Annotated in this window: 97 protein-coding genes and 1 pseudogene (2 of these 98 only partly in view); 35 read left to right on the plus strand and 63 right to left on the minus strand. The window is 51.5% G+C overall.

Annotated elements, in window-relative coordinates; genetic code table 11:
* Window positions 1–378, plus strand: the 3' end of a protein-coding gene (locus tag B5D63_RS21545) for a TonB-dependent receptor domain-containing protein (protein WP_078670904.1). The gene continues 2,061 nt to the left of window position 1, outside the view; only the last 378 of its 2,439 coding nucleotides appear in the window; the start codon falls outside the window, past its left edge; it ends in the stop codon at window positions 376–378.
* Here B5D63_RS21545 and B5D63_RS21550 read toward each other — a convergent pair.
* The 22 genes from B5D63_RS21550 to B5D63_RS21655 form a co-directional block, all read right to left on the minus strand.
* Window positions 375–1,814, minus strand: coding sequence for an NADH-quinone oxidoreductase subunit N (locus B5D63_RS21550; RefSeq protein ID WP_078670905.1), 1,440 nt, complete (start codon window positions 1,812–1,814; stop codon window positions 375–377). The two genes, B5D63_RS21545 and B5D63_RS21550, sit on opposite strands and share 4 nt — an antisense overlap.
* Window positions 1,801–3,252, minus strand: coding sequence for an NADH-quinone oxidoreductase subunit M (nuoM, locus tag B5D63_RS21555; RefSeq protein ID WP_078670906.1), 1,452 nt, complete (start codon window positions 3,250–3,252; stop codon window positions 1,801–1,803). Before nuoM ends, B5D63_RS21550 begins: the two co-directional genes overlap by 14 nt.
* A gap of 25 nt (window positions 3,253–3,277) precedes the next feature.
* Complete coding sequence (nuoL, locus tag B5D63_RS21560; RefSeq protein WP_078670907.1) at window positions 3,278–5,173, minus strand: NADH-quinone oxidoreductase subunit L; 1,896 nt, start codon at window positions 5,171–5,173, stop codon at window positions 3,278–3,280.
* A gap of 31 nt (window positions 5,174–5,204) precedes the next feature.
* Complete coding sequence (gene nuoK, locus B5D63_RS21565; protein ID WP_078670908.1) at window positions 5,205–5,513, minus strand: NADH-quinone oxidoreductase subunit NuoK; 309 nt, start codon at window positions 5,511–5,513, stop codon at window positions 5,205–5,207.
* Entirely contained in the window at window positions 5,510–6,040 is a 531-nt protein-coding gene (gene nuoJ, locus B5D63_RS21570) for an NADH-quinone oxidoreductase subunit J (RefSeq protein WP_078670909.1), read from the minus strand. The genes nuoK and nuoJ overlap by 4 nt, the downstream gene beginning before the upstream one ends.
* A gap of 11 nt (window positions 6,041–6,051) precedes the next feature.
* Entirely contained in the window at window positions 6,052–6,567 is a 516-nt protein-coding gene (gene nuoI / locus B5D63_RS34720) for an NADH-quinone oxidoreductase subunit NuoI (protein WP_143313026.1), read from the minus strand.
* A gap of 24 nt (window positions 6,568–6,591) precedes the next feature.
* Window positions 6,592–7,545: an NADH-quinone oxidoreductase subunit NuoH gene (gene nuoH / locus B5D63_RS34725; protein WP_143313027.1), complete on the minus strand. Its 954-nt coding sequence runs from the start codon at window positions 7,543–7,545 to the stop codon at window positions 6,592–6,594.
* A gap of 4 nt (window positions 7,546–7,549) precedes the next feature.
* A complete protein-coding gene (nuoG, locus tag B5D63_RS21580; protein WP_078670910.1) occupies window positions 7,550–10,243 on the minus strand; it encodes an NADH-quinone oxidoreductase subunit NuoG in 2,694 nt (897 codons plus the stop codon).
* Window positions 10,224–11,504 carry an NADH-quinone oxidoreductase subunit NuoF gene (nuoF, locus tag B5D63_RS21585; protein ID WP_078670911.1) on the minus strand — a complete coding sequence of 427 codons (1,281 nt, stop codon included), beginning with the start codon at window positions 11,502–11,504 and terminating at the stop codon, window positions 10,224–10,226. The genes nuoG and nuoF overlap by 20 nt, the downstream gene beginning before the upstream one ends.
* A 17-nt stretch (window positions 11,505–11,521) precedes the next feature.
* Complete coding sequence (nuoE, locus tag B5D63_RS21590; RefSeq protein WP_078670912.1) at window positions 11,522–11,986, minus strand: NADH-quinone oxidoreductase subunit NuoE; 465 nt, start codon at window positions 11,984–11,986, stop codon at window positions 11,522–11,524.
* 180 nt (window positions 11,987–12,166) lie between these two features.
* Window positions 12,167–13,912, minus strand: a complete 1,746-nt coding sequence (nuoC, locus tag B5D63_RS21595) for an NADH-quinone oxidoreductase subunit C/D (RefSeq protein WP_078670913.1) — start codon at window positions 13,910–13,912, stop codon at window positions 12,167–12,169.
* 92 nt (window positions 13,913–14,004) lie between these two features.
* Entirely contained in the window at window positions 14,005–14,643 is a 639-nt protein-coding gene (locus tag B5D63_RS21600) for an NADH-quinone oxidoreductase subunit B (RefSeq protein WP_078670914.1), read from the minus strand.
* 47 nt (window positions 14,644–14,690) lie between these two features.
* Entirely contained in the window at window positions 14,691–15,167 is a 477-nt protein-coding gene (locus B5D63_RS21605) for an NADH-quinone oxidoreductase subunit A (protein ID WP_078670915.1), read from the minus strand.
* A gap of 223 nt (window positions 15,168–15,390) precedes the next feature.
* Window positions 15,391–15,834 (minus strand): CBS domain-containing protein, encoded by a 444-nt coding sequence (locus tag B5D63_RS21610; protein ID WP_078670916.1) that lies wholly within the window; start codon window positions 15,832–15,834, stop codon window positions 15,391–15,393.
* Between the two features lie 225 nt (window positions 15,835–16,059).
* Window positions 16,060–17,868 (minus strand): glycoside hydrolase family 35 protein, encoded by a 1,809-nt coding sequence (locus B5D63_RS21615; protein WP_078670917.1) that lies wholly within the window; start codon window positions 17,866–17,868, stop codon window positions 16,060–16,062.
* Window positions 17,869–17,968: 100 nt separating this feature from the next.
* On the minus strand, window positions 17,969–19,666 hold the full coding sequence (locus B5D63_RS21620; protein ID WP_200817065.1) for a GMC oxidoreductase: 1,698 nt from the start codon (window positions 19,664–19,666) through the stop codon (window positions 17,969–17,971).
* 124 nt (window positions 19,667–19,790) lie between these two features.
* The gene (locus tag B5D63_RS21625; protein ID WP_078670919.1) at window positions 19,791–21,488 is read right to left on the minus strand and encodes a GMC oxidoreductase; all 1,698 of its coding nucleotides are present in this window, start codon (window positions 21,486–21,488) and stop codon (window positions 19,791–19,793) included.
* A gap of 76 nt (window positions 21,489–21,564) precedes the next feature.
* On the minus strand, window positions 21,565–22,140 hold the full coding sequence (locus B5D63_RS21630) for a gluconate 2-dehydrogenase subunit 3 family protein (protein ID WP_078670920.1): 576 nt from the start codon (window positions 22,138–22,140) through the stop codon (window positions 21,565–21,567).
* Window positions 22,141–22,321: 181 nt separating this feature from the next.
* Window positions 22,322–23,071, minus strand: coding sequence for a L,D-transpeptidase family protein (locus B5D63_RS21635; RefSeq protein ID WP_078670921.1), 750 nt, complete (start codon window positions 23,069–23,071; stop codon window positions 22,322–22,324).
* Window positions 23,072–23,346: 275 nt separating this feature from the next.
* Complete coding sequence (locus tag B5D63_RS21645) at window positions 23,347–24,165, minus strand: hypothetical protein (protein WP_143313028.1); 819 nt, start codon at window positions 24,163–24,165, stop codon at window positions 23,347–23,349.
* A 729-nt stretch (window positions 24,166–24,894) separates the two neighbouring features.
* Window positions 24,895–26,022 (minus strand): 4-hydroxyphenylpyruvate dioxygenase, encoded by a 1,128-nt coding sequence (gene hppD / locus B5D63_RS21650; RefSeq protein ID WP_078670924.1) that lies wholly within the window; start codon window positions 26,020–26,022, stop codon window positions 24,895–24,897.
* Between the two features lie 73 nt (window positions 26,023–26,095).
* Window positions 26,096–27,253, minus strand: coding sequence for a homogentisate 1,2-dioxygenase (locus B5D63_RS21655; RefSeq protein WP_078670925.1), 1,158 nt, complete (start codon window positions 27,251–27,253; stop codon window positions 26,096–26,098).
* A gap of 1,241 nt (window positions 27,254–28,494) precedes the next feature.
* On the opposite strand from B5D63_RS21655, the gene thrA reads away from it, so the two are divergent.
* The 5 genes from thrA to rpe all read left to right on the plus strand — a co-directional run bounded on the left by thrA (window position 28,495) and on the right by rpe (window position 35,013).
* Complete coding sequence (gene thrA / locus B5D63_RS21670) at window positions 28,495–30,939, plus strand: bifunctional aspartate kinase/homoserine dehydrogenase I (protein WP_078670928.1); 2,445 nt, start codon at window positions 28,495–28,497, stop codon at window positions 30,937–30,939.
* A gap of 76 nt (window positions 30,940–31,015) precedes the next feature.
* Complete coding sequence (locus B5D63_RS21675; protein WP_078670929.1) at window positions 31,016–31,942, plus strand: homoserine kinase; 927 nt, start codon at window positions 31,016–31,018, stop codon at window positions 31,940–31,942.
* A 17-nt stretch (window positions 31,943–31,959) separates the two neighbouring features.
* Window positions 31,960–33,255, plus strand: a complete 1,296-nt coding sequence (gene thrC, locus B5D63_RS21680; protein ID WP_078670930.1) for a threonine synthase — start codon at window positions 31,960–31,962, stop codon at window positions 33,253–33,255.
* A gap of 23 nt (window positions 33,256–33,278) precedes the next feature.
* Window positions 33,279–34,286 (plus strand): tetratricopeptide repeat protein, encoded by a 1,008-nt coding sequence (locus tag B5D63_RS21685; RefSeq protein ID WP_078670931.1) that lies wholly within the window; start codon window positions 33,279–33,281, stop codon window positions 34,284–34,286.
* Window positions 34,287–34,347: 61 nt separating this feature from the next.
* Complete coding sequence (rpe, locus tag B5D63_RS21690) at window positions 34,348–35,013, plus strand: ribulose-phosphate 3-epimerase (RefSeq protein ID WP_262488165.1); 666 nt, start codon at window positions 34,348–34,350, stop codon at window positions 35,011–35,013.
* Here the strand turns inward: rpe and B5D63_RS21695 are convergent.
* Complete coding sequence (locus B5D63_RS21695) at window positions 34,994–35,383, minus strand: response regulator (protein WP_078670933.1); 390 nt, start codon at window positions 35,381–35,383, stop codon at window positions 34,994–34,996. The two genes, rpe and B5D63_RS21695, sit on opposite strands and share 20 nt — an antisense overlap.
* Before the next feature lie 8 nt (window positions 35,384–35,391).
* Complete coding sequence (locus B5D63_RS21700) at window positions 35,392–38,040, minus strand: PAS domain S-box protein (RefSeq protein ID WP_078670934.1); 2,649 nt, start codon at window positions 38,038–38,040, stop codon at window positions 35,392–35,394.
* A 449-nt stretch (window positions 38,041–38,489) separates the two neighbouring features.
* Between B5D63_RS21700 and B5D63_RS21710 the strand changes: the two genes are divergently transcribed.
* From B5D63_RS21710 to B5D63_RS21720, 3 genes are all read left to right on the plus strand, one after another.
* Window positions 38,490–39,452, plus strand: a complete 963-nt coding sequence (locus B5D63_RS21710) for a PhoH family protein (RefSeq protein ID WP_078670936.1) — start codon at window positions 38,490–38,492, stop codon at window positions 39,450–39,452.
* A 248-nt stretch (window positions 39,453–39,700) separates the two neighbouring features.
* Window positions 39,701–40,180, plus strand: a complete 480-nt coding sequence (locus B5D63_RS21715; RefSeq protein ID WP_078670937.1) for a DUF4878 domain-containing protein — start codon at window positions 39,701–39,703, stop codon at window positions 40,178–40,180.
* Window positions 40,181–40,414: 234 nt separating this feature from the next.
* Window positions 40,415–40,954, plus strand: coding sequence for an inorganic diphosphatase (locus B5D63_RS21720; protein ID WP_200817066.1), 540 nt, complete (start codon window positions 40,415–40,417; stop codon window positions 40,952–40,954).
* Between the two features lie 110 nt (window positions 40,955–41,064).
* On the opposite strand, the gene B5D63_RS21725 is transcribed toward B5D63_RS21720, so the two are convergent.
* Window positions 41,065–41,841, minus strand: coding sequence for a C40 family peptidase (locus B5D63_RS21725; protein WP_078670938.1), 777 nt, complete (start codon window positions 41,839–41,841; stop codon window positions 41,065–41,067).
* Window positions 41,842–41,932: 91 nt separating this feature from the next.
* Between B5D63_RS21725 and B5D63_RS21730 the strand changes: the two genes are divergently transcribed.
* The 4 genes from B5D63_RS21730 to B5D63_RS21745 all read left to right on the plus strand — a co-directional run bounded on the left by B5D63_RS21730 (window position 41,933) and on the right by B5D63_RS21745 (window position 44,685).
* On the plus strand, window positions 41,933–42,502 hold the full coding sequence (locus B5D63_RS21730) for a sigma-70 RNA polymerase sigma factor region 4 domain-containing protein (RefSeq protein WP_078670939.1): 570 nt from the start codon (window positions 41,933–41,935) through the stop codon (window positions 42,500–42,502).
* On the plus strand, window positions 42,495–43,604 hold the full coding sequence (locus B5D63_RS21735) for a tetratricopeptide repeat protein (protein WP_078670940.1): 1,110 nt from the start codon (window positions 42,495–42,497) through the stop codon (window positions 43,602–43,604). The genes B5D63_RS21730 and B5D63_RS21735 overlap by 8 nt, the downstream gene beginning before the upstream one ends.
* Window positions 43,605–43,732: 128 nt before the next feature.
* A complete protein-coding gene (locus B5D63_RS21740) occupies window positions 43,733–44,314 on the plus strand; it encodes an RNA polymerase sigma factor (protein WP_078670941.1) in 582 nt (193 codons plus the stop codon).
* Window positions 44,315–44,331: 17 nt separating this feature from the next.
* Complete coding sequence (locus B5D63_RS21745) at window positions 44,332–44,685, plus strand: anti-sigma factor family protein (protein WP_078670942.1); 354 nt, start codon at window positions 44,332–44,334, stop codon at window positions 44,683–44,685.
* On the opposite strand, the gene B5D63_RS21750 is transcribed toward B5D63_RS21745, so the two are convergent.
* Window positions 44,682–45,161 carry a nucleoside deaminase gene (locus B5D63_RS21750; protein WP_078670943.1) on the minus strand — a complete coding sequence of 160 codons (480 nt, stop codon included), beginning with the start codon at window positions 45,159–45,161 and terminating at the stop codon, window positions 44,682–44,684. The two genes, B5D63_RS21745 and B5D63_RS21750, sit on opposite strands and share 4 nt — an antisense overlap.
* A gap of 114 nt (window positions 45,162–45,275) precedes the next feature.
* Window positions 45,276–47,876, minus strand: coding sequence for an ATP-dependent chaperone ClpB (gene clpB, locus B5D63_RS21755; RefSeq protein ID WP_078670944.1), 2,601 nt, complete (start codon window positions 47,874–47,876; stop codon window positions 45,276–45,278).
* 206 nt (window positions 47,877–48,082) lie between these two features.
* On the opposite strand from clpB, the gene B5D63_RS21760 reads away from it, so the two are divergent.
* A complete protein-coding gene (locus B5D63_RS21760; RefSeq protein WP_200817067.1) occupies window positions 48,083–50,440 on the plus strand; it encodes a right-handed parallel beta-helix repeat-containing protein in 2,358 nt (785 codons plus the stop codon).
* 124 nt (window positions 50,441–50,564) lie between these two features.
* Here B5D63_RS21760 and B5D63_RS21765 read toward each other — a convergent pair whose 3' ends face one another.
* From B5D63_RS21765 to B5D63_RS21780, 4 genes are read right to left on the minus strand one after another with little or no spacing between them, the layout of a single operon-like run.
* A complete protein-coding gene (locus tag B5D63_RS21765; protein WP_078670945.1) occupies window positions 50,565–51,410 on the minus strand; it encodes a glycine betaine ABC transporter substrate-binding protein in 846 nt (281 codons plus the stop codon).
* Between the two features lie 8 nt (window positions 51,411–51,418).
* A complete protein-coding gene (locus B5D63_RS21770; protein ID WP_078670946.1) occupies window positions 51,419–52,252 on the minus strand; it encodes an ABC transporter permease in 834 nt (277 codons plus the stop codon).
* 11 nt (window positions 52,253–52,263) lie between these two features.
* The gene (locus B5D63_RS21775) at window positions 52,264–53,466 is read right to left on the minus strand and encodes a quaternary amine ABC transporter ATP-binding protein (protein WP_078670947.1); all 1,203 of its coding nucleotides are present in this window, start codon (window positions 53,464–53,466) and stop codon (window positions 52,264–52,266) included.
* Between the two features lie 17 nt (window positions 53,467–53,483).
* The gene (locus B5D63_RS21780; protein WP_200817068.1) at window positions 53,484–54,587 is read right to left on the minus strand and encodes a hypothetical protein; all 1,104 of its coding nucleotides are present in this window, start codon (window positions 54,585–54,587) and stop codon (window positions 53,484–53,486) included.
* 398 nt (window positions 54,588–54,985) lie between these two features.
* Here B5D63_RS21780 and B5D63_RS21785 point away from each other — a divergent pair, with 398 nt between their 5' ends.
* Window positions 54,986–56,263, plus strand: a complete 1,278-nt coding sequence (locus tag B5D63_RS21785) for an OmpA family protein (protein WP_078670948.1) — start codon at window positions 54,986–54,988, stop codon at window positions 56,261–56,263.
* Between the two features lie 126 nt (window positions 56,264–56,389).
* Here the strand turns inward: B5D63_RS21785 and B5D63_RS21790 are convergent, their stop codons facing one another.
* Window positions 56,390–58,291 (minus strand): DUF3857 domain-containing protein, encoded by a 1,902-nt coding sequence (locus B5D63_RS21790; protein ID WP_078670949.1) that lies wholly within the window; start codon window positions 58,289–58,291, stop codon window positions 56,390–56,392.
* Between the two features lie 3 nt (window positions 58,292–58,294).
* The gene (locus B5D63_RS21795) at window positions 58,295–60,304 is read right to left on the minus strand and encodes a DUF3857 domain-containing protein (RefSeq protein ID WP_078670950.1); all 2,010 of its coding nucleotides are present in this window, start codon (window positions 60,302–60,304) and stop codon (window positions 58,295–58,297) included.
* A 76-nt stretch (window positions 60,305–60,380) separates the two neighbouring features.
* Here B5D63_RS21795 and queG point away from each other — a divergent pair, with 76 nt between their 5' ends.
* Window positions 60,381–61,301, plus strand: coding sequence for a tRNA epoxyqueuosine(34) reductase QueG (gene queG, locus B5D63_RS21800; protein WP_078670951.1), 921 nt, complete (start codon window positions 60,381–60,383; stop codon window positions 61,299–61,301).
* Here the strand turns inward: queG and B5D63_RS21805 are convergent.
* A complete protein-coding gene (locus B5D63_RS21805) occupies window positions 61,298–62,095 on the minus strand; it encodes a DUF4350 domain-containing protein (RefSeq protein ID WP_143313029.1) in 798 nt (265 codons plus the stop codon). The genes queG and B5D63_RS21805 overlap by 4 nt on opposite strands.
* A 417-nt stretch (window positions 62,096–62,512) precedes the next feature.
* Between B5D63_RS21805 and B5D63_RS21810 the strand changes: the two genes are divergently transcribed.
* Complete coding sequence (locus tag B5D63_RS21810) at window positions 62,513–63,058, plus strand: RBBP9/YdeN family alpha/beta hydrolase (RefSeq protein ID WP_078670953.1); 546 nt, start codon at window positions 62,513–62,515, stop codon at window positions 63,056–63,058.
* Window positions 63,059–63,214: 156 nt separating this feature from the next.
* A complete protein-coding gene (locus tag B5D63_RS21815) occupies window positions 63,215–65,083 on the plus strand; it encodes an alkaline phosphatase (RefSeq protein WP_143313030.1) in 1,869 nt (622 codons plus the stop codon).
* 105 nt (window positions 65,084–65,188) lie between these two features.
* Here B5D63_RS21815 and B5D63_RS21820 read toward each other — a convergent pair whose 3' ends face one another.
* Both B5D63_RS21820 and B5D63_RS21825 read right to left on the minus strand, forming a co-directional pair.
* Window positions 65,189–65,830 carry an NUDIX hydrolase gene (locus tag B5D63_RS21820; RefSeq protein WP_078670955.1) on the minus strand — a complete coding sequence of 214 codons (642 nt, stop codon included), beginning with the start codon at window positions 65,828–65,830 and terminating at the stop codon, window positions 65,189–65,191.
* A 64-nt stretch (window positions 65,831–65,894) separates the two neighbouring features.
* The gene (locus B5D63_RS21825) at window positions 65,895–66,548 is read right to left on the minus strand and encodes an HAD family hydrolase (protein WP_078670956.1); all 654 of its coding nucleotides are present in this window, start codon (window positions 66,546–66,548) and stop codon (window positions 65,895–65,897) included.
* A gap of 54 nt (window positions 66,549–66,602) precedes the next feature.
* Between B5D63_RS21825 and B5D63_RS21830 the strand changes: the two genes are divergently transcribed.
* The gene (locus tag B5D63_RS21830) at window positions 66,603–67,469 is read left to right on the plus strand and encodes an alpha/beta fold hydrolase (RefSeq protein WP_235021610.1); all 867 of its coding nucleotides are present in this window, start codon (window positions 66,603–66,605) and stop codon (window positions 67,467–67,469) included.
* 26 nt (window positions 67,470–67,495) lie between these two features.
* Window positions 67,496–68,335, plus strand: coding sequence for a hypothetical protein (locus B5D63_RS21835; protein WP_078670958.1), 840 nt, complete (start codon window positions 67,496–67,498; stop codon window positions 68,333–68,335).
* 4 nt (window positions 68,336–68,339) lie between these two features.
* On the opposite strand, the gene B5D63_RS21840 is transcribed toward B5D63_RS21835, so the two are convergent.
* From B5D63_RS21840 to B5D63_RS21855, 4 genes are read right to left on the minus strand one after another with little or no spacing between them, the layout of a single operon-like run.
* The gene (locus B5D63_RS21840; RefSeq protein ID WP_078670959.1) at window positions 68,340–69,443 is read right to left on the minus strand and encodes a hybrid sensor histidine kinase/response regulator; all 1,104 of its coding nucleotides are present in this window, start codon (window positions 69,441–69,443) and stop codon (window positions 68,340–68,342) included.
* Window positions 69,433–70,020, minus strand: a complete 588-nt coding sequence (locus B5D63_RS21845; RefSeq protein ID WP_235021611.1) for a chemotaxis protein CheB — start codon at window positions 70,018–70,020, stop codon at window positions 69,433–69,435. Before B5D63_RS21845 ends, B5D63_RS21840 begins: the two co-directional genes overlap by 11 nt.
* Before the next feature lie 3 nt (window positions 70,021–70,023).
* Window positions 70,024–70,845, minus strand: coding sequence for a CheR family methyltransferase (locus B5D63_RS21850; RefSeq protein ID WP_078670960.1), 822 nt, complete (start codon window positions 70,843–70,845; stop codon window positions 70,024–70,026).
* Window positions 70,846–70,869: 24 nt separating this feature from the next.
* The gene (locus B5D63_RS21855) at window positions 70,870–73,428 is read right to left on the minus strand and encodes a response regulator (protein ID WP_078670961.1); all 2,559 of its coding nucleotides are present in this window, start codon (window positions 73,426–73,428) and stop codon (window positions 70,870–70,872) included.
* A gap of 184 nt (window positions 73,429–73,612) precedes the next feature.
* Between B5D63_RS21855 and B5D63_RS21860 the strand changes: the two genes are divergently transcribed.
* The 5 genes from B5D63_RS21860 to B5D63_RS21880 all read left to right on the plus strand — a co-directional run bounded on the left by B5D63_RS21860 (window position 73,613) and on the right by B5D63_RS21880 (window position 80,731).
* The gene (locus tag B5D63_RS21860; RefSeq protein WP_078671355.1) at window positions 73,613–74,227 is read left to right on the plus strand and encodes a TetR/AcrR family transcriptional regulator; all 615 of its coding nucleotides are present in this window, start codon (window positions 73,613–73,615) and stop codon (window positions 74,225–74,227) included.
* Between the two features lie 163 nt (window positions 74,228–74,390).
* Window positions 74,391–75,968, plus strand: coding sequence for a TolC family protein (locus B5D63_RS21865; RefSeq protein ID WP_078670962.1), 1,578 nt, complete (start codon window positions 74,391–74,393; stop codon window positions 75,966–75,968).
* A gap of 10 nt (window positions 75,969–75,978) precedes the next feature.
* Window positions 75,979–77,028 carry an efflux RND transporter periplasmic adaptor subunit gene (locus tag B5D63_RS21870; protein ID WP_078670963.1) on the plus strand — a complete coding sequence of 350 codons (1,050 nt, stop codon included), beginning with the start codon at window positions 75,979–75,981 and terminating at the stop codon, window positions 77,026–77,028.
* Window positions 77,029–77,039: 11 nt separating this feature from the next.
* Window positions 77,040–80,165 (plus strand): efflux RND transporter permease subunit, encoded by a 3,126-nt coding sequence (locus tag B5D63_RS21875; RefSeq protein WP_078670964.1) that lies wholly within the window; start codon window positions 77,040–77,042, stop codon window positions 80,163–80,165.
* 62 nt (window positions 80,166–80,227) lie between these two features.
* Complete coding sequence (locus tag B5D63_RS21880; RefSeq protein WP_078670965.1) at window positions 80,228–80,731, plus strand: hypothetical protein; 504 nt, start codon at window positions 80,228–80,230, stop codon at window positions 80,729–80,731.
* 117 nt (window positions 80,732–80,848) lie between these two features.
* Here the strand turns inward: B5D63_RS21880 and B5D63_RS21885 are convergent, their stop codons facing one another.
* The gene (locus tag B5D63_RS21885; protein WP_078670966.1) at window positions 80,849–81,523 is read right to left on the minus strand and encodes a hypothetical protein; all 675 of its coding nucleotides are present in this window, start codon (window positions 81,521–81,523) and stop codon (window positions 80,849–80,851) included.
* Between the two features lie 8 nt (window positions 81,524–81,531).
* Entirely contained in the window at window positions 81,532–82,401 is an 870-nt protein-coding gene (locus B5D63_RS21890) for an aldose 1-epimerase family protein (RefSeq protein ID WP_078670967.1), read from the minus strand.
* Between the two features lie 105 nt (window positions 82,402–82,506).
* Here B5D63_RS21890 and B5D63_RS21895 point away from each other — a divergent pair, with 105 nt between their 5' ends.
* The gene (locus B5D63_RS21895) at window positions 82,507–83,223 is read left to right on the plus strand and encodes a 3-ketoacyl-ACP reductase (protein ID WP_078670968.1); all 717 of its coding nucleotides are present in this window, start codon (window positions 82,507–82,509) and stop codon (window positions 83,221–83,223) included.
* A gap of 165 nt (window positions 83,224–83,388) precedes the next feature.
* Here B5D63_RS21895 and B5D63_RS21900 read toward each other — a convergent pair whose 3' ends face one another.
* The 3 genes from B5D63_RS21900 to B5D63_RS21910 all read right to left on the minus strand — a co-directional run bounded on the left by B5D63_RS21900 (window position 83,389) and on the right by B5D63_RS21910 (window position 85,648).
* On the minus strand, window positions 83,389–84,375 hold the full coding sequence (locus tag B5D63_RS21900; protein WP_078670969.1) for a hypothetical protein: 987 nt from the start codon (window positions 84,373–84,375) through the stop codon (window positions 83,389–83,391).
* 3 nt (window positions 84,376–84,378) lie between these two features.
* Entirely contained in the window at window positions 84,379–84,735 is a 357-nt protein-coding gene (locus tag B5D63_RS21905) for a hypothetical protein (protein WP_078670970.1), read from the minus strand.
* A 94-nt stretch (window positions 84,736–84,829) separates the two neighbouring features.
* On the minus strand, window positions 84,830–85,648 hold the full coding sequence (locus B5D63_RS21910; RefSeq protein ID WP_143313031.1) for an alpha/beta hydrolase: 819 nt from the start codon (window positions 85,646–85,648) through the stop codon (window positions 84,830–84,832).
* Window positions 85,649–85,749: 101 nt separating this feature from the next.
* On the opposite strand from B5D63_RS21910, the gene B5D63_RS21915 reads away from it, so the two are divergent.
* The gene (locus tag B5D63_RS21915) at window positions 85,750–86,163 is read left to right on the plus strand and encodes a hypothetical protein (protein WP_235021612.1); all 414 of its coding nucleotides are present in this window, start codon (window positions 85,750–85,752) and stop codon (window positions 86,161–86,163) included.
* 78 nt (window positions 86,164–86,241) lie between these two features.
* Here B5D63_RS21915 and B5D63_RS21920 read toward each other — a convergent pair whose 3' ends face one another.
* From B5D63_RS21920 to B5D63_RS21930, 3 genes are all read right to left on the minus strand, one after another.
* A complete protein-coding gene (locus B5D63_RS21920; protein ID WP_078670972.1) occupies window positions 86,242–86,517 on the minus strand; it encodes a DUF1905 domain-containing protein in 276 nt (91 codons plus the stop codon).
* Between the two features lie 10 nt (window positions 86,518–86,527).
* Window positions 86,528–87,304 carry an alpha/beta fold hydrolase gene (locus tag B5D63_RS21925; RefSeq protein ID WP_078670973.1) on the minus strand — a complete coding sequence of 259 codons (777 nt, stop codon included), beginning with the start codon at window positions 87,302–87,304 and terminating at the stop codon, window positions 86,528–86,530.
* A 90-nt stretch (window positions 87,305–87,394) separates the two neighbouring features.
* The gene (locus B5D63_RS21930) at window positions 87,395–88,297 is read right to left on the minus strand and encodes a helix-turn-helix domain-containing protein (protein WP_078670974.1); all 903 of its coding nucleotides are present in this window, start codon (window positions 88,295–88,297) and stop codon (window positions 87,395–87,397) included.
* Between the two features lie 207 nt (window positions 88,298–88,504).
* Here B5D63_RS21930 and B5D63_RS35890 point away from each other — a divergent pair.
* A pseudogene (locus B5D63_RS35890) lies at window positions 88,505–88,598 on the plus strand (IS982 family transposase); the annotation flags it as partial.
* Window positions 88,599–88,641: 43 nt separating this feature from the next.
* On the opposite strand, the gene B5D63_RS21935 reads toward B5D63_RS35890, so the two are convergent.
* The 9 genes from B5D63_RS21935 to B5D63_RS21975 all read right to left on the minus strand — a co-directional run bounded on the left by B5D63_RS21935 (window position 88,642) and on the right by B5D63_RS21975 (window position 101,586).
* Entirely contained in the window at window positions 88,642–89,979 is a 1,338-nt protein-coding gene (locus B5D63_RS21935) for a TldD/PmbA family protein (RefSeq protein ID WP_078670975.1), read from the minus strand.
* A 3-nt stretch (window positions 89,980–89,982) separates the two neighbouring features.
* Complete coding sequence (locus B5D63_RS21940) at window positions 89,983–91,617, minus strand: TldD/PmbA family protein (RefSeq protein WP_078670976.1); 1,635 nt, start codon at window positions 91,615–91,617, stop codon at window positions 89,983–89,985.
* A 41-nt stretch (window positions 91,618–91,658) separates the two neighbouring features.
* A complete protein-coding gene (locus B5D63_RS21945; RefSeq protein ID WP_078670977.1) occupies window positions 91,659–92,993 on the minus strand; it encodes a TldD/PmbA family protein in 1,335 nt (444 codons plus the stop codon).
* Between the two features lie 10 nt (window positions 92,994–93,003).
* Window positions 93,004–94,641 (minus strand): TldD/PmbA family protein, encoded by a 1,638-nt coding sequence (locus B5D63_RS21950; RefSeq protein ID WP_078670978.1) that lies wholly within the window; start codon window positions 94,639–94,641, stop codon window positions 93,004–93,006.
* Window positions 94,642–94,808: 167 nt separating this feature from the next.
* Window positions 94,809–96,248: a hypothetical protein gene (locus B5D63_RS21955; RefSeq protein WP_078670979.1), complete on the minus strand. Its 1,440-nt coding sequence runs from the start codon at window positions 96,246–96,248 to the stop codon at window positions 94,809–94,811.
* On the minus strand, window positions 96,245–98,386 hold the full coding sequence (locus B5D63_RS21960) for a DUF4175 family protein (protein WP_078670980.1): 2,142 nt from the start codon (window positions 98,384–98,386) through the stop codon (window positions 96,245–96,247). The genes B5D63_RS21955 and B5D63_RS21960 overlap by 4 nt, the downstream gene beginning before the upstream one ends.
* The gene (locus tag B5D63_RS21965) at window positions 98,379–99,710 is read right to left on the minus strand and encodes a BatA domain-containing protein (protein WP_078670981.1); all 1,332 of its coding nucleotides are present in this window, start codon (window positions 99,708–99,710) and stop codon (window positions 98,379–98,381) included. The genes B5D63_RS21960 and B5D63_RS21965 overlap by 8 nt, the downstream gene beginning before the upstream one ends.
* Before the next feature lie 2 nt (window positions 99,711–99,712).
* Complete coding sequence (locus B5D63_RS21970; protein WP_078670982.1) at window positions 99,713–100,597, minus strand: DUF58 domain-containing protein; 885 nt, start codon at window positions 100,595–100,597, stop codon at window positions 99,713–99,715.
* Window positions 100,598–100,602: 5 nt separating this feature from the next.
* A complete protein-coding gene (locus tag B5D63_RS21975) occupies window positions 100,603–101,586 on the minus strand; it encodes an AAA family ATPase (protein ID WP_200817069.1) in 984 nt (327 codons plus the stop codon).
* Window positions 101,587–101,761: 175 nt separating this feature from the next.
* Here B5D63_RS21975 and B5D63_RS21980 point away from each other — a divergent pair, with 175 nt between their 5' ends.
* Window positions 101,762–102,358: a DUF4159 domain-containing protein gene (locus tag B5D63_RS21980; RefSeq protein WP_200817070.1), complete on the plus strand. Its 597-nt coding sequence runs from the start codon at window positions 101,762–101,764 to the stop codon at window positions 102,356–102,358.
* A 9-nt stretch (window positions 102,359–102,367) separates the two neighbouring features.
* Here the strand turns inward: B5D63_RS21980 and B5D63_RS21985 are convergent, their stop codons facing one another.
* Window positions 102,368–103,423, minus strand: coding sequence for a hypothetical protein (locus B5D63_RS21985; protein ID WP_078670985.1), 1,056 nt, complete (start codon window positions 103,421–103,423; stop codon window positions 102,368–102,370).
* A 725-nt stretch (window positions 103,424–104,148) separates the two neighbouring features.
* On the opposite strand from B5D63_RS21985, the gene B5D63_RS21990 reads away from it, so the two are divergent.
* Both B5D63_RS21990 and B5D63_RS21995 read left to right on the plus strand, forming a co-directional pair.
* On the plus strand, window positions 104,149–107,232 hold the full coding sequence (locus B5D63_RS21990; RefSeq protein WP_078670986.1) for a SusC/RagA family TonB-linked outer membrane protein: 3,084 nt from the start codon (window positions 104,149–104,151) through the stop codon (window positions 107,230–107,232).
* A gap of 11 nt (window positions 107,233–107,243) precedes the next feature.
* Window positions 107,244–108,719 (plus strand): RagB/SusD family nutrient uptake outer membrane protein, encoded by a 1,476-nt coding sequence (locus tag B5D63_RS21995; protein WP_143313032.1) that lies wholly within the window; start codon window positions 107,244–107,246, stop codon window positions 108,717–108,719.
* A gap of 47 nt (window positions 108,720–108,766) precedes the next feature.
* Here B5D63_RS21995 and B5D63_RS22000 read toward each other — a convergent pair whose 3' ends face one another.
* Complete coding sequence (locus B5D63_RS22000) at window positions 108,767–109,927, minus strand: aldose epimerase family protein (RefSeq protein WP_078670988.1); 1,161 nt, start codon at window positions 109,925–109,927, stop codon at window positions 108,767–108,769.
* Between the two features lie 204 nt (window positions 109,928–110,131).
* On the opposite strand from B5D63_RS22000, the gene B5D63_RS35105 reads away from it, so the two are divergent.
* From B5D63_RS35105 to B5D63_RS22015, 4 genes are all read left to right on the plus strand, one after another.
* Complete coding sequence (locus B5D63_RS35105; protein WP_159456112.1) at window positions 110,132–110,281, plus strand: hypothetical protein; 150 nt, start codon at window positions 110,132–110,134, stop codon at window positions 110,279–110,281.
* A gap of 454 nt (window positions 110,282–110,735) precedes the next feature.
* Window positions 110,736–111,443: a dipeptidase PepE gene (gene pepE / locus B5D63_RS22005; protein ID WP_078670989.1), complete on the plus strand. Its 708-nt coding sequence runs from the start codon at window positions 110,736–110,738 to the stop codon at window positions 111,441–111,443.
* 42 nt (window positions 111,444–111,485) lie between these two features.
* Complete coding sequence (locus B5D63_RS22010) at window positions 111,486–112,073, plus strand: TetR/AcrR family transcriptional regulator (RefSeq protein ID WP_078670990.1); 588 nt, start codon at window positions 111,486–111,488, stop codon at window positions 112,071–112,073.
* Between the two features lie 9 nt (window positions 112,074–112,082).
* On the plus strand, window positions 112,083–112,421 hold the full coding sequence (locus B5D63_RS22015) for a hypothetical protein (RefSeq protein ID WP_078670991.1): 339 nt from the start codon (window positions 112,083–112,085) through the stop codon (window positions 112,419–112,421).
* Window positions 112,422–112,427: 6 nt separating this feature from the next.
* On the opposite strand, the gene B5D63_RS22020 is transcribed toward B5D63_RS22015, so the two are convergent.
* From B5D63_RS22020 to B5D63_RS22035, 4 genes are all read right to left on the minus strand, one after another.
* Complete coding sequence (locus tag B5D63_RS22020) at window positions 112,428–113,318, minus strand: HipA domain-containing protein (RefSeq protein WP_078670992.1); 891 nt, start codon at window positions 113,316–113,318, stop codon at window positions 112,428–112,430.
* Between the two features lie 2 nt (window positions 113,319–113,320).
* Entirely contained in the window at window positions 113,321–113,650 is a 330-nt protein-coding gene (locus tag B5D63_RS22025) for a HipA N-terminal domain-containing protein (protein ID WP_078670993.1), read from the minus strand.
* 61 nt (window positions 113,651–113,711) lie between these two features.
* Window positions 113,712–115,040, minus strand: a complete 1,329-nt coding sequence (locus tag B5D63_RS22030) for a DEAD/DEAH box helicase (protein WP_078671357.1) — start codon at window positions 115,038–115,040, stop codon at window positions 113,712–113,714.
* 113 nt (window positions 115,041–115,153) lie between these two features.
* Window positions 115,154–115,343, minus strand: partial view of a DUF6528 family protein gene (locus B5D63_RS22035; protein ID WP_078670994.1) — the final stretch only. Its footprint extends 722 nt past the window's final position; the window shows 190 of its 912 coding nt (coding positions 723–912); its start codon lies beyond the right edge, outside the window; its stop codon occupies window positions 115,154–115,156.

Consider the following 115,343-nt stretch of genomic DNA (forward strand, 5'->3'; position numbering starts at 1 on the left):
AGCAGCTTCACCTACAGCTTCAACAGCACCAACACCATTACGCTGCCCAAAGATTTTAAGCTGGAAGTATCGGGTTATTATAACTCTCCTTTTGTGTACGCCATCTTTAAAGGTTATAACGAATACAACCTGAACCTCGGCATACAGAAAACGTTCTGGGACAAAAAAGCCACCATTAAATTCAACTACAACAATATCCTGCGGAATGAGTCCTACAGAGGTATTGCACAATACAGCAACCTGGCGCTGCACATTTTCAACACCTGGCAGTTCAGGACCGCCAGCGTCTACTTCAGCTACCGCTTTGGCAACAGCAGCATCAAGGCGGCCCGCGAAAGGAAGACAGGTACCAGCGACGAACAGAAAAGAGCAGGTTAAACGATCATTTTCATCATCTGCTGAATCAGTTGCATCATCGCGGTGGGATATACCCCGAGCCCTATCAGTACCAGCGTCAGCAACATCAGCGTGATATTACCGGCTACGGGCAGCGAGGGTTTGATATACGTCACCTCCCCTGTAGCCGGTGCTTTAAACATCATGGCGATAATGCGGATATAATAATACAACCCGATCACACTGTTGATGACCAGCATAAACAACAGGAACCACATGTGCCCGTTCACGCCAGCCATCACGATATAGAACTTACCGATAAAGCCCGCCGTCAGCGGGATGCCCGCCAGAGATAGCAACATCGCAGTAAATACCGTCGCCACCCAGGGATAGCGCCAGAACATGCCGCGGTAATCGTCCAGCGTTTCCGCGTCCTGTACGCTGCTGCTCATCACGATCAGCACCCCGAAAGCGCCGATGCTGGTAATAAAATAAGCTACCAGGTAGAAAGAAATCGCTTCCAGCCCCGTTTGTACGCCTGAGAGAAAAGCAACCAGAATGTAGCCCATATGGGCGATAGAAGAATAAGCCAGGATACGTTTTATGTTCTGCTGGGTCAGCGCCAGCCAGTTGCCCGCGAACATGGAAGCTACCGCCACAATGGCCAGCATCCACCATATCATCGAGTAGTCGTTGCCGTGAATATCCACGTAAAAACGGATCAGCACTACCAGCATCCCACCCTTGGAGATAGTAGCAATAAAAGCCGATACCGGCAACGGCGCACCTTCGTAAATGTCCGGCGCCCACATATGGAACGGCACCACGCCCAATTTGAAACCGATGCCGATCAGCATCATGCCGAAGCCTGCCAGCACGGTGACCGGTATATATCCAGCCTGCCGCAACGCAGCACCGATACCCGGAAAATCCATATGCCCCGTAAACGCATACACGAGCGCCATACCAAACAACAGAAAGGCAGAAGACAATGCCGCCAGGATAAGGTATTTGATGCCGGCCTCGTCTGAACGCTCCCGCGCCCGCAGATAAGCGATCAGTCCGTACAGACTGATACTGAGTATTTCCAGGCCCAGGAACAGCGACATAAAATGACGGCTCACCACCAACACCAACGCCCCGGTGGTGGCCAGCGGCAACAGGAGATAATATTCCTCCTTGCGTTCTTCCCTTTCTTCAAAATAGTTGTAGGACAACAGCAGAATGATAAAACCCGAAGTGAGCACCAACCCGGTATTGAAGAGCGAAAACTCGTCCACTACCAGCAGCGGCGGCACCGCATGCGGGATATACAATGCCGCGGGGATGATAGCCGTCAGCGCCATCAGGTAGGCCAGCAATGAAAAGGCATACGTGATGCGGTGATTACGTTTAATGGCAATCAGCAGCATAGAGATCACCACCGCTGTGAACAGGGTGATCAATGGCCCGAGGCTTATGAAATCAGCGAACGACATAATCAGTTTTTTGAGAGGTTTTCAAAACCGGTTGCGGATGTAATCCCAGTAAAAGAATGGCCATCACCAGCGCCACGATGATCAGCAGTTCCCTTCTGTTGAGATCAGGTAAAGCATACTGCCGGGTAGCCTGCCCGAAGAATACTTTCTGCATAATGCGCAGGGAATAGGCAGTAGCCACCACGAGGCCTATGGCCGCAAAGACCGTGATCCAGCGGTTGGCCTGCCAGCTGCCCAGCAGGATGAGGAATTCTGCTACAAAGTTGCCCAGTCCAGGCAGCCCCAGCGACGCCATCACGAAGATCATGGCTGCGCTGCCCATCACCGGCATCCTGGACCACAGCCCTCCCATCTCCAGGATGTTGCGGGTATGGATACGCTCATACAGCGCGCCGGCAATGATAAACAAGGCGCCGGTGCTGATACCATGGGCGATCATCTGCATCACCACCCCTTCGTAAGCCAGTGCATTAAAGGAAAAAGCCCCCACCAGTACAAACCCCATGTGACTCACGCTCGTATAGGCGATGAGCCGCTTCAGGTCTGTCTGCGCATAGGCCAGCATACCGCCATAGATGATGCCCAGCACCCCGAGGAACATGATCCACGGCGCAAAATAGGCCGATGCCTCCGGGAACAGCGGCAATACCAGTCGCAGGATACCATACGCCCCCGTCTTCAGCAGCAGCCCGGCCAGAATCACACTACCGGCCGTCGGCGCTTCGGTGTGCGCATCCGGCAGCCAGGTATGAAACGGCACGGCCGGCAGCTTCACCATAAAAGCGACGAGGAAACCCAGCATCAGCCAGCGGGCTGTTTCCTGCTGCATTGGTGTGTTCAGCAGGGAGAAGTAATCATACGTATATACGCCGGTGTTAGCGCCGTGAATGAAATACAGCGCCAGGATAGCCAGCAACATCAACAGGCCGCCGGCCTGCGTAAAAATGAAAAACTTATTGGCCGCATACTCCCTGTTCTCGTGTCCCCAGATACCAATCAAAAAATACATCGGTATCAGCATCATCTCCCAGAAAAAGTAAAAGAGAAAAAGGTCCATGGTCAGGAACACCCCGGTGATGCCCGCCAGAACGAACAGCAGGTTAAAATGAAAGAAACCCGCCCGCTGGTTAATTTCCTTCCAGGAAATCAATACAGCCAGCGTGCCGAGAAAAAAGGTTAGTATCAGCATCAGCAGCGACAAGCCGTCCATGGCCAGGTTCAGGCTGATACCAAAATGCGGCACCCAGTCTGTTTTATACTGGTATAACCACCGGCCGCCGGAAGCAGGATGGGTAGCCCATATCTGCGCCGTTATCGCCAGGTCCACCAACAGGCAGGCCAGCGCTATATATCTCGACCACAGCGTGTTCCGCGCCGCCGCTATCCAGGACAGCAGCCCTCCGGCCAACGGAATGATGATCAGTAACAGGAGAATCATTGTTGTTACATTTTAACCGTTAACGTTAGGAGACTGTATGCAGCCGCCATATCAATACCGACAGGATGGCTACCGCCCCCAATACTACGCCCATAATATACCAGCGGAGTATCCCGCTTTGCGTACGTGCCATCAGGTTATGACACGCCTCCATCAGTTGCGCCGTCCCGGTATATATTTTATCGATCAGGTCTCTCCGGTTGACGTTGGAGAGATAAACAAAAGGTTGCACGATCAGCGCGTCATACAGCGCGTCCATGTCCCAGCCGCGCCGCCAGCAGCCCTGTAGCCATACCTGCCCCGGCATGCTGAGAAAATCCACCATTCCCTGCGGCCTTTTGATGACCCACACATAAGCCAGCCAGATACCACCCAGTGCAAGCACCACCGATGCTAACTGGGAGATCCATTCCAGTGCCATGCTGTCTACCGCGAGCTGCACTGCCGGCAGCACCGGCAGCAACCAGTGGCTGAACAATGTCACGTGTCCCAGCGTATGCGGCAGTTCTATAAATCCGGCAACAGTTGATAAGACAGCGAGAATATATAACGGCACCATCATCACAGCACCGGGTATATGATGCACTTTCGTTTTGGCTTCCCCGTAGAAGACCAGGAAGAACATACGGAAAGTATACATGCCTGTCAGCAAAGCCCCCAGCATGCCCGCCAGCCAATACGCTTTATGTCCGCCGGCAGCTGCAAGCGACAGCCAGATGATCTGGTCTTTGCTGTAGAAGCCCGCCGTTATAAACGGGATCGCCGTCAGTGAGGCACAGCCAATGAGGAATACCCAGAAAACGCCGGGTAGCATTTTCTTCAGTCCCCCCATTTTAAACATGTCCTGCTCATGATGCAAGGCTACTATCACCGCCCCCGCTCCCATAAACAGCAGCGCTTTGAAAAAAGCGTGCGTCACAAAATGGAAGATGGCGGCCGACCAGGCGCCGCACCCCAGTGCAAGAAACATGTATCCTATCTGGCTGATGGTGGAATAAGCCAGTACTCTTTTGATATCTGTCTGTACCAGCGCGCTAACGCCGGCCATCAGCAGGGTGACAGCACCTATCACAGCGGTCGCCGTCTGTGCGGCGGGAGACAGTTCAAAGACCACATGCATACGTGCGATCAGGTATACGCCGGCCGTTACCATGGTGGCGGCATGTATCAGCGCGCTCACCGGTGTAGGACCGGCCATGGCATCGGGCAGCCATGTCTGCAGCGGCAGCTGTGCCGACTTGCCCACGGCCCCTCCCAGCAACAGCAACGCGATCAGCGTGACCATCGGATCTCCTTTGGCCCATAACACCGGCGCCTCCTGCAACAATCGCTGTATGTTGAGCGTGCCCATGTGCTCAAACAACAGGAACAGGGCGATGGCCATCGCCGTATCCCCTACCCTCGTTACAATAAAGGCTTTGCGTGCCGCGTAGTTATTGGCCGGGTCTTTATACCAGAAGCCGATCAGCAGGTAACTGCACAGCCCCACGCCTTCCCAGCCCAGGTATAACAACAACAGGTTATCCGCCATCACCAGTACCAGCATGGAACCCACAAACAGGTTCATACAGGCGAAAAAACGCCCATAGTCTTCGTCGTCATGCATGTAACCGGTAGCATATACATGAATTAAAAAACCGACGATGGTAATCACCAATACAAACACCACCGACAAAACGTCCATGCGAAAATCGATCCCTGCGGCGAAACCCGGCACCTGTATCCACTGCCATACATGCTGCACCACCGGCTCTTTCCCGGCGGCAGCCACCGCCGCTGCCACTATCAACGCTACTATTGCGGACAGTGCCACGCTGCCGCAACCGATAACGGTAACGGCACTACGGCTTACACGTTTCCAGCAAAGCATGAGTATACATGCGCCGAGAAAAGGAATGGCAGGTATGAGTGCAGGCAGCATCTGGTAAAATTTTAATGGTGATAAGGACTATTTAGCCGTTCATCCTGCTGGCTTCGTCGCTATCCAGCGTACGGAGCTGATGATACAACTGTAAAATCAGCGCCAGCCCTACCGATACTTCCGCGGCAGCCATAGCGAGGATGAACATAAACATCACCTGCCCGTCGGCCTGCCCCCAGTGGGAGGCTGCCACCACAAAAGCGAGTCCGGCCGCATTCAGCATAATCTCCACTGACAGCAGCATAAAGATGATATTGCGCCGGATCAATACGCTGATCAGCCCCAGCACAAACAGGATACCGGCCAGTAGCAGGCCCGCCGTTGTAGGATGCAGGTTCATGTGTTCAGATTATTTTCAAGAAATCGATGTAAGGTTTTCTTATGTTGCCGTCCGAGGTGATAAGCCCCCACAATGCCCGCCATCAACAAAATGCCTGTCAGCTCCACGGCGATCAGGTAAGGACCGAACAAGGCCATGCCCACCTGTTTGGGTGGTACCACCTGTATGCCCGCCGCAGGCTGTTTGTTTTGTAAAATCAAATACAATAGTTCACCCAGCAGCACGATACAAAACAATCCCGGCACAATCCATATCCGTGGCCGCAACCAGGCTTTCTCATGTTCTGCGGTCTCCAGTCCGAGGTTCAGCATCATCACAAAAAAGATAATGAGCACCATGATAGCGCCGGCATAAATAATGATCTCCAGCACCGCCATAAATGGCGCACCATAGGTGTACAATACCACCGACACCGCCAGCAGCGATACCACGAGATATAACAGCGCGTGCATGATGTTGTAACAGGTGACGACTCTCACCGTGGCCGCCACGGCTATCAATGCCGCTACGATAAATGCGATGTCCATACTATTTCAGTTTATGGTAACAGGCTTTTGATATCTACCGGTGGTTCTTCTTGTTCGGCTTCCCCTTTGTCTTTGTTCTTAATAGCCAGACCGGCGATCTTGTAATAGTTATATCCCGGGTATTTACCCTGACTGGGTATCAGCAGGTCATGCTTTTCATATACCAGGTTCTGACGGTCGTACTCGGCCATTTCAAAATCGGGCAGGAGCTGTATAGCGTAGGTGGGACAGGCTTCTTCACAGAATCCGCAGAAGATGCAGCGGGAAAAATTGATCCGGAAAAATTCCGGGTAGCGGCGCCCGTGTTCATCTTCTGTTGCCTGTAAAGAGATACAGTCCACCGGACAGGCGGCGGCACAGAGGTAACAGCCCACACAACGTTCATCACCGTCCGGGTCCCGTGTGAGGGCGATACGTCCTCTCCAACGTGCCGGCAATGGCGCTTTCTGTTCGGGATACTGGTAGGTGTCCCGCTTATGGAACATATGCAGAAACACGAGCCACATACTGCGCAATAGACTAAACATACACTTGGATATTTTAATATTCAGTTATTTGGATACTAACCAGAGTTTGATCGCCGCGGTCACCCACAGGTTGAGCAACGACAACGGAAACAATACTTTCCAACCATATTCCATCAGCTGGTCATACCGCGGCCTGGGCATGGACGCCCGCAGCAGGATGAACAGGGAGATAAAAGCAAATGTTTTAACCGCAAACCACACCACCGGCGGCAGGAAGGCAGGTCCCAGCCAGCCTCCGAAGTACAGCGTCACCACCATGGCGGAGATCAGCGTTACACCCAGGTATTCACCGATAAAGAACATCCCGAATTTCATCCCGGAATATTCTGAGTGAAAACCTGCCACCAGTTCACTTTCTGCTTCGGGTATATCAAATGGCAACCGGTGTGTTTCGGCTATACCTGCCACCATAAAAATGAGAAACCCCAGCAGTTGCGGTACGATAAACCATACCGTACGCTGCGCCTCCACGATCTCCCGCAGGTTAAAGCTGCCGCTGAGCACCACTACGCCCATGAGCGCCAGCCCCATGAACACTTCATAGCTGATCATCTGAGAAGCGCCCCGCATAGCGCCCAGCAGGGCGTATTTGTTGTTGGATGCCCAGCCTCCCAGTACGATGCTGTACACACCGAGTGACGACATGGCCAGGAAAAAGAGAATGCCGATGTTGAGGTCCGCCACTACGATGTTCGGTGCAAACGGCACGATCACAAAACTCATCAATACGCTGGCCACTACTACGGCCGGTGCAAATACAAACACTACTTTGTCGGCAAACGGTGGGATCCAGTCTTCCTTAAAAAACAGTTTCAGCGTGTCTGCCAATACGATAAACAGTCCGAAGGGGCCGGCCCTGTTGGGGCCGTATCGGTCCTGCCACAGGGCCAGCATCCTGCGTTCCAGCCATATCAGTCCGGCTGCTGTATTTAACAGTACGAAGAGTACTCCTCCGATGATCCACCAGGCGTTTATCATAGTTTTAAATTTTAACCAGCTGCGGCGCTTCTGCCACCTGCATATGCGGCAGCCCTACCGGGATGCCGGCGGCTCCTTTTTGCAGGGTATCGTTGATGACGACCGGCAGCGCGTACTGATGTCCGTTATCCATGAAATAAAGCAGATGTCCTGCTGCTACCTGAAAACGATGTGCGTCTTCGCTGTGCAGCATGATATAGGGAGCAGGCATCCGCTGGGCGATGCCCGGCGTATGAATGCTCAGTTCTTCCGATCCGAAAATATGGTATAGCGGTACCAGCAGCAGGTGCCCACCTACCGGGATGAACGGGTCGGGGATGTTAGTATAAAATTTCGTTTGACCGTTTACGTTAGGTTCCAGCAGGCGTTTGCCGGGGTTGCCGCCGTGCAGGGAGCCACCGGTTTCCACCTGGTATTTGTTGACGGACTGCACCGAGTTCCAGCCTGGCGCCCAGAAGAAGGGGATCACGGAAGAAGGCGGTTCTCCCCGGTACCCTTCCATCGTGAAAGACAGGGCGGTGTCAGCATCTTCTGCCGGTTTGGGTTCGCTGACGTTTACATTGGCCTGCATGGCGGTACGGCCACTGTAGCGGTGAGGTTCCCTGGGTATTTTCTGGCCGGCGATCCGGAAATCTGCCGGCGGCGTGATGGTATCGATGCTGGTAAATACCGGGTATTGTGCTGCGATGGCTTTGAGCAGATCGTCGTAGTGCAGCAGGGAACGAAGGGAAGTATGCCCGCACAGGTCTGCCAGCTGCAGCAGCCAGCGCCAGCTTTCCTGTATGGCGCCCTGCGGGTGGAACACCTGCAGAAAGCGCTGGGCGCGGCCCTCATTGTTGACCAGCGTGCCGTCAGCTTCTGCGAAAGTACCTGCGGGCAGTACGATGTTGGCTCTTTCAGTAGTGGGGTTATGCAGATGATCTAGCACGATCACTTCCCTGCAGTGGTTAAAGAACTGGTTGGCCGTATGGAGGTCCAGCCGGCGGTACAGGTCATTCTCCAGCACCAGCACTGTCTCCGCGCTGCCATTCAGCACTGCGTCTACTGCTGATTCCAGGCGATGGCCGCCCAGCATTTCCAGGCCCATGCTGTTACATTCCGGTACGGTAAAAGAGAGCATGGCGTCAGCGCCCTGCTGTTTCAGGGCCCAGGCCAGGTTGGCCGCAGCCCTGATCACCTGTTCGCTACCGCCTCCATAGCCGGCTATTACCAGCGGCCTCTTCGCCCCCCTGAGCGCAGCAGCGATGGTAGCAGCCGCCTGTTTCCCTTCCTCCGACATGCCGGTTACTTCCGGTAAGGTACCGTCCAACAGGTGACTAACAGCAAAGGCTATACGCGCAATATTATCTGGCGCGGTATGATAGACGCCGGTAGCCAGTTCATCGAGTTTGGTTTCCACTACATTCAGGATAAAGAGCAGCCCTTTGTCGTCCTGCACCGCCTCCCGCACTGCCGCATCCTGCCAGGCAGGCATGTGGATGCTGCTGATGGCGTGTTCCACCGGCATACGCCGTATGGCCTGGCGTACAGACAGCGCCATCATCGGGGCGGTATTGGTGAGGTCTTCACCTAATATCACCACAGCGTCGGCTGCAGCAGCCTCCTGCATGGAGGCTGACCGCACCGGGCCTTCCTGCAGCAGTTTCAGCATCAGGCGGACCAGCTCATGCTCCGTTTCCCCGATACCGATATAAAAGTTGTCTGCTCCCACCAGCTCCTTCAGCACATAGTTGGATTCTACAGAGGCCCGCGGGGAGCCGATGCCGATCACCTTACCCGGCTTCATCCGGTTCCGCACATGTTGCAGCACCGGCAGCCCGTTGGCCTTGTCGTCCGGTGAATGTACCACCAGTGGCTCACGGATACGGTCTTTACTGTTAACGAACTCATAGCCATACCGGCCACGATCGCAGAGGAAATAACCGTTGACCGCCCCGTTGTAGCGGTTGGTGATCTGCCGCAGGGAACCGTAACGTTCGCCCGCGATGATGTTGCAACCGAGGCCGCAACCCTGACAGATGGACGGCGCTGTCGTCAGGTCCCACTTGCGGGTATAATGCTGTTTGAGTGTTTTATCGGTGAATACGCCGGTAGGGCACACCTCTACCAGGTTGCCGCTGAATTCACTTTCCAGCGTACCATCCTGCTGACGGCCAAAATAAACGTGGTTGTGCGCCGCAAAAACATCGAGGTCTTTTCCGCCGGCAAAGTCTTTATAAAACCGTACGCAACGATAGCACTGGATGCAACGGTTCATTTCATGGTTGATAAAAGGTCCCAGCTGCTGGTTGCGATAAGTCCTTTTCGAGAAATGGTAATCGCGGTAAGCGTGGCCGGTCATGACCGTCATATCCTGCAGGTGGCAGGAGCCGCCTTCGTCGCATACGGCACAGTCATGCGGATGGTTGGTCATCAGCCAGCCGATCACATGGCCCCGGAAAGCCACGGCGTCACTATCGTTGACGGACAAACGCATACCATCCCTCACCGGCTCCATACAAGCCATCATCAGTTTACCGCGGGTATCCTCTTGGTCTTTGAAGATTTTGACGGCACACTGACGGCAGGCTCCTACCGAGCCGAGGGCCGGGTGCCAGCAGAAATAGGGCAGGTTGAGGCCGAGCGACAAACATGCTTCCAGCAGGTTTTTGCCTTCCTTCACCTCATACGGGATATTATCAATGTTGATGATGGGCATACGGGCATTTTTTTTCTTTGATATGTTGTTCAAAATCCTCCCTGAAGTATTTCAGGGCGCTCTGCAGAGGCTCCATGGCTCCCGGCGCCAGCGCGCAGAAGGTGTTGCCGGGCCCCAGCAGTCTGGCATGCCTCTCCAGTAGTTCCAGGTCTGATGGTTCGCCGGTACCATTTTCCAGTGACCATAATATCTTTTCCGTCCAGGGCAGTCCCTCCCGGCAGGGCGTACAGAAGCCGCATGACTCCTGTGCGAAAAAATGTTCGAGGTTATGCACAAAACCGACGGGGCACGTGTGATCGTCCAGCACGACCATCGTGCCGGTACCCAGTCTGCTGCCTGCGGCAGCCACGCCAGCGAAGTCCATCTTCACATCCAGATGGGCATCAGTCAGAAAATCAGTGGATGCGCCACCGGGCAGGGCGCCACGGAAGCGGTAGCCGTTGCGCATGCCGCCTGCATGTTCTTCCAATAGTTCGCGCATAGTAATACCCATTGGCAGTTCCCATGCACCGGGCTTGTTGACCCTGCCACTGACGCCATAAATTTTCGTACCTCCGTCGGCGGTATGACTCAGGGATTTAAACCATGCTTCGCCGTTATTGACGATATGGGAAATCCAGCTGAGGGTTTCTACGTTGTTGACGATGGTAGGTTTTCCAAACAGCCCGCTTACCTGCGGGAATGGCGGCTTGGCGCGGGGAGTAGCGCGTTTGCCCTCCAGCGAGTTGAGCAGGGCCGTCTCCTCGCCGCACATATACCTGCCTACACCGGTATGCAGCTGCATTTCAAGGCTAAAATCGCTGCCAAGGATATTTTTCCCCAGGTAACCCGCCGTATAGGCGTCGGCGATAGCCTGCCGCATTTCGCGGGCCGCATCTTTATAAGCCCAGCGTAGGAAGACAAAAGCGTCGGTAGCCTGAATAGCATAGGACGCCAGTATCATGCCTTCCAGCAGCTGGTGCGGGTTTCCCTCCAGCAGCCAGCGATCTTTAAAGGTGCCTGGCTCCATTTCGTCTGCGTTGGCGATCAGGTATTTCGGGCCGGGTACATTCATGGGCACAAAGCTCCATTTCATCCCGGTGGCAAAACCGGCGCCGCCGCGGCCTTTGAGGTTGGCCTCTTTGACCAGCGTGCTGACCTGCGCCGGCTCCATATCCCGCAATGCTTTACGCAGGGCGGAATAACCACCCACGGCTTCGTACTCCCGGAGATGCAGGGCAGCGCCGTTATCAGGAATATGTTGTGTGAGTGGTCTTTCCATTGTATGTCAGATTGGTTTTAATGATATTTTTCCAGTATTTGTTCGAGATCTGCCGGTTGAAGGTCGCGGTACAAGTCATCGTCTATCATGAGTGCCGGCGCATGGTCGCAGGTGCCGAGGCAGGCGTTGGGCAGCAGGGTAAACCGCTCGTCGGCGGTCGTCTGCCCGTAGCCGATCAGCAATATTTCGTGTAACCGCTGCCGTAATACCGTATATCCCATCACGTAGCAGCTGATACTGTCGCACAGCAGGATAATGTGCCGGCCTACCGGCTGGCGGAAGATGAGGTTGTAAAAAGTCGCCACGCTGTCCACCTCTGCGGTGCTCATTTCCAGCATCGCAGCGATATCCGCCACACTTTCGTCGGATATCCAGCGCCGTTCCTGCTGTACTATCTTAAGCGCTTCGATGCAGGCGGCTTTTTTCACCGGTACGTGCCGGAGCTCGTGTGAAATTTTCTCTATTTCGATAGCGGACAACATGTCATTTACGGATTTTTAAATTTTGTTATTTTGTTATTTTGATATTTTGTTGCGTGTGTATTTGTACTTCTAATCCAATATTTCGATGGCCGAACAGTTATATTCCGGTAACCAAACAACTACATTCCAAGTCCCGATCCCCAAATCCCAAAATCAAAAAATCAAAAAATCAAAAAATCCCTACCGGTCTATATCAGCCAGCACATAGTCCATTCCTCCCAGTATCGACAGCAGGTCTGCCACGGTATATCCTTTACTGATGAGTGGTATCATCTGCATATGGGGGAATGACGGTGTGCGGATACGGGTGCGGTAGGCGCCGGTATTTCCATCGCTGACCAGGTAATAGCTGTTCCACCCTTTGGTCGCTTCGGTGCATACCATGGCTTCGCCAGGCGGGATAACCGGTCCCCAGCTAACGTTGAGGAAGTGGTGTATGAGCGTTTCGATGTCGTGCATGGTATGTTGTTTCACCGGCGGGGTAGCCAACGGGTGGTGCGATTTAAAATCGCCGGCAGGCATATATTCCAGGCATTGCTGTACAATGCGGAGGCTCTGCCTCATTTCTTCCACCCGTACTACCGCGCGGTCGTAACAATCACCATTGTGAGCGACCGGGACCTCGAAAGCGAAGTTTTCGTAGCCGCCATAGGGCCTTTTCTTGCGCAGGTCCCATTCGAGGCCGCAGGCACGCAGCCCCGGGCCTGTAACGCCCCACTCTATGGCTTCTTCGAGCGTATATATACCAATTCCTTTGGTGCGTACTTTAAACAGATAGTTTTTCATCACCATCTTATCGTACTCCCGCAGTTTGCGCGGGAAGTAGTCCACAAAATTCCTGACCAGCGTATCCCAGCCTTTGGGCAGGTCCTGCGCCACGCCTCCTATGCGGAACCAGTTGGGGTGCATGCGGCCGCCGCAGATAGCTTCGATGATTTCGAATACCCTTTCTCTGTCTGTGAACATATAGAATACGGGCGACAGCTGGCCGAGGTCCTGGGCGAAGGTGCCATACCAAACGAGGTGGCTGGCGATGCGGAACAGTTCGCAGAGCATGATGCGGATCACCTGGGCGCGCAGCGGCACATCGATGCCGCCGAGTTTTTCCACGGCCAGCAGGTAAGCCAGGTTGTTGTTGACGCCACCGAGATAGTCGATGCGATCGGTATAGGGGATATAGGTATGCCAGGACTGCCGTTCCCCCATTTTTTCGGCGCCGCGGTGATGGAAGCCGATATCCGGTACGGCGTCGATGATATTTTCACCGTCCAGCTGCAGGATAATGCGTAACACGCCATGTGTGCCGGGGTGCTGGGGACCGATGTTAAGGAACATAAAGTCGGCATCGTCGCTATGTCGCTTCAGGCCCCATTCTTCGGGGCTGAACTGCAGTGCGTGCTGTTCTTTGTCCACTTTTTCATCGAAGAGTTTGAAGGGGCCCATTTCGGTGGCGCGGGCGGGATGTTCCTTGCGGAGGGGGTAGCCCTGCCAGGTGCGGGGCATCAGGATACGTTGCAGATGGGGATGGCCGTTGAACCGGATGCCGAACATGTCGTACACTTCCCTTTCATACCAGTTGGCGGCGGGCCATAGGTGGGTGATGGTGTCCTGGGAAGGGAATTCGCCGTGGAGGCCGACTTTCAGGCGCAGAAACAGATTTCTGTCGAAGGAGAAGAGCGTGTATACCAATGTGAAATCGCAGGGCTTGTGGCCGTTCTGCTCTTTTTTGTACGCACGCTCATCAATGGCCGTAAGGTCATAGAGCATACGAAAAGGCATTTTGATTTCTGACTTAAGGTATTGTAGTATGGCCACAATCTTCTCCTGTGGCGTCCTGAGGGTGGGCGTCTCATCCCGTGTGGTTAATGGCTTGATGGTATCTTCGCCGAAACGGGAGCTTAATTCCGCTACAATGCTCTCTGGCATGGCGTATTAAGTTTGACTGTGAGGGACAGGATGATTATTGATTCGTTACTTTTAAGTATTATTCATATATCCGTTACTGTTAGTAAATAGATTTATATTTCGTCAGGTGTTTTAAACTGTGTCATTTGTTGTCTTTGATCGTGCAGCCGTTCCCGCTGGGATGTTTTTTCCGGGCGTATTACGCCCTGGTCGCCGATGACCCAGCTAAGCGGCCGTTGTTCTTTGCCTACGCTGTCGCGCAGCAGGAGCAGCCCCTGCATGAAAGCGTCCGGCCGTGGCGGGCATCCGGGCACATATACATCTACCGGCAGAAATTTATCCACGCCCTGTACTACGCTGTAGATATCGTACATACCGCCGGAGTTGGCACAGGAGCCCATGGAGATGACCCAGCGGGGTTCCATCATTTGTTCATAAAGGCGTTTGATGACGGGCGCCATTTTGATGAATACGGTGCCTGCAATGATCATCACGTCTGCTTCGCGGGGGGTGCCGCGGATCACCTCCGCGCCGAAGCGGGCGAGGTCGTATTTGGGTGTCATGGCGGTGGCCATCTCCACAAAACAACAGGATAATCCGAAGTGAAAGGGCCACATGGAGTTCTGCCGTCCCCAGCCGAGGAGGCGTTCTACGCTGGTAAATACCAGGCTTTGTTGCACCACGTCTTCCATGGAGGTATTACCAGCTACTTTTCCAGCGGGGTCCCCGGCTTTTGTTAACCACCATTTCATATCATGCAGGTGTTACTGTTGAACAAATGAGCACGGAGCATACGGTGTTAGGTCATGGCCTGTGGCTGTTGGAGCTGCGTAAAAGCATCGTTGTGTGCCTGGCTTTCCTTTTTGCGTTTCTTGTATGCGCGTAAAATTTTCCGGCCATCCGGACCAAAGTCCAGCGCACCATTCCGCCACTCGTATATCAACACGGCCAGTAGGATGAGAATAAATACGGATACGCCTGCGAAGCCTACCCATCCCACTTCCTGGTAGGCGATGGCCCAGGAAATGATCAGCACTGTTTCAATGTCAAAAATGACAAACAGCATCGCAATCAGGTAGAATTGAGAGGGGAAGCGAAGTCGTGCGGAGCCCGTGGAAACGATACCGGATTCATATGCTTCACCGGTAGCACGGTCTTTATGGCGTTGTCCGAGCACATACGACAATGCCAGTATGAGACTTACCAGTATCAATACTATGCCGCCATATGCTACAAATGGCCAAACAGGGATGGTATCATTAACAGCGCTTTGCAAGGTGTTCGCCCTCCCGAGCGATTGACTTTAAAGTTCCGTTTATTACCAATCTTTTGAGTCTGCTTTTAAAGAATTGTGTCTTTATCAAAACCGTTTTGGGGCAGGAAGAAAATATTGTTTCATAGTTAGTTATCATAACGTCAGAAACCTCATAACGGTATAGGCTATATGTTAATCTGAAATTACAAACAATCCGGCAAAAAAACAAAATTGTTTTGTCTGATCAGGTGTGCGTTCCTGTAATATAACATTCAAGACTGGTGATGATATGGCGCTGATCGTCTATGATAAATTTCACCACGTCTCCAATGGAAATAAGGCCGATCAGTCTTCCCTGCGCGTCGGTAACAGGCAGGTGACGGATACGTTTGTCTGTCATCTTCACCATACAGTCTTCGATGGAATCATCTTCTGTGACAGTGATCGGACGCTCTGTCATAATTTCACGGATCAGTGTTTCCTTGGAAGCACGACCTTTTAAAATAACTCTGCGGGCATAATCCCGTTCTGAAAAGATCCCCAGGAATCTGTCATCTTCGTCTACTACGGTGAGTGCGCCAACATTACGGTCAACCAGCATCTGCAGGGCTTCAAAAACGGTGTTGTCTGGTCGGATAGAGTAAACTGCATGACCCTTGCCCTGCAGGATATTGCGTACTTTTCCCATGGCAAGCCTAATTTAGAAAGTTAGAAAATGTGAAAAACCAAGTTTACCTAAGTTAAGTAATTTAACCGGTAAAATCAAGGGGGAATTCTAACGGAGCTGTGGTGCCGGGTTACAGCCGAAGGAATGAAATATGCCCGCGTTCCGGGGCGATTTATTCAGTTTGTTTTCATGAAAAAGCCCGGACCATGGAATCGTCCGGGCTTTGAATAACGAAATAGTATATTGTTAATACAGTGTTTCCAGCCCTTTTACAGCCGCCGGCTTATCCTGGTGCAGGTCCATCACCACAATCTCATTTTCCCCTTTCTTCAGCCAGGAAGCGGGGCAATACAGGCGGTGCTGAGGGCCTATCTCCCAATAACGGCCCAGGTTATGCCCGTTTACCCAAACAATTCCTTTTTTCCAGGCGGATACGTCGATATACGTATCTCCGGTTTGGGTGAGGGAGAACGAGCCTTTGAAGAACTGCCCGGCCTTGCCGGTGTTGCCGGAAGAGGCGGTAAGTCCGGCGATGTCCTTTTCTGTCAGCGGCAGCCCGTAAATTTCCCAGTTCATCAGCGTCATACCGTTGAGCGTCACCCGTTCTGTAATGCCTTTCCGGTCGATGATACCTTCGGCAAAATTGATGCGGCCCATGCCTTCCACCAGCACTTCCAGTATGGGGTTGGCCACGTCCGTTTTCGGCAGCTCGATGGACTTCTCTCCCAGCCTGCGGTCTATTTTCCCAATATACCGGCCGTTGAGGAACACTGTGGCATAGTCATGGAGGTCCCTGATCACGAGTTTTCCGCTTTTATGGCCGATGAGGGTGGTTTTATACAGCATAAAGCCGTAGTCCTGGCCATAAGCCTCAAAAGGACGGGGTTGTACGTCATGTACCGCCTGGGGAAGATGGTCCCACACGCTGGTAAAGGGCGTCAGGGTCACTTCCGGGAAACTGATCACCGGGACAGGAGCCGGCACAGGGGGTAATTTTTTTCCCTTCGGGAGATAGGAAGCCAGCAACCGGCGCAAGGCTTCGTATTTGGGGGTGGCCCTTCCCTGCTCGTTGATCGGCGCATCATAATCGTAACTGGTCACGTCGGGCTCGTATCCTTTGCCACCGGAATTGGCGCCGGCGGTGTACCCGAAATTGGTACCGCCATGGATCACGTACAGGTTAAAGGAACGTTTGGTGTCCATCAGGAATTTCACCTCTTTCACAATACCTTCCGCCCCCGGACGCTGCCAGCCTTCGCCCCAGTGTGTCAGCCAGCCGGGATAAGATTCGCTGCTGAAGGCCGGTACATCGGGATTTTGTTTTTTAGCCGCTGCGAAATCAGCTTCAGATCCACCGGAATCCAATCCGATAGCGGCGCCTTCCACTGTACCTGCTTCCAGCATGTAAGCGGTAGGACCGTCAGCCGTATAAAAAGGGATGTCGATGCCATTCCTTACCCACAGGTTTTTTAACGCCTGCAGGTAGTTTTTGTCATTACCATAACTGCCGTATTCGTTTTCAATCTGCATCATCACGACAGGGCCGCCCTGCGTTACCAGCAACGGCTTTACTTCTGCTGCCAGGCGTGTCACGTACCTTCCCACCGCTTCCATATAACGCGGGTCCATACACCGTACTTTGATATCAGGCGTCTGCAGCAGGTACGGCGGCAGCCCGCCGAACTCCCATTCCGCGCACACGTACGGACCGGGGCGCAGGATCACCCACATTCCTTCCTGCTGTGCGATACGGATAAATTCGGCAATGTTGTGATTACCGCTGCTGAAATCGAACTGTCCTTTTTCCGGCTCGTGGTAGTTCCAGAACACATAAGCGGCGATAGTGTTACAGCCCATCGCTTTGGTCATTTTAATGCGATGACGCCAATATTCCTGCGGGATACGCGCCGGATGCATCTCTCCGCTGATCATCTGGTACGGTTTGCCGTCCAGGAGAAATTCGGACTTGCTGAGCGCAAAAGTATGTTTTTGTTGTGCAGACACAACTTGTCCGATGCAACAGGACAAAGCGAGTGCGAGAATTGTTTTTTTCATGGTTCACTGTTAAGCGGTTGCAATGTATCCAAAAAAATGAAGACCCGGACAGATGTTACTGCCAGGGTCTTCACGGGTATTAATAATAAGATCGTTATTCCTAGATGTTTCCTTTCTTCAGTTCGCTCAACGCATGGTCGCAGGCTCTTGCAGTCAGCGCCATGTAAGTGATAGAGGGGTTTACGCAGGAAGAAGACGCCATACAGGAGCCATCGGTGATGAACACGTTTTTGGCGGCATGTACCTGGTTGAAACCATTGAGCACGGACGTTTTTGGGTCTTTACCCATTCTGGCGGTGCCCATTTCGTGGATACAGTGGCCCGGAGGTGGTGCGGAGTCATAACCGTGAACGTTTTTCAGTCCGGCTGCTTCCAGCATTTCTTTGGCGCTCTCCTGCATGTCTTTACGCATGGCTTTTTCGTTCTCCTTGAATTCGCAGTCGATATCGAGGGTAGCCAGGCCGTATTTATCTTTTTTCTCTTTGTTGAGTGATACTTTGTTTTCGAAGTAAGGCAGATGCTCGCCCCATGAGCCTATGCCCATGCTCCATTTGCCGAGGCCTGTCTGTGCTTCCTTCAGTGCCACGCCGATACCGTCGAAGCTTTCGCCTCTGCCTCTGCCGGCGCCGCCCTGGTAGCCGAAGCCACGGACGTAGTCTTTCTGCTTCGTATGCTCGTTCACGTTACGGAAGCGGGGAATATAGATACCGTTGGGCCTGCGGCCGGCGCCGTGGTATTGATCTTCGAAGCCGTCAAATTCACCGCCGGCGCCTACGCCGAAGTGGTGGTCCATCAGGTTGTGGCCCAGCTGTCCGCTGTCGTTGCCAAAACCGTTCGGGAAGCGGTCGGAAACGGAATTGAGCATGATCCAGGACGTACCCAGTGTAGAGGCATTCAGGAAGATGATATTAGCGTAGTATTCCACGGTTTGCAGGGTATGGGCATCCATGACCCTTACACCGGTCGCTTTGCTTTTATCTTTATCGTACAGGACTTCCAGTACGATGGAATCCGGGCGCAGGGTGAGGTTGCCGGTGGCGGCAGCGGCAGGCAGGGTAACGCCGTTGCTGCTGAAATAGCCGGTGAACGGGCATCCGCGGGCGCACATACTGCGGTATTGGCAGGGTCCGCGGTTATTCAGTCCTTTGGTGAGATGGGCAGCCCGACCGATGGTCATGATGCGGTCGTTGTATTTCTCCTTGATACGGGCGGCGACGTGTTTCTCCAGGCAGTTCATCTCCATGGCGGGCAGGAAAACGCCGTCGGGCAGTTGCGGTAGTCCTTCCGCCTGTCCGCTTACGCCGATGTATTTCTCTACGTAGCTGTACCAGGGAGCGATGTCTTTATAGCGGATCGGCCAGTCGACGCCGTGACCATCTTTGGCGTTGGCTTCAAAATCGAGATCGCTCCAGCGGTATACCTGGCGGCCCCACATGATGGAGCGGCCACCTACATGGTAGCCACGCAGCCAGTTGAACGGTTTCACCTCGTTGTACGGGTTTTCTTTATCGTTCACCCAAAATTGCTGGGTAGCTTCGTCAAATGCGTAACACCGGCTCTGGATGGGATGATTTTCCCGCATCTCGTTGCTGGTTTGCAGGTGGTGTTTGAATTCCCAGGGGTCCATGGTGGCGGTGGTATAGTCCTTGATATGCTCCACGTTACGGCCTCTTTCCAGCACCAGTGTCTTTAAGCCTTTCTCTGTGAGTTCTTTGGCGGCCCAGCCACCGCTGATGCCGGAGCCTACCACGATGGCGTCGTAGGTATTTTCCTTTGTCGCTTTTATATTGAGATTCATGATAATGTTGGGTGTAGTGAGGATTCAAAAATTGAAATGCAGCGAGTGACACCGCTGCATTTCAGTTTTCCCTAAATTTTACTAAATCAAAAATTAAATGATCAATATGTCGATAATCAAATAATCAGATGTTGCCTTTCTTCAGTTCTTTCACGGCGTAGTCAACAGCGCGGGCGGTGAGGGCCATGTAAGTGAGAGACGGGTTTACGCAGGCCGCGGAGGTCATGCAGGAGCCGTCTGTTACAAACACGTTTTTCACTGCGTGCATCTGGTTGAAGCCGTTGAGCACGGAAGTTTTCGGATCGCGGCCCATGCGGGCGGTACCCATTTCATGGATGGCCATCCCCGGATAAGAGCCGTTATCGTATGTTTTCACGTTTTTGAGACCGGCCGCTTCCAGCATTTCGGCAGCGTCGTTCATCATGTCCACGCGCATTTTCTTTTCGTTTTCCTTGAATTCGGCATCAAATTTCAACACCGGCTGTCCCCATGCGTCTTTCACGGAGGTATCGAGGGTCACCACGTTGTCTTCGTAGGGCAGGCATTCGCCGAAGCCGCCGAGGCCCATGCTCCATTTGCCTGGTTCGGTCAGCATCTCTTTGAAATCTTTACCCACGCCCATTTCAGCGATGCCACGGCTCCAGCCTCCACGGCTGGCGCCGCCCTGGTACCCGAAACCGCGGAGGTAGTCGCGTTTATCGCTACCGATGTTGCGGTAACGGGGCACGTAGATACCGTTGGCGCGGCGACCGAAGAAGTATTTATCGTCGTAGCCTTCCGCAGTGCCGGAGGCGCCTGTACGGAAGTGGTGGTCCATCAGGTATTTGCCCAGTACGCCACTGTCGTTGCCGAGTCCGTTCGGGAAACGGGAAGAGGTGGAGTTGAGCATCACGAAGGTGGAACCGAGGGTAGAGCCGTTGATGAAGATGATCTTGGCGTAGTATTCCACCATTTCTTTGGTGTGTTTGTCGATCACTCTTACACCGGTGGCTTTGCCTTGTTTTTCGTCGTAGATAACGGAGTTGACGATCGAATCAGGACGAAGCGTCAGGTTGCCGGTAGCCATGGCGGCCGGCAAGGTAGACGACTGGGTGCTGAAGTAGGCGCCGAACGGACATCCGCGGCTGCACAGGTTACGGAACTGGCAGCTTTCGCGGCCGGGCAGAGGCTTGGTGATGTTGGCCACGCGGCCCATGGTGATGATACGGCCTTTGTATTTGCTTTCAACGGCCGCTTTCACATCTTTTTCCACGCAGTTCATTTCCATGGCGGGCATGAACTGGCCGTCGGGCAGCTGGGGCAGCCCTTCTCTCGTGCCGCTGATACCAGCGAATTTCTCCACGTAATCGTACCAGGGGGCAATATCTTTATAACGGATCGGCCAGTCGACAGCGATACCGTCTTTCAGGTTGGCTTCAAAGTCGATGTCGCTCAGGCGGTAGGACTGACGGCCCCACATGATGGATTTGCCGCCTACGATGTCCGGACGGTACCAGTCGAAGCGTTTTACTTCGTTGTACGGACTTTCGGAATCGTTGATCCAGTATTTTTCGTTGTGTTCGCTATAAGGGTAGTCACGGCTCAGTTTGGGATGGGTTTCCCGCTGGTCTACGGTGATACGGCCCCGGTGGGTAAATTCCCAGGGGTCTTTGGTCGCCGTTTCGTAGTCCTTCACGTGTTCCAGTTTCTTGCCACGGTCCAGCATCAATACCTTCAGTCCTTTTTCGGAGAGCTCTTTGGCAGCCCAGCCACCGCTTACACCGGAGCCGATGACGATGGCATCGTAGGTGTTTTGCTCCTGTGCTTTGATATTTAAGTTCATGGGAAGTCGTTATGGGTTTGAAAAGAAAGATACAGACCGGCGTATGCCAGCCATTCCGTCTGTCTGCCAGGGCAGCCTAAATGGCCCACGCCTTGTCACCTTTTTTGTAGGGGATGCAGCCTTCGTACTTACCGGGTACCGGCACATAGCGTAACGCCTGTGTAGCGCCTTCTTTGGAAGTGAAGTAACCCAGCAGGGTCAGCTCTTTCAGGTACTGGAAATAGTGTGTTGGATCACCTTCTTTCTTGTCTTTTCGTTTGTTGTACTCCACGCGCTCCTTATCGATCCGGGTCAGCAATTCGGTACGTTGCTCAGGGCTGATCTCCATGAAGTTCTTTTTGAACTGTTGCTGGCTGGCAGCGTCGATTTTCTTCAGGCCATCGAGGAATACTTCCTGGTCGCTTTTCTTGTAGCAATCGTTCATCATCACCACAATGAATTCATCGACCTTGGCGGCTTTAGCACCGGGAGTACTGGTAGTGGGTATAATGGTTTCCGCTATTTCAGCCAGTAACGCTTTCGTTTCAGGCTTGTGCAAATCATAATTTTTCGGTGCGGAACCGGTGCAGCTTTCTAATGCTGATAACGTGGAAGCGGAAATGGCAGTCCCCAACAAAATCGCCACATTCCTGATTGCGTCTCTTCTGTGCATAAAATAGTATATTGATTTGACCTTTGGACAAGTTTCAAAAAAAAAATCTAAAAAACAAATAGAATAATGATGAAATACGCGTGATGGACGCAGGATCGTTGAAAAAAACGAAGATCCGGGCAATTTATTATATGCCCGGATCTTCGTTTTATAGTATCAATGGTCAGGATTGCCTCCCGGCCTACATAATATATTTGCCTCTGTCGTCCACCAGAACTACCGGCAGGCGGTGGTGCCGCTCAAAATAGTCGTATGCTGTTTTCAGCTCCGTCCAGAACTGTTTGGAAGTGTTGTCTGTCAGGGAGAAGTTGCCCAGGTACTCCATAGACCGGCTATTGCCGAACTTTACGGGGAATACGTGTACGGGGATAAAGTCCTGCCCTGCATTTTTTGCGTTTACGGCCAGGATGTACACTTCATCGATAAATTCGTTGGTCAGCGGAATACAGCCTACTGTGATACAATCGCCATGGATGTAGATTTCTCCACCCGGCTTTTTCGGATCGCTCAGGATGCGGTCGGAAAAGTTAGGGTAGTTGATACCGAGCGACAGGTGATAGTTGCTGTTCGGGTTGAAATCGTTGATATAATAGAATCCTTCCGGTACCTGACGGTCGCCTTCTTTCCTTTTAGGCCCCATTTTGCCGGACAGGGTACATACCCGGTACGATTTAAACAGGCGGAACGTATCGGCCACACTATTTTTTACCCATATTTCCATTTCACTGTCCAGCTTGAAAGAACGGACAAAAATGTATTTGGCGGGATAAGTGAGTCCTTTTTTCTCAAACTCCTTTTTCAGCAATTCTTCTTTTTCCCGGTAAGCCTCCCCTACTTTAGGGAACATTTTCTGGTTATCCAGGAAAGACTGTTGTGCGGAGAGGGTACCTGCTCCCAACAACAACATAGCCAAAACAACAAGTCTCTTCATATCAGATTTTCACAAAATTTTAAGAATTACACCAGATTTATGTAGGCAAGATAAAACAATAAGAGTGATAAAATGAAATATATCACCAGGCTTACTTTCCTGTTGGCTATCTTCAATATATAGTGCTTGTGCCCCTGATAAATCAATATGGCCGTGAATGCCTGAAAAATCCCGCCTAACAGAAACAGTATGCCAAACAGTGTTTGTATGCTCATAAAAAACGAAACAGTTAATAAGAATATTGTTCCTGTAAAGTTACGCGAATATTGTTATCCTCAGAGCTTAGTCCATTCCAGTTTAACAGTTCCTTCGTCCATTCCGTTGCGAAAGGTGCCCCGTACCGGGTATTTGCTGGCATTGTAGGCGTAGGTATAGGTATGGGTGTAGCTGCGGGAAGCATGTGCGGTACTGATGGTTTCAGATAATACATTGTGGGCCGACAGGTTGGCCGGGGTAATGTCCATCAGGTAAGCCAGGTCCGGGCAGAGCTGTTGCGGGTTCTGCTGGCGATCGTAGGTGTAGGTAACGGTGGAAGTCAGCTGGAAGCTGCTGTACCCCGGTACTTTACCATAGTTCTCCATTTGTGTCACATTTCCCTCGTTGTCCCAGGCATACAGCTGATAACCGCTGGTTTCCAGCTGTCTCTTTGCAGGGTTAACTGTCTGATGGTACCGGGCAGCGATTTTCCCATCCGTGTTATATACGATGGAATCGGTCATGTACACCGCGTTACTGCGGTAATAGCGGATAAGCTGCAGCTGGTTGCCACCGGGGCCATAGGAATAGGTAGCGTCCAGATCGCCCGTCTGTGCAGTTGCATCGTCTGTGGAGAGCGTTTTAACCAGCCGGCCGTTTTCATATACCGGCAGCTGTATGCTCAGCCAGGACTCCCCTCCTGACTGGTGCACCTGTGTAATTTTACGGAGTGTCTTGTCCGGACTGTATTCCAATGTCGTTTTTCCTGCCGGGGAGGATATTTTAGAGAGATAGGTGCCGCCGGGAGTATCTTTATCTGCCCTGAAAGCAGAAGCCAACACTACGGATGCAAACAATAAGGCACAGGTGGTCATTTGTTTTTTTACATATAGTATCATAATCATTCTTTTACATTATAAAATTAAATAATTTGTTTTAAGAAGCTTCAACAATTCGTATTAAAAATAATAATTAATAGTAAAATATTATATGTGTTTATAATTAATAATAAGAGTATTGCGAACGACAATACCGTAAATCTATTTATTTATAAAAGGGAAGGAAGCAACGTTGTAGCAGCAGCCGGCTTTTTTTAAAAGCCGCATAAAGCGTAAGGCAAAGGTGATGGCACATCCATTCATAGATATATAGATCTGCCTGTTGGCAGTATATCCTTTATGTTATCCAAAAAAAATGTCCTGTTGATCTGAACGGTGCTATAGGTATTTAGTTATACTGATCGGTTTGTTTGACTCTTCTGTGTGACGGTTCTTATTCGCCTTCTCACTACTAAAGACAACAGGAAATTGGCATCAGGTGCAGTACATGGCTAAAATATTATAAATAAATATTCAGCTAATATATAAAATTATTACTGTCAAACAAATATTATTAAATTATTAACAAAAATAGCTGCGAGGAGGAACCTGTGCATCATAGAAAAGCCCATAAGCGCAGATATGGCAAAACAGGGCAACTTTACAGCATCCACCAGTGGCAAAAAAAACCGCACCGCGTTTTTCGCGGTGCGGTACAGGTGGCTGAATGTGTTGTAGCTTTCAGCAATTTAACAGCTCTCATAGCGGGTTGTAACCAAAGCCGGGCAAGTGGGCCTTAGCCCTTGAGACTTATAAATTTCCGCGCAGGGCCTGTTCTCTTTCGATAGATTCAAACAAGGCTTTGAAGTTGCCTTTACCGAAAGACTGGGCGCCTTTACGCTGGATAATTTCAAAAAATACGGTAGGCCTGTCCTGGATAGGTTTGGTGAAGATCTGCAGCAGATAGCCTTCGTCGTCGCGGTCCACCAGGATACCGAGCTTACGCAGCGGTTCTATAGACTCATCGATTGTACCGACCCTTTCCAGCAGTGTATCATAGTAAGAACCTGGCACTGTCAGGAACTCTACGCCACGGGCCTGTAAATCAGAAACGGTTTGGATAATATCATTGGTGGCGATAGCGACGTGCTGTACGCCCGGACCACCGTAGAAATCCAGGTATTCTTCGATCTGGGATTTTTTCTTTCCTTCAGCCGGCTCGTTGATCGGAAATTTCACACGACCGTTACCGTTACTCATCACTTTACTCATGAGCGCCGAGTATTCGGTGGAGATATCGCTGTCATCGAACGAGATGAGGTTTTTGAAGCCCATTGTACGTTCGTAGAAAGATACCCAGGTATTCATTTCGTTCCAGCCTACGTTGCCCACGCAGTGGTCTACATACTGCAAACCGGTATCCGCCGGGTTGTAAACAGTTTTCCATTCTTTATAGCCGGGCAGGAACGGACCTTTGTAGTTTTTACGTTCAATGAAAAGGTGCACGGTATCGCCATAAGTCCGGATACCGCTGCGTACCACTTCACCGAATTCGTCTTTTTCCACAACCGGCTCCAGGTAAGGAGTGGCGCCACGTTTAACGGTTTCCTCGAAAGCAGAGCGGGCATCGTCCACCCAGAGCGCCAGTACTTTCACACCATCCCCGTGTTTGGCCACGTGACGCGCGATGTCGGTATCGGGCAGCAGGGAGGTGGTGAGTACGAAACGTAGTTTGTTCTGTACCAGCACGTAGGAAGACCGGTCTTTCACACCGGTTTCAGGACCGGCGTAAGCCACTGACTGAAAACCAAAAGCGGTCTTATAATAGTGGGCTGCCTGTTTTGCGTTGCCTACGTAAAACTCAACATAATCGGTACCATTCAATGGCAGAAAGTCCTGACCGGTCAGGTTGGAAGCGTTTACTACTGCGGTTTCCATAATTCAGTGTTTTAGATTTTTGTTGTTTAAGTCGTTTTGGTGTTTATCTGTTGATTGTTCTCTTGCGCATTGTTTACTCTGCCCAGCTCATCACATATCCTTCGTCTTCGATACCCAGGGCGGCTTCGGTGATTTGCAACGGATGGAAGGTGTCCACCATCACGGCCAGCTCTTTGGTTTCTTTGGCGCCGATGCTTTTTTCCACCGCTCCTGGATGCGGGCCGTGCGGGATACCCGCCGGATGCAGGGTGATCATGCCCCGGGTCACATGTTTGCGGCTCATAAAATCACCATCCACATAATAAAGCACCTCATCACTGTCGATATTGCTATGGTTATAAGGCGCCGGTATCGCCAGCGGGTGATAGTCGAATAAGCGCGGGCAGAAGGAACATACCACGAAATTGTTGCCCTCAAAGGTCTGATGCACCGGCGGTGGCTGGTGTACGCGACCGGTAATAGGCTCAAAGTCATGAATGGAGAAAGCGAAAGGATATTCGCAGCCATCCCACCCGATCACATCAAAGGGATGATGTTTATAGTGAAGCGGGTAAATCACCCCTTTCTTTTTAGCGTTGATCACGAAATCCCCTTCCTGGTCGATGGTCTCCAGGTTTTTCGGTTGACGGATATCCCGTTCGCAATAAGGCGAATGCTCCAGCAACTGCCCGTATTTGCTCAGGTATCTTTTCGGATAACGGAGAGGGCTGAACGACTCTACGATAAAGAGGCGGTTGTTTTCCGTTGCAAAGGATATCTGGTAGATGGTGCCGCGGGGAATCACGAGATAATCACCGTAACCGAATTCCAGTTGCCCGTATTGTGTTCTGAGCACGCCACTGCCTTCATGCACAAAGATCATTTCATCGGCGTCCGCATTTTTGTAGAAATAGGTCTCCATGCTTTTACGCGGCGCGGCCAGCACAATGTGCAGGTCACTATTGACCAGCACGGCTTTGCGGCTTTTCAGAAAATCATCTTCCGGCTGGATATTAAACCCCTGAAAACTGCGGTGCTTCAGCATTTTTTCTTCTGCCACTTTGGGCGCCACGGAATACGGTTCATCCACCTTTACAATTTCGGTCGGCGGGTGACAGTGGTACAGGAGGCTGGAATGGGAAGAAAACCCTTCTGTGGAAAACAATTGTTCCGAATACAGTCCCCCGTCCGGTTTGCGGAACTGGGTATGTCGTTTATGCGGGATTTGTCCTAGTTGATGATAATGTGGCATAACGCGTATTGATTAAAAGATTGTTTTGGTGTATGTAAGCTGAATTGGTGTATGATCCTGCAAAAAATTGCTGTATTGGAAATTATCACGCAGCACAATAAAGGCTGATGCTAAAAGACAAATTGCCGGTAAAACGAGGTGCGCACATGCAGCAATAGCGATAAGAAAAGCTATTACAAAGTTACGCGATATAAACAGGAAAAGCAGCCGGAAGGGGCTGTTTCGGAAGGGTTATGCCAGCGCCGAATCCATGGCGAGGGTAGCCATGAGAAAGTAGTAGTTAAGCTGACTATTGCTTGTATATTTCAGTGAAACGGACAAGTGGCAAATAATTTAGTCAGCTAAAGTTAAGGATATTTTGTTTCCGTCCAAGCAAATTATTGTTTTAGCAGCAAAATACAGGTATCTAAAACCGTATACGGCATTTTAACGGCAGCCTCCCCCTGTTGAAGCTAAAAAGGTTACCTTAGCGACCATTATATACGTACTATGAAATATCTGTTGTTATTGATTTTGTTGCCCTTTGCTGCCCGGGCACAGACAAAAGCCCCTAACCCGCAGGCGTTCAGTATTCCGGCCGGCTATCAAAAGATAGCCGAGGCCGCCGGCAATACAAACATGCCTTTACCACCCTCCCGCTTTTGGACAAGCTGCAACTGGGAGAGAACACACTGAAGATCCCTGGTTGCAAGGAGAACGTCTACTATTAGCGTTCTTCCTCCCCGGGGAGCACTTAACAGTACCCCCGGAGGATTTTCCTCTGTCATCTATTTCATGACAATACACCCCTTTCATTTTGGAGCTTTCAAGCATATTTTTGTCATTCAATTGTCTTAAAAATTGATTTTCACATACTCCAAGATGAAAAAATGATGCTATCACAATCAAACAAAACCGCAGTAAACCCTACATAAATTCAACAAAACAAAAAAATATTAGACAATATCAAAAACAAGCAACAATAATTAAATGATTTAAAAATATCCCCACTGCACTTTTATTTACCGGTGGAAATCCGGACTTTTGTTACACAATCGTCATAAAACAATAGTGCAAGCAGTAGCTACATATCATCTCACCTCCTCCGCCTCCTCCCTCCTGGGGGAACGCCTGAGCACTATTATTACGACCACCACCATTACAACCCCACTGCGGGGTTAGTATACACATATCATCCAACGACCACAACCGTGGTAACCACCGGGAACCCGGAATATCCATTCGTATAAACATTATTCACTATGCAAGTACTTAAGTTTGGCGGCACTTCTGTCGGAAGCGCCAAAGCCATAGAACAGGTTTGTCAAATCCTCAAAAAAAATAAACCGGCCGGCCGTTATGCCATCATTGTATCAGCGCTCGGCGGTACTACGGACAAGCTTATACGTTGCGGTCAACTGGCCGGCGAAGGCCAGGAACAATACAAGTCCGTACTACAGGAAATAGAAAACAGACACCTGGACACTATCCGCGAATTATTCCCTATCACTGCGCAAAGCAGCATGATCAGCCAACTGAAGAAAAAACTTAATGCCCTGGAAAATCTGTGCGACGGCATCTTCCAGGTAGGAGAACTAAGCGCCCGTTCCCTTGATAAAATCATGAGCTATGGCGAACTGATCTCCTGCGTTATCGTTGCGGAAAAACTCAAGCAACTGGGTTTCTCCGCTACCTGCAAAGACAGCCGGGAACTGATTGTGACCGACAACAACTACGGCCATGCGGCCGTTAACTTCCAGGCTACCAACCACCTTATTACAGAATATTTCTCGCAGCATCCCGCAGATTACGTGGTACTGCCCGGCTTTGTGGCCGCCGCCCCCAACGGCGACACCACTACGCTCGGCCGTGGCGGCTCGGACTACACTGCCGCCATCATCGCTGCCGCCGTACATGCAGAACTGCTTGATATATGGACAGACGTGAGCGGCATGATGACCGCCGATCCCCGCCTGGTATCCCAGGCCATTCCTATCGCCCATATCTCCTACGAAGAAGCGATGGAACTGTCCCACTTCGGCGCTAAAGTCATTTATCCGCCCACTATACAACCGGTCATGGATAAACGAATACCCATCTGGATCAAAAACACGTTTGCCCCTGAAGATTACGGCACCCTCATACAGGACAGCGTAGAACGTACTTTCCCGGTGACCGGCATTTCCGGCATCCAGCATATATCCCTGTTAACCCTTGAAGGAAGCGGCATGGTAGGCATCCCGGGGTTCTCCAAACGACTGTTTGAATCGCTCCTGCAGGAACGTATCAACGTTATCTTCATTACCCAGAGTTCTTCGGAGCACTCTATCACAGTTGGCATCCACGAAGCAGACATGCTGAAAGCCAAAACTGCGATCGACAGCGAGTTTGCACAGGAGATACAGGAGAAACGCATCGACCCCCTGCTGGTGGAGAAGGACCTCTGCATCGTGGCCGTTGTGGGCGACAAAATGAAAAACCATCATGGCACCAGCGGCAAACTTTTTGGTACCCTCGGCCGCAACGGCGTCAATGTAAGGGCTATCGCACAAGGCTCTACGGAGAAAAATATCTCCGCTGTCATTAATAAAGCCGACCTGAAAAAAGCGCTCAACCTGATACATGAAACATTTTTTGAAGCGCCGCTCAAACAGGTCAACCTGTTCATCGCCGGCGTAGGCAACGTAGGCGGCAAACTGCTGGAACAACTGCAGCAACAACAGCACTACCTGCAGGAAGAACTGGGACTGCAGATAAGGGTAGCCGGTCTGGCCAACAGTAAAAATGCCTTGTTCAGCCCCTATGGCATTGGGCTCCACGACTGGAAAAACCAGCTGGCACAGGGAGACGCCATGGACCTGCCGGCTTTCGTGGACTGCATCAAATCCCTAAACCTGCGCAACAGCGTATTCGTGGACAATACCGCCAGCAGCGAAGTGGCCGCCATTTACCACGAGTTCCTGCAACATGGTATTTCCGTGGTGACCTGCAATAAAATCGCCTGCTCCTCAGATTATGCCTATTACAAACAACTGAAAGACCTGGCCCGTAAATACAACGCCTCCTTTCTTTTCGAAACCAATGTGGGCGCCGGCCTGCCTGTCATCAATACGCTCAATGACCTCGTCAGGAGCGGCGACAGGGTACAGAGCATCGAAGCGGTACTTTCCGGCAGCCTGAACTTTGTGTTCAACCATTTTGTGAACGGCAACAGTTTCCGCAGCGTGGTCAAAGCCGCGCAGGACGAAGGCTACACTGAGCCGGACCCGCGTATTGACCTCAGCGGCAAAGACGTGATGCGTAAAATCCTGATACTGGCCCGTGAAAGCGGCGCCGCTATCGAAATGAACGACATCACCAACCACTCCTTCCTGCCGGAAGCCTGCCTTCATGCACCATCCGTGGCCGATTTCTACGAAACGCTGGATGAACATGCCGCTCATTTCCAACAGCTGTACCAAGAAGCATCCAGCGCCGGCAAAAGGCTGAAGTTCGTGGCCCGCTATGCAGACGGCCAGGCATCCGTAGGCCTGCAGTGCATTGCACCCGATCATCCTTTCTACCAACTGGAAGGCAAAGACAACATCGTGCTTTACACCACCAACAGGTACCAGGAGCAACCGCTGATCGTAAAAGGCGCAGGAGCCGGCGCAGACGTGACCGCCTCCGGTATTTTCGCCGACATTATCCGGTCCGCCCGTTTATGACCAGCCTGTTAAATCCTTGTCACCTCGTTGCAGATAAAACACCGAATGATTAAATTAATAACACAACCCTTCCTGTATGGAAAGTATAAAAGTATATGCACCCGGCACTGTTGCCAATGTAGCGTGTGGTTTTGACGTGATAGGCCTCGCCATGGACGCCCCCGGCGACGAAATGGTGGTGCGCCGCACCAGCCAGCCCGGCATCCGTATCAAAGCCGTCCACGGCGCCGACCTGCCCACCGACCCAGCTAAAAACGTGGCCAGCGTGGCCGTTCAGGCACTGTTACAGAAATACGACCAGCCCGATGCCGGTATCGAAATAGAGATCTTCAAACATATCCACCCCGGTAGCGGCATCGGCTCCAGCGCCGCCAGCAGCGCCGGCGCCGTTGTGGCGGTCAACCACCTGCTGGGCGAGCCCTTCACCAAAAAACAACTGGTACGTTTCGCTATGGAAGGAGAACGACTGGCCTGCGGGTCTGCACATGCAGACAACGTGGCGCCGGCCATCCTCGGTGGCTTCACGCTGGTACGCAGCTACCGTCCGCTGGACATCACCACGCTGCACACGCCGGCCGAACTGTGGGTAACCGTTATCCATCCGCAGATAGAAGTCAAAACTTCCGACGCCCGCGAGATACTGAAGCAGAAAGTGCTGATGACTGACGCCATCCGCCAGTGGGGCAACGTAGGAGCCATGGTAGCAGCGCTCTACCAGGAGGATTATGACCTGATCAGCCGTTCCCTGGAAGATGTGATCGTGGAACCGATACGTTCCATCCTTATTCCCGCCTTCCAGGAACTGAAGCTCAGATGCAGGGAAGCCGGCGCCCTCGGCGGCGGTATCTCCGGTTCCGGCCCATCGGTATTCATGCTCAGCAAAGGCGAAGCAAACGCCCGTAAAGTGGCCGAAACCATGAACAACGTATATGCGCCACTGGGAGTAGACTATAAAATATACGTGTCCCGCGTCAACACCGCCGGCGTTAAAATCATTGACTAATTCACCAATCCATCCGCATGCAGTACTACAGTTTACAAGATCCACAACATAAAACATCATTTGAAACCGCCGTCATACAAGGTATTGCGCCGGACAGAGGCCTGTACTTCCCCGAGCAGATCCCTTCCCTGGACCCGGATTTTATCACACACCTGCACCACTATTCAGACCAGGAGATCGGCTATGAGGTAATCCGTCCTTTTATCGGTGATGAGATCCCTGAAGCCGCGCTGAAACAGATCGTAAACGATACACTGCATTTTCCTTTTCCGGTACAGAAAGTCACCGGTCACACCTATGCGCTGGAACTCTTCCACGGCCCTACCCTTGCCTTTAAAGACGTGGGCGCCCGCTTCATGGCCGGATGCCTCGGTTACTTCCGGCGTAACAGCGACCGGCCGGTGACCGTGCTGGTAGCCACTTCCGGCGATACCGGCGGCGCCGTGGCCAGCGGCTTTTATAACGTTCCCGGTGTAGACGTAGTGATCCTCTACCCTTCGCAAAAGGTGAGCACCTTACAGGAAAAACAGCTGACCACCCTCGGCGGTAATATCCGCGCACTGGAGATACGGGGTACATTCGACGACTGTCAGCGTATGGTGAAAAGCGCCTTCCTCGACGCCGAGATACAGTCACGCCGACAGCTTACTTCTGCCAACTCCATCAATGTGGCCCGCTGGCTGCCGCAGATGTTTTATTATTTCCTCGCCTATAAACAGATGAAGGCCGCTCATCCCCGGGTGGTGTTTGCCGTGCCCAGCGGTAATTTCGGCAACATCTGCGCCGGCATGATGGCCGCCGCCATAGGCCTGCCCGTAGCACACTTTGTGGCCGCCACGAACATCAACGACACGGTGCCCCGCTTTATGCAAAACGGAAAGTATGAACCAGGCAAAGCAGTGCCTACCCTGTCCAACGCCATGGACGTGGCCGACCCCAGCAACTTCGTACGGGTGTTGCAGTTATTCGGCAACAGCCTGCCGGCACTGCAGGAGAAATTTACCGCGTACGCCTATACGGACAAGGATACGGCACGTACCATGGAACAGGTATGGAAAGAACATCATTATATGCTGGACCCTCATGGGGCGGTAGGTTATCTCGGCCTGCAGCAGTTCCTCGCCGGGGCGCCTGATCTGACCGGCGTCTTCCTGGAAACGGCCCACCCGGTAAAGTTTGAAGACACCGCACCCAAGGCTGTGCGTGATGCCATTTACACACCGCCCCGCGTGATGTCGCTCTATGGTAAAGAAAAAGATGCCACGCTGCTGCCGGCAGATTACGACGCGTTCAAAAACTGGTTAATGCGATAAGGATTGCTTAGTTTTGGCGGTGTATGAAATATTTACCTATCCTGGTGGCCATGGCGGGTGTCGTGGCCTGCAACAATGACCACAAAAAGCCCGGCCAGCAGAACGGCGCAGACTCCGCACTGTACAGTGATATTATCCGGCCGGTGACAGATTCCATTCAGCATTATCCGGACCAGGACGCACTGTACTACCGCAGGGCGCTGTTGCTGTTCAATACCAATCCCCGCCTCGCGCAGCAGGATTTTGAAAAAGCCGCCAGCCTGAAGCCGGCTAACCCCGACTATTGGGCCGGCGCCGGCGAAGCCGCGCTGGTAGACAACCGCTACAACGAAGCAGAACTATATTTCAGCAAAGCGCTGGCTAACGCTCCCACCTATACGTACCTGCAGTACAAACTGGCCACCGCCATGCTGGAGAACAAACACACTGTACAGGCAGACAGCCTGGCCGATGTGCTGGCCGGCACCACCGACGGGCGGGACAAAGCTTTTTACCTGAAAGCACGCATGGCAGAAGACCGCCTGGATACTACCGCAGCCATCGAACATCTGAAAAAGGCCGTCGCCGCTGCCGGCCCACAGGCGGAGTATGAAGCCGTCATGGAACTGGCCGACCTGCTGCGGGCCCGCAAAACCCCGGAAGCCGTCCGGTACTATACGGCCGCATGGCAGCAGGACTCGCTCAATGCCACCCCCCTCTTTGATGCGGGACAAACACAGGAAGAACTGGGCGATACCAATGCCGCGATGAACACCTACCGGAAGTGCATTGTGGCCGATCCGGGATTTGAGCCGGCATATATGGCGCTGGGCAACATCTACAGCAGCAGGAACCAGTGGAAGGAGGCGTACAGTTACTACAACCTCGCCGCCAAAGCCGCTCCCACCGACGCGCTGGCCTATTTTCAACGCGGCAGGGCACAGGAACAGCTGGGCAACAAAAAAGAAGCGATCGGAGACTACGCCAAAGCCGCTTCTTTCAGAAAAGATTATAAAGAAGCAAAGGAAGCCATGCAACGGTTGAGCCGCTAAAGTGCCACCGGTGTTTATGTCAACCGCATTGCTTACATTTAATACCTAAAACTGACTACTATTGGAAAACGCTCCTGTAATGATAGCGCCGTCCTTACTGGCGGCCAATTTTCTTGAACTGGGAAAAGAAGTGGAAATGGTGAACCGCAGCGAGGCTGACTGGTTTCACCTGGATGTGATGGATGGCCGTTTTGTGCCCAATATCAGCTACGGACTGCCGGTGATCGCGCAGATCAAAAAGCTGGCCCGCAAACCATGTGATGTACACCTGATGATAGAAGAACCGGAGAAATATGCAGCCGAATTTAAAAAAGCCGGCGCCGATATCCTCACCGTACATGCAGAAGCCTGTATTCATCTGCACCGCAATATCCAGCAGATCAAAAGCCTGGGCATGAAAGCCGGCGTGGCGCTCAACCCGCATACGCCAGCGGTGATGCTGGAAAATGTGATCCGTGATATCGATGTGGTACTGGTGATGAGCGTCAATCCGGGTTTTGGCGGACAGACCTTTATAGAACAAACTTACCAGAAGATAAGGCAGGTGCGTCAGTTGATCAAAGACAACCAGGCTACCGCCCTGATAGAAGTGGATGGCGGTATCAGTACAGAAAATGCCGGCCAGCTGGTGCAGGCAGGCGCCAATGTGCTGGTGGCAGGCAGCTCCATCTTTGCTTCAGCAGATCCCGAAAAAACAATTGCCGCACTTAAGAGAGGTGCTCTATAATCTCTTTGGACAGGGGTTTGGTAAGATAGCCATTTACCACCGGGTAATGACGGACCCGCTCTTTGTCTTTCTCATCGATAGAAGACGTCAGCACGAAGATGCGGATCTGTTTGGGCAGCTGGTCATGAAAGACGCTGTACTCATCCAGGAACTCCCAACCATCCATAATCGGCATATTGAGGTCCAGCAGAATAAGGTCGGGCAGTTCGTCCACCTTATCTGCATGCTGCCGGATATGGTCCAATACATCCTGCGCATCTGAGAACACCCTGATATTGGTGCATATCCCCTGCCGTTCTATCATGATTTTAGCAATTTGCTGGTGAATTGGGTCGTCGTCTACTATAAAAATCATATTGATCAGCTTCATAAAAGGGATTATTCCGGCCTAAATGTAATAATAAATTTGGTACCCTGCCCCGGCCTGCTTTCGGCCCTGATACTTCCACCCATTGCCTCCACCTGTGTTTTGGTGATAAACAATCCGATACCTTTCGCATCTTTGTTACGGTGAAATGTTTTCCGGAAGCCGAACAGCTTGTTACCAAAGCGTTCCATATCAATGCCGATGCCGTTGTCCTGCACCGTGAGTACAATGTTGTCGTTCTCTCTCCAGGTCTGTAAATGCAGTTCCGGCTCTCTTTCCGGTGAACGGTAGCGGATCGCATTGGTGATAAAATTCTGGAGGATACTGTCGAGATACACCCGTGGATACTCTATTTGTGGCGCCTGTTCAAAATCATAGGTGATTTTGATATTACTGGTTTCAATATCTACCAGCAGGATATCCTTTACCTTCTGTACCCGTTCGGCAAAAAGCAGTTTTTCTTTTTCCACGTTCACGTCTTTCCGTATCTGTACCACTTCCACCAGGTCGTTGAGCGTTTCATCTATCTTTTTGATCACTTCATGCAACATGCCCAGGTACAGCTCCCGCTCCTGCTGGGAGGATGCCTCGTTATGCATCTGCATCAGCGCCCGCAGGTTGGCGATGGGCGCCCGCAGGTTATGGGAAGTAATATGAGCGAAGTCCTCCAGCTGCTTGTTCTGGTTGACCAGGTTTTTGTTCAGGTTAGACAGCTGGTCATTCGCCTTGCGCAGTTCCTTCTGCATTTTACGGCTCTCGGTGATGTCGCGCATGAAGACCGAGATACCGCCGTCCTGCATGGGTGTCAGCAGGAAGTCGTACCATTTATCGGGTTTGGAGAAGTAGATACCGAAAGACTGGGACTGCCGCTGTTGTATACACTCCTGCAACCTGGCGTAAAACACGGTGCCTGACAGCCGGGGGAACACTTCGAAAATATTGCTGCCCATTTCCACTTTCTGGCCGATCATTTTCTCCGCTTTCTGATTGAGGAAATTGAGCTTGCCGTCTTTCTCCATGGCGGCGTAGCCCATGTCCACCGTATCGAAGAAGAGACGCATCAGTTCCGTGTTACGGGTGAGCGCTTCCTCGATGGCAGACTGTTCCGTCACGTCCTGGACCACGCCGAAGATGCGTGTCCGTTTGCCATTGGTATATCCCGGCTGACCGATACAACGCACTCTTTTGGTTTGCTGTTTGGCAGAGATCAGCGTCAGCTCTGCATCGAACGTTTTGCCGGTTTCGATGCATTGTTTCACCAGTCCTTCCAGCACGGGTTGTGACTCCGGTGAAAAAAAGCGCATGGCTTTTTCGTAGTTGATGGGCGTGTCCGGTTCGCAGTCATGTATTTTATAGGATTGGTAAGACCAGCGGACACGTTCCGTTTCGAGGTCCATCTCCCATCCGCCGATTTTTCCGATGTCACCTGTTTGCAGGAGGAATTCCTGGTTTTTGACGTTTTCCAGTTCCTGCATTTTTTTATCGGTGATATCGTTTACGAGGGCTACGACGATCATCTCTTTATCCACCGGTTCAATCACGGGGAAGACGGTGAGGTCGAGGTATACTTCACGGCCGACGGTGGTCCAGCGTTCGTCCTGGCTGAAGTCTATTTTCTTTTCCACGCGCAGCGGGTTGCCTTCTTCGAGTGCCTGCAGGAACAGTTTGTCCAGTTCGAAGCGGGTGGCCAGTTCATCGTTCATGACGTTGAAATTCCGGCGGGCGGCAGGATGCGGGGAGTTGAAGAAGAAACGTTGCGTTTGATTGATGCGGCGGATAAAGCCGAAGTTATCAAACTGGATATAGCCGATGGGCAGGTTTTCGATGATATTGTCGAGCAGTCTTTCGCTTTTCTGGAGGCTGATTTCGGCTACTTTCTTTTCGGTGATATCATCGAGGATAAGGAAGTAGTTGGCCATTCTGCTGTGGCGGTCTGTTACCGGGAAGATGGTAGCTTCGTAGTACAGCGGGAACAGGCGGGTGACATTGCCGTAATTTTTTTCCGCATAGTTGAGCAATATTTCCCGTTTCAGTGTTTTGCCGGTGTCACGGGCTTCTTCGAACATGCGGGCGAGGCCATTGAGCCGGTAGAACGGGTCTTGCAGCCATTTATATTCCGCATCGCCGAGGAAGGCGTGCTGGGCGCCCCATATCTGTCGTTGGCGGCTGTTCATTTCTACGCTGACGCCTTCGGGGGTGAACTGTTGCAGGCCGATGGGGAGGTTTTCGAGTATCTGGCGGAAATATTGTTCATCTTCCATGACCCGGAGTTCGGGCAGTTTACGGTCGGTGATATCGATGCCGATGAGGAGGCATCCGGTCAGCTGACCGTCGTTGCCCATGACAGGATGGATGGCTGCTTCCAGCCACAGCTGGGTGTTTCCGTGCAGCAGAAAACAGATTTGTTCCTGTATGGATTGTCCGGTCCGCAGCTGTTGCCAGATGCGGGCCCACTGTGTTTCATCGGCGGGCAGGAGTAGTTCCCTGAAGTATCGTCCGGAGATGAGTTCCGGCGGTTGCTGTAGGGCGTTGGCCATTCGCGGGTTCAGGGTAGTAATGCATTCAGCGGCATCCAGATTCACAGACAATGCGCAGGCATTGATGGCAGCCTCCAGATGCTGCAGATGCCGGTAATGCTGTTCCAGCATAACATCCTTCATTATTACTAGCGGGATTCTAAGATCGTTGAGTATTTAATAAGCTCAAAATAGGCATTATATGACAAAAAAGCGCCATTACAGTAGTAAAAGGTACAACTTCCGGCTTTATTTTCCCGTTTTTCAACCGGATTTATCTTCCGGTAGTGCCTGTTGTTCAGGGAATTATCCACCTGTTGTGGATTTTCAGTTTTCCGATTTTGTTGATTGATCAATATCTTCGCATTCATTTCCGGCGGAGCCGGGCTACAAATAAACTAATTTTCACATAAAATAAAACATCAATTAAAGAAAGTTCTGATTATCATGGGACCCGAGCGTGACAACCTGGTATTGGGGGAATTGTAGAATTTAGTGATTGCTTAACAATACTGCTCTTCAGGTTGTGGTTAAATTCATATATTCGGAGTGAGAATTCAGAATATTTTCCCGGACTTTAAATCATTGAATCATTGACTGAATCCATTATTAATTTAGATAGTATTAATCCCATTGAGTTTTTCGGTGTTAACAACGGAAAACTGGATTTGCTGAAGAAAAAATTCCCGCTGTTGAAGATCCTGTCCAGGGGTACCCAGTTAAAATTGAGTGGGGCGCCGGAAGAAGTGGCCACAGCGGAGGAAAAAATCAGTCAAATCGTTAAATATCTCGAGCGTAATGGTAATCTGACGGAGAATTACTTTGAGCAGATTCTTGGGGATGAAGAGGGAACGGCGGTAGATCATTTCAGTGACCGCAATCCCAACGAGGTACTGGTATTTGGTCCGAACGCCCGTACGGTACGGGCACGCACTGCCAACCAGAAAAGAATGGTGGCGTTGGCGGACAAAAATGACATTGTATTTGCGATCGGGCCGGCGGGTACGGGTAAAACCTATACAGCGGTTGCGTTGGCGGTACGTGCACTTAAAAACAAAGCTGTTAAGAAAATCATTCTCACCCGTCCGGCGGTAGAGGCAGGTGAAAGCCTGGGCTTCCTTCCCGGCGATCTGAAAGAGAAGATTGATCCCTATCTGCGGCCATTGTACGATGCGCTGGACGATATGATCCCTGCAGAGAAGCTGAGTTATTATATGACCAACCGTATCATAGAAATAGCGCCGCTGGCTTATATGCGTGGCCGTACGCTGGATAATTCCTTTATTATCCTCGACGAAGCGCAGAACGCCACCGACCTGCAGCTCAAGATGTTCCTGACCCGCATTGGCGCCTCTGCCAAAGCCATCATCACCGGCGACCTTACCCAGATCGACCTGCCGAAAAACCAGAAGTCGGGCCTTGAAAAGGCCAACCGTATTCTGCGTAATATCGACGGCATTGGTTCTGTGGAGCTGGACGAAGAGGATGTGGTGCGTCACCGCCTGGTGAAAGCCATTATCCGCGCATATGATGCGGACAAAGATAAAGAAGGATAATTGACGAATTTTTTCATTTAGTCATTTAAAAATAAAGAAGCCTGAAATCAGGTCTCTTTATTTTTAAATGACTAAATGAAAAATTTTTTGAATATTAACGCTTTTTTAACGGTCTTTGCAGTAAGTTACCTGTTTTTTCAAGGGGATAATTCAGTCCGGAAGCCTGTGATACAGCATTGCGGTGATAGTACTTTGCAGATTTGAATGTTTAACCCTATTTTTGTTGTGATATAATAATTATCGACCGCATGACCAATTATCGTCGAATTCTGACACTGGCAGTGATGGGAATGCTGCTGCTGAGCAGCTGTAAGAAACGGGCCACCCCTCAAGAGGTAGCACTGGCATTTATGCACGCTATACAGGATTCGAACTTCGACCAGGCAAGGGACTATGCCACCAAGGAGTCTCAACAGGTAATACAGATTTACTCCATTTTTGACGGGCGTCGCAGCGATGCAGAACGCGATAAGATCCGCAAAGCCAAAATACAGGTTGTCGCCGTGGAAGAAAACGACAACAAAGCTTCCGTGACCATCCAGAACTCTTCCGCCAACCAGCAGGAAGTGCTGCAACTGGTAAAAGAAAGCGGTCAATGGAAAATTTCACTGACATTTGAAAGTATCATACCTAACTATATTCCGCCGGCCAGCCAGGGCCTGGACTCCACTACTGTATTAACGCCGGACACCACCGCCGGCGGCGTGGCAGTTCCTGCAGTTAAATGATTTTTGCCACTAAACTGCGCTTTTTTGCACAGGAATGGGATAATTTTTAGCTATTAAGCATCAGTTGCCTTAAATTTGCCGATGCAAGAATGGGCAGGGGCGATTGATTTCCAAAGGCCAGCAACGGAACCACTGACCATATCTTCATGAAAAGTGAAGTGAATAAGGTATTCACTTTTCTAACACTAATACAATATTGAACAATAAACCTTAAAAGCAGAAAAGTAGATTATTATGATGACAAATCCCTGGCACAGTGTGAGTCCCGGATCTGAGGTACCACACGTTGTAAATGCCATTATCGAGATTCCAAAGGGATGCCGTGCCAAATACGAACTGGACAAAGATAGCGGCCTGCTGAAACTGGACCGCGTTTTATATTCCTCTGTATATTATCCTGCCAACTATGGTTTCATTCCGCAGTCATACTGCGATGACCATGATCCGCTGGACATCCTGGTACTGTCTCAGGTAGAGTGCGTACCGATGTGTATCATCGAAGCCAAAGTGATCGGTGTAATGCAAATGGTTGACGGCGGCGAAGCGGATGACAAAATCATCGCGGTGGCAGCCAACGACATGAGCGTAAACCACATCAACGATATCTCCGAACTGCCACCTCATTTTATCGACGAAATGAGACACTTCTTCGAAGAATACAAAAGACTGGAAAAGAAATCAGTGATCGTGGAAGAGTTCCAAAACAAGGAAAAAGCTGAAAAGATCATTAACCAGAGCTTTGAAGACTACAGAAAGATCTTTAAACAGAGCTAAATAAATCATTTTTTGATTTTCGATTTTTTGATTTTCGATTTCTTGATTTTGAGATTTTGCCGGACGTCTCCTCCAAATTCCAAAATCAAGAAATCGAAAATCAGAAAATTTTAGAAGAACCTTTTAATAATCCGCAGCTGATGCGTTCTGATGTTGGTATCGGCGTTGATGATACCCTGATTATCGATCGGATCTATGCGTACCTTGCCGGAAGCATGAAGGATTTCGTGATCATTGAGCAACAGGCCCACGTGGGTGATCCTTCCTTCGGGATTATCAAAAAAAGCAAGGTCCCCCAGGCGTGCTTCCTGCAGAAAATCGACCGTGATACCTTGTGTGGCTTGTTGTGACGCATCCCGGAGCAACGGTATCCCCGACAGTTTAAAAACGTTTTGTACAAACCCGGAGCAATCCACCCCAAAGACATTCCTGCCGCCCCAGAGATAAGCCGTATTCAGAAATTTCTTTGCATCTGCCAGCAGATGTTTCGTATTTACCGGGCTTCCTGCAGCGGGCAATACAGGGGGTTTTTCCAGTAAGTTCACCTGTACATTTCCCCATTTTGCGGAAAGGTTGGTATACCCTTTCAGGAGACAGCCAAAAGGTAAGATCATGGGTTGACCGTTGAGCAGGATTTCATTGCTCCATTCCGGCAGGTAGTGAGTAGCGGGTGCGTGATAGATCTCTTCGGATACCTCTTCGAGGTGTGAGAGGGAAGCCCAGCCGGTATAGCCGTCGTACTGGTTTACTACTTCCACCCATCCGTCAGGGGCCGTGTTGATGATTTCCACTCCTTCGCCCCAGAGCAGCTGGGAAATCATCTCACTTCTGTGTGCGGCGGTAGCCCTGAGCGGCGCTACAGGCACCACAACGATCGCGTATGGCATATTAATTGTATAATTCCGTTTTTTAATCCAATATTCTCGCGTCTGAATGAACTTTTTCCGCTTTTATACGTAAATATAGAGTAATAAGTTTATGCACCAACAGTTAACCAATTTATCAGATAAGGAACTTATATCCCGTGCCCGGAAACAAGACCGGGAAGCAGAAGGTGTACTAATGGACAGGTATAGTCATTTACTGGTTGCCATTACACTGCCTTATCTGGATAAAGCCCCGAAGCCAGACCCCAACATTGTCTTTCCCACCCTGTTGCAACGGCTCAGCGCCAGTCTTAAAACCCAAACGATCTACAAAGCCAACGAATGGATATTGCATATTCAGAAAACATATTTCAATAGTCCAGACAAAAATATTCCCTTCTACCCGTCACGGGATGGCAGGGACCTGTTGCATATTGAGAACAAAGTCGAAAAAGCAGGTACCAACATCATCGACCGCCAGGACCTGGCCGTAAGGCTCGAACAGGCCCTCGGGCGCATGAATGCCGACGACCGTGATCTGATAACGCAGTTCTATATTGATAATAAAAGCTTTGCCGATCTGACCGCTGCCAAGGGACTGACACGTGAAAAACTCAGGAACCAGCTGAAAGCAGCCAAAGGGAAACTTGCCAAGCTATATATGAATCAGGGTTATGTTTAGTAGTAAGCCAAACAATGAAAAAATTTTAAAGGTATTTTCCGGTATCCGTTGTCTCAGCAAAGACCAGTTGCCCCGTTATATGGAAGGGAGACTGACAGATGTTGAAAAACACCTCGTGGAACAGCACCTTACCGATTGCGACCTGTGCTTTGGCGCCTTGCAGGCACTGGAGCAGGAAGCCGGTAATGAGCAGTACCAGGACCTGACCGGAAAGCTCCAGCGTTATATACAGGACAGTATACAACCGGTGTCCCATGTCCATAAGGTAGCCCGGTACACCAAAAAGGAGAAGACCAAGGAAAGCCTGCTGGTCTATTTCTGGCTGGTGGCCTTCCTTGTGATCGGCGTAGCCAGCGTATACGTATTACGCGGCCATCTCCGCAACCAGCCACCGCCCCGTATGCTGGCCTCTTCCCAGCCGCCGGCGGCCGACTCTGCCACTGCCCCCGCCGGGGAAGTGGCCAGTCAGCCTATTGTGACCGCAGAACAACCGGCACCAGCGCCGGGCCACCAGACAACCACCACACCCGCTTCGGTTAAGCCGGCCGCCACTACAACGGCCAATACCCCGGCGCCGGCCAAACCAACACCGTTACCGGCGCCGGCAGCGACTGCAGATTCCATCGCCAGGGCCAAAGCAGCTGCATTGAAAGCGCAGCAGAAAAAGCAGGCGGCCGATAGCCTCCGGAAAGCGCAGGCCCTGCAGAAACAACAGGATTCCCTGAAAAAAGAGAAAGAAAAAGAAAAAGACAACGACGATAAAAAACCGGAACCGGCTCCCGCACCTAAACAGGAGCCGAAAGAACCAGCTCCGCCCAAAAAGGAAAACCCGCAGCCCGGTGAGCCCATCAACAGCGACGAATACCTCTATAGAGCTGCTATGGTGTATCAGCAGCAGGGCAACCTCAGCGAGGCCATTGACAGATACAAAAGAATTGCCTCCAATAGCTCCGGCAAATACGCGGAAATGGCCACCTACCAGCTGGCTATCTGCTACCGCAGCAAAGGCCAGATGGCCAGAGCCCGCCGTATGTTCCGCGAAGTCATCCGGATGGACGGCTCCCTGAAAAACAATGCGCAACAGGCACTGGATAGTATGTAATCCCCGACGGATAATAGATTTTAAAGTTATTTAGCCGCAAAGCCTGCTGATAAATTACATATTTGTAATTCGTAAGTTTGTGGAATTTATAGCTGTCTGCATCTTACAGACAGCATTCTTTTTAGCCTGTGAATAATCCAGCGATACAACAACTGACAGACCAGGAGTTACTGCAACGGTTCAAAACTGATCAGAACAGTGAGTGGATAGGTGTGCTTTTTGACCGCTATGCCCTGTTATTACTGGGCATGTGCATGAAATACCTGAAAAATGAAGAAGATGCGCGCGATGCCGTGCAACAGATCTTTCTCAAAGTGTTGTCTGACGTCAACAAACATGAGATACAGTTTTTTCGCGCCTGGATATACCAGGTAGCCAAAAACTATTGCCTGATGCAGTTGCGGCAGCATCACCTGAAATACCGGGAAGAGATTACCGATAAACATGCCGGAGAACTGGCCGCAGATCCGGAAGACCAACGGTCGCACCAGGAAAAGGACGTATTGCTCAACAGCATGGAGCAGGCCCTGAATTTCCTGAACCCGGAACAGAAAGTTTGTGTAGCGCTTTTTTACCTGCAAAAGAAATCCTACCAGGAAATAGCAGACCAGACCGGCTTCAGCCTGTTGCAGGTAAAAAGTTATATCCAGAACGGCAAACGTAATCTTAAATTAATACTGGAAAAACAACAACGCGCAAACAAGCGTTAATTTGCATCAATAGCGATATGAACGAGCATTTCAATGATATATTTGTCACTACGGGCTGTCCCACGCAACAGCAGCTACTGGACTACGTGCAGGGCAAGCTGTCTGCGGAAGAACGGCACGAGGTGGAAATGCACCTGACGGATTGTGAATTTTGCAGTGAAGCCCTGGAAGGGCTGTCCGACATCAAAGACAAGGAAAAGATTCCCGGTTGGCTCAGCGAAATGAGATGGGAAGTCCTGAAAAAATTACGGAAGAAATACCGCACCCGCCGGAAAACAGAAAATTATATATCCCTTACCGTTATCATCCTTTGTATTATTTTCCTGGTACTGGCGTTGTTCTGGGCGTACCATTTCGCTGTAAAACATTAATACAGCGTTTTATTATTCATCGCTTTCCATTCCTGAAATACTTTCAGTGCATCAAGGTCCCGCAGTTCAATCAGCGGGATTTTTTTTTCATCATGGGGCACCGTGATCTCTCGGTAAATGAAGGAGTCGTCGAAGTTAATGGCCGCGGCGTCTTCCTTGGTATTGGCGTAATACACTTTTGAAGGCCGAGCCCAGTAGATGGCGCCCAGGCACATGGGGCAAGGTTCGCACGAGGTGTAGATTTCGCAGTCTGTGAGCTGAAAGGTGCCCAGTTTTTTGCAGGCATTGCGGATAGCCATCACTTCTGCATGGGCGGTAGGGTCGTTTTCGCACAGCACCTGGTTCCATCCTTCTCCTACAATCTCGTCTCCTCTCACCACGATAGACCCGAAAGGTCCGCCGTCTCCCCGCTCCATTCCCCTGCGGGACAACGACACTGCGTATTGCATGAATTTCCGTTCTCTTTCCCCTATCATAGGATAACAATATTAGTTCTTTCAAATTTACCGAAAAGAAGGCATAAAAAAACCCCGCGAAGAATCGCGGGGTTTATCGTTAACTATGTATCGTCGTATTTAGAATTGCTCGTATTATTTGTTTCTGATCACCACAACGCCGTCGAACACATCGATCAGCACAGGTCTGGATTTATCAATGTCCCCTGCCAATATTTTTTTGCTGAGCAGGTTGATGATTTCTTTCTGTATTAATCTTTTCAGCGGTCTTGCACCAAACTGCGGGTCGTAACCCTGTACAGAAAGATATTCCAGCGCATAGTCAGAAAATTCCAATATCATGCCATTTTTTGCCACCATGTCTTTCAGTTGTTGTAACTGAATGTTAATTATTCCTTTAATTTCATCGCGCAGCAGTGGCTGGAACATGATCACTTCATCCACCCTGTTGAGGAATTCCGGCCGTATGGTGGTCCTCAGCAGTGTCATTACTTCTTCTTTCGTTTTATCTACTACTTCCTCTCTGTTGGAATCGTTAATGTTTTCAAAATTCTCCTGGATAATATGGCTGCCCATATTGCTGGTCATAATGATGATGGTGTTCTTGAAATTCACCACGCGGCCTTTGTTGTCTGTCAGACGGCCGTCATCGAGCACCTGTAACAAAATGTTAAAAGTATCCGGGTGCGCTTTTTCTATTTCATCGAGCAGCACTACGGAGTAGGGCTTACGGCGTACGGCTTCGGTCAGCTGACCGCCTTCATCGTATCCCACATATCCCGGAGGCGCGCCCACGAGGCGGCTAACGGAATGTTTCTCCTGGTATTCACTCATGTCGATGCGGGTCATCATCTGATCGTCATCGAACAGGTATTCCGCCAGTGCTTTGGCCAGCTCTGTTTTACCCACCCCGGTAGTACCCAGGAAGATAAAGGAGCCGATCGGGCGGCGCGGGTCCTGCAGACCGGCGCGGCTGCGGCGGATAGCGTCGGACACAGCGATGATCGCCTCTTCCTGTCCTACTACCCTGCGGTGCAGTTCTTCTTCGAGGTGCAGCAGTTTATCTTTTTCGCTCTGCATCATTTTCGATACCGGAATACCAGTAGCCTTTGCCACGTTTTCCGCGATGTCTTCCGCATCTACTTCCTCTTTAAGAAGACGTTTATTGTGTTCGGATATTTTACTCAGTTCATCGGTCAGGTCCTGTACCAGTTTCTCCTGTTCTTTGACTTTACCGTAGCGTATCTCCGCCACGCGTCCGAAATCGCCGTTACGTTCTGCCTGTTCGGCTTCCAGTTTCAGGTTTTCGATCGCTGACTTAGCTGCCTGGATTTTGTCTACCACTTCTTTTTCCGCCTGCCACTTAGCTTTGAACGTATTCCGTTCTTCGCTGAGGCGGGCTATCTCTTCGCTCAGTTCCCTGAGTTTATCTTCATCATTTTCTCTTTTGATCGCTTCTTTTTCAATTTCCAGCTGACGGATCCTTCTTTCCAGTTCATCCAGTTCTTCCGGCATGGAGTTCATTTCCAGCCGTAGTTTGGCAGCGCTCTCGTCGATCAGGTCAATGGCCTTGTCGGGCAGGAAACGATCGGTGATATAGCGGTGGGACAGTTCCACGGCTGCGATGATCGCTTCGTCTTTGATCAGCACATGGTGATGGCTTTCGTATCTTTCTTTCAGGCCGCGCAAAATGGAGATCGCGTCTTCTACGCTGGGCTCGTCCACCAATACTTTCTGGAAGCGGCGTTCCAGCGCTTTATCTTTCTCGAAATATTTCTGGTATTCGTTGAGCGTGGTGGCGCCGATGGCACGGAGTTCGCCGCGGGCCAGGGCCGGTTTCAGGATGTTGGCGGCGTCCATGGCGCCTTCCATGGCGCCGGCACCGATCAGGGTATGGATCTCATCGATAAAGAGGATGATTTCGCCGTCGCTGTCGGTCACTTCTTTTACCACTGCTTTCAGTCGTTCTTCGAATTCACCGCGGTATTTGGCGCCGGCCATGAGCGCGCCCATGTCGAGGCCGTAAATGGTTTTTGATTTCAGGTTTTCCGGCACGTCGCCATTGAGGATACGGTGTGCCAGTCCTTCTACGATAGCGGTTTTACCTACGCCGGGTTCCCCTACCAGTATCGGGTTGTTCTTAGACCTGCGGGAGAGAATATGCAACGTTCTGCGGATTTCCTCATCGCGGCCGATCACCGGGTCCAGCTTGCCTTCGCGGGCCAGCTCGTTCAGATTTTTGGCGTATTTCTGCAGGGTATTGAACTGGGTGCCGCCGGATTGCGAGTTCACGGTTTCGCCCTTGCGTAATTCCTTGATAGCTGCTTTCAGGCCTTTCTCCGTGAGACCGGCATCTTTCAGCAGTTTGGAGGTATCGTCGCTACCGCCCAGGATGGCCAGCAGCAGGTGCTCCACGCTTACAAACTCATCTTTGAATTCCTTGATGGTGGCGCCGGCACGCAGCAGTGCGTTGTTGGCGTCGCGGCTCAGTACCTGTCCGGCCTCACCGCCTACCATTTTGGGATATTTTTGCAGCTGCTCATTGAGTTTGGTGTTGAGCAGCGTAGTATTAACGGCGTTCTTTTTCAGCAGGTATTCCACCGGGCTGTCGTTGTCTTCCAACAGGGCTTTTAAGATGTGCCCTGTTTCGATAGCCTGGTTTTGATGATTGAATGCCAGTTGCTGAGCTTGTTGCAGTATTTCCTGCGATTTTATAGTGAAATTATTCAGATTCATATATTGCTATTTTGCTCCTTTTTTAGTGATGTACAAACGTGCTGTTGTATTAACAAAGCCTGCACCAATGTTGTTTTCCGGAAATTATGTCATATTACGTATAAATTTCCTGCATTTTTAGCAGAAGATAAAGTTATTAACTGCTAAAATAGCATTAACGTCATCGAATCTACGCCGTATATTAGCGTTCTCTAATATATGAGTGAATGAAAATGATCCGCCTCTATGCCCTGCTGCTAACGGCCGTAACGGGCGCCCTGGCCACCACAGCGCAGGAACGTCTGTCCAACGACACCGTTTATATACCGGTAGGCATCCAAAGTCGCCACAGCGCCAAGCTGTACGGCAATGTATACACGGCAGCCCGGTTACAGGCCGTTCTCCGGGAGAACAGGGAACGTCACCCCGGAAAAACGCTGGCTGTAGTATTGATGGAACCCGGCACCTACTACCTGGACAGCACGCTGGTCATTACCCCGGAGCTGGCTAACGGCAACGGCGCGGTCGTGATCATGCCCGCCCATCCGGGAGACGACGTTACACTGAGCGGCGGCCAACCCGTTAAAGTAAAATGGCGCCGCTGGAAAAACGGCATTTATAAAGCCAAACTGGAGCTGCCTTATTCGTTTGATCAGTTATACATCAACGACCGGCAACAGGTACGCGCCCGCTATCCCAACTACGACAGCAGCGCACAGTATTACAACGGCAGCGCCGCCGACGCCATCAGCCCGGAAAGGGTAAAGACATGGAAACATCCACAAGGAGGTTATGTACATGCCCTGCACAAGGGAGAATGGGGCGGGTATCATTACCGTATCACGGGCGTTCACCCCGACTACAGTCTGCAACTGGAAGGTGGTTACCAGAACAACCGGCAGATGGGCATGCATGCCTCCCGCCGTTTTGTGGAGAATATCTTCGAAGAGCTGGACACTGCCCGGGAATGGTATTATGATCAACCGGCAAAAACATTGTATTATAAACCCGCACCGGGCGTGCGCCTGTCCAGAGCTACCGTGGTCGTATCCCGGCTGCCGCAGGCCATTACCCTGAAAGGCAGCGCCAACAACCCTGTCCGGAATGTGACCATCGCGGGCCTGCGCCTTGCGCATACCGCTCCCACGTTTATGGATACACGCGAACCGCTGCTGCGCAGCGACTGGACCATCTACCGCGGCGGCGCCATTCTGCTGGACGGCACCGAACACTGTACCATCCGGGACTGTGAATTTGACCATAACGGCGGTAACGCCGTATTTGTGAGCAACTATAACCGCCATGCTGCCATCACCGGATGCCATATCCACGACGCCGGCGGCAGCGGCATCTGTTTTGTCGGCAATCCGGACGCTGTCCGTTCCCCTTTGTTTGAATACAACGAGTCACAGCCGCTGGCAGCCATCGACACTGTACGTGGACCTAAAACCAATCATTATCCGGATTCCTGCACCGTTTACAACAACCTGATTTATCGCATCGGTACCATTGAAAAGCAGACTGCCGGCATTCAGTTGTCCATGGCCATGAACATCAGCGTACTGCACAATACCATTTACGATGTGCCCCGCGCAGGCATCAACGTGAGTGAAGGCACTTTCGGCGGCCACGATATTGCGTATAACGACGTATTCAATACAGTGCTGGAAACCGGCGACCACGGCGCCTTTAATTCCTGGGGACGGGACCGCTACTGGCACCCTGACCGCGGCGCTATGAATGACCTTACCGAAGCACATCCGGAACTGATCCTGCAGGATGCCATCTATACCACACGGCTGCATCACAACCGCTTCCGCTGCGATCATGGCTGGGACATCGATCTGGACGACGGTTCCTCCAACTACTACATCTACAACAATGTGTGCCTTAACGGCGGCCTTAAACTGCGGGAAGGTTTTTACAGGACCGTAGAGAACAACGTCATCCTCAACAACTCTTTCCATCCGCATGTATGGTTTAAAAACAGCCATGACATCTTCCGGCACAATATCGTGACCGGTCCGTACAAACCCATCGGCATCCGCTACTGGGGCGATGAACTGGATTTTAATCTGTTCCCGGATAAAGCCACCCTTCCGGCAGAAACGGACCAGCATTCCATGGCCGGTGATCCGGGATTTGTAAATCCGATAGCAGGCGACTACCGTGTAAAAGCCGGGTCTCCGGCGCTACGGATAGTCTTCAACAATTTCCCGATGGACAGCTTCGGCGTAATATCGCCCGCACTACGTTTGCTGGCGAAAAAAGCGCCGCTTCCGGTGTTACGGCAACAGCACCTGATCGGCACGTCTGAAACCACCTGGCTGGGTGCCCGCATCAAAAACATTGAAACGCTGGGAGAGCGCTCCGCGGCGGGCTTACCGGACAATAACGGCGTATACCTCGTGCGTATACCCGATAATTTCCCTTACGCGCTACAGGCTGGAGATGTCATCTTAAAAGCAGGAAATACAGTCGTGCAAAATGTGGGGGACCTTCAAAAAGCGTATAACCGTGAGGGTGACAAACCTGCAACGCTGACCATATTCCGGAATCAGCGGGAAATCATTTTGAAATTTTGAAATTTTTTGATCCTGGGATTTCGGGAATAAAAAAGCGAAGATGACAGGGATTGTTTTTCCGCTATCATCTTCGCTTTATAAAATCCCGGAAATTCCTACATTCCGAAATCGAAAATCAAAAAATTTACATCCATTCTTTTACCAGCGCTTCGTGTTCGCTGATCCATTGTTTTATGGCTACTTCTTCTTTACCGTCGGCATCCGCCATGACATTCATGAGAGAGCTCAATTCTTCGCTATTAAGTTTGAATTTGCGGAAGAAGTTAACCGCCGCCGTGTCATTCACGGTGAATTCGTTGTTGGCGATCGTCATGATTTTTTCCATTTCGCCGAACACCTTTTTGGGGTCTTCCAGGAAACGGAGCTTGTAACGGGCAAACATATGATGGGGCGCCCAACCGGTCACCACCACGGGCATCTTCTCATCTATATTTTTCTTCAGTGTGGCCATCATCGCGGCTTCGGAGGAGGACTGCAATTCATAGTCCAGTCCGTATTCGCGGATGGCGTCTTCCGCTTTGGCCATGATACCGGCGCCGGCGTCGATGCCCACTACTTTACCGTCAAATGAAGTCTTGTATTTGGTAAGATCTTCGATCGTGCGGGCGTCCACGTAGTCAGGCACCACCAGGCCTATCCGGGCGCTGTCGAAGTTGGTATTAAGCATAGTGACTTTATCGCCGAAAGTCTCCATATAGGTTTTATGGGTAACGGGCATCCAGGTGTCCATGAACACGTCGGCATCGCCGCCGGCTACGGCCGCGAAGATGGGCGCCACGTCTGCATTTTTAAGCGTTACAGTGTAACCTTTTTGTTCCAGAAGCACTTTGGCCAGGTTGGTCATGGCTACGCCTTCCGCCCAGTTGACATATCCGATGGTAATTTTCTTACCGCTTTTTTTATCGCCCTGCTGACAGGCAGCGAAGGTCAGTGTTACCGCCGCCAGGGCGAGGAGGAAAATCTTTTTCATACGTATGTTTATTTAGCGTTTTTCTTTTGTTTCTTTTTACCGAATGACTGTGTAATACGGTCCAGGATAATGGCCAGTATCACCACGGCGATACCGCCTTCAAAACCCAGTCCTATCTTGAGCTGGGTGATCCCTTTCAGAACGATTTCCCCGAGGCCGCCGGCGGCAATCATGGCAGATACCACCACCATAGACAGTGACATCATGATGGTCTGGTTAACGCCTGCCAGGATGGTAGGCAGCGCCAGTGGCAATTCCACTTTAAAGAGCAGCTGCCGGGGCGTGGCGCCAAACGAGCGGGTAGCTTCCACAATGTCTTCCGGCACCTGGCTGATACCCAGGGTGGTCAGTCTCACAGCAGGTGGCATTGCAAAGATAATGGTCGCGAACACACCCGGCACTTTCCCCAGTCCGAAGAAGAGAACGGCGGGAATGAGGTATACGAAAGCTGGCATGGTTTGCATGAAGTCCAGCAGCGGGCGCATAATGCTTCCGGCGGTTTTGTTTCTTGCCGCCCATATACCCAGCGGGATACCCATGATCAGGGCTATAAAGGCAGACACCAGTATCAGGGAGAGCGTTTCCATGGTAGGCGCCCAGTAGCCCATCATATAGATAAGGGTCAGGCCCAGCGCGGTCACCACTCCTATGCCCCATCCGGCCCTTCTCCAGGCAAGAATGGCCAGCAGTGCGATCACCACGTAGAACGGCAGGAAGGTGAACAACCCCAGCACTCCGTCTACCATGGTTTCCACACCAGCTTTCACCATCTTAAAGAAGGGGCTGAAATTGTGCGTGAGCCAATTGATAAATTGTTCTATATATTTTCCGATTTTAATCATACAAAATTCGTTTATGCTTGCGGGGTAGCCTGGCTACCCGTGGTTTCAATAATCAGGGAGGTTTGGGATATCAGTCCCAGCAGCTTGTTATTGGCGGGGTTCACCACGGCTACCGGTTTATCTGTTTCTGCGATAAAAGGCAGCATCTGTTCCACGGTGGTATCCGGGTGTGCCACCGGTACATCACGGTGGATGACTGCTTCAATTGTTTTATCACCGCGTTGTTTTACTTCCAGTACTTCGTGGAGATATACGAAGCCGAGGAAGTGTTTATCTACTGTCACCGCGGGCAGTATTTTAAGGCCGGTGGCTCTCATTTTACGCAGACTGCCTTCCGGTCCGTCTTTGCGGAATACCGCCATGGTAGGTTTTGTATCCATCAGGGAAGAGGCGGTGATGATTGCTTTGCGGTCTACTTTTTCCACGAAGGAACTTACGTATTCGTTAGCGGGCGAGGTAAGAATTTCTTCCGGGGTACCGATTTGGATGACCTCTCCGTCTTTCATGATGGCGATACGGTCGCCCAGTCGGATGGCTTCATCAAGGTCATGGGTAATAAAAACAATGGTCTTATGCATTTTTTCCTGGAGGTCCAGCAGTTCATCCTGCATCTGTGTGCGGATCAGCGGATCGAGCGCAGAGAAGGCCTCGTCCATCAGCAGCACTTCCGGTTCGTTGGCCAGTGCGCGGGCCAGGCCCACACGTTGCTGCATACCGCCCGACAGTTCTGCCGGCAGCATATTTTCATATCCTTTGAGGCCTACCAGTTCGATCACGTTACGAGCTTTCTCCAGTCGTTCTGTTGCCGGCATGCCTTGCAGTTCGAGGCCGAACGCCACATTCTCCAATACGGATCGGTGCGGCAGGAGTCCGAACTTCTGGAACACCATGGCTATTTCCTTGCGGCGCACCTTTTGCAGGTCGGCGTCCGGGAGAGCTGTGATATCCACGTTATTGAGCAGCACCTTACCGGCACTCGGTTCAATGAGGCGGTTGAGGCAACGGAGCAGACTGGATTTACCGCTGCCGGAGAGTCCCATGATGACGAAAAATTCTCCCTTCTCGATGTCGAAGGAAGCGTTTTTCACTCCCACCGTCGCGCCGGTGCGTTCCAGAATTTCCGCTTTTGACTTGCCCTGTTGGAGCATCTGCAGCGCCTCTTGTTGTTCGCGGCCGAAGATCAGCGTAAGGTTATCTATTTTAAGTTTAGGCATCATCGTGATTTTAACGTTTAGAAATAGTACCCGATGTTCAGATTCAGGCGGCTGTACCAGCGGGCATCGGGTGTACCTGTTGCCAGCGCTTCATCCCATACAGGCCCCAGCCAGGGGTGGTTTTTACCGGCCGCCCAGTCGATATAGGTAAAGATGTGGCCTGCGGTGATCATACATCCCAGTACATTCATCTGGGAGTTGTGAGCGCCTTTAACCTGTTTCTGCATATAGGAGTAGTCGTTATAAAACGTCAGTGCGCTGATGGGGCCCCAGTGCACGGGCTGTGTATATGACAATGAGGCCGTGTGCAGGAAAGCTTCCGATGCCACCTGGTAAGACGCGCCATAGGCGGCCATATCCACATATCCTGCCAGCTGTGCGGAGTCCGCAGCATTGTAGCGGTAGTACATGGACTGCAGCTTGAGGTTCCAGCGGTCTTTGTTGAGATTACTGTGTACCGCCGCTGCCCAGTGGCTCCCCATATTGCCAGAGGGGATGTTGTACAATCCGCCCAGCATAACGGAGGCGCCTATACTATTATTCCCGTTCAGGAAATATTCCGCACGGGCGTTTCCCTGGTTTACTTCTTTGTTGCGCCCTGCCACGTCGTAAGAGTAGCGACCGGGATCGATAGCCGATTTATCGCCAAAATTTAGTTCCTCCGCATTTTTAAAGAACGCCAGCTGGTAAAGCCAGCGGTTGGAGCGGCGTTGGAACTTGATACCCATATCGTAATCATCTTCCTTGCCCACATAATAAGGCAGGTTAAAAAACCAGCTGTGGGAGTTGTAGGTCACATTGCCGAAGGGCACCTGTGTGAGGCCTATGTCGATATGCGTACTATCGTTGAAGTTGTACCGCACATATCCTTCTTTGAGGAAACCACCGCCAAAATCTTTCGAGTAGAAGCGGTATTCCGCGTGGAGAGATAATTTTTTCCACGAGGCGTCCGCATTTACGCGGAACATATCGAAGCCGAAGTCACCCCCTCTTTTCATCTGTTCCTTTTTCCACGAGGAGAGGTTGTAGTTGAAGCGCAGTGCGCCGCCGATGTGAAAGGTGGGTTTGTCCGTTTTTCTGGTGTCCGTACTATCCTGTGCAACAATGACCAAACTAGGCAAGAGAAGCAATAAGCATAGCAACAACCAATGCAATGATTTAATCATAGTCATTAATTATTTAATATGTTTAAGCTGATCCATTCCCGGGCGACATAGGGGACCTATGAGCATGCCACTGTACTATTGACAGCGAGCGTAAAAGGAAAACCGGGCGCGAAATGGCCCGACAAATGATCAAATTTCCGATAAATATTGACTGTTATAGCGTAATGCGTTGTGCTCGGAAGGCACTTTAAACAGTCGGATTTTGCGTTAAGCTTTGCAAAAATACGAAAAAAAGGCTCAGTTGCCAAGCATTTTTTGAAAAACATCAAACAACCCGGCAGCGGAGATTGTTATAAGAGCGGTTGAATTCCAATCTGTTCCTGCAAATTTCTTCATCATTAAACCCTACAATTATGTCATTTGACTTACTTGAAAGTGCAAAAAGTATTTTTAACAGTAATGTCGTTGGTCAGGCTTCCTCACAACTGGGAGAGAGCGAAGGCGGCATACAAAAAGCATTAAGTGGGATAATACCGGTCGTATTAACGGGACTGTTAAACAAAGCCGGTTCTGGTGGAGATGCCGGTGGTTTACTGAATATGATCAAAGGGGTAGCCGGCGACGCCAACCCGTCTGCCGTGGCGGGCGCCCTGCAAAGTGGTGGTGGCGGCCTGCTGGCCAAAGGTGGCGATCTGCTGCGCAGTCTCTTTGGCGACAAAATCAGTTCCATTACCGGCATGTTATCTTCTTTTGCGGGCATTAAGGAATCATCTGCCAACACCTTGCTGCAAACGGCCACTCCTGCTACTTTGGGCGTAGCAGGGCAGTATGCGGCACAAAACAACCTTACCCCCAATTCCTTCCTCTCCTTCCTGAACACACAGAAAGACAGCATATTAAATGCCGTGCCGGGCGGCCTCAATCTTGCCGGCGTCCTCGGTCTGTCCAGCCTGGGCGATCTTGGTAAAAAATTGGGCGGCATCGCCGCGGGTATTGGCGGAGCAGGTATCGGTGCTGCCAACGCTGCCGTTAATACTGTTAAACAAAGCAGTGGCAGCCGCTGGATATGGTCACTGCTTCTGTTGCTGGTCGCCATTATACTGTTATGGTACCTGATGCGGGGATGTGGCGGCAAGAACCCGGAAGGCACCATTGTCACCGATAGTATCACCACCAGTCAACTTGCTGATTCTGCGGCGACACATGTCAACGAAGTGGAACCCGCCCGCGAAAGCATCCAGGTCACTCTGCCCGACGGCACCGTATTGCAGGCTTACAAAGGTGGCATCGAAGACCAGCTGGTGACTTTCCTTAAAGATGACACCCGGCCCGCCGGCAAGGACGTGTGGTTTGACTTTGACAACCTCAATTTCAAAACCGGCAGCTCCGTGATCACCGAGGAAAGTATGACACAAGTGAAGAACATCGCTGCCATCCTCAAAGCGTTCCCCAAATCCAAAATTAAAATTGGTGGTTATACCGACCGCACCGGCGACAGTACACAAAACCTGAAACTGTCACAGGAACGTGCTACCGCCGTGGAAAACGCGCTTAAAAACGAAAAGGCCGATATGAAACAACTGCTCGGCGCGGAAGGTTATGGCTCACAGTTTGCCAAAGCTGCCGCCACCGCACCTGACGAAGAAAGGAAAAAAGACAGGCATATCTCCGTGAGCGTCCGGGACAAATGATTTCCATGATGACTGCTGATTCGCCTGATGCACGAAGATCAGCGCGAAGGTTATACAACAAAAAGCGTCTGACAATGATTGTCAGACGCTTTTTGTTGTATGCGTGTTTTGTAAATTCCTTTTGATTTATTCTTTCACCAGCACCATCCGGTTGCGGTCTGCCCGGTAGATAGTGGTATAGAATTTTGCAAATTCATTATAGTCTGTCTTCGGGAAAGTACCGGATTTTCTTTGCAGTTTACGGATGTAGGTGATGGTATTTCCTGTCATCCTGGCCACAGCGCTGTAGCTTCCGAATTTGGTCATCAACACCACCGGCGCCGGTAGCGCTTCTGCCTTATATCCTTCCGGTACCGTGATAGTAACGGAGTCAGTATGCATAAACGCATATTTCAGCACTACGTCGGATATCCTGTTGCTGTCGGCTTCCAATTTACGGATGCCCCGGTTCAGGATGTTTGGCACCACAAAAATCCGTTTACCCGTTACCGTTGCATAGGCGTTACAGTTAAGGTCCAGCTGCTCTTCTATCTCGGGAACGAGGGCAGGCCTCTCCCTGCATTCGTATTTACCAACGTCATAACTGGAAAGGTCAAGGGATTTACGCATTACTTCGAGCTGTTTGTCTTTACTGAGTACATGCAGGATGTTATGCAGGTCTTCCTGTTCTTCCCCGCTGCGTAATGTCACGGAAGACACTTTCAGGTTACCGTTGTCCTGCATCACAGCATTAACGGTACGCTCCTGCCGGTTGTTCTGCATGCCCATCGCCGGCGTATGCACCAGTTTACCGCCTTCTTCTGTGAGGAGCAGCACGGCCCTGTCTGACGTAAAGCCGCCGAGGTATCCCGCAGGAAGCGTACCACTGGTACATTCCAGCCAGGTGGTGTCTTTATCCGGCACACACAGGATCACATGGTTGAAGTCGTCGTCCGGGAATTTTTCGTTGAGGTATTTTTCACCGTCCCCGGCTTTTACCCAGGCACAATAAGATTTGATACCGGCTTCTTTCAGCAGCGCCATCATGTAATTGGACAATGCCTTACAGTCACCGTAACCTTTGGCAGCCACCGTTTTGGCGTCAAATGTCTGCAGTCCGCCGATCCCCAGCTGGATACTGATATACCGGTAGTTTTGCTGCAACCATTTATAGAGTGTCTCTATCTGCTGCGCTTTGGAAGACTGCCCTCCGATCAGTTCGTGCACCTTCTGTTTGATATTATCCGGCAGCTCGTCGCGCCCGGCATTGATGGTGTAACCGAATTTGCCCAGTCCCTCCCAGGTGGCGCCGTTGCCTTCGTAATCATCGATTTTGAAAGCAGCGGGTGATATCAGCACATTAGCGCTCAGTTCCACAAATTCTTTGGAATAGGGTTCATCTGCCAGGGCAGGCACATTTTTCACTTCCCAGGTGTACACCAGTTTCCCTTTTTCCGTCACCGCCGGTTTATCGCTGACACCGGAAGCCAGGTAACGCAGCTGGTAGTCTGCCGGCGTTACCACGGTAAAACGGGAAGCCTCCACGGTGCAGTCTTTCTTAGCCTGCGGCATCCAGGAGCGGAGGCTGTAGGTGTTATGCAGCCGTTCTTCCACTTCATATTCTACCGTATAGGGGTAGAGGTTATGATAGAACCGGTGTACTTTGTAACGGGTATCGGTCATCAGGCTGCCATCGCCATCTACGCTCAGGTCTTTGATGTCTGACTGTTTCAGTTTTTTTACCAGTTTACCGTCGGCATCATACAACGCCCCGCTGATGGACCTTACGTCCACCTGTTTGTTATAACTCCTTACGAGCATTGTGGCATCGGCTCCTTCCTTGTCCAGGACCGTCAGCACATACCGGGTGACCACGTTCACTTCCTTTGGGCCGGAGATGGTTTGGATAATTTCCTCAAACCGCTTCACCAGGTGGGCATTTTTCTGCATGGAGTCCGGGATGGCCTTTGCGGGATATACCGGGTCGCCCGCCATCAGCCTGGCACAGCATAGCAAAGCTGCCGCAAGGGATGACAATAATTTATACATGGGTTATTTTTTCTTTTTTAACACAATCTGTTCCGCTTGTTTTTTCACCACCAGGTCAAAAAATTCGCGCAGGGAAGGATAGTCTTCCGGCGCGAAGTTGGCTTTATTCAGTTTCACCCGGGAGCGCAACTGTATGTGGCCATCTTGCTGCTGGATCAGGTACTGGAAGAGGCCTTCTTCTTCGTTGTATTTGGCGATAGCCGGCTTAGGCAGCTCCTCCACTTCGTAGCCTTCCGGTACTTCCATGTTCATGGAATAAATTTCGTCGTATACTGCTTCCATCTCCACCGGGAATTTGCGTTCCGCAGATTTGAAGACGTTGGTGCGGTTGTTTTCGGTGAACATGGGATTGATGTATATCATCTGGTCGTTGTCCAGTTTGATTTTGAAATCGAACTTCAACATCACCGGAGACTCCAGTGTTTTCAGGTCTTCGACTTCCTTATTGGCCAGTTCTACCTCTCCCACAAAACCTTTACGCACTTTATCGAAGAACTCATCCTGGTTCTTTTCCTGTACTATTTTGCGGACTTTATAAGATTCAAAGTAGGTAGGTCTTTGCTGGAAAGAGCCTTCCATCATGCCGTTTTCGATCTTGCCAAACATCACGCTGGTGAACTTCTGCTCACGGAGCGAGTCCGCTTCATAAGACACGCCGTTGGCGTTTTCGTCCACGATGCGGGCGGGCCCGTTGTAGCAGCGTGGTGAGAGGCGGGAAAATCCCAGCAGCGGATCAGATGCATCGAGACTAACGAACTTGTCATCCAGCTTTACACCGGTGATGGTATAGTTAAAGCGGGACAGCAACGGGTAAAACGGATAGATGTGACCGTTATCCCTGGTACTGAGCAGCACCGGATAGGCATCGAGTTTGGCCCGTTTCAGCATGGCGGTCAGCAGCAGGTTAATTTCCGCAGTTGTCCCGTTTTTGCTGTTGAAGATGGTTTTCAGGCTTCTGAAGATCCATACGCCGGACCGTTCAGTGCAGGTAAAATTGCTTCTTACCCAGTGATAGATGGCAGCAGCTTTTTCGGCGTCTGTTTTAGCGTCTTTTGTAAGTCCGTCTACCACGTCGCCGAGGAAACCGTTATTGTTACCGAGGGCGGAGCCAAAGTTTTCATCTTTCATCAGTTCCTCCATCAGTTTAGGCCAGGTACTTCTCACCGGCTTGGACGGTTCATTGGGCCAGTTGATGGAAGACAGCTGGAACTCCATCCGGTTGATATAGTTGTCAGTCGTGGTGATGAAATCTTCATCCCGGATAGCCGGTACATCTTTCAGGTACCATTTATAAATGGTAACGGAGGGCGTCACCGTGATCACATCGGACTGGCCGGCGCTATGGCTGTTGGTCCGGAAGCTCATGGTGGTGCGGATCTGTTCTTTGGAGAAGACGAATTTTTCGTATCCCTGCGGGATCTGCATGTAATCGAAGTATTCGGGGATGCCTACGCTGTACTCGCTGTAGCGGACAGGGTATTCGCCCTGGAAGTCCCAGGCACGCAGGTACTGGAAATAAGGCGAAAGCACGGTATAGCTGTATTCGATGATGGACCCTTCCTTCACCGCTGGTATAGCGAATTTCTTCACCACCATATTTTTATCCTGTTTGTCGGTGAAGACGTTTTTGCTTTCCATTTTCGTTTCCACCACTTTCCCGTTTTCGAGGTTGTAGGCGGCAGCTTTCAGGTTCTGTAGTTTTTCTTCATCGGAGCTGCCTTTATACAGTCCTATTTTTACCGTTGCCAGGTCATAGGCGTTTTTGTCGATGATCTTAATGCGGGTATGCACTTTATAGACCAGGCGAAGCCCGCTACCATCCGATTCAAAGCGGGACGACCCTATCTTTGAGAGGATGATCGCATGTGCCCCGGAATCTCCGGCAACAGCAGCCACCTCAAAGTCTTCTTTGGAAATTTTACCATATTTGATTTTGGCGGCATCCTGCGCCAGGGTTGCAATGGTACACAGACAACCCAGAACAAAGGTTAATAAACCGGATCTGAAGTTCATACAGGTATAAGGGTATTTGTGCACGAAGATAATGGAAATTACTGCTCGCGTTTATGTTATCCGTAATTTTGCAAGGATGAATAACACCTTATATATCAAACAGCTGGCGGCAGAACTGGGCTTCGACCATTGTGGCATAGCGCGGGCGGAGCAGTTGGACGACGACGCCCGTCGGTTGGAGCGCTGGCTCAATAAGGGAATGCATGGCAACATGCAGTATATGGAGAACCATTTCGACAAGCGGATAGACCCCCGTAAGCTGGTGGAAGGTGCACAGTCCGTGATCACCCTGTTATTTAACTATTTCCCTTCGGAGCGGCAGCGGCCGGATGCGCCCCAAGTTTCCAAGTATGCTTACGGGCAGGATTATCACGAGGTGATTCGGGCGCGGCTTAAAACCATGTTGCTGCGGATGCAGGAACATATCGGGCCGGTGCAGGGGCGTGGTTTTGTAGACTCGGCCCCGGTGCTGGAGCGAAGCTGGGCGCGCCGCAGCGGCCTTGGCTGGATTGGCAAGAACGGAAACCTGATCCATAAGCAGGCAGGCTCGTTCTTTTTTATTGCGACTCTGATCACAGATATTCCTTTGGAATATGACAGTCCGGTAGGCGATTACTGCGGTACCTGCACCCGCTGCCTCGATGCCTGTCCTACCGGAGCGCTGGTATCTCCCGGCGTGGTGGATGGCAGCCGTTGTATCTCTTATTTTACGATAGAGCTGAAAGAGCAGCTGATCCCTGACAAGATGCAGGGGCAGTTTGACGGCTGGATGTTCGGATGTGATACCTGCCAGGACGTATGTCCCTGGAACCGTTTTTCCAAAGCGCATTCAGAGGCGGCTTTCACGCCGGTGCCGGCCATTCTTAACTTCAGTACGCAGGACTGGGAGGACATGACCGAGGAGGCTTTCCGGGAGATTTTCCGGCATTCCCCGTTAAAACGCAGTAAGTACGCCGGTATCCGCCGGAACCTTCAGTTTCTGAATACAAAACCCTAACGTTTTGCCGGTAGCTGTTTTTTAAGCCAGGCGGTGAGGGCCGCCGCCGCGGTGTAGTTGCGGTAGTCTGCCGGCAGTCTTTTACCATCCACATATTCGTTATAAAACCACGGATCGCCAACGGCGAATACGGTCCCCTTCCCTACTTTGGCCACTGCCATAATGTTGTGGCCATTATCCGTAAACACTGCCCTGGCCGGCGCTTTCAGCGTCAGGGTAGAGAGTTCCTTGATATATACTTTTCCGACGCCCGGGAAGATCTCATGGTCCTGCGGCAATACGAAGGCGCCTTGTTCCCAGTTGCGGCCCTGTACGCGGTTGCGGCTGTCGCCATTAAAACGGATGCCAAACCGTTCACTGAGCAGGTTAAAATGATCAAACTCCGCATTGAGGGAGTCGTTCTGCAACAGGACCAGTACGCCGCCGGCTTTTACCCAGTTGTAGATAACTTTAGCGGCTGCCGGGGTCATGTAATGGGGGTTCGGCGATTCCTTGTCGGTGTCCGGATCGATGATCATATAGATATCGGAGTGCCGGAGATTAGCTGCCGTAGGCGCATCATGGAGGGTATCCCGGCGGATGCCGAGGGAATCGAAAATATGGCCCCAGACGGACAGTCCGCCGCTGTCGTCTTCATCCCAGATATAGTGCCAGCGGATGGTGTTGCCCGCTTTGTCCTTTTTGTGTTCGTAGTTGTAGTGGTAGTCCAGCGTCACCACCGGCTGCCGCTGGGCGCTGGTGGTGAAGACGGAGAGCAGGCAGCCTGCTGCCAGGAAGAGAAAATGTTTCATCATTACATGGAATTGGGCGATAAAGTACAGCATATCTCCTGTAAAGGGTGATAGTATCGTATTAAATTATCCGCATATATTGTTAACAAGATTCATTTATCTTTTAACAAAATAATATCTGCTAAATACTTGACAATGGATTTAGCATCACCTACTTTTGTACCCGGTAAACGCTTTTAATCAATTATATATAACCCGGCTTTGCCGGAGGTAACTGATTCAACTTTTTATGGACCTGAGTGCCATAACGTGGAATTTTAGCGATAAAGGTCGAATTCTTTCGACCTTTTTTCTTTTTGGAAGATAACCATAGCGGCTATACGCGCCCGATGCGCCCTGGGATTCCGGGGGGTATTTCCGGAAATGATGCAAAAGCGCTATCTTCAGCAACCAACTTAAACACTTCACAACCGTTTTGCCATGGAAATAAAAGTATTGACAGCTCCCGGGCTGGGCAGTTCTGGTCCGTTGCACTGGCAGACCCAGTGGGAGCAGTCCATCCCCGGTACGCAGCGGATAGAGCAGCGATCCTGGGACCATCCCGTTTGTGCTGACTGGGTGGCGGCCATTGAGGCTGCCGTGGCGGAAGCCGGTCCGCAGGTCGTGATTGCGGCACACAGTCTCGCTTGTATCGCCATGGCCCACTGGGCGCAGCAGACCCGGCTGCACATTACCGGTGCTTTGCTGGTGGCGCCGGCTGATGCCGAAAGGCCCGGATTCCCGCCGGAGGCGACCGGTTTCTCCCCTATCCCTTTGCAAAAGCTGCCTTTCCGCAGCATTGTGGTGGCCAGTACCAATGATGAGTATTGCAGTATTACGCGGGCTTCCTTTTTCGCTTCACACTGGGACAGCCGGTTTGTCAATGCCGGGCCTAAAGGCCACATCAACGCCGGTTCCAACCTGGGCGAATGGCTGGAGGGCCAGCGGTTGCTGAAAGAACTGGTACAAAACTGGCCTACCCTGTAGCCGTGTTTTTTACCGTTATCTCCTAAATCGATTTTCTACAGGCAATTAAGGTGGACAATTAACATAAACATAAAACAGGGGGGCCCTGCAGGAACCCTTCCAGCAACTACCTTTGCCCCTTCTTTTTTCCTGGTTAAGCCGTTAAAATTCAGACAATTGAAAAAAATTCTTCTTTTATGCAGCGCGTGGTTGTCGGTTAACACCTACGCCCAAACGAAAACCTACACCCTGGCCAACGCCCACTCCCATAACGACTATGAACGCCAAACGCCATTTTACCAGGCTGCGGCCCTGCAATTTGGCTATATCGAGGCCGACATTCACCTGAAAGACGGCGAGCTGTATGTGGCCCATGACAGCAGGGACATCAAAACCAGCCGTACCTTTAAAACACTGTACCTGGAACCGGTAGTCCGGCAGTTTGCGCTGAACGACGGGAAAGCTTATGCAGGCGGCACTCCCCTGCGGTTGCTGATAGACATCAAAACGGACGGCGTCCCTACCTTGCAGGCGCTGCAAACCTTATTGCTGCCCTATCGTCAGTACTTCGACCCGTCTGTCAACCCCAATGCGGTACAGGTGATCCTCTCCGGCAACATCCCGCCGGCGGGCGCATGGGGCGACTTTGACAAACTCTTTTACTTCGACGGCCGTCCGGACAGCAGCTACCCTGCTGCCGTAAAACAGCGCGTAGCGCTGGTGAGCACCGATTTCCATCTGTACAGCAAATGGAACGGCAAAGGCACTTTCCTGCCGGCAGAACTGGAAAAAGTGAAAGACGTTATCTCCAAAGTGCACCAGCAGGGCTTCCCTTTCCGCTTCTGGGGCGCGCCTTCGGCCAAAACATGCTACTATAAACTTATGGACCTGGGGGCCGACGTCATTGGCACCGACTACCCCGAAGACCTGGCGGACGTGCTGCACAATACCGCCCGTACCCGCACCGGTAACCTGCCTGTGCATCCTGTATATACGCCGACCTACGCATCGGACGCCACCCGCGTGAAATCAAAAAACGTGATCCTCTTCATTGGCGACGGCACCGGCCTGGCGGAAATGTTCGCCGGTTATACCGCCAACAAGGGCGATCTGAACTTATTCCGGATGCGGCAGCTGGGTTTATCCAAAACTGCGTCTACCGATAATTACCATACGGATTCCGCTGCAGGCGCCACTGCGCTGAGCAGCGGCAGCAAAACCAACAACCGGGAAATCGGTATGGACAATACCTACCATTCCATTCCGGTATTGCCGGAGATACTGGCTGCCAAAGGCATTCCCAGCGGCGTGATTGTTACCGAAGAGATCACCGGCGCCACGCCTGCCGGCTTTTATGGTCACACAGCCGATCGGGACAACACGCAGGTGCTTCATCAGCAGTTGATCAACAGTAAGCTGCAGCTGGCCGTTGGCGGCGGTAAAGAAGATTTCGCCCGCGATGTAAAGGGGGATCTGCGGCAGACACTTGCCCAGTCCGGCATTCGTTTTTATGATGATCTTACTGCCTGGGACGCTGCCACACAAGGCCGTACCCTGGTGATCCTCTCCGACAAGACCGTTACCTCCATGCGTGACGGCCGTGGTTCGTACCTCAAAGACGCGCTGAAAAAAGCTTTACAGCAGCTCAACGCTTCCGGAAAAGGCTTTTTCCTGATGGTAGAAGGTTCCCGCATCGATCATGGCGGTCACCACAACGACCTTGACTACCTTGTGCGTGAGATGCTCGACTTCGACGATACCATCGGAGAGGCGCTGCGTTTCGCTGATAAAGACAAACAGACCACCATTGTGGTAACGGCAGACCATGAAACCGGCGGTCTTGCGCTGATGGACGGCAGCATTGCCGATGGAACGCTGCGCGGCCATTTCGCTACCAACGACCACACCGGTATTCCCGTAATGGTATTTGCCTACGGGCCTAACAGCCAGGAGTTCCAGGGCGTGTACGAGAATAATGAGATCTTTAAGAAGATATTAACCGCCATGGGGGTTCACGCAAAGGCGCTAAGCAGCAAAGCACGCTAAGATTTTTTAAGATTAATAAGAAAGCAAAGGAGCGGAGATTCCAATTGGGCTCCGCTCCTTTGCTTTCTTAGCCCGCTTATATGGATTCTTTGCGCCCTTTGCTGCTTAGCGCCTTTGCGTGTAATAGTATGCGCCCCGCTTCGAGCTCAGTTTCTCTTTATCCGCCTGTTTCACCAGCAGGCCGGTGGCCAGCATTTTACGGCTGAAGTTCCGCTTATCGAAGACCTGTCCGTGGACGGCTTCATAAAGATGTTGCAGTTGCGGGATGGTGAACTTCTGTGGCAGCAGTTTAAACAATAACGGAGGGACGTATGACTGGTAGCGGATATGTTGTAAGGCTTCCTGCAACATATCGCGATGTTCCGCCGGGAGGGTGGGTAGTTCGTGGAAGATATGCCATTGCGGGCGGCCGCTGTGCAGGGGAAACAGTTTTTCCCTGCGGATATGCATCAGTGAAAAGAATACGACGGAGGCGGCACGTTCACCGGCCGTACGCCTGGATGGGCCGAAGGCGCCCAGTTGTTGCCGGTGGGCTTTCTCACGGCCGGTGAGTGTCTGCTGGATGCGGGCGGCCGTCTGATCAAAATTTTCCGAGGCTTGCAGCCGGTCGCCGGGCAGACACCACCTGTTTTTCAACGGACCATCAGGGTGCTTTACCAGTAACAGTTTCAGGTCCTGACCATCGAAGCCCAGGATAATGTGCACGACGGTCACCAACAGGGAAGACCTCCCGGTAGGATGTTTCATAACAGTTTAGCAGTTGTCGGCGGCAATTTATGGCACCCTGATGATATTAAAAAAAATCGTTGGGCTATACCGTTAGCAGTTGCTGCAATACAGGATCGTGATAGTCTGCTACAAAAGCCCGGATATTGGTGTAGGGGGCAAACTCTTCCCGTGTATGCATGGTGGTCAACGCGATGGCTTCCATTCCCGCATTCAGCGCGGCTTCCACGCCTTTGGGCGCATCTTCAAACACGATACAGTCTGCCGGGGCAACATTTAATGCCGCCGCACATTTCAGGAACACTTCCGGATCGGGTTTGCTGGTTGTTACATCTTCCGCGCTGACGATCGCTTTAAAAAAAGGACGCAGATGGAGGTTATCGAGTACATAGCTGATGTTAAAGTTATTGGCAGCAGAACCGATCCCCATGGAGATACCTTTGGCGGCAGCAGCCCGGAGAAAGTCCGGCAGCCCGGCTATCAGTTCCAGGTGAGGACGGAAAGCCTCCTGGTAGGCCATCTCTTTCTGATGGGCGATGTCCAGCATTTCGGGCAGGGAAAAGCGGTCTTTTCCGAAAATGCGCACCAGCAGCTCTTCATTTTTACCATACATATGGCCTCTTACTTCTTCCCGGCTCATCCTGGCGCCCAGCTTGTTTAACATGCTGTGCCAGCCGTCCAGGTGAAACTCCATGTCGTTGATCATGGTCCCGTTGAGATCGAAAATAAACGCTTTCATGGCTGCAAAGATAATAATAGTTCCAAACGGAACTATTTACTTATATTTGAAAAGGTGACAGACCATTGTTATGAAAGCTGCTGCCGCAAGGCATTGCAAAAGACAAGCGCTAATTCACAGATGGACCTCAGCAAGAAACATAATATCCATTTCGCCGGTAACCCTCATGCCGGCAAAACACTCGTATTTGGTCACGGTTTCGGTGTAGACCAGCAGTCTTTTTCACAGATCATTCCCGCTTTTGAACAGGACTACCACATTATACTGTATGACAATGCAGGCGGTGGACAGGCGGACCTTTCTTCGTATAGCTATGAACGTTATGAATCGCTGGAAGGTTATGTGACAGACCTGACAGCTATCATGGGTTTAACACGGGGAACGCCGGCTACTTTCATCGGGCATTCTGTAAGCGGCATGATAGGGGTGATGGCAGCCAACCGCCAGCCGCATCTTTTTGATAAACTGGTGCTGATCGGTTCCAGTCCCCGCTATCTCAACGACCAGCCCACCTCCTACATCGGCGGGTTTGACGAGGTGGCCCTTAAGGCATTGTTTGAAGCGATGCAGACCAACTACGAAGCGTGGGTGATCGGTTTTTCGCCACAGGCTATGCGCAATGCAGACAGGCCGGAGCTGGCAGACCAGTTTGCCCGCTCCCTGCAGGCGCTGCGACCGGACATTGCGCTGGCTGTGGCCAAGGCTATTTTTTTCCTGGACCACCGGGAGGAGCTGCCGAAAGTGACAAAGCCGACACTCATTATCCAGACAGCCAACGATATCGTCGTTCCCCCGGTTGTCAGTGAATATATGGAACGGCATATTCCCGGCAGCAAAAGAATTAAAATAAACGCACAAGGACATTTTCCGCAGATCAGCGCACCAGGTGAGATCATCGCTGCATTGCAATCATTTGTATAGTTTATTCAGCCTTTAATCTTTATACCGTGATTAAATGGGAAAGTAAAGCACTCGATTTTATCAACCAGACCAGCCGCTGGGACAAGGAAAAACATATTTCTTCCTTCCTGGCTTTCAGTATTTCCCTGGTCAAAAATCTCCTGTTGGCAGATGTGGCGCTGCAACTGGAATTTGAAAACGAACATTCCGCCAAAGTAAAAAACGCTTCTCCCAATTTTCATAACGGGGCTGTGGTAAACCCCGACCCGGTGCGGCAGCTGCTGTATCGTAATGCCTTCAAAACAATTTACTGGCCAGAGTTTCCGGCCGACAATCCACTAAATGACCAGTTAGAGGACCTGCTATGCGCGGTGATCATTCCTATCAACATCGAGCCACATAACAGCCTGATACTCCTGGGATGGTCGGACCCGCAGGACTTCGACGCCGGTTTCCAGGACTGTATTGAAACTATCCGCCTGCGGTTAAAAGAGATCCTTGCCCAAACGCAGGAGCGTCTCTATTTTCAGGGCATCGCCGTCAGGTTTGCCGCCATTTTACACAGCCTGCCCCACGCGGTGGTATTCATCAACAATGACGGCTATGCGGGCTGGGTAAATCAGAAAGCGGCCGACATACTGGGGCTGGCCGGGCCGGGAGAGCAGCTGCCGGCCATTCTTTCCGATGCGATGACCCACCTGCGTAACAAAGCGATGAACACGGAAGATATTTATAACACCGCCATACAGCTGTTTGCATCGCCGGAGAACACGATCAGCGGATGGGAGTGGAAAATAGGGGGCGAATCGCCGAAAACGTACCGGGTATCCTGCCTGCCGGTGGCTTCCCAGCGTATCAGCGGCAGGCTCTGGATCTTTGAAGAATAACCCCTCAGATTTTACGCCACAGGAAGTAAAAAACGCTGCCATGTCCGGGTTGTGATTCCGCCCATACCTTACCTCCCTGTTCTTCCACCAGCATTTTAAAAATATTCAGGCCGATACCGGTGCCTTCTTCCTTACCATGATAGTCCAGCCGCTCAAACAGGCGAAACACGCGGTCTGTGTCCCGTTGCTGCATACCCGGACCATTATCTTTCACATAAAATTCATAAAACTCATCGCGGTCTGTGACACCCACGGCGATCCATCCGTCGGGTTTATCATTGTATTTGACGGCATTGGAAATAAGGTTCTGAAATATCCGTTGCAGTTTCAGCCGGTTAGCAGTAATGACGGGCAGCTGCCCGTCCACCACGATGCGCACATTAGGTGGCGGAAACAACAGCCTGGCAATATCGGTGATGAGCACACGTACATCAACGCTTTCTGTAGCGCTGCCTGTATCATTCTGGCGGGCGTAGTCCAGGATAGCCGAGATCATTTCTGTGAGATGGTTGGCAGCACTGAGTACGGTGCCCATCTGGTCTTTTATTTCCGGCGACTGCTGTATGCAGTCTTCTTCGCTGATCATGCCCAGCAGGCTGATGGCCCCTGCCAGCGGGGACTTGAGATCATGCGCCACCATATAGGTAAACCGTTCCAGCTGTTTGTTGATCTTCTCTTTTTCCGCGATGACGTCTTTCAGTTCCCGTCGGGAGAAATACAGCTTTTCAAATACGTTCACTTTCGCACGGGTAACGTTTACGTCGAGTGGTTTGGAGAGATAGTCTACCGCACCGGTGGAAAAGCCGCGGATAACGTTTTGTTCCTCTTTGTTGATAGCGGTAACGAAGATGATAGAGATATCGCGCGTTTTGGGATTGAGCTGCAGGAGGCGGGCCACTTCATAACCATCCATTGCCGGCATCTGCACATCGAGGAGTATCAGGCCTATATCGTTGTTGCGCAGCACTGTTTTCAACGCTTCGTTACCCGATGTGGCGAGGTAAAAACAACGGTTATCCCCTTCCAGCATCCGTTGCAGGGAGATGAGGTTTTCCATTTTATCATCTACCAGTAAAATGGAAAAACGGTTGAGGGGGTCAGCTATCATGTTCTGCGCTCATTTTCAGTTCGGTTAAAAAATGTATCATCTCCGTGATGTTCATGGGCTGTGCCGCCGGGCAGCGGTCGAGGGCCGCCTGCGGCATGGTGTCAAACAAAGCCGTTGCGGGGTCTTGTACGATACCGGCGCCGCCGGCCGCGATAATCTGCTGAATGCCAGCGGCGCCATCTTTACTGGCGCCGCTGAGCAATATGCCCGCGGCGCGCGGCCCATAAGCTGCCGCTACGCTGGTAAAACTCACATCGATCGATGGGCGGCTGTAATGCAAAGGCTCTGAATAGTCCAGCGAAAAGGTGCCGTCATCTTCTATCAGCAGGTGATAATTCTGCGGCGCGAGGTATATCCGTCGGCGTAACACCGGCTGTTTGTCTTCCGGTTCGATGATAGGCGCTTTGAGGGACAGCAGCCGGTCCAGGTCACTGGGCACGTTCCTCAGCCGGTGTACAATAATCATCATCGTGCAATCGATAGAAATCGGTAATTGTTCCAGTAGTTCCGCCAGCACCGCCAGACTGCCGGCGGAGCCGCCAATGGCAATCATATCGTATGGAGATTTTATCTGCAAGATTTAGCTTTTACGTCTGAAAATCTTATGGACAGGGCTAATACTGTCAAACCGTATATTTTCTTCGGAGAACATCATTGATTCTTTTAATCCCAGGGCCAGGTAACCCAGGGGGTCCAGGCTGTCGTAAAACAACCGCAGCACGCGATCTTGCAATAGCCGGTTGAAATAGAGAAACACATTCCTGCAACAGATCAGCTGGAACTCATTAAATACCTGGTCGGTAACGAGGTTATGCTGAAAGAAAAGGATGTTGCGGCGTAGTGCCTCCTGTATAACTGCATGCTCATTGTCCGTCGTATAGTAATTGGAGAAGTCTTCCACACCGCCTGACAGCAGATAATTCTGCGCATAGTCTTTCATACATTTCAGGGGTATCCGGGCCTTTTCCGCTTTGCGCAGACTAACGGTATTAAGGTCAGTGGCATAAATACGGCTGCGCTCCAGCAGGCCTGCTTCCTCCAGCAGGATGGCCATGGAAAATACTTCTTCGCCCGTGGCACAGCCGGCATGCCAAATTTTGATGGTAGGATAAGTGGCCAACCTGGGCAATACCTGTTCCCGCAGTGTTTTGTAAAAGAGCGGGTCAAGGAACATTTCCGTTACGTTGACCGTGATAAACTGCGCCATGTGTTCGAAGAAGGTTACATCCTGCAGCAGCCTGTCGGAGAGCTCCGTTATTTCTTCCATAGAGGCATGGTCCATAAAACGCTGAAAGCGGCGTTTCAGGGACGACCGTGCGTAGTCGCTGAAGTCGTAACCATATTGCCGGTGAATAAGGCGTACCAGCTTACCCAACTCTTCGTTACTGATTTCCTTTATCATAGGTATCGGAAGTATTTATCATTTTCATGACAACCACACATGTAACAGTGATAGTAGTTTAATACTGTCGACCGGTTTTGCAATATAATCTGAGGCGCCAGCGTCGAGACATTGTTGCCGGTCACCGGGCATTGCTTTAGCGGTGATAGCGATAACCGGCAACTGCATAAAGCGCCGTTCGCTCCGGATATGCCGGATGGCTTCGAAGCCGTCCATTTCCGGCATCATCATATCCATCAGGACCAGGTCTACCTGGTGATGGCGGGCCAGTACCGCCAGTGCTTCCCTCCCGTCGGCGGCGCTGAGCACACAGACGCCCTGTTCTTCCAGCAAGGCGCTCATGGAAAATACGTTACGCATATCATCATCCACCAGGAGCACCTGTTTTCCGGCCAGTATATTTTGAGGTAAATGACCGGGTGAGGGATGTGCCCTGGCCGGATGGCGGCCGTTGTTCAGCAGGTGTTCCAGTTCATCCGCAAGTCTGTCTGTCGCAAATGGGGTCTTCCGGATAATTGCTGCCACCTGTTTTCTGATTTGCTGTTCTTCAACAGCGGAAATATCCTGATCGATATATACAATAACAGGTACGGAGGTCACAGTGTTCATTTTGCGGAGTGATGCGAGAGAAGCCTTACTTTCTTCGGGGTGGCGGCCCAGGTCCAGCACAATGCAATCGTATTTTCCCATAGCGAGCAAACCGGCGGCCATGGCTGTATCCGTAGCCATATCACAAGAGATGTCCAGCTTATTTTCCGTTTGTATATCTGTTCCGATGATCAGTATCCGGGGGCCGGGAGCAGGCAGGCGACGGCGGCCACCTTTTTGCCCGACAGGAGTTCGTATTGTTGCATCGTATAAAGCCGGCGCTGCGTCGTCACGGAGCCGGAGCGGCTCAGTATTCAGCGGTAGTATAACGGTAAACGTGCTGCCCTGCGGGCTGCTGTTTTCAAGATGTATGGCTCCTTTCAGCAACAGCATCAGTTCCCGGCTGATGGACAGTCCCAATCCTGTACCGCCATATTTACGGGTAGTGGCGCCATCGCCCTGGTGGAAAGCGTCAAAGATCAATTGCTGTTTCTCTGCGGGAATACCTGGTCCGGTATCCATAACACTGATGCACAGTGCGTTTTCAGGCCGCACATACCAGGAGAGGCAGATACGGCCGCCTGCCGGCGTAAACTTAAATGCATTGGACAGCAGGTTGCGTATCACCTGTTCCAGCCGCATCTTGTCGGTGGTTATTACCGCTGGCACATTGACGGCCATTTCTGTGGTGTATTGTATTTGTTTTTCCTGGGCCACCACTCCGAAGAGATTATCCAGGTCTTCGATGACAGCCGCAATACGCACCGGTTCGGGCGACAGCTCCACTTTACCGGCTTCTATTTTGGAGAGGTCGAGGATATCATTGATCAGGCGCAGCAGGTCGGACCCCGACTTATGCATGATCGCAGCATATTCCACCTGACGGGGAAGCAGATTACCTTCTTTGTTTTCCTCCAGCATTTTTGCCAGTATCAGTACGCTATTGAGCGGTGTACGCAGTTCGTGCGACATGTTGGCAAGGAATTCTGATTTATAACGGCTATTCGCCTCCAGCTCCGCAGCTTTAAGAGAGAGGGCCTGACGGGCAGTTTCCAGTTCTGTATTTTTCATCGCCATTTCCGCGTTTACCTGTCGCAGTTCTTCTTCCTGTACACGCAGTTCTTCTTCAGAAGCTTGCAGTATTTCAGATTGACGGCTCAGCTCATTGTTGGATTGGCGTAATTCTTCCTGTTGACAGTACAGTGCCTCTTTCTGTTCCTGTACCTGTTGCAGCAGGATCATTACTTTTTCCCGTTCGCTGGCGGTGTGCAGTGCTACCGCCACGTCTCCGGAGACCAGTTCCAGCAACTGCAGTTGCAGCGGCGTCACAGGGTTGGCGGTCACCAGTTCCAATACGCCCGTTAGCTCATCTCCCATCAGCAAAGGCACCAGTACCAGCATATTGAGGGAGACACCGTCACTGGCGGCAGTCGCCAGCGGGTGGTTGGCAGGCAGCTGACTGATGATACGTATATCCCTGCCGGTGGCTGCATCACCGGGCAGCCCCTCACCGATCGCATACTGAACAGGTATATTTACGGGAAGATGAATACGGCTGCATACACGAAGCATGGCCTCTTCTTTTTCATAGTAGTACAACGCGCCTGCCGTAAAGCCTGCATTTTCGATGAATGAGCGCAAACATTGGCTGGCCAGACTTTCCGTTTTATGAATGCCCAGCAAATTTTCTTTCATATCGTTCAACCTGCTGAGCAACCAGTTACGGTCATTTGCATCCCTGTTGAGCGTCACTACTTCTTCCAGCTTGCTGTTAAGTTTTTTACGGACCAGCTGTCCATAATAAAATTCTCTGTAAAAAAAGTACATCAGTATACAACCGGTACAAACGATAATGGCCGTATTCAAAGGAAGGATAAAACCGGTAATGCGGGCGTGCGGGAAAAAAGGCCACCATGAAAGAAGGCCGCCCAGCAACATCAGCAGCATAACAACCGCCAGGGCAAGGTATAGTCTTTTAGCAGGTGATAGTTTCATATTTCTGAATAACAACGTGCTGTCGCGTTAGGTTGCAGGTGTTATCCCTGTCATTATCATTTCGGGACGGGTAATGAAGATATGATCGGAGAATGGGGATACTTTCTCTTCATAAAAAAAATTTCCGCATTTCAATTTGGAAAATAAACACCGTTCAGTATATTTGCAGCGTAAACATTCCAACATGGGCATTGCAGAAAGAAAAGAGCGTGAGCGGGCGGATATGCGCAGGCGCATTGTGGACGCAGCGATCAAAATGTTTGTGGAAGAGGGTTACGAGAAGGTATCTATCCGGAACATTGCGGACAGGATAGAGTACAGCCCTGCCACTATTTACCTGTATTACAAAGACAAAGACGAGCTGTTATACGACGTACAGAAGGAGGCATTCCTCACACTGGCGGACCATTTTGCGCGCAATCTGACGGCGGCCGACCCGCTGGAGCGACTGGAGCAGCTGGCATGGGCATACGTCGGCTTTTACCGGGAGAACCCGGAGCTGTATGACCTGATGTTCATCATTAAAGCGCCGATGAATGCAGAGCATGAGAAAGAGAAATGGGAGAACGGCGACCGTGCGTATGATGCGTTGTATAACCTGGTAGCAGAGTGTGTGAAAGCGGAAAAGATTCGTTTCAGGGACGCGACAGTGGCAGCGATGTCTATCTGGGCTTTTGCCCACGGCCTGATCGCCCTGGACCTCCGTTCCCGGCTGAAGGTATGCAAACTACATGACAACGAGCTGAACGTGAGCATAGACGACTCGATCAGCGCTTACCTGGAGGTGATTAAATGCTGAGTGAAGGGAAAAGCCGCGAGACCGACAGTACCAAAAGCATATTCATATAAAAGGCCTGTGGGCCTTTTTAAAGCGACAATATTAAACACTGTTCAGTATATAAACAATGACAACAACAGCCCTCCGGGCTTATTTTTTTCAAGATAAATAAACACTGTTCATTATGTCAACAATCATCACAAAAGGAGCAATGTTAATACCGTTGCTGGTAGCGGGATTCAGTGTGATGGCCCAATATACGGGAAAGGGCATTCCGTCTGCAGATGCGTTGTTAGTTACATCGGGCATTCCGCGTCACACACTATCCGGGGTCGTGATGGCGCGATATGCAAAAGATGTTACTAAACCGGAAAGTACACGTAGTGCTGCGCTGCAGGCCGACACACCACAGGTCACTATAACATCCTCTCCCACCGCCGGGTATGCCGGGTATAACCAGAACGCCCATCTGCTCGATGAATATATCCAACAGGCATTTACCAACAACAAAGGCCTGAAGGACCAGCGTTTTCAGTTGGACAAATCTCTTGCAGCGCTGCAGGAGGCCCGAAGCCTTTTTGGTCCGAATGTGACCTTCCTTGGCAGTTATACCAAAGCAGGCGGCGGCCGGACGATCGACATGCCCATCGGCGACCTGCTGAATCCTGTGTACTCCAGCCTCAACCAGTTGACCAACAGTCACCAGTTTCCTCAGGTAGACAATGTATCTGTACTGCTGAACCCGGACAATTTCTTCGACGCAAAATTCAGGACCAGCCTTCCTTTGATCAATGCGGAGATCTACTACAACCAGAAGATCAAAAAGGAGCAACTGACCCGGCAGCAGGCGGCGCTGAACGTATACAAGCGGCAGCTGGTACAGGATATCAAAACCGCTTACTTCCAGTATTACCAGGCATCGCAGGCGGTGGCTATTTACCGCAACGCGCTGTCGCTCATACAGGAGAGTATCCGGATCAACGAAAGTATGGTACGCAACGGCGTTCGTAACAACACCGCTTTGTACCGTTCACAGACCGAAAAAGAGAAAACGGATGCTTCCATCAGTAAAGCACTGAATGAACAGGAGAATGCCCGGGCATATTTCAACTTCCTGCTCAACCGCGACCTGCATACAGAGATCGCGCTGGACAGTAACCTACTGGCCCATTTGCCGCCAGCCATGGCTACCGATGGCAACATCAGCGGCCGGGAAGAGCTGCAGCAATACAAAAGCGCGGCTACCGCTTACCGCTTGAACGAAAAATTACAGAAAGCCTATCTCATTCCCCGCCTCAGTACTTTCCTCGATCTCGGCAACCAGTCCATGGGCCTGCATTTCGATGATAAGTCCCGTTATTACCTTTTTGGTGTCAATCTCGAATGGACGTTGTTTGGCGCGCATAAGTACAAGCACCGTATCAGGCAGGCCACGCTGGATGTACAGGCGATCGAGAACGCCACTGCACAAACGGCTGACGCGCTGCAGCTGCAATTATACCAGGCAGGCAATAACTATCGTACCGCGCTGCGTAACCTGGTTACCGCAGAAAGTCAGTTGTCCTTTGCACAACGCTACTACCGCGATCAGCTGAAAGTATACAAAGAGGGGCAGTTGCTGTACATCGAACTGGTGGATGCACAGAACCAACTCACGCAGGCACAGCTGCAGATGGCCGTATCACAGGCCGCCGTGCAAACCGCTTATGCCGGTGTGGAACGCTCCCAGGCTTCTTACAATATTGAATCCGTACAACCATAAAAATACTTCCATGAAAAATAGTTTCCTTTTGCTTCCGCTCTCCTTGCTGCTTTTTGCCTGCGGCGATAAAAAGCCCGCTGCCAGCAATGCAGACAGCACCGATGTAATCCCGGTAAAAGTGATGCCGCTGGAAAAAAGTGGCAGCGCTTTGTCTATCCGCGCATCCGGTCAGTTCACCACTGACGATGAAGTCAACCTCTCTTTCAAAACCAATGGCATTATTCATAACATCCTCGTCAAAGAAGGGGACGCCGTTCACAACGGGCAACTGCTGGCGACGCTCAATATGACGGAGATCGATGCACAGGTGCAGCAGGCGCAGCTGGGATTTGAAAAAGCACAGCGCGACTATCAGCGTACGCTCAATCTGCATAATGACAGCGTGGCCACGCTGGAGCAACTGCAGAACAGCAAAACAGCGCTGGACATGGCGCGGCAGCAACTCAGCACCGCACAGTTCAACAGAAGTTATTCCGCCATCCGCGCCACGCAGGACGGCTACGTTCTCCGTAAACTCGCCAACCCCGGTCAGTTTGTATCCGCCGGCACTTCCGTCTTACAGATCAATGGCGCCCGTACCGCACATTGGTTGCTCCGTATAGGCGTTACCGACAGAGAGTGGGCGCAGGTCAGCACCGGCGACAAAGCGACCGTTGAGACCCCTTCCCTGCCAGGTGAAACCTTCACCGGCACCGTTACACGCAAATCCGAAGGCATTGACGCCGCCAGCGGCACCTTTGTGATAGACGTACAACTCAGCGGCAGCAAGCCCGCCGCCATTGCCACCGGTATGTTCGGCAGATGCCACATCACCACAGGCGGCACCGGCGGTGGCACTGCCTGGAGCATCCCCTATGCGGCCCTGCTCGACGGCAACGGCAACAGCGGCTATGTGTTTGTCACCAATGACAATCAAACCGCACAGCGCATCCCCGTTACTATTGCCGGTATGGAGAAAGACCAGGTACTCATCAGCCAGGGTATGGAACAGGCCCGCTCCTTGATCATCTCCGGCAGCGCCTACCTGAAGGACCAATCCCGTATCCGTATCATCCAATAATCATTACCATTATGAAAATATCCGGTTATGCCGTCAAAAACTACCAGTTCACCCTCGTCATCTTCCTGATGATTATTGTGCTCGGCATCACAACCATCCTCAATATGCCCCGCTCCGAAGATCCGGAGATGCAGGCGCCTCAGTTTACCGTAGTGGTCATCTATCCCGGCACCAGTCCCAAAGACATGGAAGACCTTGTGGTAGACCCACTCGAAAAGGATATCTATGGCCTTGCGGATATCAAACGCCTGCGCACCGCCATCAGTGATGGCGTAGCCGTACTCCGTGTGGAATACAAGTACGAATCCAACGTAGATCAGAAATACCAGGAGCTGGTCCGGGAAATCAATAATAAAAAGGCTTCCCTTCCGGCAGACATCTACAGCATAGAGGTTAAAAAACTGGAACCCTCCGATGTAAATGTCTTACAGGTAGCATTGATATCTGAAAATGCTTCGAGAGATAAGTTGCGATACTATGCCGAAAAATTACAGGAAGACCTGGAAAAAGTTTCAAGTCTCAAAAATGTGAAGATACATGGCCTCCCCGATCAGCAGGTAAGAGTGGAACTGGCACTGGATAAAATGGCGCAGCTGCACCTTCCCACCGGCACCGTGATGGCGGCCATCCAGGGAGAGATGGCCAATATACCCGGCGGTAGTATCGATGCAGGCGATAAAAGCTTCAATATCAAAACCAGCGGCAACTATAAAAACATCGACGAAATCAGCAACACGATCGTTACCGCTGCCAATGGCAAAAACATCTTCCTGAAAGATATCGCCAGGGTGTACTACGGTTTTGAAGATGAAAAATATTTTACACGGCTCAACGGGCACCGCAATGTCAGTGTATCTGCCGCACAGAAAGCCGGTGAAAACATCAGCAAAACGCAATTGCAATACAAACCCGTCATCGAACAGTTCAAAAAAACACTGCCTGCCAACATCGATATGGTGCAGTATTTTGACCAGGCAGACGCAGTCAACCACCGGTTGAGCGGACTCGGCAAAGACTTTCTCATCGCCATTGCGCTCGTGGCGTTTACCCTGTTGCCTTTAGGCCAGCGGCCCGCCCTCATCGTGATGATCTCCATCCCGCTGTCGCTCTCCATCGGTATCGTACTACTGCAGCTATTCGGCTATAACCTCAACCAGCTCAGTATCGTAGGCCTTGTGGTAGCCCTCGGCCTCCTGGTAGACGATAGCATTGTGGTGATCGAAAACATTGAACGATGGATGCTGGAAGGACATTCCCGGATGGAAGCCACCCTGAAAGCCACCTCGCAGATAGGCATGGCCGTTATCGGTTGCACCGCCACACTGATCATCGCTTTTATGCCGCTGGTGTTCCTGCCGGAAGGCAGCGGCGACTTTATCCGCAGCATGCCGCTGGCGGTGATCTTCAGCGTACTGGCCTCTATGGTCGTTTCGCTGACCATCATCCCCTTCCTCGCCAGCCGCCTGCTGAAAGCACATAGCGGCCATCCTGAAGGCAACATCTTCATGCGCCTGCTGAAAAAACTGATCCATGGGAGTTATGCGCGACTGCTGGACAAAGCCCTGCACCGCCCGGTGCTGACCATCCTTGTGTCGCTGGTGCTCTTCGGCGGTTCTATGGTGCTCATGAAAGCGGTGGGCTTTGGCCTCTTCCCCGCTTCGGAAAAACCGCAGTTCCTGATCAACGTGCTCACACCTCCCCAGTCCAATCTCGCCTATACCAACAGTATCGTAGAAAATCTGGAGAAAGAGCTGAAACAGGAAAAGAGCATCCGCTTCATCGCCAGCAATATCGGAAAAGGTAATCCCCGCATCTATTATAACGAAATACAGGAAAATGAACACAGTGACTACGCACAATTGTTTATCCAGCTGGACCCCAATACCAGCCCGGTGGATAAGATAGCACTGATAGAAAAACTCCGCAAAAAATGGACCCCTTATCCCGGGGCAAAAGTAGAAGTAAAGAATTTTGAACAGGGACCTCCCATTACCGCCCCTGTAGAGGTACGGCTCTTTGGCGACAACCTCGACACCCTGCGTACGCTCGCCGGACGGGTAGAAAAAATGCTGGAGAAAACACCGGGAACGATTTATATCAACAACCCTGTCAGCACCCTAAAATCAGATATCCGTGTCAGCATAGACCGCGAGAAAGCGCAACAGCTGGGCATTCCGACGGTCAATATTGACCGGGCCGTCCGTTTGGCCATTGCCGGTATCAACCTGGGCAGGTATAACGATGAAAACGATACGGACTACGACATCCTTGTCACCAAACAAAAAAGTGGCAAACCCACGATGGACGTATTCAGGGACCTGTACGTCAATAACGCTGCCGGGACCGCCATTCCGCTGTCGCAGGTAGCCAGCGTAAAACTGGAGACCTCCCCGTTAAGCATCAACCACCAGGAGAAAAACAGGCTGGTGGCGGTGGGCGCCTTTGTAAAAAAAGGGTTTCTGCCAGACCGTGTCATCAACGACGTTATCCGGCAGATGGACCAGCTGCAGCTGCCAAAAGGTTATTCTTATGAAATGGGAGGTGAAGTGGAAAGCAGGAATAATTCCTTCGGCGGATTCATGAGCATCATTATTGTGACCATCTTCCTGTTCATTGCCGTGCTGGTACTGGAATTCAAGACTTTCAAAAGCACGCTGATCGTGTTGTCCGTGATCCCGCTGGGCATTGTGGGCGCCGCGGCAGCGCTGTGGCTTACCGGCAATTCTCTTTCTTTTATCGCCATCGTGGGATTGATTGCCCTTGCAGGTATCGAAGTGAAAAACACCATCTTGCTGGTGGACTTCACCAACCAGTTACGCGCACAGGGAAAAACACTGGAAGAAGCGATCCGGGAGGCCGGCGAGATCCGGTTCCTGCCGATCGTGTTAACATCGCTGACAGCCATAGGAGGGCTGATACCCATCGCCATCTCCACCAACCCCATGATTGCGCCGCTGGCGATCGTATTGATAGGAGGCCTGATCAGTTCCACCCTGCTGTCGCGGATCGTGACGCCGGTAGTATATAAGCTGATGCCGCCGAAGATAACCGTGGAACAACCGGTATCGCCTGACAGTAACGGTAACGGACATGGGCGTCAACTGTCTGTTCCGAAGGAAGCGGTGCTGAATTCGTAATTCTTCCTTATTTTTGGGGCTATTACGTTTACTACCACCATTTCCTCTGAAAATTTGTTCTTATGAAAAGAAACATCCTGGCGTTTATCGCAGTCATGTTGACGGTATGCATCGGTGCCCAGCAATCACAGGCACAGTTAAAACGGTTCAGTATCGGTCCCTATGTGGAAGCCGGTTTTCCTACCGGTGATTTCAGCAACTCCCACAAGCCTGGTTTCGGCGTAGGGCTAGGCGCTGATGTAAAACTCGTGGCCGGTCTGACCGCCGTAGGTTCTGTCGGATTTATGTATTTCAAAGGCAAAACCGACAATAACATCAATTATGCTTCAGCGAAGGTAATACCGGTAAGACTCGGTCTTCGTTACACCCTGGTATCTATCCTGTATGTAAAAGCAGAAGGTGGTACTGTTAACTTCACCGGCGATTACAACAACGGTACCGGCGCGCTGTTTGCTCCCGGCATCGGCATCCGCCTGCTCGGCCTGGATGTGGAAGGTAAATATGAAGCCTGGTTTAAAGACGGCACCCATGGATTCTGGGGCCTGAAAGCAGGATATAATTTCTAATTGATTAAAGGCACCTGCCAGGTGACATAAATTTTAGTTGAGCCATCAACAGACAGAAAAGGAGAAGATTTCGATCTTCTCCTTTTCTATTTGGTGAAATCAGGATTAACCCAACCCTCAGATAAACCTCGGCACAAACCCACCCTGTGTACATCCCGGCACAGGAATGATGTTATCCCCGCTCTGATCTACGTTTGGCAGGTTCATAATATCAGGATACCATGTTTTCCGTAATGCGGGGTCCAATGCTGCCAGCTCCACCAATACATGGTAGCCTCCCCTGGTTTCCATCACCGTCAGGCAGGAAGGGTTCACAAACTCTTTTATTTGCGCCAGGATAGCGGGGTCTTTGGCATCCACATCGATATCTATGTAGTATTTGTTGCTGCAGGACTGCTGGATGGCGCTCATTACTTCCTGGTGCGGATTTTTTGCGCTGGCATTGGCCTGAATATTCTGGGCGAAAGCCACCAGTGAGCTGAAAGTAGCTTTCCAGAGGTCGCGGGGATTGACGCTGATGTACAACGCCAGCGCTTCCTGCGGAATGGAAATGCCCCGTTGGGTATAAGCGCCCACGGCGCACTCCAGCTGACGGATTTTCTCCAGCATACTTTCTTTGGTACTGGTAAAACGTTTCAGTTGCTGTTTATCCGATTTAAACCCGTGGCCCTCTTCCAGGTATTTGGTACGGGCCAGCAGGGACAGGTAGTACTGTTCCTGTTCATTACACACAGGAAGCCAGTCGATGAAGGCTTTCAGGGCATCTTCATCATGGATGATCTTATAATTCATGGCATTGATTAAAAAAAGGTGGCTGTCCAGGTACGTTCGAAAGAAGCGTCCGGCGCCAGCCGGTTGATGCCTTCTTTCTCCGCCAGTTCCCCGGTGGCGGCTACATTGTCTGCGATACCGCACCACGGCTCTATGCATACGAAGTCAGCGTTCTTTGCCGCCCAGATGCCCATGAAGGGGAATCCGCCGAAGGTTACGCTGAGACCATGTGGCGTTTTACCGCTGTTGATGCTGATGGTGTCGGAGGCCAGCTCTTTGAAGACGAGCGCATCTTCGAGGAACAGTGATTTTTTCAGGGGCAGGTGCTGTGTATGGTCCAGCAGGGGGACGGACTGCAGTTCTATCTGTCCACCGGGCGACAACGGATAGCGGCCTGCTGTTTCGGTTTTATTGAACGTGAGATGATAGTCTTCATAACCGGTACCTGCCACGAGCGGCACATTAAACGCCGGATGACCGCCTACGGAGAACAGTAGTTCTTTATTGTCAGTATTTTGTACGTGGTAGGTTACGCTCAGGGTATCGCCTTCCAGGGCGTAGCCAACGCGAAAATCGAACCGGAACGGGTATACGGCCCTGGTAGCGTCGTTGTCCGTCAACCGGAAGACCACTTCCGTAGCGGACTGTGTCAGTACTTCAAACACCTGTTCTCGGGCGAAGCCATGCCTGCCCAGCGTGTAGCTGTTACCGTTATAAGTGTAGGTATTATCTTTCAACCCGCCTACGATAGGAAACAGTACCGGGCTTTTTTTACCCCATATGGCAGGATCGCCGCCCCATAGGTATTCCAGTCCGTTGTCTTTGCGGATAATATGTTGCAGTTCTGCGCCCGTGGCAGCCAGTGATACTGTCAGCTGATCGTTGGAAATAGTTATCATACGTGTAAAGCCTTAGAAAAACGAAGATAAACAAAAATTAACGCGTTCGGCTGCCTGCTGTTCGCTTCATCCATGCTATCTTTGTGCTCTTAAAAGCAGTTTCATATGGAATCATTACAAGGAAAAAAGGTGCTGATCACCGGCGGCGGCAAAGGTATCGGACGTGCCGTAGCGGTGGCCCTGGCACAGGAAGGGGCAGACATTGCTTTAATAGGACGTAGCGAAGCGCCGTTACAGGAAGTGGTTGCTGCACTCGCCGGCACCGGCGTAAAGGCGGCCTATGCCATTGCTGACGTGGGCGTGATGGAAGAAGTGGACAAAGCCGTGGCCAGTCTCACACAACAACTGGGCAGCATAGACATCCTGATCAACAACGCCGGCATCGCCGCTTTCGGCGGTTTCATGGACCTCACGCCTGCGCAGTGGGAAGACATTATCCGGGTGAACCTGCTCGGCGTGTACTACGTTACCCGCGCTGTATTACCTGCTATGATCGACCGTAAGTCCGGTGATATCATCAACATATCTTCTACTGCCGGTCAACGCGGCGCTCCGCTCACCAGCGCTTACAGCGCCTCCAAGTTCGGCCTGCTCGGTCTTACCGAATCGCTGATGCTGGAAGTGAGAAAACATAATATCCGTGTGAGTGCGCTGACGCCCAGTACTATCGCTACAGACATGGCCAAAGAGCTGAACCTGACGGATGGCAACCCGGAGAAGGTATTACAGCCGGAAGATCTTGCCGAGCTGATTGTAGCACAACTGAAAATGAACAGAAGGGTGTTGCTGAAAACAGCGTCTATCTGGTCTACCAACCCATAACTGTGCGCTGCATGATGAATACTGATCCGCGTGATGCGCGGAGACGACAAAGATGAGCGAAGATGGTATCAAACATACGAAGGCCGGCCCTCAGGGGCCGGCCTTTCTTTTTTAAGTTATCATAGCCCCGGACTGAGCCTGGGAATGATATATATAATGGGTTAGTCAGTGACTGTTGTTAAGCCGTACGATTTCTTTTGACAACGCAAATTTAATGCCCAGAATAGCGAGGATGTTATCCATCTTGTCGAAGTTTTTGCCGAAGGCGGCTACTGCATAAAAGCTGTCGCTGATCATGAAGTTGGTCACAAGCGCGAGACGGTCGTAGCTCTGCCCCTCTTTAAGATCGCGGCGATTCACATATTCGGCGGAGAGATCAAAGCGGCCTTTCTGGTAGTTGGCAGAGAGGCCATAGTCCAGCAGCTGGCTGTTGTAGGGAAAGCTGCCAGCGGCTACGTCCTGGCTGTTCCAGATGTAGCGGCCGAGGGCGATGAAATCGAGCGGGAATTTACCTGGCGCCCAGCGGATATTGGTCCAGATACCGGAGCGGTTGGAGGCGAGGTCCTTAAACCGGTTGCCCGGTGCGCTACCTGCCAGGGCGCCTGCCAGTTCCACGATGATGAGGCCTTTGTTCCGTTGTACGTCGAACATATCCCGCAGTTCCGCATTCTTTTGGGCCAGCGCCACGGTATCCAGCTGTGACGGATCTTCCACGGCCAGCAGTGCTTCTATTTCCTTTTTCTTCTGCAGCATGGCATCGCGGTTGCGGCGGTAATAGAACCGGAACACCTGCGTACGGAAGCCCGCGGAAATGCTGGTGCTGGTATCTGTCCTGAAAGTGGCCGCAGAGACGTTGAACGTTTGCAACAGGGGAAATTTATTGTTCAGGTACCGCTCAAATGTGAGGTTAGGTTTGTTGGTCAGCCAGTAAGGCGTAACATCCACCGCACCGCCCTGCCAGAGGTTGATCAGGCTGATGCCAAAGGCTTTGGGATTGGTGGGTTTATCGATGGCTGCCGGCGCCTTGTCCGCCAGCACCAGTCCGGGTGACGAAGGCATGGTCATATCGGATATCTTCAGGGAATCCTTTAACTGGGCATAGCCGGGATGGGTGGCTGCCAGGAGCAACACCCACCAGAATAACTTTTTCATGGTTTACTTAAAATTAAAGTCCAGCAAAAAAGACATGATGTCCCCGTCTGTTTTTACTTCATCCTGATAGAGGAGAACAGATGGGTTACAGGCGCTGATAGCGTAGGTAACGACAATTCCGTTGGTGAGGCTGTTGGTATCCAGCACGTTGGTGGTCACCTTCAGCGTTTTCCCTTTCAGGTCAGCTGCAGTGCCCAGCCGGAGGTTACGGATTTCGCCCTTGGACAAGGCCGCAGGATCTTTGTCGAAGCGTACCACGCTGGCGCCAATCTGGGCATTACCGATGGTAATGTTAAGGATAACGTCCGATCCCGGGTTAACGGTAAGGTCGGCACTCTCCTTTCGTTTTCTGATGGCCATAGGATATTCAATTACAAATTACGAATTACGAATGAGGGGTTCCATTACGGAAGGTTGATACAAAGATAGGTCGCTACTACGCAGGGTATCTGCACTAGCGCAAAGCGCTTAGCCATCCGGCCACAAAAAGCAGCACTTCCTGCCGGTTTAATTCATTATGAAGTTCATGATAGTCGCCCGGCCACTCACGGTAAGTCAGCAGGCTGGCGGGGGCCCTTTCGGCGAAGATGCGGGAGCCTTCTACCGCAGTGAAAGCGTCGTCGCCTCCATGGATCAGCAGCGAACGGATCTTCAGCGTGGAAGCTTCTTCCAGGCACCAAAGGCCGTTCCGTATCATATCATGGGCCAGCCGGACACTCATTTTATCGTGCCGGAGCGGGTTTTGGCGGAATTTCTCCACTTCGTCCGGATCGCGGGATACTTTGGTGATGTCCAGCCCCTGGTTTAACCGCAGGTTAGGCACGACTTTATTCAGTACCCGCAGCAGTCCCCGCAGAAATGCGCCGGGGCGTTTGCCCACGATCAGCGCCGGCGCCGAGATTACGGCTCCGAGGATATCAGGCGTACGGTGCAGCAGGAAACCTGTCAGCAGGCCGCCGCCCATGCTATGCCCGTACATGACCACCGGTTGCTGGTACAGCTCTTTTGTATACGCGAGAAAAGCCGCTTCATAGTCGAACATATAGTCGAAGCCGGGCGTAGCCCCCCTTTTACCATCGGTTTTACCATGACCGTAATGATCGATACCCAGCACCGCATATCCCTCTCCGTTAAAAAAACGGGCCACGTGATCGTACCTGCCTACGTCTTCGCCGATGCCATGTACGATGATCATCACCCGGCTGAAATGCTCAGGTATCCAGCTGATGCCGTGAAAACGGGTATTCCGGAATGACCAGTAGAATTCGTTCATGCCAGCGAATATAAACCATTTATTCCTATGCAAAATTTCCGTTCGTTATGCAGCTGTTTTTATATTTTTGCGGTCTTATCAACTTAAATCCGACACACAGCATGAGTCAAGCGGACAAAGACGCCCCGGTATACAGCATCCCCCTGAGCTACCGGAAAATGGAAAATCTGCATATCGTATTCTGGTTATTAAAAGATATCAGCTGGTGTATGATCTGGAAACCGTTGGGAGTGGCCATGATCTTTCCCACGCTTATTATCTCCCTGGTCATTGCCTGGCGCACCAGGCAGTTCATGTCGGAGTTATGCCATAATGTGGCTATCTCGCTATGGATATCGGCCAACTCCTACTGGATGATCAGCGAGTTCTTCCACTTTGATGCGCACGTGATATGGGGAGAGATCACCTATAAACATGTGGCGCTGGTCCCTTTTGTGTCGGGCCTGCTCATCCTGGCTTACTATTACCTCTGGTATCATCCCAGGCATAAAGAAACCGAAGAAATTATGTCATAACGTGTTGTGCTATTAAAGAGGCAATTGGAATGACAATTAAAAATATGTAAATAGATCTGTGTAAATCATCTACCTTATTCAAATCCTTTCATAGATCTCCACACTTACCTCATCTCCTGCTTCTTTTTTAATAGCTTTACGGGTTTTGGCATTAACTCCAAGCAGGTGAGTACCATCTTTAACGGGGAGAAAAGAGTTTTCAAACAGCTGGCCATCTATTTTGCCGCGTACTTTTACGGGTTGCCTGGTACCGAATGCATCCGCTACACCATCCCAAACGATATAGGTCCAGGCGCCTTTGCCGGTACCGATTTGCAGTTTTGTTCTGATCTTTGCAATTATTTTCTGTGCCATGATTTTGTTTCTAAGATTTTAGGAAATGGGTTAAAACCGATAATACCACTTCCGGGGCAGGCATATGGTCCTGGCCTTTGAGCAGGGTGTAGGCAGCATGCGGGATGGCGGCCTTCAATTGCAGCGCCACTTCCTGAATGGATTCAGGGCTTTTTTCGCCTACAATGATTTGGGTGGGCGTTGTAAGCGAAGCCAGCTCATTTACAGGCGCCAGGGTGCTTGCCAGCGTGGTATCGTAGGCCAGTGTGGGAGCCAGCGCCACCATGGCCGACCAATCGGGGTAAAAACTGTCAAATGCTTCTTGGGGGATACCGATACCTTCCAGGAACCCGGTGATGGCTTCCTGATTTTTTCCCTCATCCAGCAGTTGGTACAATTCACTGCTTAGGCCCTTAAACTCTTCGAGATAGGCTTTGTTATGGGAATAGGCGGCGTCGTAGATGACCAGTTTAGTCACTTTACTGCCCAAAGCCATAGCAGCCTTTAGCGCCAGGATAGCGCCGGAAGAGTGACCATACAGATATCCCTGGCCTCCCGCCGCATCTATCATTGCTTCAATGTCTTCTACCTCCCGTTCTACTGCATAAGGCAAAGTGTTACCGCTATCGCCACGGCCACGGCGGTCGTAGTTATACACGGTAAATTCTTCAGAAAAGACCGATACATCGTATAATACCGGGTTAAACTGCCGGTAGCAGGTAGCCCCTGTAATGTAGATCAATGCCGGGCCTTTGCCGGTAACATCGTAGGCCAGTTTAGTTCCATCTTTGGATCGTGTTGTCTTCATCGTAATATGTTTTTAACGTTTAACTTTCAAGACAAAGATAGAACGGCCATTTACCCTTACTTGGTTCAAAACCCGTTTTGAATGGTAAATTTACCTGGTGTATTGGTTCCTGTATTCCAAAGGGGTGGCGCCTGCATTTTTCTTAAAGAACTTATTAAAATTTGCCGGGTCAGAAAAATTAAGCTGGTAGCAGATCTCAGTTATATCCAGATCGGTGTATAATATCAGCGACTTTGCCTCGGCAACTATTCTCTGGTGAATGTGGAACAGGGCGTTTTGTCCTGTGGCTATTTTGATATATTCAGAAAGATATTTAGGAGTAATGGAAAGCATATCGGCATATTCATTTACCGTTCTCCGTTCTACATAATTATCATTGACCAGCTGAAGGAATTGTTTCAACAAAACTGATTCAGGTTTTGTGATACGTTCCCGCTGTTGGGTGAGCTGTGCGAAGCCTCTTAATTGATAAAGTATTGCCAGTATTTTTAAAGCGGCCACTGTATGTTGTTTATCATCAGCGTTTGTATAGGCAGCGAAGATATCTTCAAAGGCAAGAGAGAACTCATCATACTTTTCCTGCGACAGCTCAAAAAAATGAGTTTGCTGCACATCAAAAAAGGGGAATTGCTTTTCAAAATCCGGCTTGAAGAAGGAAAAACAGGGCAACTTAAAGTAGATAAGATAGCCGTAAGCATGTTCCGTGTTGTAGAAGCTGGATAGGAGCCCCGGAGCCTGGAAAACAAGAGAGCTGTTCATCCGCATCTCTTTCATATTATCATATACGATCCGGGATTCACCTACCCCGCTCATCAACGCCATAAAATAAAAGGATCTTCTGAACGGGGGTTTATAGAACTTTTTAACATCCCTTCCTTTATCTACCCGGAAACAAAACAGGTTAGGGTCATCTGTTCTGTCAGGAAATGGTGTACTGGCAAAAAACTCATTGATATCATCATAAAAGGGAATAACACCCTTAGAATTACCCATTATTTATATATTAATGTGTTGTGCTATTAAAGAGGCAACTTGAATGATAATTAAAAATATGTATATAGATGTGAGATAAAAAATATTGTGCGCAGTACTGGTAAATAACTACAATACCTAAACGATCCATGCGCAACATTAGTAACGAATTTCAGGAAATTCTATAGCATTTGCAAAGAGATCTTTGAAAAAGAAGCAAATAGCCGGAACAACGGTACCATCCAGCAGGTAAGCATTACCAAGGCCAATGTTCAAGATATCAATTTTCTGAAGGAACTTGATCGTTATGTCATAAAAAAAGCGAAGACCGGAGCCTTCGCTTTTTTTGTATTTGCCTTTGTTCGTCAGATAGCATCTGATAAGGAGGTGAACGTAAAATCACGCAGTTTCATGGGCGGGAGGATAGCACTCTGGTTGCTTTCCCCGCTGACAGCCCTCTCAGGCCTGCCCAGCGCTTCCACGTTATTCAGCATGATCACCGGGCTTTCATTGAACCGGAAATTTTTCACCGGGTGTTTAATCACGCCGTTCTCGATGTAAAAAGTCCCGTCGCGGGTAAGGCCCGTAAACAACAGTGTCTGCGGATCTACGGGGCGGATGTACCAGAGGCGTGTCACCAGTATCCCCTTCTCGGTGCTTTTGATCAGATCTTCCAGCGAAGCAGTGCCGCCTTCCATGATAAATGCATCCGGCGACGGAATGGCTTTTACGTTGTCTTTCTGCGCCCAGTAACGGGAGTAGTACATATTTTTCACCGTTCCTTTTTCGATCCAGGTGATTTTTTCCTGTGGCCGTCCGTCGTTATTGTAGCAGGAAGTGGGCATATCCGGATGCCAGGGATCTGAATAGATCGTCACCTGGTCGTCCATGAGTTTTTCCCCCAGCTTGGTTTTACCGCCGGCTTTGCTAAGGAAGCTCCTTCCTTCTTCCGCACTGCGTGCGTCCATACTGCCGATAAGCTGTTCGATCAGTACGATGGCCGCTGCCGGTTCGAGGATGACCGTATACTTGCCCGGTTCGATGGCTTTAGCGCCTTTGGACCCGGTGGCTTTCTGTGATGCGATGCTGGTGTCTTTAGACACGTCCAGCTTGCTGACGTCGTTGTATGCTTTGGAAGCGTAACCGGAGCCGGTGCCATCTTCCGAGCGGACCGTGATACTGAAATTGATCTCTGTTGAGCTGTTGTAAGCGAACAGGCCTTTGGAGTTCATCATAGCGGAAGAGGCCACACTGTTTTCCAGGAAGCCGGCGGCCACCAGTTTATTTTGTTTGGTGATGGTGAGGCTTTTGGCAACAGCGTCTGCACGGAAGGCAGGATCTATGGCGGCGGTGTCCTTGTTATAACCACCGGAAGCTTCGCCATATTGCTGCGGCCCCAGGATGGGCATGTATTCCGGGTTTTCCGGCGCCAGGCGGGCCAGTTCTTCCGCTCTTCTGACTACTTTTTCCAGGGAGGCGTCATCGAATTCATTGATGGTGGCAGTGCCCAGTTTTTTCCCGAAGGCGGAAGACACCACCAGCATGCTTTTGCTATTAGCGCCGCTGGTAGACACTTCATTACGGGCATAACGCACATTGCCGGAGTCGCCACTATAAATAGACACTTCGCACTCGTCTGCTTTTGAATAGGCAAGCACTTTTTTCAATAATGCCTGTGCTGCTTCTTTAGTGAGTATCGGCATATATTAAATTTTTCTAGCTGTATTAATAACGTTTACGCCATTGAAGCGGGCGGTCGCTGAGCCGTGGGATACGGCGCTCACCTGTGAGGGCTGGCCTTTTCCGTCGAAGAAGGAACCGCCGAGGCGGTAGTCTCTCTTGTCGGCGATCGCTTTACAGGAGTTCCAGAACTCCTGGGTATTGCTTTGGTAAGCCACGTCTTTGAGCATGCCTACGATCTGACCGTTTTTGATCTCATAGAAGAGCTGTCCGCCAAACTGGAAGTTGTAGCGTTGCTGGTCGATGGAGAAGGAGCCGTCGCCGGCGATGAAGATGCCTCTCTCCACGTTTTTGATCAGCTCTGCGGGGGTCAGGGACGCGGCGCCGGGTTGCAGCGAAACGTTGGCCATACGCTGGAACTGCACGTCTGACCAGCTTTGCGAGTAACAACAGCCCTGTGATTGTTTCAGGCCGATGATATGCGCCTGATCACGGATCGCCTGATAGTTGACCAGCACACCGTCTTTGATCAGGTCCCACTTCTGGGTGGCCACGCCTTCGTCGTCATACCCTACGGCGCCAAGAGAACCGGGTTGTGTTTTATCGGCGACGATATTGACCAGGGGGCTGCCGAACTGGAATTTTTTGCTTTCCCATTTGTCGAGCGTGAGGAAGCTGGTGCCGGCGAAATTCGCCTCATAGCCCAGTACGCGGTCCAGTTCTGTAGGGTGTCCTACCGATTCGTGGATGGTGAGCCAGAGATGGGAAGGGTCCAGTACCAGGTCATATTTGCCCGGTTCGACGGATTTGGCCTTCAGCTTCTCTCCCACCTGTGTGCCGGCGAGGCGGGCGTCTTCCAGCATGTCATAACGGTCACGGTATAACGTAGTCACACCATGAATTTTATCTGATTCCCGCGGGATCATGTATTCATATCCCATACCGCGGGGAGAGCTGAGGGCATTGCGTGTTTCGAACTTGCCGGTGGCCTTGTCGATCTTGGTGATCTGGAATGTAGGCCAGATGCGGTGTACATCCTGATCGATGTAAGACCCGTCGGAAGAGGCGAAGTATTTCTGTTCGTTCACGAGAAACATAAACGAGCCTACGTAGTCGGCTCCGCCTTTCATGGCTACGTCGCTGACGGAAAGCAGCAAGTCTGCTTTTTCTTTGACAGGCACGTCAAAGGCATTTTTTTCGATGGGGGTTTTCCAGCTGACTTCTCCATAGCCTTTTTGCGGGGCGAGTTGTACGGGGGTCGTCAGCAGGCGGGCGTTTTCTTTGGCGATCGCCACGGCGGTAGCGGCGGCGCGGGCGATGCTGTCTTTGTCCATCTGGTCGGTGGAGGCAAAGCCCCAGCTACCGTTGGCCAGCACACGGATACCGATGCCGTAGGATTCTGTGTTGACCACATTCTCCACTTTGTCTTCCCGGGTGATGATAAACTGGTTGAGATAACGGCCTATGCGTACATCGGTATAGGTAGCGCCTTTGCTGCGGGCGGCGTTGAGCGCCACGTCGGCGAGCTCTTTTTTCTTCGCCACGTCGATGGCATACCAGGGGGCTTCCAGCGGAACGGCTTTTCCGATGATCGGTATCTGGGACAGCAGTCCTGCGCCCAGCCCGAGGCCTGTGTAATGGAGGAATTCTCTTCTTTTCATTATAGCAGGATTAAAGGATGTGAATGGGGTATGATAACCTGTTAAATTGCGTCTGAGAGGGACGTAAAAGTAAAGTCCCTGATTTTCATCGGCGGGATCAGAAAACTCCGGTAAGACTCGATGCTGAGGCTTCTTTCCGTTTTTCCCAGTGCCTCCACGTTGTTGAGCATGATCACGGGGCTTTCGTTAAAGCGGAGGTTTTTAATCGGGTATTTGATCTCACCGTTTTCGATGTAGAAAGTCCCGTCGCGGGTAAGGCCTGTCAGCAGCAGCGTCTGCGCGTCCACGAGGCGGATATACCAGAGGCGGGACACCAGGATGCCTTTCTCCGTGCTTTTGATCAGCTCCTCCAGCGTTGCGGTACCGCCTTCCATGATGATATTGGAGGGCATTGGTACTGGCTGAACACCTTTGTTTTTTGCCCAATACTGGGAATAAGCGAGATTTTTGACCACTCCTTTATCGATCCATGTTGTTTTTTCCAGCGGGAATCCTTCACGGTTCCAGGTATCGGCGGGAAGATCGGGATGAAAGGGATCGGAGTAGATGGTCACCTTATCATCCATGAGTTGCTCCCCGATACGGTTGCCGCCACCGGGTTTGCTCATGAAGCTGCGGCCTTCATCGGCGTTACGGGCATCCAGGCCGCGGAACATGTTTTCCAGCATGTAGGTCGCTGCTACCGGTTCGAGGATGACGGTGTATTTGCCAGGTTCAATCGCTTTGGCGCCGGCGGAGCTGTTGGCTTTGGCAGCGGCTATCCTGGTAGCGGCGAGCGTATCCAGGCGGCTGACATCATTAAATCCGCGTGCCGCGAAACCGGAGCCGGTACCGGCACTGTTGCGGGTGGTGATGGTAAAGACCACGTTAGTATCTGTCTCGTAGGCAAAGAGTCCTTTGGAGTTGAGTATCGCTGAGAAACTGGTGGTGTTCTCAATAAATCCTGCGGCTTCCAGCTGTGCTTCTTTGGCCGCCTGTATGCTTTGAGCCACAGCGTCTGCACGGGTATCGGGCGTGATGGCGGCGGTAGCCGGCACATATGTTTTAGACGCTTTAAAATCCACCGGTCCGCGCAGCGGCATGTATTCCGGGTTCTCCGGCGCCAGGCGCGCCAGTTCTTCCGCGCGGTGCACCACCCTTTCGAGAGCGGCATCATCAAACTCGTTGATGGTGGCGGTACCGGAACGTTTACCAAAATAGGAGGTAACGGAGAGGATGGTATTATCGATATCACCTGCGGTGGAAATAGCGTTACGTGCATAGCGGATATTACCGCCCTCTTCCCCGCGGAGCGACACTTCGCACTCATCTGCTTTGGAATGGGCCAACACTTTTTGCAGTAATGCTTTTGCTGCTTCTTTTTTAAATATAGCCATGTGCGTTAGATCAGATTTTTCTTGCTGTGTTAATAACATTTACACCATTAAAACGGGTTGTGGAACTGCCATGGGACACGGCGTTGGACTGGCCCGGCTGTCCCTTGCCATCATTGAAGGCGCCGCCGAGACGGTAGTCGCTCTTGTCTGCGATGGCGGTGCAGCTGTTCCAGAACTCCTGTGTATTGGCCTGATAGGCCACATCTTTCAGCATACCGGCAATTTTTCCGTCTTTGATTTCGTAGAATGTCTGTCCGCCGAACTGGAAGTTGTACCGCTGCTGATCGATGGAGAAGGAGCCGTCGCCGATGATGTAGATGCCTTTTTCCACGTTTTTGATCATATCGTCCACGCTGAGTTTTTCTTTTCCCGGTTGCAGCGATACGTTGGGCATACGCTGGAACTGTACGTCTGCCCAGCTTTGGGCGTAGCAACATCCCTGTGAGTGATCGAGGCCGATGATATGTGCCTGATCACGGATCGCCTGGTAGTTGACCAGCACGCCGTCTTTGATCAGGTCCCATTGACCGCATTGCACACCTTCATCGTCATAGCCTACGGCGCCGAGGGAGCCGGGTTGCAGTTTATCCGCCACTACGTTGACCAGCTTGCTGCCAAACTGGAAATTGCGTGACTTCCATTTATCCAGGGTGAGGAAGCTGGTGCCGGCGTAGTTGGCTTCGTAGCCCAGCACGCGGTCCAGCTCCGTGGGATGTGCCACCGATTCATGGATAGTGAGCCAGAGGTGGGAAGGGTCCAGCACCAGGTCGTATTTACCCGGTTCCACGGACTTGGCTTTTAGTTTCTGGTCCACATCTGCGGTAGCATTTTTTACGTCTTCCAGCATATCGTACCGGTCTTTGTAACGGGTAACGATACCGCCGACTTTATTGTCTGCCGTGGGTGTCAGGTATTCATATCCCATACCTACGGGAGAGCTGAGAGATTTACGGGTTTCGAATTTGCCGCTGGCGCGGTCTATCTTGGTGACCGTAAAGGTGGGGAACAGGCGATGGATGTCCTGATCGATATAAGAGCCGTCCGTAGACGCAAAATATTTCTGTTCGTTGATAGCCAGGATAGCGGAATTGACGAAGTTGGCGCCGCCTTTCATGGCGATGCTGTTCACGTTAAGGAGCAGGTCCACTTTATCTTTCACCGGTATGGTGAAGGCGCTTTGCACGATAGGTGTTTTCCATGACACCTCGCCATAACCTTTCTGCGGGGCGAGCTGCACCGGCGTGGTGGTTACGCGGGAGTTGGCTTTTGCCACAGCGACCGCTCGTTCCGCCGCTTTCGCGATGGCCTCTTTGGTGACGGTGTTGGTAGCAGCGAATCCCCAACAGCCGTTAGCGATCACACGGATACCTACGCCAAAGGATTCCGCATTGGCGATGTTCTGCACGCGGGCTTCACGGGTCACAACAAACTGGTTGAGGTACCTGCCGATGCGTACATCTGCATAGGTCGCTCCTTTGCTGCGGGCGGTATTAAGCGCCACATCTGCCAGTTGTTTCTTGAGTTTTACGTCTATACCATCATTGAGAAAGCGTGATGGGTCGACGGGTGTGCCGAAAGCGGGAAGATTCGGCAGGACGAGTGCTCCCAGCCCCATAGCGGATAGCTGGATAAAGTCTTTACGTTTCAATGGAAAGTCCTCCGGTTTAGTTTGGTTTAGATTCTAGTTGACAGCGGGTATCTGTGATTCCATGCACCATTAACAGCATGGCGATGCAATTCTCATGAGCATAAAACCTCGTAACCCCTAATAGCATCCTAAGCTAATTTTTTTTTCTTACTTTTTTCAGCCACTCGTCACATTTTCTTTTCCCACCATAAAAAGATGAGCGTAAAGAATAAGGGCATCAGCCACCACAGGGGCGACAATGGCAGGAGGCTTGTCTGCCGGAGCGGTGTGGGTACTGAGGAAGGGTGCATAGCCCGTAAATTTTTCCAGTCATCATCCCGGAAGATATAATTCCAGGAAACGCTGGTCCCGGTGTTGATCTGTTGCCAGCCGGTCTTCTGCGGCCACCAGGTACCGCTATGCCGGTACGGCAGCCAGGGATGCTGCGCCAGTGACAACCTGATGCCACCAGCCTGTAAGGTTGGTATGGCAGCGGTTTCCAGCTGCAGGTCCAGTGGCTGATATACCCTCGCGATGGCCGGATGGACGGTTACTTTCTCAACAGTGGCCTTTTTCCGGGCGGCAGCCTCCAGCAAAGCGGACCAATACTGACCGTAGGCAGCGGGCTGTCCTTCCAGCTGCCAGCTGTAGGTGTTAAAAAGATGGCTGCGCACCAGTTTACCTGCGCCTGCCAGCGATACCGTCACATAAGCGCGATGCAGGCTGTCGGTTACCAATGGCAGCTGCCCGTTGCCTGACGGCAACACCTGTCCCGGATCGGTGTACAGGACCGGTAAGCGGCGTCCGGAGCGGAGCTTCAACTGAAGGGGACGCGGCTGCGTTCCGGCGCTGTCTGCTTTAAGCACCAGGCCGATGCCGGCCTCCTCAAGGCGGGCACGGGTACCTCTATCGATAGCGCCGGCCTGGGAGATCACAACATCGAATTTATCGAGTAAGGCTGGTGTGAGCACATCGAGCGACTGCTGCGGAAAATTGGAGAACCGCAGCAGGTATTTATTTTTGGCAACCAACGTACGCATCGCCACTGCGTTCCCCTGCTGTACCAGCCAGTCGGCCAGGAAACGATTTTCAAAATCGGGGGCCTGCGCCAGAAAAAGCACGGTCAGCGGGGTGACAGGCATCACTTCCAGCGGCAACGGTTGTTGTTCCAGCGTATCTTTCCCGGCCATAGCGGTGATGCGGTATACCGCTCTGCCCTGGTGCAGGGGCAGGGCGCTGAGGGAAAAGGAAGACTCCTGCTGAGGCGCTATCACCAGAGAATCCAGGGTAGTATCAAAACCGGCCAGCCGCAGGATGACGGGTCGGGTAGTATTATTCCGGTATCTTCCCTGCACCTGCCATTCGGCACCGGCTGACAGGCGGCGGGGCCAGTCGCAGGCGACGATGCCCGCTGCCGGGGTAGCAGCTTTCACAGCGGGGCGCGGCGGCGCCTCTTCACGGGAGACGTATAAGGGCCAGCCAGCCACAACCAGGCACGCCACAGCTACCAGCGTAACGACGATACGTGCTGCCAGCCGTCCTTTCTTAGGACGGCGTACCTCTTGTATGATCAGCCAGCCGGCGACGATGACGCCGGCTACCAACAAAAAGTAGTTCCAGGTGGTCATGGCGTACCGGTTTTAAGGTTATGAAAGTAGTGTTGCGGCAGTGACGGCGATACCGGCGCCGGTGTGCGCTGCGGCTGCAACGGCGGTGCTGTCAGTATTTTTTGCAGTCCCCGTTGAGCGGTACGTATATCCTTCTCCGTGCTTTTAAGCGTTTGTATGCGGCGCATCGCTTCCAGCGCCGGCAGGTACGCTGCAGGCGTAGCAGCCGCCTGTGTTGTCAGCAGCTGCTGCGCTTCCCGGAGCACGGCCGCATGACCGCCGGTATCACCGGCTTTCATGGCATCGAGCGCCGCTAAGGCCTGTCGGACTTTCAGCAGCTGGTCCTGGTAGGCGGCCGTTTCTTTTTGCTGCCGTGGCCGGATCTTGTCCTGCTCGCCCGTGAGCCGCTTCTCCGGCTTCAGCGGCGTGGTTTTAACGCCCGTTTTGGCGACGTACACGCGGGACTGCTGCTGGAGGTCTTTCAGCAGGCGCAGCGCCTTATAAGCGAATGGTAATGCTTCCTGCGGTTTATACAACCGTAACTGCAATTCTGACTTCCACATCTCCGTCAGGGTCGCTTTCAGCTGTTTTTTGATCTCCGGATCGAAGAAGGTAGCGTCTTCTGCGTTGTCATGTTTGTCCGTAAACTCGTCCAGCACTTTGGCGGCGTTGCCGAAGTCCCCGGGGTCCACTCCTTCATGCGCTTCTTTTCCGTGATGATCATGACCATGGTCATGATCATCGTGTCCTTCTTCCGCCGCTACGCGGGGATCTCCTACGTTGGACTCCGATTCTTCACCGAGGAATTTGCCATAGCGCAGGCGCAACAGCTTCTGGTCGGTGCCGAGGTCGTTACTGCGGCTGTTAAATTTTGCTGTACCGATGCTGTCTTTCTCCCGGAGCAGCTGTTCAGCATCCAGGATAATCTGGCGCTGGCTGCGGAAGTATTCCGGCTTAAAGGCCACGCCGGTCACCATGCCTTCCATACTGAAGAGCTGTGCCGTGTCCGGCAGGGTGATGATGTACACGTCTGAACGATTTTCCTGCCGCCGGGTATCGGTCACGCGTATATGAAAATACAGTTCATCGCCGGGCTTCAGTCCCATGGCGGTGAGGTTCAGTGTTTTGCTCACCTGGTACCGGGGCAGCCGGGCGCTGAAACTGTTATCGAAAGGCAGCTCCTGGTCTTTGAAGCGAACGGCTTCGCCGCTGCCGCTGGCGATCGTCAGCGCTATATGCGCGTCCCGGATGCCATAGTCATCTGTCAGGGCCGCCTGTACGTTTACTTTGGTGGATTGCCCGAATTCGATCGTCGTAAAGGGTTTGGGATTGGTGATGCGGATGACCGGCAGCTGGTCAGGGACCAACTGTAACTGGTACAGTTCAGACAGACGGTCATTCATGGACACCTGGTAGAAGCCGGATTTTCGGACAGTCCGTGTAGCCGTCCACGTAGTATGCTCCACATCAGGCTGTAATGTGAGCCGGGTGCTGTCATTGAACAACAGCGACAGTTCCTGTACTTCTTTATTGGTATGTATTTCCCATTTTATCAGGGAACTGTCGGGCGCAGTGATGTTGAATGCTGACTGGGTAAGGGCTGAGCGGCGCATATACGCCGGCGGCTGCAGGGTGATCTGTACGCCGTTAATGCCCGGCAATATTTTTTCGGGCTTCGTGGCTGGCCCCGGAGCGTTGTTAGTCGTTACCGGCAGTTTTGCCAGATAAGTATTCAACATATGCCAGCCTATTGTGAACGCCACCATAAAAGACGCTATCAGCAAAGCTTGTCGCAGTGGCCGGTAGAACTTACCGGGCAGTTGCAGGTTTTCCAGAACGGGGCTGATTTTCTCCGCTTGCAGTGTTTCCAGCAGGTTCCTGTCGGCCGCCGGTTTTAACAGCAATGCGGCGCTGTCTTCCAGTTCCGGGAATGTTTGGTTCAGGTAGCGGGCTACTTCTTCCTCCTGCAGGCGGCAGGGTTTATGCCACCACAGTTGCACGAACAGCGACAAAACACCGCCCGCTATAGCCGGGATAATACCGAACAGCGCCAGGGGAGCAGCCAGGGCTATAGACAACAAGCCATAACGCAATTGCTGGCTCCGCACCCAGCGGGTGCGGATACCGGCTATTTTCATATGACCGTTGACGTCATTCATTAGCGCTCTTTGTTTTGAATGAGAGATATCGTTCTGCACAAAACACCAGCAACAGGGCGGTCCAGGTTATTTTCTCCAATGGCGTTTCCTGTTGAGGGATGACAACCGGTTTCACGGCGACTGCCCGGGCCGGCAATACGAGTTGCCGGGTATCTATGCTGCGGCGGTCGTGTTGTTTATCGGCGGCAGCGGGATACAGCAGTTCCAGCAATTTCTCGGGAAGCTCCCCACTCCAGGGCAGTTCATTCCATGCCGGGTTAAAGTGCGTATAGAGCTGGTCTTTAGCGAGCAACGGGTTACCGTAGCTGTCCGGCCAGGCAGCACCGGTAGTATCTTCTACCGGCAGGCGCTGAAAGACGCGGATGTTGGTACCTCCGATCGTGGCAGCTATGGATTGGGGCGTACCTGCGGCATACCGGATGGTCCGTCCGGCGTTGATACCGGCTGGCAAGGGGCTGTCGGACAGCCACCAGAGGCAGTCCTGCGACGCCGGTATGGCAGATACCTGTTTTACCGTCAGCAGGTTGATTTTCCGATGGGTATATTGCTGTACCGCTTTCAGCGCGGCCGCGAGGTAGCGGGCGTCTTCCTGGTATTTATCGGTGTAAATGGTATACTGCAACGTGATAGTGTTGGCGGCGCCGGGCAATGTATCGAAGACGCTGAAGGTGGTGCCGGATGGTGTGCTCCTGCCCTGCCGGATACGGAGGCTGTCATTATCCGCCAAATACGTATAGTCGTTCCAGTTACTAACCGAATCCGGCGGTGTCATGGTTTGCCAGTGCAGGGTTAATGCTACTGCGGGCATGGGTCCGGAGAAACGGGCCAGCCGGTTGCCTGTAAAGAGGTATACCGGCAGGTCGGCCGGCACTTTTAGGGAGAGCGCCTGTAGCAGTTGCCAGTAAGTCACCCCAGCTGTATCGGGCGGAATGTCGTCTGGCCGGTGCAGGCGTGCAAAACCGGTATCGGGCGTATGCAATTGAAATCCCTGTCGCAGCAATGAATCGATCTGCGTGCGGAAAGCGGGATAGGCCGTCTGTTCCGCTATTACCCAGCCTTTTACGGTGCGGGTTGTCAGTGGCTGCCGCCATACCGGTTGAGACAACAGCAACGCCAGCAGGATGATCAGCAGGCAACGCAGCAATAGCAACCACCAGTCAGACACCCGCCAGCTGCGGGCATGCCGTACGGAAGCGGCGGAGAGCAGTTGTATACTGCTGATCCGAAGCACTTTTCCCGGGCGGCGGTGCCACAAATGGATAAACACCGGAACGGCTATTCCGGCGGCGAGCGTCATCCATATGGGTTGTAGCAGGTGCAGCAAAACTATTTTCTCATTTTATTACGCTGGTTCAGAAAATCGCGGAGGGCGGCATCCAGCGGCTCCTGCAGCAGCAGTTGCCGGTAATAGATACGCCGCTGCAGCAATTGCGTACGCAGTTGATCGTTGTATTGTTCGAGCTTTGAAGGATAGTCTGTATCGGCGATGCCTGTCAGCTCCAGCCGCTGGCCTGTTTCCAGGTCCTCTACCGCATCGTAGCCCCGGAAATCGCCGGTGCGTTCTTTTTCTCCCAACAGGTGAAATACCAGGATCTCATGGCCGAGCGCCGATAACGTTTGTAACAAAGCGGTGATTTCTCCGGATTGTTCATAATAATCGGTGATGAAAACCAGCAGTTGCCGGTTATGCGGACCGCTGAAGAGATCGCGGTACTGTGCCGGCGCTGTAAACGTACCGCCAGGTTGTATTTGCTCCAGCTGGTAATACAGGCGGGCCATGTGCTGGGCTTCCCTTCTGGCCGTCATGGTAAAAAGGCGGCCATGGTGTAGTACCGCCAGTCCGGCTGCGTCGCCCTGGAGATGCGCCAGGTAGGCGAGCGAAGCCGCGAGGTAACGGGCGTAGTCTATTTTGGAGATCCCGTCTTCCGTATGAAGCATGGAATTGCTGGCATCTATCAGGAAACTGATATCGATGCTGGTTTCCATTTCCGACTCCCGGATATAGTATCTGTCGGAGCGGGCATACATTTTCCAGTCGAGCCAGCGGAGGTCGTCTCCCGGCTGATAGCTGCGGTACTGGCTGAATTCCAGTCCGGCTCCTTTTACCCTGCTGGCGTGCATACCGGCCATAAAGCCATCCACCGCCGTTTTAGCGGCGAGCGGCAGGTCTTTGATGGCCAGCAGTACTTTCGGGTCCAGCAGATTACTCATATTGATCAGGATAAGCGGGTAGGTGTTCTTTCTACTTGTTGCAATAATTTCTCCGTCACCTTATCGGGATGTACGCCTTCCGCTTCTGCCCTGAAATTCATGAGGATGCGGTGGCGCAGCACGGGATAAGCCATGGCGGTAATATCTTCTGTGGTAGCGGCGTAGCGGCCCTGTAACAATGCATGGGCTTTGGCGGTAAGGATCAGCGCCTGACCGGCCCTTGGCCCTGCGCCCCAGCGTACCCATTCCTTTACATAGTCAACTGTGGTGGTATCGGGACGGGTGTTGCGTACCAGCCGGCTTACCCAGGATATCAGGTCAGCATCGATGGATACTTCACGCACCAGTTGCTGTAATTGTCTGATGTCATTGGCATCCAGCACCGGTTGCACTTCAACTTTACGAGTGCCGGTGGTACCGGACAGGATAGCGGTTTCTTCCTGTTCAGACGGGTAGCCGATTTTCACGTACAGCAGAAAGCGGTCCAGCTGTGCTTCGGGCAGCGGGTAAGTACCGGACTGTTCTATCGGGTTCTGGGTGGCGAGGATAAAAAACGGCCTGTCCAGTGCGTAGGTTTGTCCGGCATAGGTGACTTCAAATTCCTGCATCGCTTCCAGCAGCGCAGACTGTGTTTTAGGTGGCGTACGGTTGATTTCATCCGCCAGTATTATATTAGCAAATAAGGGCCCTTTATTGAATTTAAAAAAACGTTTGCCTGTTGCGTGATCTTCTTCCAGCACTTCCGTGCCGATGATGTCGGTGGGCATCAGGTCGGGGGTGAACTGAATCCTGCGGAAGGACAGGTGCAACGCCTGTGACAGGGTGCGCACCATCAATGTTTTGGCCAGCCCGGGCACACCTTCCAGCAGGCAATGGCCTCCTGCCAGCATGGCTACCAATACCTCGTCCAGCACGGCTTCCTGGCCAACAATAACTTTCCTGATTTCCTGTTTAAGCAGCGGTAACTTTTCCAGCAATTGTATACCCATTTGATTTTGTTCTGATTTTGGCATCGGGTTATTAAATTTCTTGCAGGTTTCTTCTCACACAAAATAACCAAATAATAAATTAGTAAATAACGAAATAAAAATATGAAATTGAAGAAAAATTAGACTGACGGCAACAGCCAATGATAAACGCATGCAAGGGAATACATTTACATTTGTGAGATTAAGATACCGGTCGGGCGACTGGGACACTGATCAGCGGATGCCTTCCAACCTGCTCAATTCATTGATCGAGTACACCACTATACCAGTGGCTATGCAGGAGAAGGTAATAGATCTCAGCAGCAGCGAGCTGTTTCAATATCCGTTTTGTTATCTTAGCGGACATAAGCTAGTGCAGTTTGATGCGGCCGAAGCGGCCAACTTCAGGCATTATGTCAACAGGGGTGGTTTTGTTTTTGTGGACGACTGCAACCATGACATTGATGGTTTGTTTGCCCGTTCCTTTGAAACACAGATGACACAACTGTTTGGCGCACATGCGTTAAAAAAAATCCCTGCTACCCATCCTCTCTACAGTAGTTTTTTTCATTTTGAGAAAGGGCCACCCAATACCTCTTTCGAGTTGAATGGCTGGGGCGATGATCTTGTGCACGACTATCTGAAAGCCATAGAAGTTAATGGCCGCATTGGCGTATTGTACAGCAATAAAGATTACGGCTGCGAATGGGACTACGATTTCCGCAACAAACGTTTCCTGGCCGAAGACAATACGAAGTTCGGCGTAAATATTATCGTATACGCATTACAATAACCGGTATTATCAATCCTGCTCCATATGCCCGGAAGGGGGATTCCATGTTGTACGGGCGGCAGTGGTGTCTGTGATGACCGGCGGTATAAACTTCGGTTCTGATGAACCCTTTTCTCCGGAGATAAGCCGGACAATTACCTCCCGGTCCCCTACGGGAATAGAAGATTCGCCGCAAAAGAAGGCGGCGATCATCACCAGCGGATCGTGTATCCTTTTCCGGAATATATCTGCGAAGCTTCCTTCTTCCAGTAATGAGCGCCTGGGAGAAGATAACGGTGTAGTATATACGAGACCGGCTTTCAGGACCATCTTTATCATAAATCCGTCGGAAACTTCTCCGGCCAGTACCATTTCAGGATTCACTTCAACGGCTTTTGCCACCAGTTGCCCATAACGTTCTTCCACCTTTTGCTTCACAACCGCAAAATAAATACAGAAGCCGGCAATACCCACCACAGATATGCCTGCGCCCAACAGGAATGCCGAACGGCATTGCCTGTTTTTCCAGAGTACTTTCCGGAGCATGCGGCCATGATACCAGGTCAGCGCCAGTGGAGCGAACACGGACAGGGAAATACCAAAAATAAAAGCAGTCATTATACCCAGCGAATACAGCGGCGCCAGATAGATGACCAGGTACAAAAAAATCCATGCAGTGATGCCCAATACAAAAGACTGCGTTGCTCTGATGCCTTGTGGCAGCTCATCGAAGTAAGCGAGCAGCAGTGTATTCACTCCTATCAGCAACAGCGCCACCGTATACCAGCCTGACGACGGGGCAAATACCTGGTTCAAGGTGTAATCGTTTACACAAATTGCCGTAAGCATGTACAAACATAGCCCTACCGCTACTATCTTCCGTCTTAGCGGGCTTCTCTTTTTTAAACCTTCCATGATAATAGCTGCCAGCAGCCACACCATACCGGTCACAGTCAGGAATATAGCTACTGCCAGGAACTTATTTCCTGAATAAAAGGACCATGCGGAAACTACCAGGTAAGCTGCCAACAGAAAAAGGCCGATGCGGTAGACAAAGCGTAATGCGGCCGGGGGATGTTCGTTCATATAACTGGGTTACAAAAAAATAAATGTACAGAAAGCGTGCTGCTTTTCAAATATTTTTTTCGATGGTGTGGGTGCTTCATTGTTAACATTGAGGTTGATTCCGGTGGAGGAGTAATGGTATGTGGCGGGATAAATGTATAAGTATAGACAAATGCACGGAAACCCTTCATACAAAAGAAGACATGATAAGAACCAACACCGCAGGCGGTTAAGCGCTACAGCACCGGCGTAGCAAGCGTATACGGAATCCTGATGCATTATTTAACAACTCACCAGGGGGATACTTCCTGAACGTTGCGGAAACGGGTCAACAGCTAACCTGTTGAAAACCCGGCCACTTAATACTTCCCCCCCAACTGTTAATAGATAATTAACATGGCGTACCCTGCTGAGAAAAAACTATACACTTAATTTACATAATTCATTAACTTGTCTAAAATTAAAACAGCATCGACCAAAAAAGAAAAACCAACAACTGTATTTTCCACTAAAACTTTAGCGCTTGCATTTTCAGAGAGATGTTAAAGCGGGCGTCGTTAGCTAAATCGATATAGTTAAGGACCAGGGGAGATCGCGCGTCATGTGAAAAACGTATTCAATGCAAACCTTTGCTAAAAAATAAAAACTTATTTATCCCAAAGACGACAAGCAAACAACCAACTACGAGACAGAACAACATTGATCACGCTTACAAACAGTTTTCATTCACCGCTCATTTATTCATCATGAAGTTTTCCTTTCTTAGAAAAACGGGCTTTCTGCTGGCCTTCCTCTGCGCTATAGCGTCAGTGGCCATGGCACAAAGAACGATCACCGGCAAAGTAACCGGCGCTCCTGACGGTCAGGGGCTGCCCGGTGTAACCATCACCGTGCCTGGCACCAGTACCGGCACCAGCACCGACGCCAACGGCGTGTATAAATTACCATTACCTGCAACGGCACAGACGCTCACCTTTTCTTTTCTCGGTTATGCGTCACAGACGATCACCATCGGCAACCGGGAAGTCATCAACGTCGCCCTCCAATCTACCAGCAAGGGGCTGGGTGAAGTGCTGGTGGTAGGTTACGGTACCCAGACCCGCCGCGACCTGACCGGCACCATCTCCTCCCTGAAGGGCTCCGATATCAAAAACCTGCCGGTCAGCGACGCCGCCCAGGCTATGCAGGGCCGCGTCACCGGCGTGGACATCGTGCGGTCTGACGGTCAGCCCGGCAGCACTCCCAGTATTCGTATACGCGGTACCGGTACCATCAACAACTCCGAGCCGCTGGTCATCATCGACGGGGTGCCGGCCGGTGGCATCAGCGACATCAACCCTAACGACATTGCCTCCATGGAAGTCCTCAAAGACGCTTCCTCCTCCGCCATCTATGGTACAAGGGCAGCCAACGGCGTCATCATCATCACCAGCAAAAAGGGCAACTACGGTGAAAAACTGAAAGCCTCCGTGAACGTATACAAAGGCGTGTCCAACGCCATCCGGTATATCCCTTTGCTCAGCGCTCCCGATCTCGTGATGCTGAAGAAAGAACGTTACACCAATGACGGTAAACAAATAGATCCTATCTGGAACGATCCCTACTATGCCGAACAACGGACCGACTGGCAGCGTGCCCTGCTTGGCTCCGGCCAGGTGACCAACGCCGATGTGAGCCTCCGTGGCGGCAACAGCAGCTCCAACTACCTTTTCAGCGCCGGTTATTACGATGAGAAAGGTATCGTCGAAAACACGTTCTTCAAACGGTATACCGTCCGCATCAACTCAGAACATAAACTGGGCAAACGCATCAAAATTGGTGAGAACCTACAACTGACCTATCGTCAGAACAAAGGCTTCGATACCTACTCTTCCCAGACAGGCCTTATCTTCAGCGCACTGCGTTTCAATCCTGCCATCCCGGTATTCAACCCCGACGGCAGTTACGGTTCCTCCAAAGCCAGCAATGAACTGGGAGACATCAACAACCCGGTATTTACCGCACAAACCACCGATGGCTGGGCCAAGAACTATCGCATGCTGGCCAACGTGTACGCTGAACTGGAAATCCTCGACGGCCTCACCCTCCGCGGCAACTACGGCTACGACGGCAGCATCTTCAACCAGTCCAGCTTCGTTCCCAAAGTGCTGGACCAGACGCGCGCCCGCGACCATGCCGAACTATGGAACCGCAGCGAATCCAACAGCTCCCAGTTGAGCGAAGTGTTCCTCACCTACAATAAATTCTTCCGGCAGCACCATGTGACCTTCACCGGCGGGTACTCTCAGCAGGTGGCCAAAGGTTACTTCTTCAAAGGCGAACGCTGGGGCTTTGCCGACGAGTCGCCGGATGTACGCGTGCTCGACAACGGCAACGACATCCACGACGCCAGTGGTAACTTCAACCCGCAGAATGCTATCGCCTCCGGCTTCGTCAGAGGTTTCTATGGCTTCAAAGAAAAGTACCTGCTCACCGTTACCTTCCGGGCCGACGGCTCCTCCCGCTTCGCCCCGGGCAGACGCTGGGGGTATTTCCCGGCTTTCTCCGCCGGATGGCGTGTATCGGATGAAACCTTCTTCAAAGACAACGTGAAGTTTATGAGCAACCTGAAAATCACCGGTGGTTGGGGGCAGCTGGGGAACCAGAACGTACGCGACTTCCAGTACCTCGCTCCTGTCAATAAAGACAGACGTTACAACTTCGGCGAAAGTCCGTACGTAGGCGTATGGAATTCCCGCCTCGCCAATCCCAATATCACCTGGGAAAAAGCCGAGATGACCAACGTCAGCCTGGAAGCCGGTTTCTTCGACAACAGGCTGAATGCGGTGATCACCTGGTTCAATAAAAACACCAAAGACATGCTGGTGCCCGCAGCGGCGATGGACCTGCATGGCACTGCCGCTATCCCCGATCAGAACATCGGCCAGATGAACAATAAGGGATGGGAACTGGAAGTCAGCTACCAGGGTGGTAATGAGCGGTTCCGTTACAATGTTTCCGCCAACGCTTCCCTTATCAAAAATACCGTTACACGACTATACGAAGCTGGCTCCTATATCTCGTCCACCAACTATGGCCGGCAGAACCAGGAGATCTCCCGTACCTACGAAGGTCAGCCCCTGGCATCTTTCTATGGCTGGAAAACCAACGGCATCTATCAGACGCAGCAGGAAATTGACAGCGATCCTTTCATCGCCAAAGATCCTAACAAGGAAAATATCAAACCCGGCGACGTGCGTTTTGTGGACATCAACGGCGATGGTATCGTGAATGAGCTGGACCGCACCAACCTCGGTGACCCTAATCCCCGCGTAACCTATGGCATCCAGGCAGGCGCGCAGTACAAAGGATTTGACCTGAGCCTCTCCTTTGCCGGTGTGGGCGGCGTGAAACTATACAACGCCGATAAGATGCAGGGCATGGACCCTACCTATCCGTACAACATGTACGCAGAGGCGCTGCAGCGCTGGCATGGCCCCGGCACCAGCAACAGCGTGCCGCGTGTGAGCCTCTCCAGCGACAACAGCAACAACCGCACCTCCGATCGTTTCGTGGAAAAAGGTGATTACTTCTCGCTCCGCAATATCGCGCTCGGCTATACGATCCCGGCGAAAGTATGGGGCCGTACCGGCATCTCCGATGTGCGGGTATATGTAGCGGCGCAGAACCTTTTCATCCTTACGTCTTATTCAGGACTCACGCCACAGCTGGGTTATACCGGCGACGGCAGCGGCACCGGCACCAGCGATGGTAACCGCCAACGCGGCGTAGACGTGGCCGCCTATCCACAGGCAAGAACATTCACCTTCGGCGCTACGCTCAACTTCTAAAACTGACGACCATGCAATCAATGAAACATATACTGCTGGCCGGCCTTACCGCCGCCATCCTTTTATCCGGCTGTAAAAACGTGCTGGACGTACAGCCCCAGGGCAACTTCACCACTGGCAACTACTGGCGCAACCAGGACCAGGCCGTGGACGGCATCACCGGCATTTACAATATCCTGCTGGAAGAAGACTATACCGGTTTCAACGAATTTGTCTTTGACAACTGTTCAGATGACCAGGTACGTGGCGGCGATCACGATTATGACGATGCCATCGAAGCGTTTACCTACGATGCCTCCACTCCTACCGTACGCGCCGGCTGGCGATGGAAATATGAAATGATCAATCGCGCCAACAGTGCGCTGATCAATATTCCGAAGATCACCAGCATTGATGCCGCCATCAAACAACGTTGCCTCGGTGAAGCTCATTTCCTGCGCGCTTTCGCTTACTGGCGCCTGTTGCTGGTATATGGCGAAGTACCTGTCATCACCGAAGACGATGTCATCAAAGTCAATTACAACAAACCCAAAGTGAGCGCTGACGAGCTGCGTAAACAGATAGAAGCAGACCTTTTGCTGGCGGCAGAAGAGCTGCCGGAGACGTACGGCGAAACCGATAAAGGTCGCGTCAGAAAGGGCACCGCATGGGGTCTGCTGTGCAAACTGTATATGGAGTGGGGCCAGCTGGACAAAGCCATTACGGCGGGCAACAAAGTGATCAGCAACGCCAATTACGCACTGGCGCCCCGTTACAGCGATAACTTCAGCGTGGCCACCGGCAACAACTCCGAGATGCTGTTTGCCGTACAAACGGTGGACGGATATGGTTATTCCGACTTCATCACTTATCATGCGCCCCGTAAATGGAACGGCTGGAGTTTCTTCTACCCTACCAAAGCGCTGGTAGATGAATTTGAAACAGGAGATCCGCGTAAAGAAATCTGTATCATGGCTCCTGGCGATAAAGTCAATGTAGGTACCAGTATAGAAACTGTAACGCCCGATCTTTCCTGGTCCGGCTACCACTACAAAAAATTCTGTGCCTGGAAACCCTCCGGCGGTCTGAATTACTCACTGAAAACGCCGCTGATGCGCAGCGCTGATATCTACCTGCTGGTAGCGGAAGCTAAGATACGGCTGAACGGCCCCGGTGCCGGCGATGCAGAAATACAGGCAGTGCGTACCCGTGCGTCCGCAACATTACCGGCAGTACATAATGCAGGTATGAAAGAGCTGATGCATGAGCGGAGAGTAGAGCTGTGCGGAGAAAACGAAAGGCAGCAGGACCTGCTGAGATGGGACAAAGCAAAACTGATTGACATCGTGGCTATCAACAATCAGCCGAAACTGGCTTATGATGGCAGTGTAATGAGCAGAGGCGGTTCTCCGCGAAAGTTCATACGGCCGAAGCATTATTATTTCCCGATGCCGCAGACGGAGATAGATAAGAGCAAGGGTACGCTGGTACAGAACCCGAACTACTAAAAAAGCAAACCGGTGTTGCGGCCATCTGCTGCAACACCGGTTATTTATTATTTGGTGGAGAATTTATACACCGTTGTTTGTTGATAGGTTTCTCCTGGTTTGAGGATCACACCGGGGAAATCCGATTGGTTGGGAGAATTGGGGAAGTGTTGCGCTTCCAGGCAAAGGCCTGCGTGCTGCCCGTATTTTTGTCCGCCGCGGGTGTTGGCCAACGTGCCGTCGAGGAAATTACCCGAATAGAACTGAACGCCCGGCTCGGTGGTGGACATCTCCATATAACGACCGCTGGCAGGGTCATAAAGGGTAGCCACTGTTTCCAGGCTGCCGGCTGCTTTATCGAGCACAAAATTATGGTCATATCCTCCTTTTACTGCAGCGATATCTTTTCCTACTTTTTTAGGCGTAGTAAAATCCATCATAGTGCCTTTTACGGGGGCCAGTTGTCCGGTAGGGATGAGTTTATCATTCACCGGCGTGTAGCGGCTCGCTTTCAGTTCCAGTTCCTGGTCCAGGATCGTGCTGTCTTTTCCGCCGGAGAGGTTAAAATAGCTGTGATTGGTGAGGTTGACCGGCGTAGCCTTGTCGGTGGTAGCGGTGTATTGGATCTTCAGGGCATTGTCGGGTGTGAGCGTATACACCACTGTTGCTTTCATGGTGCCCGGGTAGCCTTCTTCCCCGTCTTTGCTGGTATATTCCAGTTGCAGGGAGCTGTCGCCCGCCTGGGCGGCTGTCCATACTACTTTATCGAACCCTTTGATACCACCGTGCAGCGTATTGCCGTGATCGTTAGCCGCCAGCGTGTAGTCTTTTCCGTCCAGTTTGAATTTGGCGTTCGCGATACGGTTAGCATACCGGCCTATCAATGCGCCAAAATAAGGCTGTCCTTTTTGCTGGTAGCCGCTGAGTGCATCGTAAGACAATACCACATTGGCTTTCTGGCCTTGTTTGTCGGGCGTGATGATATCGGTGACGATACCGCCGTAGTTTAAAATTTTCACTTCCATGCCGGCGGCATTGCGGAGCGTGTACTGCAGCACTTCCTGGCCATCAGCCTGTCCGTAGTTTTGAGCGGCGGCAGTAGCAGCCACGGCAGCCGTATCGGTGCCGGTTTTGCTGTCTTCTTTAGGTGCGTTCGTGCCGTTGCAGGCGCCTAACAGGGCGGCGCCTGAGATCATCAGGGCCGAGAGCCCCCTGAGGTTCATTTCCATAACGTATATAAGGTTAAGTGAATAGTATCGTTAAATATCGTGATAATTAGGGAAAAGAAGAAATGGGGAGATGTTAATTTCGTTTCTCTGCCTCTGTGAATCATTTACAAATAAAGTTATATTAACAAGATGCCATCTACAGAAATAGTTATTTGTCGGTATTATTGAGATGTAACCATATTTTTCGCCATTATTTGTTAGCTCATGTCAACAATAACTAAATACCGTATTGAAGTACCTATTGACAAACTCACCAACAGTATTGTCAACACCATCCCGGGAGACAGTTTCGAAACTATTGTCAATCCCGTCAGCAAGGGTGATCTGAAGGCAATTTCAGTAAAAACCAGCTGAAAATTTGATTGGAAAAAGGAATTTCGTTTAAAAGACAGGATTACTTATAAGCTCACTATTATCGATAACCGTGAAATAATTCAAGGGCTCATGAGCTTAAGCAATTGTAACAACCACTATTACATTCACCTTATTGAAAGTGCCCCATTTAATACCGGAAGTTCTCATTAATAAATATTATAAACAATAGCATATGGGATACGTCAAGGAACCGAAGGGAGTTGATTGGGTAGTTGATCCCAAACCACTGACAGATAAAGATCGTCAGATCATCAATGAAGCCATTCGTTATTACAGGACCACTAGCCAAAAATTAAAATCTTCCGGCAAAAGAAGTGACAACAGCAATAAAAAAACCAGGTAGCATTACCGGTCGTCTTCCTCTTTTCCTGAGGGCAAAGCGCTGTTTTTCTCCCCCCGAACCCTTAATTTTGGCGTTCGAGAAAAATGTAACATGAAACATATTGTCCTGGCCAGCACGTCTACCCTTTACGGAGAAGGTTACCTGGCTTATCTGACACCAGTGATGAAAACACTGTTTGCCGGCATTACTGAAATTATTTTTGTGCCTTTTGCCCGTCCGGGTGGTATTTCCCATGATGAATACACGGCGAAGGCCGCCGCGGCTTTTGCGCCTTTACAGATAGCGGTGAAAGGGCTTCATACTTTTGCCGATCCGGCAGCGGCTGTCCGTGAGGCACAGGGGTTTTTCACCGGTGGAGGCAACACTTTCCTGCTGGTAAAGGAACTGCTGGAGCGCGGGCTGATGGACAAGCTGAAAGCAGCCGTGGAAGCTGGCCGCCCGTATATGGGGTGCAGCGCCGGCAGCAATATCGGCGGCGTCTCCATGCAAACGACCAATGATATGCCGATCGTATATCCGCCGGGCTTTCAAACGATGGGGCTGGTGCCTTTCAACCTGAACCCGCATTACCTCGACCCCATCCCTGACCTGCCACATATGGGCGAAACGCGTGAAACACGCATCAGGGAGTTCCATACGCAGCACAACACGCCTGTGCTGGGCCTGCGGGAAGGCGGCTGGATACTGGTTAAAGGCGACAATATCACACTGGAGGGCCATCCTGCCGCCCGTGTTTTTGAAGCTGGTAAAACGCCTTATGAAATATCCCCCGGCAGCAGCCTGAATTTTCTGCAGTAAAACAGTAAAACGAACAATTATTCGCTTTATCTTTACCGTGTTATGCGTGTAAAAGACGAGCAAAAAGCAGCCCTTATCAGGGAAAAGGCCATCGAAATGATCGTCCGTGAAGGTTTCGATGGCCTCAGTATGCACAAGCTGGCCAAAGCGGTAGACATCTCGGTGTCTACCATATATATCTATTTCAAAAACAGGGAAGACCTGTTGAACCAGCTGTATATCGATGTGATGACCGTGTTTGTCCGTGAAACCTTACTGAATTTCGACCCCGACATGGACTTCGAGGCCGGTCTGTGGCTGCAATGGAGTAACCGTTACCGTTACATCCGGCAGTATCCGCTACACTATCAGTTTACAGAGCAGTTCCGCAATTCGCCGCTGATCCTGCATCCCGCTGTCGGGAAAGATGATTTTAAACAGGCGATGGTAAAGTTCAACGCCAACGCCGTACGCCGTCAGCAGATAGTGGAGTTGCCCACGGAAGTATACTGGGCGCTGGCCTACGGCCCTTTTTATACGCTTGTCAATTTCCACCTGCATAACAGCTCTATCGCCGGTAAACCGTTCAAACTGAGCGAAGCGCTGTTGAAACAAACATTTGAGCGGACCATCATAGCATTGAAAAAATAGTTTCCCCCCATGACAACGACGTTATACCGCCCTGTGGGCGAAGCAGAACTGCTGCTGATCGAACAATCCGGCTGGAAACGGTTTCCGCCCAGGCTGCCGGAGCAACCTATCTTCTACCCTGTCATGAATGAAGCCTATGCCGTTCAGATCACCACCGAATGGAACGTGCCGGCCTATGGCAAAGGATATGTGACCCGGTTTGCCGTTGATACCGACTTTCTGAAAGCTTATCCCGTGCAGAATGTAGGCGGCGTTATCCATGATGAATTATGGATACCTGCTGAAGACCTCGAAGCCATGAACAACAATATCGTGGGGCTGATTGAGGTAACGCACCGCTACGAGTAGAAGCACTTATGAGAGAATTTTCTGCTGCCGTTCCCAGATCCGCAGGTAGTTTTCTTTATCATCGGCCTTCAGGAAAGAGGCGTTGACCCAAGCTGCTACCCGGTGGTCCAGTACTGTAAACTGATGAAATATACCGTCTCTCGTGGCGGCGGGAATGCCCAGCCGTTCTGCCAGCAGTACAAAATCTGACAGCCTGATCTTACGTTTGCGGGCATTCAGCGTCAGGCCCAGTTCTTCCGTGTCCGCCGGGTTGATCAGGTGGATATTCAGCAGATCGTAGGCGGGCGCCAGTGTAATGGTATGTTGCTGGTGCAGTACAGAGAAATTTTTCAGATGCATATCGCTATTGCCGGTCAGGTAGGAGAATAAAACCAGCTCAAAGAACCGTTTCAGGTCTGTGGCCGGGTCCGTGCAATGTTTGGCCAGCAGCCGGCCGATTTTTTCATAGGACCCGTGATATTTTTTGTCAGCCGGTTGTTCCGCCAGCTGGCAGCAATCTTCCATATGCAGCTGCTGGTCACCGTTCCGGTCCATCCTGGCGGCCAGGTACACCCAGCTTCCATCCGCCGCTGTCACCAGTGCGTGCCGGCACACATCGATACCGAACAAAGTGGCCAGATGCATGGTCAGGTCTTCATTTTCAGGCATTGCCGGAAAATGCGGGTGCTGCGGTTTGAAGATATACTGGTATTGCAGATCGCCGGACACCAGCGGTAATTTGGGCTGTACGCCGGTTACCGCAATACGCTGTGCGATCACTTCTGCTGCGGCCTGCTCCCATCCTCCTTGTCCGGGTAAGTTTACAGGTACCTGCGGCTGACCGAAAAACGTTTCGCAGCATTGTGGATGCCAGGCTTCCGTGCCTGCAGGCTGATAACAAAAACAACAGTTGGCCATCGTCAGGACATAGAGGAATGAGGAATAATGCTGACAGCGCCAATAGCGTCCTGACAGGTATGCAGTAACAGGGCAAAGCGGTCATACGTTTTCAGGCCCCAGCGTTTGGCCGCTATATCCAGCAGCCATCCTTCCGGGATCAGCCCATCAAAGAAAGGGAACAGTTGCTGGCTGAAATAAGCTCCTTCCGTGAGCGGCAGGGTGAGGCTGACGGGTAAGGCCTGCGGATGACGGAGATAGGCAGCGTCATAGGTAAAGGTATAGCCGTTGGTGGTAGCTGCGATCACACCTGCCAACTGCCGGTTATAATAGACATTTCCTGAGGTATACATCTATCTTGTTTTTACAGGGATAAAAAAGGCCGGAATCACTTCCGGCCTCTTACTATTGTCTTTACTTTGCGACTTCTATCTTCACTTTCTTGTTCTTTATCCGCTCGTCTTTAATGAGCTGCAAAGTATGAGAGGCTTTGGATTTCACGATGGCTACAAAAGAGAAGAAGTCCTTCACCTCTATCAGTCCCACATCTTCTTTCTTCAACATGCCTTTTTTGGTGAGAAAACCGACGATATCGATTTTATTGACCTTGTCTTTTTTCCCTGCGGAGATGTACAACGTCGTCCATTTGGGCTTCTGCGGCAAAACAGCCGTCTCCGGCAGTTCGATGGTTTCTATCTCTTCGGTGACATAAGACATCAGTTTCTCATCCGGGGCCAGGATGACGATGGCGGTGCCGCTGGCTTCCATTCTGGCGGTACGGCCGTTGCGGTGCGTCCAGCTATCTTCCGTATGCGGCAGATGGAAGTGGATGATATACCGGATATTGGGAATATCCAGTCCGCGGGCGGCCAGGTCGGTGGTTACGAGCACATTGACAGTGCCATTACGGAACTTGCACAGAGCGGCGTCACGGTCCCGTTGTTCCATCGCTCCATGGTAGAATTCGTTAAGGATGCCTTTTTCGCTCAGCATAGTGCTGGTGCGCTCCACCGCATCGCGGTGGTTGCAGAACACGATGGTGGAACGGTTGCCGAGGTGGCAGATCAGGCGGAAAAGAGTATCTACCTTATCATTTTCCGGCGACAGCACCTGTTTGTAGGCCAGGCGGGCCTGGGGGATGCCGTCTTCCGGCAGGAAGTTCAGCTTCTGCGGCTCGTTCAGCTGAACGAAGTCGGGGATCTCCACCGCTTCGGTAGCGGAGGTGAGTATCCTTTTGTTGACATTCGGCAGCGACTCGATGATAAAGACCATTTCTTCCTGGAAGCCCAGCTCCAGGCTTTTATCGAACTCGTCGAGCACCAGCGTCTGGATGGTATCGGTAGTGATATTGCCTCTGCGGATATGATCGCCGATACGGCCGGGAGTGCCTACAATGAGGGCTGGCGGCTGTACCAGGTTGTTTTCCTCTGTTTCCCGGAGGTGGCCGCCATAAGTGGCGGTGATTTTGTGGCCGGTGCCCATCAGTTTAAACACTTTTTCTATCTGTAATGCCAGCTCACGGGAGGGCACTACGATCATGGCCTGTGTTTTCTTCAGGTCGGGGTTCAGCCGGTCGAGCACGGGCAACAGGAAAGCGAGGGTTTTACCGGAGCCGGTGGCAGACAACAGGATAACGTCCTGCGGTTGCTGGTTGGCCGCTACCGATGCCTCCTGCATTTCGTTGAGCGCGTCGATCTTGAGATTGGAAAGAATATTTCCTAATGAGTATGTTGCTTTTTGCATTTGCGGCAAAAGTACGAAAATAAAAATTGGGGCCCGCTTTACCGGTACTATTCACTGAAAGGGACATCCAATAACGGAGGTTTGACGACATCTTAAAATCCCTGGAGCCGGCACTATTCACTGAAAGGGTCGTCCAACACCCAGCGGGCTTTGTAGATTTTAAGCCCCGGCTGCATAAATACGCGGTTCCCCCGCGCGTCCAGCACCTCGTCCGTCCACCAGGACACTTTGGGCTTACAGACGATTACCGGATAGCCTGCCGGGCCGGAAGATACGCTCTTGATGTTTTTCTGTATCACCGGC

Origin of the sequence: Chitinophaga eiseniae, from assembly GCF_900167135.1 — a bacterium.
Lineage (GTDB): Bacteria > Bacteroidota > Bacteroidia > Chitinophagales > Chitinophagaceae > Chitinophaga > Chitinophaga eiseniae.

Excerpts from the sequence above, each read along its gene's own strand:
- B5D63_RS21550 (WP_078670905.1), bottom strand. The coding sequence starts at position 1,814 with ATGTCGTTCGCTGATTTCATAAGCCTCGGGCCATTGATCACCCTGTTC.
- nuoM (WP_078670906.1), bottom strand. The coding sequence starts at position 3,252 with ATGATTCTCCTGTTACTGATCATCATTCCGTTGGCCGGAGGGCTGCTG.
- nuoL (WP_078670907.1), bottom strand. The coding sequence starts at position 5,173 with ATGCTGCCTGCACTCATACCTGCCATTCCTTTTCTCGGCGCATGTATA.
- nuoK (WP_078670908.1), bottom strand. The coding sequence starts at position 5,513 with ATGAACCTGCATCCTACAACGGCGGGCCTGCTACTGGCCGGTATCCTG.
- nuoJ (WP_078670909.1), bottom strand. The coding sequence starts at position 6,040 with ATGGACATCGCATTTATCGTAGCGGCATTGATAGCCGTGGCGGCCACG.
- nuoI (WP_143313026.1), bottom strand. The coding sequence starts at position 6,567 with ATGTTTAGTCTATTGCGCAGTATGTGGCTCGTGTTTCTGCATATGTTC.
- nuoH (WP_143313027.1), bottom strand. The coding sequence starts at position 7,545 with ATGATAAACGCCTGGTGGATCATCGGAGGAGTACTCTTCGTACTGTTA.
- nuoG (WP_078670910.1), bottom strand. The coding sequence starts at position 10,243 with ATGCCCATCATCAACATTGATAATATCCCGTATGAGGTGAAGGAAGGC.
- nuoF (WP_078670911.1), bottom strand. The coding sequence starts at position 11,504 with ATGGAAAGACCACTCACACAACATATTCCTGATAACGGCGCTGCCCTG.
- nuoE (WP_078670912.1), bottom strand. The coding sequence starts at position 11,986 with ATGTTGTCCGCTATCGAAATAGAGAAAATTTCACACGAGCTCCGGCAC.
- nuoC (WP_078670913.1), bottom strand. The coding sequence starts at position 13,912 with ATGCCAGAGAGCATTGTAGCGGAATTAAGCTCCCGTTTCGGCGAAGAT.
- B5D63_RS21600 (WP_078670914.1), bottom strand. The coding sequence starts at position 14,643 with ATGAAATGGTGGTTAACAAAAGCCGGGGACCCCGCTGGAAAAGTAGCT.
- B5D63_RS21610 (WP_078670916.1), bottom strand. The coding sequence starts at position 15,834 with ATGGGAAAAGTACGCAATATCCTGCAGGGCAAGGGTCATGCAGTTTAC.
- B5D63_RS21615 (WP_078670917.1), bottom strand. The coding sequence starts at position 17,868 with ATGAAAAAAACAATTCTCGCACTCGCTTTGTCCTGTTGCATCGGACAA.
- B5D63_RS21620 (WP_200817065.1), bottom strand. The coding sequence starts at position 19,666 with ATGAATCTCAATATAAAAGCGACAAAGGAAAATACCTACGACGCCATC.
- B5D63_RS21625 (WP_078670919.1), bottom strand. The coding sequence starts at position 21,488 with ATGAACTTAAATATCAAAGCACAGGAGCAAAACACCTACGATGCCATC.
- B5D63_RS21630 (WP_078670920.1), bottom strand. The coding sequence starts at position 22,140 with ATGCACAGAAGAGACGCAATCAGGAATGTGGCGATTTTGTTGGGGACT.
- B5D63_RS21635 (WP_078670921.1), bottom strand. The coding sequence starts at position 23,071 with ATGAAGAGACTTGTTGTTTTGGCTATGTTGTTGTTGGGAGCAGGTACC.
- B5D63_RS21645 (WP_143313028.1), bottom strand. The coding sequence starts at position 24,165 with ATGATACTATATGTAAAAAAACAAATGACCACCTGTGCCTTATTGTTT.
- hppD (WP_078670924.1), bottom strand. The coding sequence starts at position 26,022 with ATGGAAACCGCAGTAGTAAACGCTTCCAACCTGACCGGTCAGGACTTT.
- B5D63_RS21655 (WP_078670925.1), bottom strand. The coding sequence starts at position 27,253 with ATGCCACATTATCATCAACTAGGACAAATCCCGCATAAACGACATACC.
- thrA (WP_078670928.1), top strand. The coding sequence starts at position 28,495 with ATGCAAGTACTTAAGTTTGGCGGCACTTCTGTCGGAAGCGCCAAAGCC.
- B5D63_RS21675 (WP_078670929.1), top strand. The coding sequence starts at position 31,016 with ATGGAAAGTATAAAAGTATATGCACCCGGCACTGTTGCCAATGTAGCG.
- thrC (WP_078670930.1), top strand. The coding sequence starts at position 31,960 with ATGCAGTACTACAGTTTACAAGATCCACAACATAAAACATCATTTGAA.
- B5D63_RS21685 (WP_078670931.1), top strand. The coding sequence starts at position 33,279 with ATGAAATATTTACCTATCCTGGTGGCCATGGCGGGTGTCGTGGCCTGC.
- B5D63_RS21695 (WP_078670933.1), bottom strand. The coding sequence starts at position 35,383 with ATGAAGCTGATCAATATGATTTTTATAGTAGACGACGACCCAATTCAC.
- B5D63_RS21700 (WP_078670934.1), bottom strand. The coding sequence starts at position 38,040 with ATGAAGGATGTTATGCTGGAACAGCATTACCGGCATCTGCAGCATCTG.
- B5D63_RS21715 (WP_078670937.1), top strand. The coding sequence starts at position 39,701 with ATGACCAATTATCGTCGAATTCTGACACTGGCAGTGATGGGAATGCTG.
- B5D63_RS21720 (WP_200817066.1), top strand. The coding sequence starts at position 40,415 with ATGATGACAAATCCCTGGCACAGTGTGAGTCCCGGATCTGAGGTACCA.
- B5D63_RS21725 (WP_078670938.1), bottom strand. The coding sequence starts at position 41,841 with ATGCCATACGCGATCGTTGTGGTGCCTGTAGCGCCGCTCAGGGCTACC.
- B5D63_RS21730 (WP_078670939.1), top strand. The coding sequence starts at position 41,933 with ATGCACCAACAGTTAACCAATTTATCAGATAAGGAACTTATATCCCGT.
- B5D63_RS21735 (WP_078670940.1), top strand. The coding sequence starts at position 42,495 with ATGTTTAGTAGTAAGCCAAACAATGAAAAAATTTTAAAGGTATTTTCC.
- B5D63_RS21745 (WP_078670942.1), top strand. The coding sequence starts at position 44,332 with ATGAACGAGCATTTCAATGATATATTTGTCACTACGGGCTGTCCCACG.
- B5D63_RS21750 (WP_078670943.1), bottom strand. The coding sequence starts at position 45,161 with ATGATAGGGGAAAGAGAACGGAAATTCATGCAATACGCAGTGTCGTTG.
- clpB (WP_078670944.1), bottom strand. The coding sequence starts at position 47,876 with ATGAATCTGAATAATTTCACTATAAAATCGCAGGAAATACTGCAACAA.
- B5D63_RS21760 (WP_200817067.1), top strand. The coding sequence starts at position 48,083 with ATGAAAATGATCCGCCTCTATGCCCTGCTGCTAACGGCCGTAACGGGC.
- B5D63_RS21765 (WP_078670945.1), bottom strand. The coding sequence starts at position 51,410 with ATGAAAAAGATTTTCCTCCTCGCCCTGGCGGCGGTAACACTGACCTTC.
- B5D63_RS21770 (WP_078670946.1), bottom strand. The coding sequence starts at position 52,252 with ATGATTAAAATCGGAAAATATATAGAACAATTTATCAATTGGCTCACG.
- B5D63_RS21775 (WP_078670947.1), bottom strand. The coding sequence starts at position 53,466 with ATGCCTAAACTTAAAATAGATAACCTTACGCTGATCTTCGGCCGCGAA.
- B5D63_RS21785 (WP_078670948.1), top strand. The coding sequence starts at position 54,986 with ATGTCATTTGACTTACTTGAAAGTGCAAAAAGTATTTTTAACAGTAAT.
- B5D63_RS21790 (WP_078670949.1), bottom strand. The coding sequence starts at position 58,291 with ATGTATAAATTATTGTCATCCCTTGCGGCAGCTTTGCTATGCTGTGCC.
- B5D63_RS21795 (WP_078670950.1), bottom strand. The coding sequence starts at position 60,304 with ATGAACTTCAGATCCGGTTTATTAACCTTTGTTCTGGGTTGTCTGTGT.
- queG (WP_078670951.1), top strand. The coding sequence starts at position 60,381 with ATGAATAACACCTTATATATCAAACAGCTGGCGGCAGAACTGGGCTTC.
- B5D63_RS21805 (WP_143313029.1), bottom strand. The coding sequence starts at position 62,095 with ATGATGAAACATTTTCTCTTCCTGGCAGCAGGCTGCCTGCTCTCCGTC.
- B5D63_RS21810 (WP_078670953.1), top strand. The coding sequence starts at position 62,513 with ATGGAAATAAAAGTATTGACAGCTCCCGGGCTGGGCAGTTCTGGTCCG.
- B5D63_RS21820 (WP_078670955.1), bottom strand. The coding sequence starts at position 65,830 with ATGAAACATCCTACCGGGAGGTCTTCCCTGTTGGTGACCGTCGTGCAC.
- B5D63_RS21825 (WP_078670956.1), bottom strand. The coding sequence starts at position 66,548 with ATGAAAGCGTTTATTTTCGATCTCAACGGGACCATGATCAACGACATG.
- B5D63_RS21840 (WP_078670959.1), bottom strand. The coding sequence starts at position 69,443 with ATGATAGCTGACCCCCTCAACCGTTTTTCCATTTTACTGGTAGATGAT.
- B5D63_RS21850 (WP_078670960.1), bottom strand. The coding sequence starts at position 70,845 with ATGATAAAGGAAATCAGTAACGAAGAGTTGGGTAAGCTGGTACGCCTT.
- B5D63_RS21855 (WP_078670961.1), bottom strand. The coding sequence starts at position 73,428 with ATGAAACTATCACCTGCTAAAAGACTATACCTTGCCCTGGCGGTTGTT.
- B5D63_RS21860 (WP_078671355.1), top strand. The coding sequence starts at position 73,613 with ATGGGCATTGCAGAAAGAAAAGAGCGTGAGCGGGCGGATATGCGCAGG.
- B5D63_RS21865 (WP_078670962.1), top strand. The coding sequence starts at position 74,391 with ATGTCAACAATCATCACAAAAGGAGCAATGTTAATACCGTTGCTGGTA.
- B5D63_RS21870 (WP_078670963.1), top strand. The coding sequence starts at position 75,979 with ATGAAAAATAGTTTCCTTTTGCTTCCGCTCTCCTTGCTGCTTTTTGCC.
- B5D63_RS21875 (WP_078670964.1), top strand. The coding sequence starts at position 77,040 with ATGAAAATATCCGGTTATGCCGTCAAAAACTACCAGTTCACCCTCGTC.
- B5D63_RS21880 (WP_078670965.1), top strand. The coding sequence starts at position 80,228 with ATGAAAAGAAACATCCTGGCGTTTATCGCAGTCATGTTGACGGTATGC.
- B5D63_RS21885 (WP_078670966.1), bottom strand. The coding sequence starts at position 81,523 with ATGAATTATAAGATCATCCATGATGAAGATGCCCTGAAAGCCTTCATC.
- B5D63_RS21890 (WP_078670967.1), bottom strand. The coding sequence starts at position 82,401 with ATGATAACTATTTCCAACGATCAGCTGACAGTATCACTGGCTGCCACG.
- B5D63_RS21895 (WP_078670968.1), top strand. The coding sequence starts at position 82,507 with ATGGAATCATTACAAGGAAAAAAGGTGCTGATCACCGGCGGCGGCAAA.
- B5D63_RS21900 (WP_078670969.1), bottom strand. The coding sequence starts at position 84,375 with ATGAAAAAGTTATTCTGGTGGGTGTTGCTCCTGGCAGCCACCCATCCC.
- B5D63_RS21905 (WP_078670970.1), bottom strand. The coding sequence starts at position 84,735 with ATGGCCATCAGAAAACGAAAGGAGAGTGCCGACCTTACCGTTAACCCG.
- B5D63_RS21910 (WP_143313031.1), bottom strand. The coding sequence starts at position 85,648 with ATGAACGAATTCTACTGGTCATTCCGGAATACCCGTTTTCACGGCATC.
- B5D63_RS21915 (WP_235021612.1), top strand. The coding sequence starts at position 85,750 with ATGAGTCAAGCGGACAAAGACGCCCCGGTATACAGCATCCCCCTGAGC.
- B5D63_RS21920 (WP_078670972.1), bottom strand. The coding sequence starts at position 86,517 with ATGGCACAGAAAATAATTGCAAAGATCAGAACAAAACTGCAAATCGGT.
- B5D63_RS21925 (WP_078670973.1), bottom strand. The coding sequence starts at position 87,304 with ATGAAGACAACACGATCCAAAGATGGAACTAAACTGGCCTACGATGTT.
- B5D63_RS21930 (WP_078670974.1), bottom strand. The coding sequence starts at position 88,297 with ATGGGTAATTCTAAGGGTGTTATTCCCTTTTATGATGATATCAATGAG.
- B5D63_RS21935 (WP_078670975.1), bottom strand. The coding sequence starts at position 89,979 with ATGCCGATACTCACTAAAGAAGCAGCACAGGCATTATTGAAAAAAGTG.
- B5D63_RS21940 (WP_078670976.1), bottom strand. The coding sequence starts at position 91,617 with ATGAAAAGAAGAGAATTCCTCCATTACACAGGCCTCGGGCTGGGCGCA.
- B5D63_RS21945 (WP_078670977.1), bottom strand. The coding sequence starts at position 92,993 with ATGGCTATATTTAAAAAAGAAGCAGCAAAAGCATTACTGCAAAAAGTG.
- B5D63_RS21955 (WP_078670979.1), bottom strand. The coding sequence starts at position 96,248 with ATGACCACCTGGAACTACTTTTTGTTGGTAGCCGGCGTCATCGTCGCC.
- B5D63_RS21960 (WP_078670980.1), bottom strand. The coding sequence starts at position 98,386 with ATGAATGACGTCAACGGTCATATGAAAATAGCCGGTATCCGCACCCGC.
- B5D63_RS21970 (WP_078670982.1), bottom strand. The coding sequence starts at position 100,597 with ATGAGTAATCTGCTGGACCCGAAAGTACTGCTGGCCATCAAAGACCTG.
- B5D63_RS21975 (WP_200817069.1), bottom strand. The coding sequence starts at position 101,586 with ATGGGTATACAATTGCTGGAAAAGTTACCGCTGCTTAAACAGGAAATC.
- B5D63_RS21985 (WP_078670985.1), bottom strand. The coding sequence starts at position 103,423 with ATGAACGAACATCCCCCGGCCGCATTACGCTTTGTCTACCGCATCGGC.
- B5D63_RS21990 (WP_078670986.1), top strand. The coding sequence starts at position 104,149 with ATGAAGTTTTCCTTTCTTAGAAAAACGGGCTTTCTGCTGGCCTTCCTC.
- B5D63_RS21995 (WP_143313032.1), top strand. The coding sequence starts at position 107,244 with ATGCAATCAATGAAACATATACTGCTGGCCGGCCTTACCGCCGCCATC.
- B5D63_RS22000 (WP_078670988.1), bottom strand. The coding sequence starts at position 109,927 with ATGGAAATGAACCTCAGGGGGCTCTCGGCCCTGATGATCTCAGGCGCC.
- B5D63_RS35105 (WP_159456112.1), top strand. The coding sequence starts at position 110,132 with ATGTCAACAATAACTAAATACCGTATTGAAGTACCTATTGACAAACTC.
- pepE (WP_078670989.1), top strand. The coding sequence starts at position 110,736 with ATGAAACATATTGTCCTGGCCAGCACGTCTACCCTTTACGGAGAAGGT.
- B5D63_RS22010 (WP_078670990.1), top strand. The coding sequence starts at position 111,486 with ATGCGTGTAAAAGACGAGCAAAAAGCAGCCCTTATCAGGGAAAAGGCC.
- B5D63_RS22015 (WP_078670991.1), top strand. The coding sequence starts at position 112,083 with ATGACAACGACGTTATACCGCCCTGTGGGCGAAGCAGAACTGCTGCTG.
- B5D63_RS22020 (WP_078670992.1), bottom strand. The coding sequence starts at position 113,318 with ATGGCCAACTGTTGTTTTTGTTATCAGCCTGCAGGCACGGAAGCCTGG.
- B5D63_RS22025 (WP_078670993.1), bottom strand. The coding sequence starts at position 113,650 with ATGTATACCTCAGGAAATGTCTATTATAACCGGCAGTTGGCAGGTGTG.
- B5D63_RS22030 (WP_078671357.1), bottom strand. The coding sequence starts at position 115,040 with ATGCAAAAAGCAACATACTCATTAGGAAATATTCTTTCCAATCTCAAG.